This window comes from Marinobacter alkaliphilus (assembly GCF_055394375.1).
Genome location: NZ_AP043751.1, coordinates 173014 through 288356 on the forward strand (window position 1 = coordinate 173014; position 115343 = coordinate 288356).

At 56.5% G+C, this 115343-nt stretch carries 109 protein-coding genes, 7 tRNA genes and 3 rRNA genes (2 of these 119 only partly in view); 22 read left to right on the forward strand and 97 right to left on the reverse strand.

Annotated elements, in window-relative coordinates; translation table 11 throughout:
• On the reverse strand, nt 1–256 hold the beginning of the coding sequence (waaA, locus tag ACZ5Q2_RS00780) for a lipid IV(A) 3-deoxy-D-manno-octulosonic acid transferase (RefSeq protein ID WP_061332409.1). 998 nt of this gene lie to the left of the window's left edge; 256 of the gene's 1254 nt are visible here — the first part of the coding sequence; it begins with the start codon at nt 254–256; its stop codon lies beyond the left edge, outside the window.
• A gap of 102 nt (nt 257–358) precedes the next feature.
• On the opposite strand from waaA, the gene lpxL reads away from it, so the two are divergent.
• The 4 genes from lpxL to ACZ5Q2_RS00800 are packed head-to-tail and all read left to right on the forward strand — an operon-like array spanning nt 359 to nt 4391.
• On the forward strand, nt 359–1315 hold the full coding sequence (gene lpxL, locus ACZ5Q2_RS00785; RefSeq protein WP_230714968.1) for an LpxL/LpxP family Kdo(2)-lipid IV(A) lauroyl/palmitoleoyl acyltransferase: 957 nt from the start codon (nt 359–361) through the stop codon (nt 1313–1315).
• Nucleotides 1316–1318: 3 nt separating this feature from the next.
• On the forward strand, nt 1319–2281 hold the full coding sequence (locus ACZ5Q2_RS00790; protein ID WP_432210537.1) for a mitochondrial fission ELM1 family protein: 963 nt from the start codon (nt 1319–1321) through the stop codon (nt 2279–2281).
• Nucleotides 2278–3387 carry a glycosyltransferase family 4 protein gene (locus tag ACZ5Q2_RS00795; RefSeq protein WP_432210536.1) on the forward strand — a complete coding sequence of 370 codons (1110 nt, stop codon included), beginning with the start codon at nt 2278–2280 and terminating at the stop codon, nt 3385–3387. The genes ACZ5Q2_RS00790 and ACZ5Q2_RS00795 overlap by 4 nt, the downstream gene beginning before the upstream one ends.
• Nucleotides 3384–4391, forward strand: a complete 1008-nt coding sequence (locus tag ACZ5Q2_RS00800) for a glycosyltransferase (protein ID WP_432210535.1) — start codon at nt 3384–3386, stop codon at nt 4389–4391. The genes ACZ5Q2_RS00795 and ACZ5Q2_RS00800 overlap by 4 nt, the downstream gene beginning before the upstream one ends.
• 16 nt (nt 4392–4407) lie before the next feature.
• Here the strand turns inward: ACZ5Q2_RS00800 and ACZ5Q2_RS00805 are convergent, their stop codons facing one another.
• The gene (locus ACZ5Q2_RS00805) at nt 4408–5208 is read right to left on the reverse strand and encodes a glycosyltransferase family 2 protein (RefSeq protein WP_432210534.1); all 801 of its coding nucleotides are present in this window, start codon (nt 5206–5208) and stop codon (nt 4408–4410) included.
• A gap of 122 nt (nt 5209–5330) precedes the next feature.
• Between ACZ5Q2_RS00805 and ACZ5Q2_RS00810 the strand changes: the two genes are divergently transcribed.
• The 3 genes from ACZ5Q2_RS00810 to ACZ5Q2_RS00820 are packed head-to-tail and all read left to right on the forward strand — an operon-like array spanning nt 5331 to nt 9654.
• Nucleotides 5331–6749, forward strand: a complete 1419-nt coding sequence (locus tag ACZ5Q2_RS00810) for a mannose-1-phosphate guanylyltransferase/mannose-6-phosphate isomerase (protein WP_061332434.1) — start codon at nt 5331–5333, stop codon at nt 6747–6749.
• Nucleotides 6746–7651 carry a lysophospholipid acyltransferase family protein gene (locus tag ACZ5Q2_RS00815; RefSeq protein WP_061332414.1) on the forward strand — a complete coding sequence of 302 codons (906 nt, stop codon included), beginning with the start codon at nt 6746–6748 and terminating at the stop codon, nt 7649–7651. The genes ACZ5Q2_RS00810 and ACZ5Q2_RS00815 overlap by 4 nt, the downstream gene beginning before the upstream one ends.
• Entirely contained in the window at nt 7645–9654 is a 2010-nt protein-coding gene (locus ACZ5Q2_RS00820) for an O-antigen ligase family protein (protein ID WP_061332415.1), read from the forward strand. Before ACZ5Q2_RS00815 ends, ACZ5Q2_RS00820 begins: the two co-directional genes overlap by 7 nt.
• Here the strand turns inward: ACZ5Q2_RS00820 and ACZ5Q2_RS00825 are convergent.
• The 4 genes from ACZ5Q2_RS00825 to ACZ5Q2_RS00840 all read right to left on the reverse strand — a co-directional run bounded on the left by ACZ5Q2_RS00825 (nt 9613) and on the right by ACZ5Q2_RS00840 (nt 13605).
• Nucleotides 9613–10659, reverse strand: coding sequence for a polysialyltransferase family glycosyltransferase (locus ACZ5Q2_RS00825; protein WP_156471751.1), 1047 nt, complete (start codon nt 10657–10659; stop codon nt 9613–9615). The genes ACZ5Q2_RS00820 and ACZ5Q2_RS00825 overlap by 42 nt on opposite strands.
• A gap of 34 nt (nt 10660–10693) precedes the next feature.
• Nucleotides 10694–11701, reverse strand: coding sequence for a CDP-glycerol glycerophosphotransferase family protein (locus tag ACZ5Q2_RS00830; protein WP_227510179.1), 1008 nt, complete (start codon nt 11699–11701; stop codon nt 10694–10696).
• Nucleotides 11702–11773: 72 nt separating this feature from the next.
• Nucleotides 11774–12772 (reverse strand): glycosyltransferase family 4 protein, encoded by a 999-nt coding sequence (locus ACZ5Q2_RS00835; protein WP_432210533.1) that lies wholly within the window; start codon nt 12770–12772, stop codon nt 11774–11776.
• Between the two features lie 116 nt (nt 12773–12888).
• The gene (locus tag ACZ5Q2_RS00840) at nt 12889–13605 is read right to left on the reverse strand and encodes a 3-deoxy-D-manno-octulosonic acid kinase (RefSeq protein ID WP_061332419.1); all 717 of its coding nucleotides are present in this window, start codon (nt 13603–13605) and stop codon (nt 12889–12891) included.
• A gap of 157 nt (nt 13606–13762) precedes the next feature.
• Between ACZ5Q2_RS00840 and ACZ5Q2_RS00845 the strand changes: the two genes are divergently transcribed.
• Nucleotides 13763–14797 carry a glycosyltransferase family 9 protein gene (locus tag ACZ5Q2_RS00845; RefSeq protein WP_061332420.1) on the forward strand — a complete coding sequence of 345 codons (1035 nt, stop codon included), beginning with the start codon at nt 13763–13765 and terminating at the stop codon, nt 14795–14797.
• A gap of 41 nt (nt 14798–14838) precedes the next feature.
• Here ACZ5Q2_RS00845 and ACZ5Q2_RS00850 read toward each other — a convergent pair whose 3' ends face one another.
• The 3 genes from ACZ5Q2_RS00850 to glnE form a co-directional block, all read right to left on the reverse strand.
• A complete protein-coding gene (locus ACZ5Q2_RS00850; RefSeq protein ID WP_014420523.1) occupies nt 14839–15246 on the reverse strand; it encodes a DUF6165 family protein in 408 nt (135 codons plus the stop codon).
• A gap of 91 nt (nt 15247–15337) precedes the next feature.
• Nucleotides 15338–16264 (reverse strand): branched-chain amino acid transaminase, encoded by a 927-nt coding sequence (locus ACZ5Q2_RS00855; protein ID WP_061332421.1) that lies wholly within the window; start codon nt 16262–16264, stop codon nt 15338–15340.
• 77 nt (nt 16265–16341) lie between these two features.
• Complete coding sequence (gene glnE / locus ACZ5Q2_RS00860; RefSeq protein WP_061332422.1) at nt 16342–19248, reverse strand: bifunctional [glutamate--ammonia ligase]-adenylyl-L-tyrosine phosphorylase/[glutamate--ammonia-ligase] adenylyltransferase; 2907 nt, start codon at nt 19246–19248, stop codon at nt 16342–16344.
• An 80-nt stretch (nt 19249–19328) separates the two neighbouring features.
• Here glnE and ACZ5Q2_RS00865 point away from each other — a divergent pair, with 80 nt between their 5' ends.
• The gene (locus ACZ5Q2_RS00865) at nt 19329–20498 is read left to right on the forward strand and encodes a potassium channel family protein (RefSeq protein ID WP_061332423.1); all 1170 of its coding nucleotides are present in this window, start codon (nt 19329–19331) and stop codon (nt 20496–20498) included.
• An 8-nt stretch (nt 20499–20506) separates the two neighbouring features.
• The gene (gene mgtE, locus ACZ5Q2_RS00870; RefSeq protein WP_061332424.1) at nt 20507–21862 is read left to right on the forward strand and encodes a magnesium transporter; all 1356 of its coding nucleotides are present in this window, start codon (nt 20507–20509) and stop codon (nt 21860–21862) included.
• Here mgtE and ACZ5Q2_RS00875 read toward each other — a convergent pair.
• The 6 genes from ACZ5Q2_RS00875 to typA all read right to left on the reverse strand — a co-directional run bounded on the left by ACZ5Q2_RS00875 (nt 21855) and on the right by typA (nt 29403).
• A complete protein-coding gene (locus ACZ5Q2_RS00875) occupies nt 21855–22718 on the reverse strand; it encodes a CYTH domain-containing protein (RefSeq protein WP_061332425.1) in 864 nt (287 codons plus the stop codon). The two genes, mgtE and ACZ5Q2_RS00875, sit on opposite strands and share 8 nt — an antisense overlap.
• Nucleotides 22719–22809: 91 nt before the next feature.
• Entirely contained in the window at nt 22810–23793 is a 984-nt protein-coding gene (locus ACZ5Q2_RS00880) for a porin (protein WP_061332426.1), read from the reverse strand.
• Nucleotides 23794–24282: 489 nt separating this feature from the next.
• Nucleotides 24283–24738 carry a D-aminoacyl-tRNA deacylase gene (gene dtd, locus ACZ5Q2_RS00885; protein ID WP_061332427.1) on the reverse strand — a complete coding sequence of 152 codons (456 nt, stop codon included), beginning with the start codon at nt 24736–24738 and terminating at the stop codon, nt 24283–24285.
• A gap of 108 nt (nt 24739–24846) precedes the next feature.
• A complete protein-coding gene (pip, locus tag ACZ5Q2_RS00890; RefSeq protein ID WP_061332428.1) occupies nt 24847–25809 on the reverse strand; it encodes a prolyl aminopeptidase in 963 nt (320 codons plus the stop codon).
• Nucleotides 25810–26035: 226 nt separating this feature from the next.
• The gene (locus ACZ5Q2_RS00895; RefSeq protein WP_230716015.1) at nt 26036–27361 is read right to left on the reverse strand and encodes an IS1182 family transposase; all 1326 of its coding nucleotides are present in this window, start codon (nt 27359–27361) and stop codon (nt 26036–26038) included.
• A gap of 230 nt (nt 27362–27591) precedes the next feature.
• Complete coding sequence (gene typA, locus ACZ5Q2_RS00900) at nt 27592–29403, reverse strand: translational GTPase TypA (RefSeq protein WP_061333590.1); 1812 nt, start codon at nt 29401–29403, stop codon at nt 27592–27594.
• A 391-nt stretch (nt 29404–29794) separates the two neighbouring features.
• On the opposite strand from typA, the gene glnA reads away from it, so the two are divergent.
• From glnA to ntrC, 4 genes are all read left to right on the forward strand, one after another.
• The gene (glnA, locus tag ACZ5Q2_RS00905; RefSeq protein WP_061333589.1) at nt 29795–31198 is read left to right on the forward strand and encodes a glutamate--ammonia ligase; all 1404 of its coding nucleotides are present in this window, start codon (nt 29795–29797) and stop codon (nt 31196–31198) included.
• Between the two features lie 198 nt (nt 31199–31396).
• Nucleotides 31397–31921: a DUF4124 domain-containing protein gene (locus tag ACZ5Q2_RS00910; RefSeq protein WP_061333595.1), complete on the forward strand. Its 525-nt coding sequence runs from the start codon at nt 31397–31399 to the stop codon at nt 31919–31921.
• Between the two features lie 240 nt (nt 31922–32161).
• Nucleotides 32162–33262 carry a nitrogen regulation protein NR(II) gene (gene glnL / locus ACZ5Q2_RS00915; RefSeq protein ID WP_156471785.1) on the forward strand — a complete coding sequence of 367 codons (1101 nt, stop codon included), beginning with the start codon at nt 32162–32164 and terminating at the stop codon, nt 33260–33262.
• Complete coding sequence (gene ntrC / locus ACZ5Q2_RS00920; protein WP_061333588.1) at nt 33259–34692, forward strand: nitrogen regulation protein NR(I); 1434 nt, start codon at nt 33259–33261, stop codon at nt 34690–34692. The genes glnL and ntrC overlap by 4 nt, the downstream gene beginning before the upstream one ends.
• 23 nt (nt 34693–34715) lie before the next feature.
• On the opposite strand, the gene ACZ5Q2_RS00925 is transcribed toward ntrC, so the two are convergent.
• The 18 genes from ACZ5Q2_RS00925 to ACZ5Q2_RS01010 form a co-directional block, all read right to left on the reverse strand.
• On the reverse strand, nt 34716–38411 hold the full coding sequence (locus ACZ5Q2_RS00925; RefSeq protein ID WP_061333587.1) for a DUF6701 domain-containing protein: 3696 nt from the start codon (nt 38409–38411) through the stop codon (nt 34716–34718).
• 402 nt (nt 38412–38813) lie between these two features.
• Nucleotides 38814–39599, reverse strand: a complete 786-nt coding sequence (locus ACZ5Q2_RS00930; protein ID WP_061333585.1) for a PulJ/GspJ family protein — start codon at nt 39597–39599, stop codon at nt 38814–38816.
• The gene (locus tag ACZ5Q2_RS00935; protein WP_061333584.1) at nt 39599–40117 is read right to left on the reverse strand and encodes a type IV pilus modification PilV family protein; all 519 of its coding nucleotides are present in this window, start codon (nt 40115–40117) and stop codon (nt 39599–39601) included. The genes ACZ5Q2_RS00930 and ACZ5Q2_RS00935 overlap by 1 nt, the downstream gene beginning before the upstream one ends.
• Nucleotides 40114–40542 carry a type II secretion system protein gene (locus ACZ5Q2_RS00940; RefSeq protein ID WP_413772227.1) on the reverse strand — a complete coding sequence of 143 codons (429 nt, stop codon included), beginning with the start codon at nt 40540–40542 and terminating at the stop codon, nt 40114–40116. The genes ACZ5Q2_RS00935 and ACZ5Q2_RS00940 overlap by 4 nt, the downstream gene beginning before the upstream one ends.
• 118 nt (nt 40543–40660) lie before the next feature.
• On the reverse strand, nt 40661–41110 hold the full coding sequence (locus tag ACZ5Q2_RS00945) for a type II secretion system protein (protein ID WP_319822991.1): 450 nt from the start codon (nt 41108–41110) through the stop codon (nt 40661–40663).
• Between the two features lie 44 nt (nt 41111–41154).
• A complete protein-coding gene (locus tag ACZ5Q2_RS00950) occupies nt 41155–41676 on the reverse strand; it encodes a prepilin-type N-terminal cleavage/methylation domain-containing protein (RefSeq protein WP_061333581.1) in 522 nt (173 codons plus the stop codon).
• A gap of 37 nt (nt 41677–41713) precedes the next feature.
• On the reverse strand, nt 41714–42295 hold the full coding sequence (locus ACZ5Q2_RS00955; protein WP_227510294.1) for a hypothetical protein: 582 nt from the start codon (nt 42293–42295) through the stop codon (nt 41714–41716).
• On the reverse strand, nt 42295–43524 hold the full coding sequence (locus ACZ5Q2_RS00960; RefSeq protein ID WP_058090017.1) for a type II secretion system F family protein: 1230 nt from the start codon (nt 43522–43524) through the stop codon (nt 42295–42297). Before ACZ5Q2_RS00960 ends, ACZ5Q2_RS00955 begins: the two co-directional genes overlap by 1 nt.
• Complete coding sequence (locus tag ACZ5Q2_RS00965) at nt 43524–45290, reverse strand: GspE/PulE family protein (RefSeq protein ID WP_061333580.1); 1767 nt, start codon at nt 45288–45290, stop codon at nt 43524–43526. Before ACZ5Q2_RS00965 ends, ACZ5Q2_RS00960 begins: the two co-directional genes overlap by 1 nt.
• A complete protein-coding gene (locus tag ACZ5Q2_RS00970; RefSeq protein WP_061333579.1) occupies nt 45287–46393 on the reverse strand; it encodes a hypothetical protein in 1107 nt (368 codons plus the stop codon). Before ACZ5Q2_RS00970 ends, ACZ5Q2_RS00965 begins: the two co-directional genes overlap by 4 nt.
• Nucleotides 46390–47229, reverse strand: coding sequence for an ExeA family protein (locus tag ACZ5Q2_RS00975; protein WP_061333578.1), 840 nt, complete (start codon nt 47227–47229; stop codon nt 46390–46392). The genes ACZ5Q2_RS00970 and ACZ5Q2_RS00975 overlap by 4 nt, the downstream gene beginning before the upstream one ends.
• Nucleotides 47229–48941, reverse strand: a complete 1713-nt coding sequence (mshL, locus tag ACZ5Q2_RS00980) for a pilus (MSHA type) biogenesis protein MshL (RefSeq protein WP_061333577.1) — start codon at nt 48939–48941, stop codon at nt 47229–47231. The genes ACZ5Q2_RS00975 and mshL overlap by 1 nt, the downstream gene beginning before the upstream one ends.
• The gene (locus tag ACZ5Q2_RS00985; protein WP_061333576.1) at nt 48938–49267 is read right to left on the reverse strand and encodes a hypothetical protein; all 330 of its coding nucleotides are present in this window, start codon (nt 49265–49267) and stop codon (nt 48938–48940) included. Before ACZ5Q2_RS00985 ends, mshL begins: the two co-directional genes overlap by 4 nt.
• 1 nt (nt 49268) lies before the next feature.
• Nucleotides 49269–49946 (reverse strand): type II secretion system protein GspM, encoded by a 678-nt coding sequence (gene gspM, locus ACZ5Q2_RS00990; RefSeq protein WP_061333575.1) that lies wholly within the window; start codon nt 49944–49946, stop codon nt 49269–49271.
• Nucleotides 49943–50563 (reverse strand): PilN domain-containing protein, encoded by a 621-nt coding sequence (locus ACZ5Q2_RS00995; RefSeq protein WP_227510293.1) that lies wholly within the window; start codon nt 50561–50563, stop codon nt 49943–49945. Before ACZ5Q2_RS00995 ends, gspM begins: the two co-directional genes overlap by 4 nt.
• On the reverse strand, nt 50560–51504 hold the full coding sequence (locus ACZ5Q2_RS01000) for a type IV pilus biogenesis protein PilM (RefSeq protein ID WP_227510292.1): 945 nt from the start codon (nt 51502–51504) through the stop codon (nt 50560–50562). The genes ACZ5Q2_RS00995 and ACZ5Q2_RS01000 overlap by 4 nt, the downstream gene beginning before the upstream one ends.
• 191 nt (nt 51505–51695) lie before the next feature.
• Nucleotides 51696–52238 carry a single-stranded DNA-binding protein gene (gene ssb / locus ACZ5Q2_RS01005; protein ID WP_061333574.1) on the reverse strand — a complete coding sequence of 181 codons (543 nt, stop codon included), beginning with the start codon at nt 52236–52238 and terminating at the stop codon, nt 51696–51698.
• Between the two features lie 56 nt (nt 52239–52294).
• Nucleotides 52295–53665: an MFS transporter gene (locus ACZ5Q2_RS01010; protein ID WP_061333573.1), complete on the reverse strand. Its 1371-nt coding sequence runs from the start codon at nt 53663–53665 to the stop codon at nt 52295–52297.
• A gap of 180 nt (nt 53666–53845) precedes the next feature.
• Here ACZ5Q2_RS01010 and uvrA point away from each other — a divergent pair, with 180 nt between their 5' ends.
• On the forward strand, nt 53846–56665 hold the full coding sequence (gene uvrA, locus ACZ5Q2_RS01015; protein WP_061333572.1) for an excinuclease ABC subunit UvrA: 2820 nt from the start codon (nt 53846–53848) through the stop codon (nt 56663–56665).
• 65 nt (nt 56666–56730) lie between these two features.
• Here uvrA and rplQ read toward each other — a convergent pair whose 3' ends face one another.
• The 59 genes from rplQ to tyrS all read right to left on the reverse strand — a co-directional run bounded on the left by rplQ (nt 56731) and on the right by tyrS (nt 103702).
• On the reverse strand, nt 56731–57129 hold the full coding sequence (gene rplQ, locus ACZ5Q2_RS01020) for a 50S ribosomal protein L17 (RefSeq protein ID WP_058090008.1): 399 nt from the start codon (nt 57127–57129) through the stop codon (nt 56731–56733).
• 33 nt (nt 57130–57162) lie between these two features.
• The gene (locus ACZ5Q2_RS01025) at nt 57163–58167 is read right to left on the reverse strand and encodes a DNA-directed RNA polymerase subunit alpha (protein WP_008174911.1); all 1005 of its coding nucleotides are present in this window, start codon (nt 58165–58167) and stop codon (nt 57163–57165) included.
• A 35-nt stretch (nt 58168–58202) separates the two neighbouring features.
• Nucleotides 58203–58823, reverse strand: a complete 621-nt coding sequence (gene rpsD, locus ACZ5Q2_RS01030; protein ID WP_058090007.1) for a 30S ribosomal protein S4 — start codon at nt 58821–58823, stop codon at nt 58203–58205.
• A gap of 18 nt (nt 58824–58841) precedes the next feature.
• Nucleotides 58842–59231 carry a 30S ribosomal protein S11 gene (rpsK, locus tag ACZ5Q2_RS01035; protein WP_007153992.1) on the reverse strand — a complete coding sequence of 130 codons (390 nt, stop codon included), beginning with the start codon at nt 59229–59231 and terminating at the stop codon, nt 58842–58844.
• 13 nt (nt 59232–59244) lie between these two features.
• The gene (gene rpsM, locus ACZ5Q2_RS01040) at nt 59245–59601 is read right to left on the reverse strand and encodes a 30S ribosomal protein S13 (protein WP_029655315.1); all 357 of its coding nucleotides are present in this window, start codon (nt 59599–59601) and stop codon (nt 59245–59247) included.
• Between the two features lie 141 nt (nt 59602–59742).
• Nucleotides 59743–59856 carry a 50S ribosomal protein L36 gene (gene rpmJ / locus ACZ5Q2_RS01045; protein ID WP_004580765.1) on the reverse strand — a complete coding sequence of 38 codons (114 nt, stop codon included), beginning with the start codon at nt 59854–59856 and terminating at the stop codon, nt 59743–59745.
• A 33-nt stretch (nt 59857–59889) separates the two neighbouring features.
• Nucleotides 59890–61212, reverse strand: coding sequence for a preprotein translocase subunit SecY (gene secY / locus ACZ5Q2_RS01050; RefSeq protein WP_058090006.1), 1323 nt, complete (start codon nt 61210–61212; stop codon nt 59890–59892).
• A 17-nt stretch (nt 61213–61229) separates the two neighbouring features.
• Complete coding sequence (gene rplO / locus ACZ5Q2_RS01055; RefSeq protein ID WP_022989795.1) at nt 61230–61664, reverse strand: 50S ribosomal protein L15; 435 nt, start codon at nt 61662–61664, stop codon at nt 61230–61232.
• A 1-nt stretch (nt 61665) separates the two neighbouring features.
• A complete protein-coding gene (gene rpmD / locus ACZ5Q2_RS01060; protein WP_007153997.1) occupies nt 61666–61854 on the reverse strand; it encodes a 50S ribosomal protein L30 in 189 nt (62 codons plus the stop codon).
• 4 nt (nt 61855–61858) lie between these two features.
• On the reverse strand, nt 61859–62359 hold the full coding sequence (gene rpsE / locus ACZ5Q2_RS01065; protein ID WP_058090005.1) for a 30S ribosomal protein S5: 501 nt from the start codon (nt 62357–62359) through the stop codon (nt 61859–61861).
• Between the two features lie 12 nt (nt 62360–62371).
• Complete coding sequence (gene rplR / locus ACZ5Q2_RS01070; RefSeq protein WP_011784258.1) at nt 62372–62719, reverse strand: 50S ribosomal protein L18; 348 nt, start codon at nt 62717–62719, stop codon at nt 62372–62374.
• Between the two features lie 9 nt (nt 62720–62728).
• Nucleotides 62729–63262 (reverse strand): 50S ribosomal protein L6, encoded by a 534-nt coding sequence (gene rplF, locus ACZ5Q2_RS01075; RefSeq protein ID WP_058090004.1) that lies wholly within the window; start codon nt 63260–63262, stop codon nt 62729–62731.
• A 9-nt stretch (nt 63263–63271) separates the two neighbouring features.
• Nucleotides 63272–63664, reverse strand: coding sequence for a 30S ribosomal protein S8 (gene rpsH, locus ACZ5Q2_RS01080; RefSeq protein ID WP_058090003.1), 393 nt, complete (start codon nt 63662–63664; stop codon nt 63272–63274).
• 88 nt (nt 63665–63752) lie between these two features.
• Entirely contained in the window at nt 63753–64058 is a 306-nt protein-coding gene (rpsN, locus tag ACZ5Q2_RS01085; RefSeq protein ID WP_058090002.1) for a 30S ribosomal protein S14, read from the reverse strand.
• A gap of 12 nt (nt 64059–64070) precedes the next feature.
• A complete protein-coding gene (rplE, locus tag ACZ5Q2_RS01090) occupies nt 64071–64610 on the reverse strand; it encodes a 50S ribosomal protein L5 (protein ID WP_058090001.1) in 540 nt (179 codons plus the stop codon).
• A 15-nt stretch (nt 64611–64625) separates the two neighbouring features.
• Entirely contained in the window at nt 64626–64946 is a 321-nt protein-coding gene (rplX, locus tag ACZ5Q2_RS01095; protein WP_061333571.1) for a 50S ribosomal protein L24, read from the reverse strand.
• A 17-nt stretch (nt 64947–64963) separates the two neighbouring features.
• Nucleotides 64964–65332, reverse strand: a complete 369-nt coding sequence (gene rplN / locus ACZ5Q2_RS01100) for a 50S ribosomal protein L14 (RefSeq protein WP_007154005.1) — start codon at nt 65330–65332, stop codon at nt 64964–64966.
• Between the two features lie 18 nt (nt 65333–65350).
• Nucleotides 65351–65617: a 30S ribosomal protein S17 gene (gene rpsQ / locus ACZ5Q2_RS01105; protein ID WP_044387650.1), complete on the reverse strand. Its 267-nt coding sequence runs from the start codon at nt 65615–65617 to the stop codon at nt 65351–65353.
• A gap of 1 nt (nt 65618) precedes the next feature.
• Entirely contained in the window at nt 65619–65810 is a 192-nt protein-coding gene (gene rpmC / locus ACZ5Q2_RS01110) for a 50S ribosomal protein L29 (RefSeq protein ID WP_058089999.1), read from the reverse strand.
• Entirely contained in the window at nt 65810–66223 is a 414-nt protein-coding gene (rplP, locus tag ACZ5Q2_RS01115) for a 50S ribosomal protein L16 (protein ID WP_044387654.1), read from the reverse strand. The genes rpmC and rplP overlap by 1 nt, the downstream gene beginning before the upstream one ends.
• Before the next feature lie 12 nt (nt 66224–66235).
• Complete coding sequence (gene rpsC, locus ACZ5Q2_RS01120; protein WP_058089998.1) at nt 66236–66919, reverse strand: 30S ribosomal protein S3; 684 nt, start codon at nt 66917–66919, stop codon at nt 66236–66238.
• An 11-nt stretch (nt 66920–66930) separates the two neighbouring features.
• Nucleotides 66931–67263, reverse strand: coding sequence for a 50S ribosomal protein L22 (gene rplV / locus ACZ5Q2_RS01125; RefSeq protein WP_008940674.1), 333 nt, complete (start codon nt 67261–67263; stop codon nt 66931–66933).
• A gap of 16 nt (nt 67264–67279) precedes the next feature.
• Nucleotides 67280–67555, reverse strand: coding sequence for a 30S ribosomal protein S19 (gene rpsS / locus ACZ5Q2_RS01130; RefSeq protein ID WP_061333570.1), 276 nt, complete (start codon nt 67553–67555; stop codon nt 67280–67282).
• 23 nt (nt 67556–67578) lie between these two features.
• Nucleotides 67579–68406, reverse strand: coding sequence for a 50S ribosomal protein L2 (gene rplB / locus ACZ5Q2_RS01135; protein WP_058089996.1), 828 nt, complete (start codon nt 68404–68406; stop codon nt 67579–67581).
• A 17-nt stretch (nt 68407–68423) separates the two neighbouring features.
• The gene (gene rplW, locus ACZ5Q2_RS01140) at nt 68424–68717 is read right to left on the reverse strand and encodes a 50S ribosomal protein L23 (RefSeq protein WP_008174862.1); all 294 of its coding nucleotides are present in this window, start codon (nt 68715–68717) and stop codon (nt 68424–68426) included.
• The gene (gene rplD, locus ACZ5Q2_RS01145; protein WP_061333569.1) at nt 68714–69319 is read right to left on the reverse strand and encodes a 50S ribosomal protein L4; all 606 of its coding nucleotides are present in this window, start codon (nt 69317–69319) and stop codon (nt 68714–68716) included. The genes rplW and rplD overlap by 4 nt, the downstream gene beginning before the upstream one ends.
• A gap of 11 nt (nt 69320–69330) precedes the next feature.
• Nucleotides 69331–69969, reverse strand: coding sequence for a 50S ribosomal protein L3 (gene rplC, locus ACZ5Q2_RS01150; protein WP_058089994.1), 639 nt, complete (start codon nt 69967–69969; stop codon nt 69331–69333).
• A 75-nt stretch (nt 69970–70044) separates the two neighbouring features.
• Nucleotides 70045–70356 (reverse strand): 30S ribosomal protein S10, encoded by a 312-nt coding sequence (rpsJ, locus tag ACZ5Q2_RS01155; protein WP_004580743.1) that lies wholly within the window; start codon nt 70354–70356, stop codon nt 70045–70047.
• Nucleotides 70357–70542: 186 nt separating this feature from the next.
• Nucleotides 70543–71739: an elongation factor Tu gene (gene tuf / locus ACZ5Q2_RS01160; RefSeq protein WP_068351550.1), complete on the reverse strand. Its 1197-nt coding sequence runs from the start codon at nt 71737–71739 to the stop codon at nt 70543–70545.
• A gap of 35 nt (nt 71740–71774) precedes the next feature.
• A complete protein-coding gene (gene fusA, locus ACZ5Q2_RS01165) occupies nt 71775–73880 on the reverse strand; it encodes an elongation factor G (protein WP_061333841.1) in 2106 nt (701 codons plus the stop codon).
• 18 nt (nt 73881–73898) lie between these two features.
• Nucleotides 73899–74369, reverse strand: a complete 471-nt coding sequence (gene rpsG / locus ACZ5Q2_RS01170; protein WP_011784243.1) for a 30S ribosomal protein S7 — start codon at nt 74367–74369, stop codon at nt 73899–73901.
• Between the two features lie 113 nt (nt 74370–74482).
• Entirely contained in the window at nt 74483–74857 is a 375-nt protein-coding gene (gene rpsL, locus ACZ5Q2_RS01175) for a 30S ribosomal protein S12 (RefSeq protein ID WP_012139854.1), read from the reverse strand.
• 165 nt (nt 74858–75022) lie between these two features.
• On the reverse strand, nt 75023–79237 hold the full coding sequence (gene rpoC, locus ACZ5Q2_RS01180; RefSeq protein ID WP_061333839.1) for a DNA-directed RNA polymerase subunit beta': 4215 nt from the start codon (nt 79235–79237) through the stop codon (nt 75023–75025).
• A 76-nt stretch (nt 79238–79313) separates the two neighbouring features.
• Nucleotides 79314–83390 (reverse strand): DNA-directed RNA polymerase subunit beta, encoded by a 4077-nt coding sequence (gene rpoB / locus ACZ5Q2_RS01185; protein ID WP_061333843.1) that lies wholly within the window; start codon nt 83388–83390, stop codon nt 79314–79316.
• Between the two features lie 242 nt (nt 83391–83632).
• Nucleotides 83633–84007, reverse strand: a complete 375-nt coding sequence (gene rplL, locus ACZ5Q2_RS01190; protein ID WP_061333837.1) for a 50S ribosomal protein L7/L12 — start codon at nt 84005–84007, stop codon at nt 83633–83635.
• A 39-nt stretch (nt 84008–84046) separates the two neighbouring features.
• Nucleotides 84047–84577: a 50S ribosomal protein L10 gene (gene rplJ / locus ACZ5Q2_RS01195; protein WP_061333835.1), complete on the reverse strand. Its 531-nt coding sequence runs from the start codon at nt 84575–84577 to the stop codon at nt 84047–84049.
• Between the two features lie 212 nt (nt 84578–84789).
• A complete protein-coding gene (gene rplA, locus ACZ5Q2_RS01200; RefSeq protein ID WP_058092379.1) occupies nt 84790–85488 on the reverse strand; it encodes a 50S ribosomal protein L1 in 699 nt (232 codons plus the stop codon).
• 1 nt (nt 85489) lies between these two features.
• Nucleotides 85490–85921: a 50S ribosomal protein L11 gene (gene rplK / locus ACZ5Q2_RS01205; protein WP_058092380.1), complete on the reverse strand. Its 432-nt coding sequence runs from the start codon at nt 85919–85921 to the stop codon at nt 85490–85492.
• A gap of 119 nt (nt 85922–86040) precedes the next feature.
• Complete coding sequence (nusG, locus tag ACZ5Q2_RS01210) at nt 86041–86574, reverse strand: transcription termination/antitermination protein NusG (protein WP_432210532.1); 534 nt, start codon at nt 86572–86574, stop codon at nt 86041–86043.
• A gap of 12 nt (nt 86575–86586) precedes the next feature.
• Nucleotides 86587–86955, reverse strand: a complete 369-nt coding sequence (gene secE / locus ACZ5Q2_RS01215) for a preprotein translocase subunit SecE (RefSeq protein WP_072678396.1) — start codon at nt 86953–86955, stop codon at nt 86587–86589.
• Nucleotides 86956–86988: 33 nt separating this feature from the next.
• A tRNA-Trp gene (locus tag ACZ5Q2_RS01220) sits at nt 86989–87064 on the reverse strand.
• A 44-nt stretch (nt 87065–87108) separates the two neighbouring features.
• Nucleotides 87109–88305, reverse strand: a complete 1197-nt coding sequence (tuf, locus tag ACZ5Q2_RS01225) for an elongation factor Tu (protein ID WP_068351550.1) — start codon at nt 88303–88305, stop codon at nt 87109–87111.
• 50 nt (nt 88306–88355) lie between these two features.
• A tRNA-Thr gene (locus ACZ5Q2_RS01230) sits at nt 88356–88431 on the reverse strand.
• A gap of 13 nt (nt 88432–88444) precedes the next feature.
• Nucleotides 88445–88519 (reverse strand) — tRNA-Gly (locus tag ACZ5Q2_RS01235).
• A gap of 10 nt (nt 88520–88529) precedes the next feature.
• Nucleotides 88530–88613: transfer RNA gene (locus tag ACZ5Q2_RS01240), tRNA-Tyr, on the reverse strand.
• A gap of 40 nt (nt 88614–88653) precedes the next feature.
• Nucleotides 88654–88729, reverse strand: a tRNA-Thr gene (locus tag ACZ5Q2_RS01245).
• Between the two features lie 31 nt (nt 88730–88760).
• A complete protein-coding gene (locus tag ACZ5Q2_RS01250) occupies nt 88761–89399 on the reverse strand; it encodes a hypothetical protein (RefSeq protein WP_432210531.1) in 639 nt (212 codons plus the stop codon).
• Nucleotides 89396–90130 (reverse strand): type III pantothenate kinase, encoded by a 735-nt coding sequence (locus tag ACZ5Q2_RS01255; protein WP_432210530.1) that lies wholly within the window; start codon nt 90128–90130, stop codon nt 89396–89398. Before ACZ5Q2_RS01255 ends, ACZ5Q2_RS01250 begins: the two co-directional genes overlap by 4 nt.
• Nucleotides 90127–91092 (reverse strand): biotin--[acetyl-CoA-carboxylase] ligase, encoded by a 966-nt coding sequence (locus tag ACZ5Q2_RS01260; RefSeq protein ID WP_061333948.1) that lies wholly within the window; start codon nt 91090–91092, stop codon nt 90127–90129. The genes ACZ5Q2_RS01255 and ACZ5Q2_RS01260 overlap by 4 nt, the downstream gene beginning before the upstream one ends.
• Nucleotides 91093–91207: 115 nt before the next feature.
• Complete coding sequence (locus ACZ5Q2_RS01265) at nt 91208–93607, reverse strand: DUF6160 family protein (protein ID WP_061333946.1); 2400 nt, start codon at nt 93605–93607, stop codon at nt 91208–91210.
• 11 nt (nt 93608–93618) lie between these two features.
• Complete coding sequence (locus ACZ5Q2_RS01270) at nt 93619–94170, reverse strand: hypothetical protein (RefSeq protein ID WP_061333944.1); 552 nt, start codon at nt 94168–94170, stop codon at nt 93619–93621.
• On the reverse strand, nt 94167–95252 hold the full coding sequence (locus ACZ5Q2_RS01275) for a hypothetical protein (RefSeq protein WP_227510312.1): 1086 nt from the start codon (nt 95250–95252) through the stop codon (nt 94167–94169). Before ACZ5Q2_RS01275 ends, ACZ5Q2_RS01270 begins: the two co-directional genes overlap by 4 nt.
• Nucleotides 95252–96454, reverse strand: a complete 1203-nt coding sequence (locus ACZ5Q2_RS01280; RefSeq protein WP_061333942.1) for a DUF6160 family protein — start codon at nt 96452–96454, stop codon at nt 95252–95254. Before ACZ5Q2_RS01280 ends, ACZ5Q2_RS01275 begins: the two co-directional genes overlap by 1 nt.
• 211 nt (nt 96455–96665) lie before the next feature.
• Nucleotides 96666–96779 (reverse strand): 5S ribosomal RNA (gene rrf, locus ACZ5Q2_RS01285).
• 106 nt (nt 96780–96885) lie between these two features.
• Nucleotides 96886–99777: ribosomal RNA gene (locus ACZ5Q2_RS01290) — 23S ribosomal RNA — on the reverse strand.
• Nucleotides 99778–100121: 344 nt separating this feature from the next.
• A tRNA-Ala gene (locus ACZ5Q2_RS01295) sits at nt 100122–100197 on the reverse strand.
• Nucleotides 100198–100292: 95 nt separating this feature from the next.
• A tRNA-Ile gene (locus ACZ5Q2_RS01300) sits at nt 100293–100369 on the reverse strand.
• Nucleotides 100370–100481: 112 nt separating this feature from the next.
• A 16S ribosomal RNA gene (locus tag ACZ5Q2_RS01305) occupies nt 100482–102022 on the reverse strand.
• The 16S, 23S and 5S rRNA genes sit together here with 2 tRNA genes alongside, the layout of an rRNA operon.
• A 477-nt stretch (nt 102023–102499) precedes the next feature.
• Nucleotides 102500–103702 (reverse strand): tyrosine--tRNA ligase, encoded by a 1203-nt coding sequence (gene tyrS, locus ACZ5Q2_RS01310; RefSeq protein WP_061333560.1) that lies wholly within the window; start codon nt 103700–103702, stop codon nt 102500–102502.
• 313 nt (nt 103703–104015) lie between these two features.
• Between tyrS and ACZ5Q2_RS01315 the strand changes: the two genes are divergently transcribed.
• Both ACZ5Q2_RS01315 and ACZ5Q2_RS01320 read left to right on the forward strand, forming a co-directional pair.
• Complete coding sequence (locus tag ACZ5Q2_RS01315) at nt 104016–105407, forward strand: OapA family protein (protein WP_061333568.1); 1392 nt, start codon at nt 104016–104018, stop codon at nt 105405–105407.
• A 2-nt stretch (nt 105408–105409) separates the two neighbouring features.
• A complete protein-coding gene (locus ACZ5Q2_RS01320; RefSeq protein ID WP_061333559.1) occupies nt 105410–106510 on the forward strand; it encodes an anhydro-N-acetylmuramic acid kinase in 1101 nt (366 codons plus the stop codon).
• A gap of 4 nt (nt 106511–106514) precedes the next feature.
• Here the strand turns inward: ACZ5Q2_RS01320 and erpA are convergent, their stop codons facing one another.
• The 4 genes from erpA to argC form a co-directional block, all read right to left on the reverse strand.
• Nucleotides 106515–106868, reverse strand: coding sequence for an iron-sulfur cluster insertion protein ErpA (gene erpA / locus ACZ5Q2_RS01325; RefSeq protein WP_061333558.1), 354 nt, complete (start codon nt 106866–106868; stop codon nt 106515–106517).
• 61 nt (nt 106869–106929) lie between these two features.
• On the reverse strand, nt 106930–107373 hold the full coding sequence (locus ACZ5Q2_RS01330) for a bactofilin family protein (RefSeq protein ID WP_061333557.1): 444 nt from the start codon (nt 107371–107373) through the stop codon (nt 106930–106932).
• A 3-nt stretch (nt 107374–107376) separates the two neighbouring features.
• On the reverse strand, nt 107377–108117 hold the full coding sequence (locus ACZ5Q2_RS01335) for a DUF6776 family protein (RefSeq protein ID WP_061333556.1): 741 nt from the start codon (nt 108115–108117) through the stop codon (nt 107377–107379).
• Between the two features lie 12 nt (nt 108118–108129).
• Nucleotides 108130–109167: an N-acetyl-gamma-glutamyl-phosphate reductase gene (gene argC / locus ACZ5Q2_RS01340; protein WP_061333567.1), complete on the reverse strand. Its 1038-nt coding sequence runs from the start codon at nt 109165–109167 to the stop codon at nt 108130–108132.
• A gap of 144 nt (nt 109168–109311) precedes the next feature.
• Here argC and ACZ5Q2_RS01345 point away from each other — a divergent pair, with 144 nt between their 5' ends.
• From ACZ5Q2_RS01345 to hemL, 5 genes are read left to right on the forward strand one after another with little or no spacing between them, the layout of a single operon-like run.
• Nucleotides 109312–111087 carry a chloride channel protein gene (locus tag ACZ5Q2_RS01345; protein ID WP_061333555.1) on the forward strand — a complete coding sequence of 592 codons (1776 nt, stop codon included), beginning with the start codon at nt 109312–109314 and terminating at the stop codon, nt 111085–111087.
• Nucleotides 111088–111090: 3 nt separating this feature from the next.
• Nucleotides 111091–111513, forward strand: a complete 423-nt coding sequence (hemJ, locus tag ACZ5Q2_RS01350) for a protoporphyrinogen oxidase HemJ (protein WP_061333554.1) — start codon at nt 111091–111093, stop codon at nt 111511–111513.
• Nucleotides 111510–112316: a bifunctional hydroxymethylpyrimidine kinase/phosphomethylpyrimidine kinase gene (thiD, locus tag ACZ5Q2_RS01355; RefSeq protein WP_227510290.1), complete on the forward strand. Its 807-nt coding sequence runs from the start codon at nt 111510–111512 to the stop codon at nt 112314–112316. Before hemJ ends, thiD begins: the two co-directional genes overlap by 4 nt.
• Before the next feature lie 5 nt (nt 112317–112321).
• Nucleotides 112322–112972: a thiamine phosphate synthase gene (gene thiE, locus ACZ5Q2_RS01360; RefSeq protein ID WP_227510289.1), complete on the forward strand. Its 651-nt coding sequence runs from the start codon at nt 112322–112324 to the stop codon at nt 112970–112972.
• A gap of 12 nt (nt 112973–112984) precedes the next feature.
• Nucleotides 112985–114265 (forward strand): glutamate-1-semialdehyde 2,1-aminomutase, encoded by a 1281-nt coding sequence (gene hemL, locus ACZ5Q2_RS01365; RefSeq protein WP_061333553.1) that lies wholly within the window; start codon nt 112985–112987, stop codon nt 114263–114265.
• A 49-nt stretch (nt 114266–114314) separates the two neighbouring features.
• Here hemL and ACZ5Q2_RS01370 read toward each other — a convergent pair whose 3' ends face one another.
• Nucleotides 114315–115343, reverse strand: the 3' portion of a protein-coding gene (locus tag ACZ5Q2_RS01370) for a tetratricopeptide repeat protein (protein WP_061333552.1). 294 nt of this gene lie beyond the right edge of the window; the window shows 1029 of its 1323 coding nt (coding positions 295–1323); its start codon lies off the right edge, out of view; the stop codon is at nt 114315–114317.

Consider the following 115343-nt stretch of genomic DNA (forward strand, 5'->3'; position numbering starts at 1 on the left):
CGGTCATGGCGGTCATCAGAATGGTGGCACCGAGATTGCGCGCCAGCAGTCGACGCACCATGGGGCCGGCAGCGATGGTCTCGCCCACGGAGACCGCATGCACCCAGATTACAGGCCCGGGTATGGAAGGCACGTGGCCCAGGCGATGCTGCCAGTCTTGCCTGAGCGCCGGAGCTTTGCGACCTTGCCACCAAAGTCGGATGAGAATAAATGGCAGGGCCAGGCGAATCAGCAGGGAATAGATAAACTGGAACACGCAGGACTCCCGGCAAAACAGTGCGTTATCATAGGGCGAAAAGTGTCGAGGGGTTGCATCTTGCCCCCGGGTTAAACGTTTGTCGATGCAGGATTCACGATTTTGAAAAAGAAGTACCGCAAACTTCCGAGAAATACCGACTATTCAGCTTACCGCCATCCCCGCTGGTGGCCAACCTGGCTGGGCGTTAGCGTGATGTGGCTGGTGGCGCAACTGCCCATCCGGTTTCAATGGTGGCTGGGCAAAATCGCGGGCTTACTCGCATGGAAACTGGCCAAGAGCCGCCGGCACATCACCGAAGTCAACATTCGCCTGTGCTTTCCGGAGTTGAATGAACAGCAACAGGCGGCCCTGGTACGTAATGCCTTTATCGCCAATGGTATTGGTCTGATGGAACTGGGCATTGCCTGGTTCCGGGACCCGGCCAAGCTGACCGGCATGACCCGCATTCACGGTATCGAACATTTCGAGAAAGCGCTGGAAGCCGGCAAGGGTGTGCTGCTATTGGGCGGCCATTACAGCACGCTCGACCTGGGTGGCAGCCTGGTCACCGAATACATAGAAGCCGACGTCATGCAGCGTGATCACAACAATCCGTTGATGAATGCCGTGATGACCAGGGCCCGGGGCCGGCGCTATGGCAACGTACTAGGTGCCCGCGACCTGCGCGGCCTGTTCAGGAGCCTCAAGAAAAATCGCGCCGTATGGTACGCGACAGATCAGGACTACGGCCGCAAGGACATCGTGTTCGCCCCCTTCTTCGGCATTCCCGCCGGCACCATCACAGCCACCTCGCGAATTGCCGAACGCAGCGGCTGTAAAGTCGTGCCCTTCAGCCATTTTCGCCGCGATGACAAGCCCGGCTATGACATCTATTTCCACCCCGCCCTTGAGAACTTCCCAAGCGGTGACGACCTGGACGATGCAACCCGGATCAACGCCGTCATCGAGCAGGAAATCCGCAAAGCGCCAGACCAATACCTGTGGATGCACCGGCGCTTCAAAACCCGCCCTGACCGCGAAGACCCTGGCTTTTACGGGCGCAAGCGCAAGGAATAACCCGTGAGCAATCACTCGCAAGCACCGGTTGTCTGGCTGCTGACAGACAACAAGCCCGGCCACAAAAACCAACTCAAGGGGCTGGGCAATCGCCTGCGGGTGCTGACCGGCGCGGCGCTCTACTGGATCAGTGCCGAAGAATACCCGGTACCTCTGTGGCGGGCCCTGCTGGGTGTGGCCCCAGCTATGGATACAGCACTGCCCAAACCGGACCTGATTGTGGCCGCAGGCACCGGTACTCACCGTTTATTACTGGCACTTCGGCGCCTGGGCAAGGCCAAAACCCTGGTATTGATGAAACCGGCCTTCCCCCTGAGCTGGGTAGATGGCGCGATTATCCCGGCCCATGATGAGGTAAAGCCTGCTAACAACATCCTGCAGACCGAAGGCGTGATCAACACCATCACACCCCTCGCCCGGCTGACCAGCAAACCGGAATCCCTGATCCTGGTGGGTGGGCATTCGGAACATTTCGATTGGGACGAAGATGCCATTCTGAATCAGATAAGCGACCTGATAGCCCGCTACCCTCAGTGGCGCTGGACCATCACCGATTCCCGTCGCACGCCGGAAACGACCAGCGAGCGACTGGCCGAATTGCAGAGCCCGAAAATCTCCGTAGTGCATCACACCCGCACCCACGACGACTGGCTCAGCCACCAACTCGCTGCTTCCCGCGCGGTCTGGGTAACGCCGGACAGCATGTCCATGGTGTGCGAAGCCGCCACTTCCGGCGTGCCGACCGGCTTACTGAACCTGAATGCGCATGCCAACAGCCGCGTGGCGAACGGAGTGAAGCGCCTGGCAGAGCGTGGTCTGATTGCCCACTGGGCGGACCATGCCGGCGTGATGGCCGATCAGGCAGAAAGGCATGAACGACTCTGGGAAGCCGACCGGGCTGCCCGATGGGTGGCGGGTAACTATTTGGCTGCTTTTCAACAATCAGGAAAGGAGGCCAGACAATGAAGATTCTCCAGGCTCTTCCTGCGCTCTATAGCGGTGGCGTGGAAAGAGGCACGGTGGAATTCGCCGCCGAGCTGGTCAAGCGTGGCCATGAGTCTTTTGTGGTCTCCAACGGTGGGCCCATGGCAGAGCAAGTGCGCGGCCAGGGCTCAACCCACATCCACATGCCCATCCACCGGAAAACGCCCGCGTCTTTCGGGCAGATTCTGCCCATGCGCAAGCTGTTGCAGGAGCTGCGGCCTGACATTGTTCATGTACGCTCCCGCATGCCCGCCTGGATTATCCATCTGGCCCTGAAGACCCTGCCTGCCGACCAACAGCCCGCCGTTGTCTCGACCTTTCACGGCATGTATTCCGTTAATCCCTACAGCGCCATCATGACCAGGGCGGACCAGATCATTGCCGTCTCCAATTGCGTGCGGGATTACGTGTTGAAGAATTTCGAGGTAGCGGAAGACAAGCTGACGGTGATCCAGCGCGGCGTCGACATCGACGCCTTCCGCAACCGCGCCATCAACGACCAGTGGCTGGACATCCTCCTGTCCCGTTTCCCCCAACTGGCCGGCAAGAAAATTATCATGATGCCCGGCCGCATTTCCCGCTGGAAAGGCCAACTGGACTACCTCGAAGCCATGGCCCGCATTGTCCGCCAGCGGCCGGACTGTCACGGCATCATCGTAGGCGGGGCCGAACCGGGAAAAGAACGATTCCTGCAGGAGCTTGAAAAGGAACGCAGCCGGCTAGGCCTGACCGATAAAGTCACATTCCTCGGCCAGCGCAACGACATGACCAACCTGTATCTGTTCGCTGATGTGGTTTGCCACATGTCCACCAAGCCGGAACCCTTCGGACGCACGGTGACCGAAGCCCTGGCGTCCGGCACGCCAGTGGTGGCCTACAACCGGGGCGGTGCGGCGGAAACGCTGCAGGCATGCTTTCGGGACGGACTGGTGACGCCGGATGATACCGGGGCATTCGCCAGTGCGGTGCTGGGATTGCTGGATAAGCCCCGGCCAGAGATTGAGTTGCCGGAGCGGTTTTTGTTGCGGGCGCAGACGGAGGCGACGCTTCAGGTATACCAGCAGGCCCTGAACGGGAGGCCCGATTGAAGGTCGCCCTGATACTCGCAACGCCTGGTAGTGCCTGGGGGGGCATGGAAAAACATGTGGCGGACCTGGCGGAAGCCCTCACGAGCCTCGGGCATGAGGTGCACATAATCGCCCATCCTGACTACCGCTCGCACTTCCCATTCGCCGAGTTTCATCCGTGCCCGATGAAGCTGAGCCGAAACAACCCCTGGCTTCGTTGGTGTGTTTCCCGGATATTGAAGCGGGTTTCTCCCGATATCGCCCACGCCCACGGCAATAAAGCCGCCGTCATACTCGGCAGGTTGCCTCGTCAGACCTGGCAAACCGTAGGGACGATTCACGGAAGCAAATCAAACCTTCGCCCTTTTCTTCTGCTGGACAAAGTGATTGCCGTCAGCGGGTCGATCTACGAGGGCCTTAGCCACCCGTCCGGTCATCTGATTTACAATGGAATCCGGAAGGAAACCCCGGAATCGCCCCCCGGCAACTATCCACTCCCCCAAACAACGAACGTCATTGCTGCCGGGAGGCTGGAGCCAGTAAAGGGGTTCGACATGCTAATCCAGGCATGGAGCATGATCCATGACCGCTTTCCGACGGCACACCTCACCATCTTTGGTGACGGCTCTGAAGCCAGAAACCTGCATCGGCTGATTGGCGATGAAAGCCTGAGACACTCGGTGACGATGGCAGGACACCAAACAACGCTGGCATCGGCATTGTCCAATGCAGACTTGATGGTTCTCAGCTCAAGGCGGGAGGGATTCCCTTACGTATTGATAGAAGCCTTGATCGCGCGACTGCCGGTTGTCTCAACCCCGGTTTCCGGTAGTATCGACCTGCTTCCCGAAAACGCGCTCGCCAGGGACATTTCCGCGCCGGCTATCGCCGACGTCATCTCCAAGGCACTTGCCGGTCTGGATAGGCTCCGGGAATCAGAGCAGTCAGCCTTTGACTATGCACAGACTCATCTCACGCTCAGGGGCATGGCCGAGGCAACCGTCAGAGTGTATCAAGCCGAATAGCACCTGCGAGAGCGCCTTACCGCTCCTCACCACCGGAACGACTCATGCCCTCGAGCATTTGCAATTCCCTTGCCTTCGCCAATCGCATGAAATTACGGTTTGCGGCCACTACCGAAACACTGAACCCGAACCAGCCATTCAATACCTGACGGTGGATCAGGTAATACTTCAAAAACTTCAAAGGAAATTCGACCATCAAACGCGGGGTCGAAATTCGCCTGTCCTTCTCATAGAGGAACCGGGCCTGCTCACTGGACAGTTGAATGTACTTTCTCTCCATCTGCTCCAGAGAAATCAATGTCCTGTGCAAGACATCGCCTTTGAGCTCCAACACGCTACCTGTATGCACTCTAGGCCGATCATCGTTACTGTGTTTTTCCGCATGGATCGCAGCCCGTTTCCGATTGTAGAGCCGCAGGATCTTTTTGGGCTTGTCGTGCCGAAAAGGGTGCCTCGGGTTGGGGGACGACAAAACCCAACGCATACGATAACCAGCGATATCCGGAGAGATCGGCTTGGAAAACAGCTGCTTGATGTTTCGTACCAGAGTATCGGAAAGCACTTCATCAGCATCCAGATCAAGTACCCAGTCGTTCGCACACAGGCTGGCGGCATAGGCCTTCTGGCTCGCAAAGCCTTCCCATTCCCGATAAACCACCCGGGCGCCCGCGGCCTCTGCTAGTTCACAGGTTCGGTCTGTACTACCCGAATCAACAACGATGATTTCATCAGCCCAGTCCTTCACCTTCTCAAGAGATTCCGGCAGCCTCTGCTCTTCATTCAACGTGATGTAGTAAACCGATAACGGCAGTTTCATCATAAACACCCGCAAACTGGACCCTACTCGGCCCCAAACACTGCCGAGTTAGCGCACCTGTGATAATATTCAGCCATCAGAAAAGGACAATGCTGACCGAAATCTACACGTGGAGCAAACACATGATTCACCCCGTCATTATGGCCGGAGGCACCGGCTCTCGCCTTTGGCCGTTATCCAGGCAATTGAACCCCAAGCAGTTCCTGAAACTGACGGACCAACATCTATCCATGCTGCAGCTGACCGTGGCCCGGCTGGATGGGATGGAATCCGCCGATCCACTCCTGATCTGCAATGAAGACCACCGTTTTCTGGCGGCTGAGCAAATGCGCCAGGCGGGCTACAAAGATACCCGAATTATTCTGGAGCCCTGTGGGCGCAACACGGCACCGGCCATCGCTCTGGCAGCCCTGCAACTGGTCAAGAACATCGATGAAAACCAGAACCCGCTGATGCTGGTTCTGGCCGCAGACCACCTGATCAAAGACATCGCTGCGTTCCAGAGCGGCATCCAGAAGGCCATTCCTCTGGCTCAGGAGGATAAGCTGGTGACCTTCGGCATAGTACCCGGCCATGCGGAAACCGGTTACGGCTATATCCAGCAAGGGCCGGAGCTTGGCGAAAACAGTTTTAGTGTAAGCCGATTTGTGGAGAAACCAGACCAGAAAACCGCGGAAGAATACCTGGCATCCGGTGATTACCTCTGGAACAGTGGCATGTTCCTGTTCGGCGCCCGCACCTACCTTCAGGAACTGCAGAAACACCGCCCGGACATTCTTGCGATCTGCCAGGCAGCACTGGACGACGCCAGTGAGGATCTGCACTTCACCCGCGTGAATGAAAGCGTATTCGCCGAGTGCCCGGAAGATTCCATTGATTACGCCGTGATGGAAAAGACCGATAACGCCGCCGTGGTGGCGCTCGATGCCGGCTGGAGCGATATCGGCTCCTGGTCCGCCTTATGGGAAGTTTCCGAGAAAGACAGCTGCGGAAACGCATTCAGCGGTGATGTCATTGCCCATAACACAGAGAGCACTCTGGTGCGGGCAGACAGCCGCCTTGTGGCCACGGTTGGCGTGAAAGACCTGGTAATCATTGAAACCAAAGACGCCTTGCTGGTCGCCCACAAAGATCAGGTCCAGGATGTCAAAAAGGTGGTTGAACGCATCAAGAATGATGGTCGACACGAGCACATGAATCACCGGGAAGTCTACCGGCCCTGGGGTGTATATGATTCCATCGATAACGGCCACCGCTACCAGGTGAAACGCATCACCGTGAAGCCCGGCGCCAAGCTGTCCGTTCAGATGCATCACCACCGAGCCGAGCACTGGATTGTGGTCAGCGGCACGGCCAAGGTAACCAACGGCGACAAGACCTATCTGGTAACAGAAAACCAGTCTACCTACATTCCGGTCGGCCAGATCCACTCCCTGGAAAACCCGGGCGTGATTGATCTGGAACTGATCGAGGTTCAGTCCGGCTCATATTTGGGTGAGGATGACATTGTGCGTTACGAGGATGTTTACGGCCGGTCATGAGCAAGCTCAAATATTTTCTGATTGCGGGTCTACTCAGGATTGTCAGCTGGTTATCCCTTGCCTGCGCGCAGCGGATAGGGCGTTTCGTAGGCTATCTGCTATGGCGACTGCCTTCCAAGTCCCGAAAGGTTACCGATATTAACCTATCCATCTGCTTACCGGACCTATCAGACGCCGAACGCGCCATAATGTCAAAGAGGTCCCTTGCCCAAACCGGCATGACCATGCTCGAGGTTCCCCTTATGTGGGAATGGCCTGTGGAGAAATGCCTTAGACTGATCCGGGAAACTGAGGGGCTAGAACTAATCGACAAGGCCATGGCGGGAGACCGGGGGCTGATACTTCTGGCACCGCACTTGGGCAACTGGGAGCTGGCAGGGCTGTTCTTCTCATCGCGCTACAAGATGGCAGCTCTTTATAGCCCGCCGAATATGCCCGAGTTTGAAGATTATATGATCAAGGTTCGCGGGCGCCTCGGTTCAGAACTGGTCCGTGGAGACCGACGCGGCTTGGCTCGACTTGCCTCGATTCTCCGGGAAGGCGGTGTTGCCGGGATTCTGCCGGATCAGTCACCCCGGGGTAAAGGCAACGCCTTTGCACCTTTCTTTGGCATGGAAGTGAAGACCATGACCCTGGTATCCAAGCTTATCCAGCGCACCGGCGCCAACGTGCTGATCACTTATGCGGAACGCCTGCCCGATGCTTCAGGATTCCGAATCGTCGTGCGCGAGACCGGCTCTGGCCTCGGCGACAGGGACCCTGTGGCCGCAACTACGGCCATGAATCACGCCATAGAACAATGCGTGCAAGAAATCCCCGAGCAGTATCAGTGGGAGTACAAGCGTATGCGTCATCGGCCACCTGGCGAAATCAACCCCTATAATCCGGACCGTGTATGTTAAACCCCAGAATGGCGCTCCATGCACTTTTGATCGTCGGGCTTGGCGGCGCACTCATGTCTTCGAGTATCCTAGCTGGCGCAACCCTCTTGCTTGCCATTGCTGGAATGGTGCTCAGTGCCCGCAAATCTTTGTATAAAACCGGCTGGGACAAGCCCAAAGAGCTAAGGCTGCTGCACTTTTCCTTCTGGTTCTTCGTTCTGGTGAGCTTTCTGTCCTGGGCCCTCGAAGGTTTTGACTATGAGGGCGGAAAAACATTTGGTACGCACGCCCGGTTTATCCTGTTCTGGCCCCTAATCGTTGCCATAATCTATGCCCGGATCGGTGCCCGAACAACTTTTGCCGCCATCGGACTGATGGCCGTGTCCGTCACCGGGATTTTTCTCGTGACTATTACTGCCCACCAGGGCGCGCTTGGTCAGGTGCTGAATTCCCGCTTCGGTGGCGGGATCAACCCCATCAGCTTTGGCAATCTCGCCCTTCTGGGCGGCATGCTGACGATCGTTGCTGCCATGTTTTTTATCCGGGACAAACGGGCGGGCCTGGCGATACTGTTCTTCACCGGTGGAACGGCTGCGGTCCTGATTTCCATGCTGTCTGAAACCCGTAGCAACCTGGTTGCTCTGCCATTTCTTCTGCTCGTGCTCGTACCACTGCTCAGCAAAAAACTTCGAGTTGCTGGCTTGATTGTTGTGCCACTGCTCGTCGCCGGCGCGATTATCAGCAGCGACCGCATGTCCAGTTCACTATATGGCTTGCTTCACAGCGGGCACCTGGATACAGGCATGGAAATTCGCCTTGAAGTCTGGGGACAGGCCTTGAACATGCTCAGCGACAACCCCTGGACAGGCGCTGGCCTGGGTGGTTATACCCACCGTATCGAAGCGGAAGTTGCAGCTGGCAATCTGCCAGAACACTTCCTAGACTGTTGTACCGGGCATGCCCATAACGATCTGCTCAACAATGCTGCCAGCAGCGGCATTCCGGGCATTCTCAGCTGGGCCCTGCTGATTTTCATTCCGTTGGCCATCTTTGCCCGGAACCTGGCCAGCCGCCATCCAGCCACAGCCCACCTTGCGGCGGCTGGTTGCATGGTCTCAATCGGCTACTTCTTGTTCGGGCTCACAGAAGCCACGTTCAACCGAACCTTGTTCCTGACCTTCTACCTGCTGGCAGTTGCGTCAATCGCCTCGGCCATGTTCACAGAATTAAGCGCCTCTTACGTTCGAAACAGGGCCCGCAAGGTGTCAGCGACCATAATCACGAAAAATGAAGAAGACCACATTACCGACTGTCTGAAATCCGCAAGGCTGGTTGCCGACGAAATTATTGTTCTGGACAGCGGCAGTACTGATCGGACGGTGGAGCTGGCCAGAGAGTTGGCCGATGTGGTTGAAGTCACCGACTGGCCGGGTTTTGGCATCCAGAAACAGCGCGCACTTGAGAAAGCGACCGGTGAGTGGGTGCTGTCACTGGATGCCGATGAGCGTGTCACGCCCGAGCTGGCAAGGGAGATCAACGATCACCTTGCCGATCCTGACGCGGACGCCTACAAGCTTCCCTGGGCGGTAACGATTTACGGCAGCCGTCTGGATTTCGGACGCAGCGGCCGAGCCCCGCTCCGGCTGTTCCGTCGCGAGGGCGTCAGCTTTTCAGACGCCCTGGTGCACGAGCGGATACTGATCCCGTCCGGACGCAAAATCAAAACCCTCAGGGGCCGCCTCACTCACTATACACACCGGGATTTCGGTCATTCCCTGGAAAAAAGCGCAAAGTATGCCTGGCTTGGTTCTCTGGAGAAGCATCGCAAGGGCAAAAAAACCCGCACCATGATCTACCCAACTCTACGGGGCCTGATGACGTTTGTGCAGGTGTACTTCATCCGTTTCGGCTTTCTGGACGGCGCTGTGGGTTATCTGACGGCGGTCACCTACGCGCAGGTGACCTTCAACAAGTATGCCGGGTTATGGACTCTGGACCGGCCGGCCCGCTTCGAAAAGTCGTGACCCCCGAAGGAGCGTCGTTTCCACGCCGACGCTCCTGAACATACGCCTTATTTCATCATAGTAGGTCAGCCGGGCGCCCAGGGCGGCATCATCGATCTGGAACACCCGGATTTCCGGGAATATCTTTTTCAGCGTAAACAGCGCGGTTGAAGCAAAGCTGTAAAAAGCCAGGTAGGTTTCTCCTGACAGAGCCACTTCTACCTCTATGGGGCGACCGGCCTGTCGTATCTCGAGCGGAAATTCTGCAAGCAACCTCTCAAGCTCTTCCCTGCTCTCCTTTCGATGCATGAAGTACACAACAAGGCTATCGGGATGACGCTCTACGACGTGCTGAATTTGCAGCTTCAGTTGCTGAAGCCGATCTTCCACGCCAAAAGGCTGGCCCAGGAACCCGACCATGGGCATCTGACTGCTGTTACGGGCGGATATTTTGAAGGTTCTGCGAAACACCGGAAAATCATGAACCTGAACCTGGACAAGTTCGGAGCTCTGTAACGGAAAGAACGTAAAGAACGCGATCACCTCCGGAACAACGCGATGAATCCGTATTCCCATGGTTCTCAGAAGCCGTTTTTTTGCCGCTGAAATCCGGGAGGCGATACCCTCATTGTGAATGGCGTGGTAGTAGGTCACGGTGGCCAGGCCATCATCGACGAAAATCAGCTGTTTGCTGTCGAATCCCCGATAAAAGACTTCATGAATCCAGCTGGATTTGTTGCCGATAAACAACCGTTCAATGCGGCGTCGTGAAAGGCTCTTGGCGACCGCTCCCAGACGAAGGTAAAAGGAACTTTTTTTCAGATAGATGGTTTCGATGCCTTGCCAGCCCAGGGCCTCGGCCAGGAAGGCCATTTGTCCCTCGGTCTCCCGGTTATCCGGTCGCGCAATGACGAGAAGGGTAGTTTCAGCACTGCAGCCGTAATGGTGGCGAGCCTCGGAGCAACTGATCAGTTGAAGGGGCGTACTCGCGACAAAGACATTGATAGGGCTGGGGATGCTGCTCAAATCATTCGTTTCCCGATCTGGACCTTCGAGGATTCTATCCTGAGCTTTCCGGTGCCATACGTGCAAGCTCCTTACGCAAGCGGCGCCTGACTTTCAGCTTACGTAACAGGTTCATCGGCTTGGGCTTGAGTTCGCTACGTTTGTTGATCAGGAAATCCTCAACCGCATCCAGAACCCGCCCGCTGGAACGACCATCCCTGAAGCTATGCAACTGGTCGCAAAGGGCTCGTGTTTCTTGCATCAGGGTGTCGGGATACTGCACTGCCTCTTCCAGGGCTGACTCAACATCCTCAACGTCGTGGACGTCGATCAGATAGGGACCCGGCATTTTAGTCCTGAAGGTAACCACCGGGCGATCCAGGAACATGAATTCGAACATGATGGACGAGGTATCGCACAGCATCACATCTGCCTGCGGCAGCAAAGGCAACAGATCTTCATCGCTTTCGACAAAACGAAGGTTCTCACCGCTAAGCTTACGATACTGATCCACTATCGCAGGATCCATCTTTGGGTGCAGGGTCACAATGAACTTCCAGCGACCATTCCGGGACAATTCGCCGATTTTCTCCACCAGATCCGGAGCAGAAGTAACAGATCGGCTGAAGGTTGAGGCGTAAAATACAACCGGTAACTCGTTTTCCGAGCGGTTTCTTTTCCCCTCACCGGGCTGCGATAGCAGAGGATCCAGCTTGGGCCAGCCGGTATGGGCAACCCCGAAATGCTGGTATTGGGCCGCCAGTTCACGGAACTTTTCCGTATCTTTCACGGCATGCGTACAGTAGAGATCAAACCATCCGCGAATACGGTAATGATCACTTTCATCCTCGCTGCTATGGCCACGTTTGTTGCGAGCCATGCCGTGAAATACCTCGACTTTGATTCCCGGAAAGAAATAGGGCACCCAGTCCCCGGGGACGAAGGTCGCATCGGCGTTGTATTCCATTACCTCTTTGACGCTGCCAAGACGACGCTCTTCGGGCCGAAGCGGCGCCGCTGAACAGCCCGCAACGAACCAGGCTGCTTCGTCGCCCCTGCGCATTATCTCTTCCTGCAGTGGTCGCAGAATCGAATAGGAATAAGGTTGGTTGACAAAAAACAGATACCGCCGCATTCAGGCCCTGCCCGTGAGTGCTTTGTATAGCTCACCCGTCTCCCTGACGGTTTGTGAGGAGTGAAAATCCCGGGCGATCCTTTGCCGCGCAGCCTGACCAAGCGAGGCCGCCAGCTCTCTGTCGCGATATAGCCGCTCGATCGCTGCTGACAGCTCTGTGGCATTTTTCGGTGGAACCACAATACCGCTGACTCCATCTTCCACCAGTTCGGGCATGCCGCCGACCTTGGTTACTACCGGCGTCACACCGTAGACCATAGCCTCGATAACTGCTCGAGGCAGCCCTTCCCTTTCCTTGGAAGGAAGCACAAACACATCGCTAGCTGCGGCAATGGCCGGCGCGTCGGTACGGAATCCCGTAAAATGGATCCGTTCTGGATGAGACGCGGAGGCAGCTTGCGATTGAATCTCAGCGTTCTCAATGACATCCCCGACCAGCAACAAATGCGCATTCACATCCTCTGGCAGCTTATCCATAGCCACTATGAGGTCGTCGAAGCCTTTTCGAGGGCTATTACGCCCGGTGCAGCAAACCACGAAGGCGTCCTCCGGAACGCCAAACTGGGTCAGATCCGCCTTGGGCGCTTGATACCAGTCCAGATCATGCCCCTTGTAAATTCTTTGAAGCTTTCTTTCAGGGATATGCATCCACAGGAGCCGAAGGCTCGCCAGGTAATCCTTGATGGCATCGGCGACACAGACAATTTTGCTGACGCGTGGGTGCAGGAACGTAATCCAAGACTCCGGATTGAGGTAGCTGATGTTACCGATCACGCCACGATAGGCGACTACCTTGGTATCTGTGCCCCGGGAAGCCCGCAGGCCGCAGGCCAGGGCTCGGGGGTTATAAGCGTGAATGACGTCATATTTCTTCTTCGCCAACTGTTGGCGGATGGCCTCAGTGCCTTCTTTGTCGAAGCGGTTCTTCAAGGCCATGGGACTGACGACCATACCCTCGTCGACAAGACGCTGATAATTCCTGCCCTTGGGGTTACACATAACGTCGAGGTCAAATCCGGCCTTTCTGAGCCCGATAAAGAGTTCAGTTTCCGGACGATCGCAGGCATCCGTAAGGCATAGTATTGACGGAAGCGATCCGCCCTGTCGTGGATTGGTCAAGTGGCCATTCCCCTGTTATATCCGTTCATGAAATAACTCCAAATCTTCGCCCGGGCGTTTTCTCCGGCGACCTTTACCAGCGACCGAGCAAAACGATCCAGATTAGCCTCTTTCCAGCGCGCCGGAGCACTACCAGTCATCAACCTGCTCTTGTCGAAATCAATCAGAAAGTATTCGTTGCCCCGAACCAGTACATTGAAGCTGTTCAGATCCGCATGCATGACGCCGGCGTCGTGAAATCGACGAATGGTTTCTCCAATGGACGTCCAGGCCTCATTATCCAACTCAGAGATAAGGTCAGCCAGGGGCGTGGTGTTCTCCAACCGTTCAATGATGATGGATGCCCGATACTGAATTGGCGACAGTTTCCGGTACCAGGCTGCAACCGGACGGGGAACGGGCAGCCCCTGGCTGACCAGGGTGTTCAGCAAGCGGAATTCGGCAAAGGATCGCACATCTGCCTCGCGCGTGAAGGCATAGGCGTATCGTGCAAATTTCGCCATTAACCCACCACGGCGATATTCCCGAAGCACTAACCTGTCATCTCCAGCCTGCAAAAACCAGGCACCGCCGCGGCCACCGCTGCTCACCGGCCTGGCCTGATCACCCCATGAGGCGGCATCGAACCAGTCTTCGGTAACCCTGCCTTCGTAGTCCGGATGGATCAGCATTGCCGAAGCCCTTTCCCGAATACAGATTTCAGACTCCGCCATGCTCGGTCCCCGGTCACCGAAATTGAAAGAATGCCCACCTTACCCGCTCACGCCGGGACGGGCGCGCGCGACTGAGTTAGAATGGGGGCCAGTTTACCAATGATTGCCGACAAAGCTCCACAGCCCCAGGCCACAACCTGAACCGGATCAAAATCTAATGAACTCCATCTGCATCCTGCGCCTGTCAGCCATCGGTGACGTGACCCACGTGATACCTGTTGTGCTGAGCCTTCAGGAACAACTCCCCAACGTAAAAATCACCTGGATTATCGGCAAAATCGAGGCAAAACTGATTGGCGACCTGCCCGGTGTCGAGTTCATCATTTTTGACAAAAAAGCCGGCCGAGCAGGCTACGCGGAGCTTCGCCGGAAAGTGAAAGGCCGAAAATTCGACGCTCTGCTACACATGCAGGTCGCTTTCCGAGCAAACCTGGCGGCGGCCTGCATCCCGGCGAAACTCAAAATCGGCTACGACAAGGCCCGAAGCAAAGACCTCCACAGCCTGTTTATCAATCGGCGCATCGCGCCCGCACCTCATCAGCATGTCAGGGACTGCCTGGCGAGCTTTCTGGAACCACTGGGGCTCAAGTCCGCGCCTCCCCGCTGGAAGATTCCGCTGTCGGACGCTGATCACGAATTTGCCCATGGCCATCTGGCCAAGGACAGGAAGAACCTGGTCATCAGCCCCTGCGCCAGCCATACACTGCGCAACTGGCCGGCGGAACGCTATGCGCAGCTGGCCGATTACGCCATTGAAAACCACGGCATGAAGGTCATTCTGGTGGGCAGCCCTGCACCGTTCGAGAAAGAGTATTGCGAGGCTATCGAGAGCACCATGAAACACCCGGTTCACAATATCTGTGGCCAGGATACCCTGAAACAGCTGACCGCCCTGATGAGCCATGCAGACCTGGTTGTGGCCCCCGACACGGGCCCGGCGCACATTGCCAGCGCCGTCGGAACCGATGTACTCGGACTATTCGCTGCCAGCAATCCTAACCGCTCAGGGCCATACAGCTCGCTGAAATGGTGTGTAAACCGCTATCCGGAAGCCCTGAAGCAATTCACGGGAAAATCCGTTGAAGAGGCCCGTTGGGGCGCCAAGGCGGAATTTGAGGGGGCGATGGAATTGGTATCGGTCGAGGACGTAACGGCCATGCTTGATCGATGGGTCGTGGAGCATTCAGGGTAACGGCACCCGCCCCTCAGGGGCGGATGCATACCGAAATGGGATTATTTCCGTGCGGTGTAGTCCTGGTAAGACTTCTCTTCCACAAAACGCGATCCCAGCGCCAGGTTCACTTCTTTTTTAATGGCCGCACGCTTGTCATTCGTGACATAAACAGCGCGTGCCAGCTCAATAAAGCGGGGACCAAAGTCCTGCTCCGCTTCCTGGTCACGGATGTCGTCCTCAATCACCCAAAGCTCCTCGTTAACCGCTTTGAGCTGCTTACGCAGATCGGCGATATCATCGGCTTTGTCGGCCACGGCTTCATCCCAGGTCTTGCTGAGCTCTTCCAGTTCAAGGCGAACATTTCTGACCTTTTCTTCGTCCTTGATGCGCTCGGATTTGATTTCGAGGATGGTGATCTTGTCCAGCACCTCACCAAAGGAAACGGGAACCTTGATTACGTCTGCCATTGTCTCGTCCTGCTTGCTCGTCGATTCCAAATAACAAGGCCGCCGGGGCCTGTTCAGCGCCGGCGGCCACTTCATACAGATACTGGCTGGATCAGCCTTTTACGTGGCTCAACCACTCTGAGTGCTTGTCCAGCTTCCCCTTAACCGCATCAAAATACATGCTCTGCAGCTTCTCGGTAATCGGCCCGCGCTTGCCTTCACCAATCTGGCGGCCATCCAGTTCGCGGATGGGCAGCACTTCGGCGGCGGTGCCGGTGAAGAAGGCTTCTTCGGCCACGTAGACTTCGTCGCGGGTGATGCGACGCTCTTTCACCTGCAGGCCCAGGTCTTTGGCGAAGTCGATGATGGTGGCGCGGGTGATGCCTTCCAGACAGGAGGTCAGTTCCGGCGTGTGCAGCACGCCGTCACGCACGATAAAGATGTTCTCGCCGGAGCCTTCAGCCACGTAGCCTTCGTTATCCAGCAGCAAGGCCTCTTCAGCACCGCCGGAGATGGCTTCGTTCAGGGCCAGCATGGAGTTAATGTAGTTACCATTGGCCTTGGCCTTACACATGGTGATGTTCACGTGGTGGCGGGTGTAGGAGGAGGTGCGCACCTTGATACCCAACTCTTTGGCTTCCGGCGACATGTAGGACGGCCAGCTCCAGGCGGCAACCATCACGTGCACTTTCAGGTTGTCGGCACGCAGGCCCATGCCTTCGGAGCCCAGGAACGCCATGGGGCGCAGGTAGGCTTCGTCCAGGTTGTTTTCACGAACCGCGGCACGCTGGGCTTCGTTGACCTCATCCTTGCTGAACGGCATTTTCATGTTCAGGATGTGAGCGGAGCGGAACAGGCGGTCGGTGTGCTCTTTCAGGCGGAAAATCGCCGGGCCGTTCGCGGTGTTGTACGCACGCACGCCTTCAAAACAGCCCAGGCCGTAATGCAGGGTGTGGGTAAGGACGTGGGTCTTGGCATCACGCCAGGGAACCATTTCACCGTCCAGCCAGATAACGCCATCGCGGTCAGCCATCGACATTCTGTTCTGCTCCTAAAAAAAGCGGTTTTCGGGGAACCGGCATTCTAGCAGGATTCTCTGCCGGAATTGAATGTTGCTTAATCGGCGAGCATCACTTTTTGCCACATGGATTGTATGTAAGCCCGCTCCTCGGGAAAGGCCTCTCCCTCCACCTGGCTGTTCAGGTTCTGCAGGGCCCTCCGGTGGATGGTGGATCTCAGGGTTATGAACACCTCCCTGAGCTTTTCGGTATCTTCCACCACCATCACGCCGGCACGACCCAGTTCTTCCATCTGCCGGATGTTGTCACTCCACTGGGTCAGTTCAGGGTGCTCGGCGCTCCAGGCCAACATCAGGTATTGCACCAGGAACTCGATATCAACAATGCCGCCGTTGTCGTGCTTGATGTGGAACACTTCTTCCCGCCGGGCCTCGGGCGTACCAAGATTGGCGCGCATTTTTTCCCGCATATCCACCACTTCCTTGCGCAGTGCCTGCTTGTCTCGTGGCTGGCAAAGAATGTTGTGGCGAATGGTTTCAAAGGCTTTCAGGGTATCCGGGCAACCCGCCACCCCACGGGCCCGCGCCAGGGCCTGGTGTTCCCAGGTCCAGGCATCGTTCTGCTGGTATTTTTCAAACGCCTGCAAGGTGCTGACCAGCAACCCGGAATTGCCCGACGGGCGCAGACGCATATCCACTTCGTACAACTGACCGGAGGGAGTCTGGGTGCTGAGGATGTGGACGATGCGCTGGCCGAGGCGGGTGTAGAACACGGCATTGTCTATGGGTTTGTCGCCGTCGGTGGCCAGTTCCGGGTCTGCCTGGTGCACAAACACCAGATCAAGATCCGAGGTATAGCCCAATTCTATGCCGCCGAGCTTGCCATAGCCGATGATGGCGAAGTCGGTATCACAGGCGGAGCCATCAGCCCGGCGCGGATAGCCGTGTCGGCTCACCAGGTTTGCGAACGCCACGTCCACCACGTGGTCCAGCACCACTTCGGCTATCCAGGTGAGGTAATCACTCACTTTCATCAACGGCAGGGTGCCTTTGATCTCAGAGGCAGCCACCCGCAGCACATGGGCCTTTTTGAAATAGCGCAGAGATTCCATCTGCTCTTCAAGGTCTTCATAGGGAATCCGCAGCATTTGCTGGCGCAGGTCGTCCTGCAATTCTTCCTTGGCGGGGGGCGTGTACAGGCTTTCGGCGTTCAGCAACTCGTCCAGCAACAGCGGGGTTTCCGCCAGCAGGCTGGCGATCCAGGGGCTATCGCTGCACAGGCGTACCAACTGTGTCAGGGCGCCGGGGTTCTCCATCAGGAGTACCATGTACGCCGTTCGGCGGAGGATTGCCTCCACCAGCTGAAGCACTCGTTCGAGCGTTTCAGAGGGATTCTCTACACCAGTGAGGGCACTTAACAGCAGTGGCATGAATTCATTCAGGCGCCGGCGGCCCTGGGTTTGCAGCGTCTGGACGGTGCGGCTGTCACGCAGATCCGCCAGTTTCTGGACGCTGTCCTCAGGGCGCTCAAACCCCTGCTCCGAGAGCCACTCCACGGCAGCAGCCGCCTCCATTTCTGCGAGCCAGAGTTCGAACCAACCATCCTCAATGCCGGCTTCGCCCTCCTGCTCCTCTTCCTCCGAGGCAATGATATTGGAAAAATGTGTGGCTACACGCTCACGATGCTCTGTCAGGGCCTTCTGGCAGGCGGACCAATCCTCGTAACCCATGATCCGTGATATCCGAGCCAGTGAGAGTGCATCGTCGGGCAGCTCCTGAGTCTGCTTGTCTTCCATGCCCTGAAGAGCATGTTCCAGATTTCTCAGGAACACATAGGCATCCCGAAGCTCCCGAACCACGGTGGAGGGCAGTAGTTCCAGCTCCTCTAACTCTTTAAGGATCACCTGCAGTTCCCGCTGCTGAAGCTCCCGGTCCCGGCCGCCCCGAATCAGCTGAAACGCCTGCACCACAAACTCGATTTCACGGATGCCGCCGCTGCCCAGCTTGATGTTGTTTTCCAGCCCTTTGCGGCGCACTTCCCGGCTGATCATTGCCTTCATATTGCGCAGCGATTCAAAGGCACTGAAATCAATGTACTTCCGGTAAACGAAGGGCCGAAGGCTACTCATCAGCACCTCCCCTGCCCGCTGGTCGCCCGCCACTACCCGGGCTTTCACCATCGCGTAGCGTTCCCAGTCACGGCCCTGGTCCTGATAGTAGGTTTCCAGCGCTGCGAAACTCAGGGCCAGGGCGCCGCTCTGGCCGTAGGGGCGCAGGCGCATATCCACACGGAACACAAAGCCGTCGGCGGTGATCTGGTCCAGCGCCTGGATCAGTTTTTGCCCAAGACGAATAAAGAACTGCTGGTTATCCAGGGCTCGCCGACCACCGCGCGTTTCGCCCTTGCCCGGGAAGGCGAAGATAAGATCAATATCAGAAGAGACGTTCAGTTCACGGCCGCCGAGTTTGCCCATGCCCAGCACCACCATTTTCTGGGGAGCTTCCTCGCCGGTGACCGGGTCTTTGCCCCAGGGCGTGCCGGACTCTTCACAAGCCTGTTCGTACAGCCAATCCAGCGCGCCATCAATACAAGTATCGGCGAACGCACTGGTGGCGGCGATGGTTTCCTGAAGGTCGGCCCATTTAAGGAGGTCCCGCCAGATAATCCGGAACTGGATCTCCCGCCGGAATTGCCTGAGTGCGGCGTGCAACGCCGGTTCAGAATCCACCGAGCCCAGGAGAGATGCCCAGCGCTCCGCCAGCCAGGATTCGGTGGTCGGCTCATGCAGCGGCCGGGCCTGAACCGCGGAGCGGACCTGCTCGGGGTGCCTCTCCAGGGTCTGTCGCAAAAAAAGGCTGCGGGCGGAGGCTTCTGCAATATCTGCTTCAGAGAGTGCGGCGGCCCCGGTTAACCAGCCCGGAACACCGTCCGGAAATATTGACGGCCAGCAGGCCGACACATCGCTTGCCAGTTCCGCCGGCAGTGAACCCCAAGGCTCAGACATAACGCAAACCCCTGTCTCTCTGATATATTTCCGGTACTGTATAACGAACTCGCCAAGGACTGAACAGGCACGCCAACTCTATGATGCGCAATCGCCGCCCGCTGAATCCCGAACATGCCCAGTCTCACCTACCCATGGGCGGCCTGATCCGCAATCGTATGCGTCGGCTCTTTGTCATACTGGGTTGCTTGCTCATCACCCAGATACTGATCATCTGGGCCGCCGAGCCTCTGACGCTGTTCGAGGCGGCGTGGATGACCATGACCACTCTGGTTACCGTGGGCTACGGCGATTTCGCCCCAGAAACCACCGTTGGCCGTCTGAGCACCATCCTGCTGATGTTTATCAGTGCCATCACACTGCTGACACTGATCGTCAGCGACTATATTGAATACCGGTTCTACCGCCGTGAACGAATCCTGACCGGACGCTGGATTTACAACATGAAAGATCACATCGTAATCATCAACACTCCACGAAGTGGCGGCGAGCAGTACTTTATGCGCTTTGCCTCCCAGATCCGCTCGGTACCGGAATACCACACGGTACCCATCATGCTGCTGACCCGTCAGTTCCCGGGAGGGCTGCCTGCAGAACTCACCGATTGCGGGATGGTTCATTTTCACGGCGCAGGTAACGATCCAGAAGCCCTGAAAGCGGTGCATGCTGGCAGTGCCAAACACATCATCGTGCTCGCCGCAGACGAATCCGATTCGTTCTCAGACAGTCTGACCTTCGATATCGCCCACCGGCTTGCTGAGTCCAACCTCGGTGCAAGGACCACCGTGGAATGCGTGAGCGACCCCAACCGGGCCAGATTCAAAGCCCTGGGCGTGCGAACCACCATCCGCCCAGTGCGCACCTACCCGGAGATCATGGTGCGGGCCGTGGTGGCACCCGGCTCAGAGAAGGTGCTGGAAGACATGTTCAACTACGAGCGCGACCATCCTCACCGCTATGATCTGGAGTTGGACGACCTGGTGTGGGCTGACATTGTCAGCGCACTCGTGCGCCACGGCATAGGCACCGCCCTAGCGTACATCGATCACGACAATGAAGTGATTTGTCACCCTCCCACCAACGAAGAGGTTGAGGGCAAGGGACTGATTGTGCTGGTCCGATCAACAGACACCCCATCAGTATCAGTGGTGGAGGAGGCCCTGGACCGGTACCGGGAATTCCTCAAGCAGTGGCGAGACCTGCACAGTGACAACGAGCAGAAAGCCGAAGCGATGACTCCGAAAGAGTAAGGTAACGAATGTCATACTTGGACTCCGAATTCTACCAGCCCTTATTTGAGGCCATCGCCACTGAGGACCAGGCGCAGATTCAGGCTGCGGCCGCCACCTTCAATGCCGCTGACCTTGCGGAATTTGTTGAAGAGAATCCGGACAACGAAGAGGGCGTTCGTCTGCTCCGGGCTTTGACAACAGAACAAAGCGCCAAGGTATTCGGGTATATCGGCCCCAACACCCAAACGTTGATCGCGGAGCTCTTGCCCACCCGAGACCTGGCTGAGCTGGTAACCGCCATGCCCTCGGACGAACGGGCCGACTTCTTCAACCTGTTGGATGAGAACCGCCAGCACACCCTGTTCCAGTCCCTGGCCAGCAAAGAACGGGAAGACCTCCGGCGCCTCGCCAGCTTCGAGGAAGGCACCGCCGGAGCTCTGATGAGCTCGGAATACGCGGTGATCAGCACCGGCATGTCGGCCAGCGCGGCCATTAACCTGCTCCGAAACACCGCGCCGGATAAAGAGACCATTTACCAGGCCTACGTGATCGACAATCAGCACAAACTGGTGGGGGCTGTCTCCCTTCGGAACCTGATTACCGCCATGCCTGGCACGCCCGTAGACGACCTGATTGCCACTGGTCTCGTGACCGCCAGCACCGACACCCCTCAGGAAGAAGTGGCCCGACTGATATCACGCTACGACTTGCTGGCACTGCCAATTCTGGATCACGACGAACGGCTGGTGGGCATTGTCACCTACGATGACGCCATGGATGTTGCCGAAGAAGAAGCCACCGAAGACATTCACAAAGGCGCCACGGTCGGCAAGCTCGAAACCAGTCTGAGAGACGCAACACCGTTCTCTCTTTATCGATCCCGGGTTCAGTGGCTGGTAATTCTGGTGTTTGCCAATATATTCACCGGCGCGGGCATAGCCTACTTTGAGGAGATTATTTCCGAGCACATTGCCCTGCTGTTCTTCATGCCCCTGCTGGTGGCCAGTGCCGGTAACGCCGGGGCGCAGTCCGCCACGCTGATGGTACGGGGCATGGCCACCGGCGATGTCACGGTAGCCGACTGGGGCAAACTGCTGGGCAAAGAAACCCTGGTAGCCAGTGCTCTTGGCATTACCATGGCCATTGCGGTGATGGCGGTTGGGTTTCTGCGGGCAGGGCCGGAAATTGCCTTTGTGGTCGCGGTCACCATGATCGCCGTGGTGATGGTGGGCAGCCTGATCGGCATGCTGCTGCCTTTCCTGCTGGATAAGCTGAAGTTTGACCCGGCTACGGCCAGTACACCGCTGATTACCACCATTGCCGATGTCAGCGGTGTGTTGATTTATTTCAGCGTGGCCACGGCGCTACTGGGACTCAATTAGAAGATGAACCTGCCAGCGCCAGCTGAAGCGCTCCAAGACGGGGCGCTTTATCTATCAGCTCTGGCACAGCGTATTGGCCTATTATTGCCTGGACTTCATCCCACAACGCCTGATCTCTCGCTTGTGTAGCCGACTTTTTTACCTGCAGCAAAGAAGACTCAGGGCAGATCAGAGGTTTTTGCAGAAGCCAACCGAGACTAAGCTGATGGAGAAACTCGGTGACCGACAACTCGCCAGGGGCCTGGTCCAGTTCAGGCCGATAAATTCCGGCCAGGTAATACCCCTGCTCAGCCTTACTCACCAGGTTCAGAAGTACCGGCACTTCATCGGCCAGCGCCTTGGCCCAAGACATCAGTGCTGCAGGGTTTCCTGACTTTAGCTCGAATTCCACTTCGTGGAGGGCTCGGGATTGTCCCCCACCCACAATCTCGCCGGAGTCCACGGCCACTTCAACAAGCGCATCCGCAGTTTCCAGCATGACCACCTGGCGGGTGAAGTTAGTTTCAAAGGCCACCTGGAGTTGCTGAAGATCCAGCTGTTGTTTCAAGGGCGTACTTTCGAGCAGCGACAGATCCAGCTCAGGCCCCGGCAGCGGCCACTCCCACTCCTGCCGGCGATGGGCGCCATCAACAAATTCGCCCTGGGTTTTCAGAGTCTGGATGTAGCGATTTCCGGATTGCCTCACACGAAGCGCCGCCCTGGCCCTGTTGAGCGCTGCGCCTGGCGTATCGTAGTAGCGATTCACCAGAAGTTTTTGGCCACCAGGCCTGGCCTCAGGCTGCGCAAGCAACCACTCCAGGGCTTGCGCCTGCGCCCGTTCCGATAGGGTCAGTTTGATTTCAAGTTCGACGGCCATGACAGACTCCAAAAAACGGGCCCCTAAAAATACAAAAACCGGTGACCAGAGTCACCGGTTTTTGAGACTACTTGATTAGCTGGTTAGCTGATCAGAAGTAGTAAACAGCACCGATAGCGGCAATGGAGCGCTCGTCGCTTTCTACGATGTTACCCTGACTATCGACATATGTGCCATATGCACCATTATCGCCGCCACCGAGGTAACCCTCAAAGAACACGTACATGTTATCCGAAAGATTGTGCAGCGCCTGCAGCGTGATGGTGTCCATATCCAGACCGTTATCATCACGATCCATCAGTTCATAAGCCAACGCGAACTGGTTTTTGCCCAGCGTGTACACGCCCATCACGCCGAACTTATCGAACGCATCCTTGGTGGTGTGGTACTCACCAGTCAGGCGAAGGTTGTCAACGCTGTAGCTCGCACGCAGGCCATAAGTGTTTTCGTTTGAACCAGGACCATCGTTTGAGTCAACTGCGAAAGCCAGTTCCAGCGCGTCAACTTCGTACATAGCGGCCAGCTGCCACGGATAAGATTTCTCTCCGTTATTACTGACATCTCCGTCACCGTTGAACTGCAGCGCGGCACCAACAGTCAATCCACCAAACGACGGTGAACGATACTGGATGAGATCGCTCTCACCAGTTGTGTATCCTGGGCCAATGTTCAGAGTCGCCACTTCGAAGAACTGATTGATCTCATCAACTGCGGTTTCATAGGTAGAATCGTCTTTACCTACCCAAAGCTGACCAAAGGTCTCACCACGAACACCGATGTAGGCTTCATCAATCTCATAGATGCCGGAACCATCATCGTTGTTGTCGTCAGCGTTGAAGTGGAATTCGGCCTTAAAAAAGCCCTCAACGCCCGGAGCGATCTGATGGTTGTGCAGAACGCCAATGGTAGAACCATTGTCGAAGTGCTGAACTTCCGACGGGCCGCCGTCGACATTATCATGAGTAACGGCCAGCTGGATGTTACCGTAGATAGTCGGCAGGTTGCTTTCCTGGGCCAGAGCAGCGCCAGAGAAGGTTGCAGCTGCGATAGCAGAAGCAAGGATAGTTTTTTTCATGTTGCGTCTTCCTTTTTGAGTTAACTCAGGTTTTCGACGGGTTCTAAATCCCGATTTTTGCTGGCAAAACAGCCTGAGCTGCGCTTGCCGGACTCCTGATCGCCTCCCATTTATATCCTGCGGGATACGACATTTTTTCTTCTTATGTGCCCAAGCCAATCGGCTGAGCCTTAAATCTCAACCACTTAACAGCCTTTCTTAAAGCTCTTAGTGATGACCCTGTTTTAATACAATGAATGTTTTTTTGCAAATTTTTAACAACCGGTTTTTAGCCTTTTTGGTGCCTGTAAGGCAACCCCTTATGCCCAAAAATTCTTCAGCTTCTCGACGGGCACATCACTCAAATTCGAGGCCAGAACAGGCTTTTCTTTTTCAAAACAGCCAGTTAAACAAAACTCAAGCACATCGTGGCATCTTCCGCGAATCCTATACCACGCAACGCAGCACCATAAGCGCGCACTCAGGCAATGCGCGCAACATTTCAGGGCATTAATGTTTCCGGGCAACCTCCAACAAGAAGGTAACCGGCCCGTCATTCGTCAGTGCCACTTTCATATCGGCACCGAACTCTCCCTTCTGCACACGCTCGCGCCCCATCTGGTTACAGGCGCTCAGTAGGAACTCGCGATACAACGCATCTGCCAGCCCCGGTGTAGCGGCCAGGGAAAATCCCGGGCGGGTACCTGAACGGGTATCGGCAGCGAGTGTAAATTGGGGAACCACAAGGATGGAGCCGCCGGCATCCTGAACATTTACGTTCATTCGGCCCTGCTCATCCGGAAAAACCCGATAGGAGAGAATTTTTCGGCACAGTTCCTTTGCCTCACTCGGTGAGTCGTCCCTTTCAACACCCAACAGCAACAAAAGCCCCTTGCCAATGCTGGCAATTTTTCGGCCATCAACCGTTACGCTGGCTTCCGATACTCGCTGGATAAGTCCTTTCATTCAATCCCTTGAGCAACTACTTCGAGGGTTAAAAGTCAGAAACGTTCGAGAGTGTATCGGCGGTTAACACGGGCCGCAACCCCCTCGGGTCAAGAAAAGATAAACCCGTCACCCAGCTGGAGAATTTGTGTTTGAGACCACATCTTCCACGCTGCGTATGAGTGTATCGATGATTGCGGGTTCCGAGGCAGAGTGCCCGGCATCGCGGATAATGCGGAGATCCGCTTCGGGCCAGGCCTGGCTTAGCGCGAGGGCGTTATCCAGAGGGCAAACCATGTCATAGCGTCCGTGAACAATCACCCCCGGAATCCCCGCCAGCCTTGATGCATTGCGCACAATCTGGTCAGCCGCCAAAAACGCCTGATTCATGAAGTAATGGCACTCAATCCGTGCCAGGGCAATCGCCACATGGGGGTGGGCGAAGCGCTCGACCACTCTGGGATTAGGATGCAAGGTTGCGCAACGTCCTTCCCAGATTGACCAGGCCTTGGCTGCCTGAATCTGTTCCAGCTCATTGGGGCTGGTCAGCCTGCGGTAATACGCGGACACCAGATCGTCGCGTTCAGCTTCCGGGATTGGGGCCACGAAATCCTGCCAGTAATCCGGGAACACCCGGCTTGCACCTTCCTGATAGAACCAGTGGATGTCTTTGGGGCGGCACAGAAAAATCCCCCTGAGGACCAGCCCGGAGACCCGCTCAGGGTAGGCCTGAGCGTACACCAGGCTGAGGGTGGACCCCCAGCTTCCGCCGAACAGCAGCCAGCGATCAATACCCAGAAACTGGCGAACGGTTTCCATGTCTTCGATCAGCTTGTCGGTGCTGTTCCCCTCCAGTTCCGCAAGCGGGGTGGATCGCCCTGCCCCGCGCTGGTCCATCAGAATGATCCGGAAGCGTTCAGCATCAAAATATCGCCGGTGATTACCCTCACAGCCACCACCTGGCCCCCCATGCACCACTAACACAGGAATACCCTCCGGGTTGCCGGACTCTTCCAGGTAAAGCTCATGGGGCTCTTCCACCGCGAGGTGGTGACGAGCGTAAGGCTGGATTTCAGGATACAGGCTCAGCATGACGAACTCCGTTTCAGGGATAACGGTAGTCTAGGAGTCTGCGCGGCAGAAGTGTTTTGAGCAAGTGCCTCCGCCGCGCCGAATCACGGTTGTGCCCGAGAGTATAGGCGCAGTATCCAACCGGATAGAGTCACGATTTTCTGTCTAGGCAATCAAGACGGTTATAGGCAAGTTCACAACCGTAGCCCGACCACTCAGCACGGCCCAGCACGCCGCCTCAGATCGCCTATGTCAGCCTCATCAGCGAACTCATCCGCCTGAGGTTAAGCGACAGGCAGACCAGATCCCATTCGCCTTGCACGGCATTAAGCCCCCTCAGGCTGAACTGCCGGAAGCCCAGAATATGCTTGATCCAGCCATTAACCGCCTCAACCAGATACTTGCGCCGGGCGTAAACCGATCGCCCCGTCGCGGTGGCCAGCTTCTCGGCCATCCGTGACGTGGCGGGATAACCGCTCGCGTCTATCTCTGCGCTCTTTTTCCCTTCCCGACGCAGCGAGACATAACCGTCGATCCTTTTGTCCTCCAGGGACTGTAAGTCGTCTTCTTTACGGTAACCGGCATCGGCCAGGCATTGTTGCGGATAGGTTTTCAGGATGTCTTTCACGTCATCCAGTAGCGGTATCAGGCGACCCTGATCACTGGCATTGCTGCCCAGATGATTAGCGACAATCAGTTGGAATTCACCATCCACGGCCAACTGGCCGTTGTAGCATTGCTGGAACCCATCCGCCGTTTTCATAATCCGGCTTTGCGGGTCGGTAAAGTTGCTTTGATCTTTGTCGTCCGGCACCCCGTAATCTCGCTTGAAGTTCCGGCCACCGCGGGGTGGGCGGCGATCATCGTCCGGGTGCCGGCCTTTGGCTGTATCCCGCGCTTTCTGATCCGCTTCCAATTTCTCCTTGGCAGCGCGGATCTTGTCCAGTCGCGCCTGTCGGTACTGCAACTCCTCAGGTAGCTCATCACCCCGCTGATCCGGGCCGAACTGCCGATCTTCCGACTCATCCGTTCGACGGGCCTGACGACATAGCCCATCGATCTCTTTCGATAAACGATCTTCTTCCTCGCCCATGCGGCCATAGCTCATGGCCTTGTGCTTACTGGCATTAGCCCGAATCTTTGTGCCATCAATCGCCAGTGTTCCCAGCGTGATCAGCTCCGCCTCCCGGGCAATCCGTACGACTTGAATGAAGATGGCCTTGAAGGCGACCAGATGGTGTTTGCGGAAATCACAGATCGTGCGGTGCTTGGGAAAATTACCCGCAGCCAGAACCCGAAAGGCGACGTCTTCCTCCAACTTCCGGGCAATCTTGCGTGAGGAGAATACGCCGGTGGCGTAGGCGTAAATAAGAACCTTCAGCATCATCCGCGGATCGAACGGCGAGTTACGCCGACCGTTGCCTTCGTAGCGGGCGTAAAACGCACTCAAATCCAGCTCCTCGACAACATCACTGACAAAATAGGCCAGGTGGCCATCAGGCAGCCACTCGTTCAGGCTTGGGGGAAGGAGCAATTCCTGGTCGGGCGAGTACGGGCGGAAAGTGGTTCCCATCAGACGTCCTGTTGCCGAAAAATTTTCGGTTTATTATGCCAGAAACGAGCTTCTGCCGCGCAGACTCCTAGCTGAGATTAGCGAAGGGAATCACGGTAACGCTTGAGGAAACATGAAAAGCCAAAACAAAAGAATATCGGCCACGGACAACACGGACGTTCACGGACGAAGGAGTAGCTCTTTCCTTGAGCTGTCCGTGTACGTCCGTGTTGTCTGTGGCATAAAGTCTTTTACTTCTTACCGGCGCGCTTACGCTCGTTCTCGGTCAGCAGTTTCTTACGCAGACGGATCGACTTGGGCGTTACCTCTACCAGCTCATCGTCATCAATGAACTCAAGCGCCTGCTCCAGGGTGAACTTGATGGGCGGCACCAGGCCGATCACTTCGTCTTTACCGGAAGCACGCATGTTGTCCAGCTTCTTGCCCTTGGTGGGGTTAACCACCAGGTCGTTGTCGCGGCTGTGGATACCACACAGCTGGCCTTCATAGATCTCCTGACCCGGGTCGAGGAACAGCTTGCCACGGCTCTGCAGGGTTTCCAGCGAGTAGGTCAGCGCGGTACCGGTCGCCATGGAAACGATAACGCCGTTCTGGCGGCTGGTTACGTCACCCATTTTCACCGGGCCGTAGTGGCTGAAGGTGGAAGTCAGGATGCCGGTACCGGAAGTCATGGTCAGGAAGGTGTTCCGGAAACCGATCAGGCCGCGGGCCGGAATGGTGTATTCCAGGCGGATTCGGCCCTTGCCGTCCGGGATCATGTTGGTCATGTCACCCTTACGCAGACCCATCTGTTCCATGATCGCGCCCTGGTGCTGCTCTTCGATGTCGATGATCACGTTTTCGTACGGCTCTTCCTTCTGACCGTTTACTTCCTTGACCACCACTTCCGGACGGCCTACGGCCAGCTCGAAGTTTTCGCGACGCATGTTCTCGATCAGAACCGACAGGTGCAGTTCACCACGGCCAGACACCTTGAACTTGTCAGCCGAGTCGCCTTCTTCAACCCGCAGCGCCACGTTGTGCAGCAGCTCCTTTTCCAGACGCTCTTTGATGTTACGGCTGGTCACGTACTTGCCTTCTTTGCCGGCAAACGGTGAATCGTTTACCTGGAAAGTCATGGATACGGTGGGCTCGTCAACGGTCAGTGCCGGCAGTGCCTCAACATTGGCGGGGTCGCATAAGGTATCAGAGATGTACAGCTGATCCAGACCACTCACGCACACAATGTCGCCAGCCTGCGCTTCTTCAACTTCCACACGCTGCAGGCCTGAATGGCCCATGATCTTCAGGATACGACCATTACGCTTCTTGCCATCGGCGCCAACAGCCACCACCGGAGTGTTGGTTTTAACCTTGCCGCGCATGATGCGGCCAATACCGATAACCCCCAGAAAGCTGTTGTAGTCCAGCTGGGAGATCTGCATCTGGAACGGGCCATCAAGGTCAACCGCCGGAGCCGGCACGTGGTCAACAATCGCCTGGAACACGGCATCCATGTTGTCTTGCAGGTCTTCGTGATCCAGACCGGCAATGCCGTTCAGGGCGCTGGCGTAAACAATCGGGAAATCCAGCTGCTCGTCGGTGGCACCCAGGTTGTCGAACAGGTCGAATACCTGGTCTACAACCCAATCCGGGCGGGCGCCGGGGCGGTCAATCTTGTTTACGACCACAATCGGGCGCAGGCCCGCTGCGAACGCTTTCTGGGTTACAAAGCGGGTTTGCGGCATGGGGCCGTCGATGGAATCCACCACCAGCAGCACACTGTCTACCATGCTCATGACGCGCTCTACTTCGCCGCCAAAATCCGCGTGCCCCGGGGTGTCCACGATGTTGATATTGTAGTCCTTCCATTTAAGGGCAGTATTCTTGGCCAGAATGGTAATGCCACGCTCTTTTTCCTGGTCATTGGAATCCATAACGCGCTCGTTCTCGAGCTCCTTACGGTCCAGAGTGCCAGACTGGCGCAACAACATGTCTACCAGGGTGGTTTTACCGTGGTCAACGTGGGCAATAATGGCAACGTTTCTAAGCTTATCAATCACAACGGGTATCCTGCAGAATTTAGCGGCGAGCAGTATATAGAAAAGTCCATGTCGATAATATGAAGAATAGTGCCTAATATGTAACCAATCGACTAATGCACCGTTATCAGGCAGGATAAGAATCAATGCACCAATAAAGTGCACACATTCAGTGCAACCAATGCCTGTAAGCTGCACTCCGGTGCGCCAGAATCGCCCCAAAGCCTTGCCGCTGCGCTGTTCTGGCGCAAAACCGAAAAACTGGCAAGCCCCTTGCTTATCCTTGTGCAGCCGTAATTGAAAGGTAAGAGCCAACAGCTTCTGTTAAGCTGCCCTGACCTGAAAAAGATCGGGCTTCAGCCCGCTGAACGATCCGGCATAACGAACACGACATCACTACGGAGCATGCACAATGTCCAAGACGATTGATTTGATCAAAGAACACGAAGTGAAATGGATTGACCTGCGCTTCACCGACAGCCGCGGAAAAGAGCAGCACGTCACCCTGCCCGCCACCGAAGCCGATGAAGATTTCTTTGCTGACGGCAAAATGTTTGACGGCTCCTCTATTGCTGGCTGGAAAGGTATCAACGAATCCGACATGATCCTGATGCCGGACGACGAGACCGCCGTACTGGATCCGTTCACCGAAGAAACCACTGTCAACATCACCTGCAACATTGTAGAGCCTTCTACCATGCAGGGTTATGAGCGCGATCCCCGCTCTGTTGCCCGTCGTGCCGAAGAATACCTGAAGTCCACCGGCATCGCCGATGGCGCGCTGTTTGGCCCGGAGCCCGAGTTCTTCGTGTTCGATTCCGTTAAATGGAATGTGGACATGCAAGGCGCGTCTTACCACATTCACTCTGAAGAAGCTGCCTGGGTTTCCGGCGAAGACTTCGATCGCAACAACATCGGCCACCGCCCAGGCGTGAAAGGCGGCTATTTCCCGGTTCCGCCGGTCGACAGCCTGCACGACCTGCGTGGCGCCATGTGTGCCGCCATGGAATCCATGGGCCTGGAAATTGAAGTACACCACCACGAAGTGGGCACCGCTGGCCAGTGTGAAATCGGCGTTGGCGCCAACACCCTGACCCGCAAAGCTGACGAAGTTCAGATTCTGAAGTACTGTGTACACAACGTGGCCCACGCCTACGGCAAAACCGCCACCTTCATGCCCAAGCCGGTGGTTGGTGACAACGGCTCCGGCATGCACGTACACATGTCCCTAAGCAAAGACGGCAAGAACCTGTTCGCCGGCGACAGCTACGCGGGCCTGAGCGAAGCCGCCCTGTACTACATCGGTGGTGTGATCAAGCACGCCAAGGCCATCAACGCCTTCACCAACCCGGCCACCAACAGCTACAAGCGTCTGGTTCCGGGCTATGAAGCACCGGTAATGCTGGCCTACTCTGCCCGCAACCGCTCTGCCTCTATCCGTATCCCGTATGTAAACAGCCCGAAAGCACGTCGTATCGAAGTGCGCTTCCCTGACCCGGCGGCTAACCCGTACCTGGCGTTCGCAGCCCTGATGATGGCCGGCCTGGACGGCATCCAGAACAAGATCCACCCTGGCGATGCCATGGACAAGGATCTGTACGACCTGCCGAAGGAAGAAGCGCTGAACATTCCGAAGGTTGCCGAGACCCTGTCTGAAGCCTTGGACTGCCTGGCAGAAGACCACGAGTTCCTGACCCGTGGCGGCGTGTTCACCGAAGACATGATCGCAGGCTACATCGACCTGAAGCGTGGCGAAGTTGAGAAACTGAACATGACCACTCACCCGGTTGAGTTCCAGCTTTACTACTCCTGCTAATGTAGCGCACCAATATGGTGCAAAGCATTCCAGCCTTAAAGCCCCGCCTCGTGCGGGGCTTTTTTGTGCCGCTTTTCGCAAATCCGACCAAACACCCCGCGCCCTTAACGATATGTAACCAAGGGATTGCCCTCCGGCGTTGAAATGCCCGGAGCCGCCACCGATAATCGAGACAGTTCACTACCGCAGGTTATTGTCATGAAAGCACCGCTCACCCTCGCCACCGGCTTGTTACTGCTGGCCACCGCATCGGTTCACGCTGAGGTTTACCGCCATGTGGATGCTCAGGGCAATGTAACCTTCTCGGACGAGCCCATGCAGGGTGGGGAAGAAATCGAGGTTAAACCGGTAACCACCATCACACTGCCAAAGCCTGACGCGGTGAGAGAAACCGAACAGTTGCTTGAGGAAGTGGAGCGCGAAGGTGCAGCCTATGAGAGCCTTTCCCTGATCTCCCCTGAGAACGACCAGGCCTTCCACAGTGGCAACGGCGACGTCACCTTTGAAGTGCGTAGCACCCCGAGCCTTCGGCGCGGTCATCGCTATGAGGTTACTCTGGACGGCCAACCGGTTGGCCAAAGTACCTCTGGCTCCATCACCGTCCGCAATATTGACCGGGGCACCCATCAGGCGGGTGTTCACATCGTGGATCGCGATGGCATACAGGTAAAAAGCGGCCAGCCAATCACCTTTACCATTCACCGCCCTTCCCGCCTGAACTGACATTTGCGCACCACTTTAGTGCAACTGCACCACGATAAAGCCATACTTTGGGCAGCGAAGGGGCAAAACCCCGGCTGCCTGTAGCGACAAGCTCCCCATCTGCACCAACCTACAGCACCCGGATGCCCTCCGGGCCCCGCTGTGCCCGTACTTAGACCATCATCTTATCTCAGCAGGCAAAACTGGTTCGCTTTTTGCAAAACCGGGGTAACCACCATGAGTTTAAAACGGAAACCAAGCATGTCGTTCCAACCATCCATCTCGCTGGGAAGCGGTTATAAGAGCATTCTGGACAGCCTGACCACGGCCGTTCTGGTGCTGGGAAACGACCTGACCATCCGTTACCTGAACCCCGCCGCCGAAAGTCTGTTTGAAACCAGCATGACCCGTAGCCAGGGCCTGCCCCTGAAAGACGTTCTGCTCGATTCTGCGGACGCCCTGAAAACCCTGTATGCGGCAGCAGGCAATGGCCAATCCTACACCCGGCGAGAAGCAGAGTTCGCTTTACTGAGCGGCTCAAGGCTGACGGTGGACTATTCGGTGACACCCATCAGCCTTGAGCCCATGGAGCTGTTGATCGAGATCCAGCCCCGGGACCGGCTGATGCGCATCAGCCGCGAGGAAGACATCATCTCCCAACAGGAGACCACCCGGATCCTGGTTCGCGGCATGGCCCATGAAATCAAGAACCCATTGGGCGGCATTCGTGGCGCGGCTCAACTGCTTGACCGGGAGCTGAACGATGAAGACCAGCGCGAATACACCCGGGTAATCATTGACGAAGCAGACCGCCTGCGCAGCCTGGTCGATCGTATGCTCGGCCCCAACAAGGCGTTGAAGATTGCACCCACCAATATCCACGAGGTGCTGGAGCGGGTACGTACTCTGGTTGAGGCTGAGAGCAAAGGCCGGGTCCGCCTGAAACGGGATTACGACCCCAGCATCCCCGAGTTCCCGGGCGACAAGGAACAACTGATCCAGGCGTTCCTGAACATCGCCCGCAACGCTATGGAAGCCGCCTTCGAGAACGAAGGCGCCACGCCTTCCGATGTACCGCCGACCATCACTTTCCGTACCCGTGCGCTTCGCCAGTTCACCATCGGCCACCGTCGTCATCGGCTGGTGTGCCGGGCCGACATCATCGATAACGGCCCGGGTATTCCAGCGGATCTTCTGCAGAACATCTTTTATCCCATGATCAGTGGCCGGGCCTCAGGAACCGGCCTTGGCCTTTCCATTACCCAAAGCATCATCGGCCAGCACCGAGGGCTGGTGGAGTGTGAGAGCGAGCCCGGAAGAACCGATTTCATCATCTTCCTGCCTCTGGAGGACAACCAATGAGCCAACCGGCAAACGTCTGGATTATCGACGACGACAAGAGCATTCGCTGGGTGCTGGAACGCGCCCTGAACCAGGCCGGTATGCAGCCGCGCGTCTTTGACAGCGGCGAAAGCATCATGATGCGACTGGAACACGAACAGCCCGATGCCATCGTCAGCGATATCCGCATGCCCGGAGTAGACGGCATCACCCTGCTTTCACAGATTGTCGACAAGCATCCGGATGTGCCGGTGATCATCATGACCGCCCATTCGGACCTGGAAAGTGCGGTTACCAGTTATCAGACCGGTGCCTTCGAATACCTGCCCAAGCCCTTTGATGTGGACGATGCCGTGGCCCTGGTGAAACGCGCTGTGGCCCACAGTCATGAAAAACGGGCCGCCAGCGAACCCCAGGCCGACAGCGCCCAGCGCAATACCGAAATCATCGGTGAAGCTCCGGCCATGCAGGAAGTGTTCAGGGCCATCGGCCGCTTGTCCCACTCCAACATCACGGTGCTGATCAACGGCGAAAGCGGTACCGGTAAGGAGCTGGTTGCCCAGGCCCTGCATAACCACAGCCCGCGGGCCCGTAACCCTTTCATTGCCCTGAATATGGCGGCGATCCCCAAAGACCTGATTGAGTCTGAGCTGTTCGGCCACGAAAAGGGTGCTTTCACCGGTGCCGGTGCCGCCCGCCAGGGGCGGTTTGAACAGGCAAACGGCGGCACCCTGTTTCTGGATGAAATCGGTGATATGCCAGCCGACACCCAGACCCGTCTGCTGCGAGTATTGGCCGATGGCGAATTCTATCGGGTAGGCGGCACCACCCCGATTAAAGTGGATGTGCGTATCATCGCCGCCACTCATCAAGACCTGGAAAAACTGGTCCAGGCAGGTAGCTTCCGGGAAGACTTATTCCACCGCCTGAACGTTATCCGCGTGCATCTGCCCAAGCTGGCGGAGCGGCGGGAAGACATTCCCCGCCTGATGCAGCACTTCCTGAAACGGGCCGCCAAGGAACTGGCGGTAGAGCCCAAGTTGTTGCGCCCGGATGCCGAAGAGTACCTGACCACCCTGCCGTGGCCCGGTAACGTCCGCCAGCTGGAAAACACCTGCCGCTGGCTGACCGTGATGGCCAGCGGGCGCGAGATTCATGTAGATGACCTGCCCCCCGAACTCCTGCACCAGGCGGAAAGTGAGCACAGCGCCACTGGCCAGACCTGGCAGGAAGGCCTGAAAAACTGGGCAGAACAGGAACTGAAGCGCGGCAAGAAGTCGATCCTGGACACCGCCGTACCGGAGTTCGAGAAGATTATGATTGAGGTGGCCCTGAAGCATACCGGCGGGCGCCGCCGGGATGCCTCCGTGCTGCTTGGCTGGGGCAGGAATACGCTGACCCGGAAGATCAATGAGCTCGGCCTGGACCATCCGGAAGGGGAGGAGGATTAACATCCCTCCCCGCCCGTTGGCTATCAGTTAGCGGGCACTTCCCGCCAGTAGATGATGCGGTCGTTGCCCCGGTATACGCCAAACGTGGCGGTAGCGGAGGGGTCTGCTAACACCCCATCGTTGTTCCAATCGTCTTCCAGCCACTCCGGAACATCCCAGGTCAGCAGATCGGTGCCCTGGGTACCAAGAGGTTCCAGGCGCAATGGCCCGGCTGTGCCCTGGTCGAAAACCCCGGAATCCGCAAGCAGCGCATGGTGAGTTTCGGCCGAATCAATATCGGTCGTTGTCCACGTGGTGCAACTGTCCGCATCATGGGTAACAAACCGCCCGCCCTCGAAAGACTCCACCCTGAACGGCATAAACAAGGCCTCCACCGTTTCCGGGCCGTAAACGTTCTCCATGATCAGCCGGCCGTAGCGGATCTCAAAAGAGGCCTCCGGTTCGAAGTCATAGGGGGCCGCCTCGGCCTGAACACCGTCGGTATCCTGAACCGATGTGACGGTAAATTCTAACTGCGGCAAGAATGGCTCTATACGCGTGACCGGGCTCTTCGGATACTCGAACTGATCGTTCGGGTTGAACGAGAACAATATAAGTCCGGGTTCCTGTACGCTGAGTGCGGCCGCCTCCTGAGTGACAGAAAACGCCATTGGGTCGCCATTGGCATCGGTTGCAGCAAGGTCCTCAATGGGAACAAGTGTTGAGACGCCGGCCACCGATAGGCGCCTGAAGCCGTCGAACGTGTAGTTTCGGGTTCGACGGCCCTGTACAGACAACGGCTCAAGCAGCGCGGTGGGCGCCATCAACCAACCGAACGGTTGTCCCGTGTAAGTGAACTGCCCTGCCCCGCACTCCGCTTCAAAGGCGCCTGGGTCCACCGTGACCCGGAAGCGGTCAGGATAGAAGCGCCCGACCGGAGCACTCCGGCCCTGCGGTAGATCCCGCCCAAGATAAGCCCCGGGCGCGGGGCTTGTGAGGAAGCGGAATACCCCCACTTCGGACTGATCTACAGCTACCGTGGTTTGCGCATCAACGGCTCGAGCATGATCGTAACTACCAGGAGAAACCACACCGGTCTCGCCACCGGCAGGGGCCACCAACTCCACCTGTAAAGGAATGCCCGGCAGTTCGAAGTTTGGCGAGACCGGATTACCAGCACAGAAATCCACATCTGTGTCACTCTGCCAACCTGCTGCGGTGATGGTCAGGTCAAAGAATTCCCCTGCCCTGCGGAACAATGGGCAGGTCTCATCACCCTGGGAACAGGACGATGCAGCGGAAACACAAAAGCCGGCGGGCACACTGACAAAGCTGTCCGCGCCGGGCATCAGCAGGCCGGCATCTTCGGTTGCCTCGCTGCCCCGATACAGTGCGTTGAGCTGCATCTGCCCTGCATCCGGATAGATCACATCGATCTCCGCAACGCCATCACCATCAAATGACAAATCAATTCCAGCTGGTGCGGAAGCGTCTATGCCAACCGGCGCCCCATTCACAGACACCGCTCGACTGACGTCTCGGCCACCCGGGCCAGGGTCTACATATTCGGACCAAAACTCCACAGCTTTGGTTTGGTTTGCAAACGCCGGCACACATTGCTGAGTGACATCGTCCTGACGGACCGCCCGCACTTGAACAGGGCCGGAGGGTCGGTGTGAAATCAGATCGGGAAGGTCAAACGCCAGGCCCGATTCAAAGAAGGGCAGGTCGCAATTTGACGCCGACAAGGATCCACCTATCTGGCAAAGTGTCACGGCCTGGGGGCGTGTTGAAGGATTTGATCCAACAACATCGAGCCTCACGGTTCCGGGCGACGTGTTCTGCAACGTCGCCTCCCCGAAGCCATTTACCAACGACACCACGTTTCCACCTTGCCAACCGTTGGCGGGGGCCAGTGTCGCCTGTACCGGGTCGGTGAATAGCTCAGAGCAATCGGCGTTGCCGCATGCTCGAACCTGTATCGTCTCGGGTTGACACGTCAGGGCAACGCCGTCATGAATGATCTCGAAATGGTCTACCTGTTGCCCTACGGGATTCAACTTTAAGGCGCACAGTTCAATGTTTCCCAGCTCATGGATGTTGGTGGAGCCACCAGTGGAACCCGTCAGGGAGAGCAGAAAATTTTCCGGCACCGCAGGCTGGCCGGGCTCCGCCAGCGCATTGAACGGGGCAATAAGCGTCTGGAAATTGTTACCACTTCCGGAAGTATCCCGCTCTACCGACACGATGGCCTGGCCCGCCAGCCTGGAATCAACGGTGATTCGATAGCGCTGGGCCGTGGGGTTAGTACCGGCCTGATCGATGCCCGGCGAAAGCGTGTTGGTGCCTCTCAGGTAACGATAATTGCCCTGATAGGCGCCGCGAATGGCAACGGCGTCTGCCCGGGAACCAGGGCCTCCCTGCCGCCCCTCGGTGGGATTGGAGAAATTCCCAAACTCATCCAGCCCGATCCCGAGCCAACCGCCTGCAAACCCGGGGTCGCCATTATCTCGCTGGGCATACCCCAGTGAACCACCGAAGCTGCCTGGCTGCGGCGTTATTGCAGAATCTGACAACACAATCGCCAGCCCGTCTGCACCACTGCCACCGTAAGCAAAATAGTCGAACTCGAGAATCACCAGATTGTCTGCGCCTGGAATCTCTCGTTGCAGCGTCGCTGCTGTCGACTGATTACTGACGGCTTGGGTCATTCTTAATCGATTGTTGACGACCGAGGGGGTGAAGCTTCCACTGGCCACAGAAGTAACCCAATCGTCCGTAGACAAGCTTCCGCCGTCGAAGTCATCGACAAAACAGGTCAGGCCGTCATTTGGGTCTGTAACCCTGATCAGTATCTCATCCTCGCCAAACGGCTGTTCGCCTCCGCAGAAAAACAGAAAGCAGTTCTGATAGCGAGATTCAAACCGCACTATGTAATCACCCGGTTGATCAAATGTGACCGTTTGAGTTACCGGTGAACGCTCGCATAATGTCGGCGTACTAGTGGATGACTGGACCAATACACCGTTAACCAACCACCGATCATTCCACCTCTGGTTAAAGGTAGACTCAACGTCTGAACACCCCTCCCCCCTGACAGCCAGGGACACAGCGTTCCCAACTTCCACTGCAACCGGTCCAACACTGTCACCATTGGCGGAAAGCTCCACACGTCTGGCACACAGTCCGGCCAACAAGCCCTGCTCAATGCCGCTGTAGTCTGCCACCGGGCCGGTATTGCCGGTGCTGATGCCGCCACCGGCTGCCAGGCCACCCGTGATCACAGCATTATTGCCAACGCTGATCGACCCGGCGGCGTAGAGTAGCCCATTGACCTGGGCGTTGTTCCCCAAGGTCAGGCTACCTCTGGTCACCAATAACAACTGGCCCGGATCACCGCCCGCATTGATTGCAATGTTATTCCCAAAGGCTTGCGAACCATTGATAAAAATCCTTACCTGGGCACCGTCTGCGACATTCAATTGGTACCCATTACCAAGGTTCGCACTACCGAAATAATAGTCTCCGGCGGCCAGTGTCGTGCCTGATACTGGCCATGGATTGTTGGCCCAGGGCACCCCCGAAAGGTCCAAGGTATTTCCGGAAGCCTGCAGGTTGCTGTTGACACCACTGGGAGCACCGAACACATCAGAACATTGGGCCGCCCAAGCTGGCGGCGCTGCCATGAACAACACGAAGAGTACTGCCAGCATGGCCCAGGAGAAGTGGGGGGACCTCATCGTACTCTAACCTCCAGGACTCGTTCCGCGGCATCCGCGCCTGAACCACAGACACCCCTGCTCGTGATTGTGTAGAGCGTGCCCCCGCCGCTGCCCCCCGTACCCCCGGATGGATCCTCTGCGGAACAAGCCAGCAACGCCGAGCAGCTTGAAAGGGATGCCTCGGTGAAATTCAGCACCCAGGAAGCCGGACACGACCGCCCTCCATAGAGGACGTCAGCAACCGCGAGCTGAGCACCGCTTTCTGCGGAGAAAAAGGCACGCTGAGACTGGATTTGCAGACTTACAGCGTTGCTGGAACTTTGTTGCAACTGAGCCATCCCGATGACCAGCAGCGCCAGCACGGTGATAACAAACAGTGCGACCGGCAAACCGGCACCGGCCTGATTGTGAATCGATTGCTCAGGGTACATTGCGAATTTGCACCTCCTGGCTCATTCGAGTGGTCTCGTCACCATTCAGGTTTGCCAACTCAAATTCAAAATTCACAACCGCCGCCCGTTGCAACGAGGGTGGCGTTACTTTTAGGTTGAACGAACCGCCGACCAGGTTGGCACTCATAACCTCCCGAGTTCCACCGGCTCCGTTCAGGGCAGCAGCAGAAGGCTGAGTAGAGCCTGGAGAGTACCCGCTGAATCGATAAAGCCATTGCCCAACCTGACAGACACTGACCGGGCTTGTGATGGCGTAAACGCGTTTTTCCGGTGAGCGCTCGCGAAAACGATGACTGGCGGACAGTTCAATGGTTGTATCACTATCCGCGACCGCAATAATGGCCGGTGAAACCGGCCCAGGATTGGAGGTGCCGTAGAGATCGGACTGGGCCGAGCCGTAGCCGTACACCACCAGCCGGGCACCGGCGGGGACTGCTCGGCCGAAGGGTACTATGCTCACTTCATCAAAGCCTGGGCCTGTTGTCAGGGATTCATAGCCGGTGCCGGCGATTACCGGCAGCCATTCCAGACATTCGCCGTTCTCGCGAACGGACAGGGGAAACGCTTCGCGCACCTCCCGGGTGATTTGCTCACTGATCACCACGCCTTGCAGCGCGCGCTGTTGCCGTTCGCTTACGTCCAGCGCACCACGCGTGGACAGGGCAACAAACTGCACCGAGATGGTGGCCACAATGCCCAACAGCACGATGACCATCACCAGCTCGACCAGGGTGAACCCCTGTTGCCGGCGCATCAGAAATTCCCCCGGTAGGCGCTGAACAGGTAGGTGTTCCCGGAGGGATCGGTAACGGTAATATCGATGCGTTTGGCTTCATGATTGCTCAGGCCCACTTCGGTGCCGGCACAGGCCACCGAAATAGACACCTGAAAATTGTTGTAGCCCGATAACGATTCCTCCTCGCTGTTCTCGGGCGGCGCGTTATTCAGGGTGTGATAATCGTCCACATCGTTGAAGGTACGCCGTGTTTCGCCATCCGGCCCAAGGTTGTTGCAATCCGCGTCGCCGGCATCCACCGCTCCGCCGCCCACAGGGGAATCATGGGCAAAGGATTTGGAGAGGATTTCGTCCATGTAGAGTTGCGACAATGCCACCGCACGGGTCTGATTCAAGGGATCAGCGCTTCGGCCGGTGATCAAGGCAAAGGCACCAACAACGCCGGCGATGGCAATACTGATAATGACAATGGTCATCACCAGCTCCACCAAGGTCGCGCCCTGCTGGCGAACACCGGGGCGCCGGCAAGACCTCATGAACAAGGCCCCTGATACACGGCGCCAAGGGAGCTCAGACACAGGGTAAAGTCACTGTCTCCTGAGATCTGGAATTGGAGACTTTGACCGCTGAACGGTGCCGCCAGGCGCCCCATTCGGTCAAAGTTGATGGTAAACCCGCCGCCAGGAATCGGAGTGAGCCCGGATTGACCGGCTACCTGATACGCCACACTGGCGCCCTCACGGCGGATGGAAAACAGGGAATCCGCCGCCTCGAACTCAAAAGCATTCGAGGTTTGGCGGATGGTTACAGAAGTAGAGGGGTTGCCCGCCAGCGCTGCTTGTTGGGCAAGCAGCGTGGCGGAGGCTAGTTGTTGGGTGGCTAGCAACGGGGAGAAGGCTGAACTTCTGGTGAATAGGCCGACTCCCAACACAGATAGAACGCCTACCAGGAGAATCACCATAATTAACTCGACTAAGGTAAACCCTGTCGTTGCTCTAGCCACCCACATAAAGCTTACTCTTTCGGAAGAAATTGGGCCTTATTACTGAAGTAGCGACTCTGCGCTTATAGCAAACCCATTAGCAACCCGGACTAGGTGCCGTCGTCACAGTGAGTGATGCCGCAGCTGAAGCTGTTGCTTCCGTGTAAGTTGCAACGCATGTTCCTACGGTTATGGTCCCAGCAGTATCATCGTAGACGATTTCGTCTCCATCAAACTGAGCTGCGACAGGTAAGGACGCCAAAGTTGGGAAACCATATGCGATGGCAAGTGTTGGCTCACCATCAATCGCAACGCTTGAGGTTGCCTCGTTCGCAACTCCACGCGCCAATGCAGTTGACCGAACAATACTGATCGAGGATCTTGCTGAACCTACGGCACCCTGGAATACCGCAGCCCGGGCATCCCCACCCAAATCCGCAAACCGCGGCAAAGCAAACGCCGCCAGAATACCCAAAATCACAATCACCATAACCAGTTCGATCAGGGTGAAACCTTTCTGCTTTCTTGACTGAATTGCATTCATCATTGTCATTACCTCTTCTGGGGTCTACTCAAACTCGTTTTTCGATATCAGTTGATGACGGTCACTATGGAGCCGTCAGCGGTGTCGTAGGTGATCGTGCTGTTCTGGCCATCAAGCTGGTACTCGTACTCACATGCGGTTGTGTTGGACACAGCAGCCCAGTACTCCGCGTTGGCGTTAGCGGCCGAGCGCTGGTCGATGGTCGGAGCGTTAGACTGCATCAGACCTCGCCAGATCTGTACGCAGCGCGCCTGGTTTGGTGCAGTGGTCGTTCCGTCAGTTGAGGTGGCCCAACCATCTTCATTAACTGCTACATCGCCGTCGCCAAAACCATCAACCGCACTCACGGCTCCAGTCTGGCCATTCGCCACCCACTGAGCCTTAGCCAAGGCCACACCCGCGCTCAACGCACCAGCGGTACCCTTGATACTCGCCTGATGCGCCTGCTCCGAAAGCTGCGCAAACCTCGGCAGCGCGAAGGCCGCCAGTATCGCCAGGATGGCAATCACCACCACCAGCTCGATCAGGGTGAACCCCTTCTGTTTTTGCCTGCTGTTGTACTGCATCATTCGTCGCCTCTTGCCTGTGATCTGTCGTGTTATCCCGTCAGCGGCTGGCGTCCTGCCCGCTCACTGTGGTTTCTGTCAACGGCACCGGTACCAGTTTCAGGCCGGTTGGCCGCTGTGCTTGCACCCGCAGGTTGTTCCGGCTGCGGTTTGCAAATTCGGTTGTCACTGTCCAGGCGAGGGGTTGGCCGGGTTCTGCGAGCTGCCCTTCAATGGTTATCGGCTGCTTTGGGTTATAAATTAACCAACCTTGGCCATCTTCGCCTGTTTCTTTTTGTTGCCCGGGGCGAAAGCACCAGTCACCTTGCTTCGGCTCCCCTTCGCTGCATTCGCCTGTGTACATGGGCCATTGGTGGTCCAGCCACTCGAAGGGGTTGCGCCCTTCCAGTTCTTCCAGACTGCCCTGCCGGCTCAGCATGGTTTCGGCCCCTTTCACCACCAATGCCGCCCGCAACTGGCTCAAAACCATGTTAACGCTCTGTTGTTCCGCCCGCTGCAGCTCGCCTTCCAGTTTGCCCAGCAACACCCACCAGAGGGTGAACAGCACCAGCAGGGCAACAAACAGCCGCATGCGCCGGGCGTTGGCCAGCCCACTGGCGGAAGACCAGACCGGTTGGCGCACTAGCCGCGCCCCATGGCGGCGGCTCCCAGGTCCCATATGGGCAGGAACACGCCCAGCGCCAATATCAGTACCAGGATGCCCATGGCCACAATCAGGATCGGCTCTATGGATTCCGCCAGCCGTTTCAGGCCGTAGTCCACGTCTTCGTCGTAGAAATCCGCCACGTTGTTGAGCATGTCATCCACCGAGCCGGTTTCCTCGCCCACGGCAATCATCTGCAAAATCAGCGGGGTGAACATTTCGCTTGCGCGTGCGGTGCGCAGCAGGCTTTCGCCGCGCTCGATGCCCAGGCGCATATCCTTAATGTGGTGCGCTATCCAGGCGTTGTCTGTGGCATCGGCGACCACGGTCAAGGCATGGGTCACCGGCATACCGGCTTTCAACATGGTGGCGAAGTTCCGGGCAAACCGGCTGAGGGTAATCAGCTCCAGCAGGGGGCCGATAATCGGGAGCTTCAGTTTGTAGCGGTCCCAGATTTCCCGCCCCTGTTCTGTCTGCTTCCACTGGCGCACGAGCACACCGGCAGCGGCGAAACCAAACAGCATCACATACCAGTAATTGAGCAGGAAGTTAGACGTGCCCACCAAGACCTGGGTCAGGAAGGGCAAGTCGGCCCCCATGCGGCTGAACACCGATGCAAACCGGGGAATGACGAGAAAGTTCACCACCATCAGGGCCGCCAGCAGGGCCACCACCACAAAGGTGGGGTAACGCAGGGCCTGTTTTACCCGGCGTTTGGTGTCCCGTTCCAGTTCCAGGATTTCCGACAGGCGCTTGAACGCGTCATCCAGCATGCCCGTATTTTCGCCCACGTGGATCATGGCGATGAACAGGTCGGAGAACACTTTCGGGTGCGCCTGCATGGCCGTGGCCATGGTATTACCGCCTTCGAGGCGATTGGTGATATCTTCCAGTACCTCCGCCAGCACCGGTGAACGGGAGGTTTCCGCCAACCCGCGCATGGTGCGGATCAGCGGGATGCCCGCTTTGGTGAGCGCGTGCATTTGCCGGCAGAACACAATCAGTTCATCCAACGTTACTTTTTTGCGGAAGATGGCCAGGTTGTTTACCCGGTCCATGCCGGATTGCGTTTGCACCTGTTCCTGAATGGCCAGCGGGGTAATACCACGGCGCATCAGCTCACTGGCCGCCGCATCCACATTGGCGGCGGTCAGTGAACCTTGCTGGACAACACCACGGTTGTCTTTACCCCGGTAGCTGAACTGCATCAGTCATCTACCCCTATGGCGCCGTCGGCTGCCAGGTCATCGCCATTCAGCAACGCCCCCTCAGTGGTAGCAGCTACCCTGGCCACTTCCTGTAAAGACGTTACCCCCTGCAGGGCATAATCCATCGCACACTGGCCCAGAGGGCGGAACAGCGGGCTTCTCCGGGCGGCGCGAGTAAAGTCAGACACATCCTTTCTGCGCAGGGCATCCAGCATGTCTTCGTTCATTTCCAGCATTTCGTACACGCCCACCCGGCCCTTGTAACCGGTATTACTGCATTGGTAGCAGCCACGGCCGTGCACGAAGCCGGCCTCGATATCCAGTGGATCCAGGTCGAAGGACTGCAGCCACACCAGTTCCTGCTCAGAAGGCTGGTAGGTTTCCTTACAGTTATCGCACACTCGGCGCACCAGGCGCTGGGCCACCACGCCCAGCAGGGAGCTGGCCACCAGGAACGGCTCAGCGCCCATGTCGATCAAACGCATGGCACTGCTGATGGAATCGTTGGTATGCAGGGTCGACAGCACCAGGTGGCCGGTCATGGCGGCGCGCAGGCCGATTTCCACGGTTTCGTGGTCCCGCATCTCACCCACCAGGATGATGTCCGGGTCTTGCCGCAGGGCGGAGCGCAACACCGTGGCGAACTCCAGCCCGATTTTCGGGTTTACCTGTACCTGGGTGATGCGCGGCAGCCGGTATTCCACCGGGTCTTCGGCGGTGATGATCTTCACTTCCGCCTTGTTCAGTTCGGTCAGGGCACCGTAGAGGGTGGTGGTTTTACCACTACCAGTGGGGCCGGTGACCAGAATCATGCCATGGGGCTTTTTGATCAGTTTGCGGAAGCGGTCCAGCAGGTGTGGTGGCATGCCGGTGCTTTCCAGATCCAAAGTGCCCTGGCTCTGATCCAGCAAACGCATTACCACCGATTCGCCGTACTGAACCGGCATGGTGGATACCCGCACATCAATGCTGCGGCCTTTCACCCGCACGTTAAAGCGGCCATCCTGGGGCAGGCGCTTCTCGGAAATGTTGAGCCCGGCCATCAGCTTCAGGCGCAGAACAAGCGCTGCATTTACGCGCTTTTCTTTCATCACCTGTTCTTGCAGTACACCATCCACCCGCTGGCGAATGCGCACGACGGTCTCGTCGGGCTCGATATGGATATCCGAGCTTCTGGCCTGTACGGCATCTTCGAACAGGGTCTGCAGCAGTTTGACCACCGGGGCGTCGGCGCTTTCGGATTCGGCGGACAGGTCAGCCAGGTCGAAAGCGTCATCACCCAGTTCGTCTTCCAGCTCTTCCGCCAGGGAGGCGATTTCATCGGTGCGGCGGTAGACCAGATCCAGGGTGTTGAGCAGTTCGCTCTCCCGCACCACCGCCTGTTTGATGGGCTGCTTGAGCACCCGCACCAATTCGTCGTAGGCGAAGATATCCAGCGGGTCGGCCATGCCCACCAGCAACTCCCCGCCCTGTTCCGCCAGCACAATGGCCCGGAACCGGCGCGCCATGGCTTCTGGCAGCTTCTTAACCAGTTCGTTATTGAACTGGTAATGGCGCAGCTGAACAAAGGGCACGTCCAACTGGCGCGAGAGGATGTTGAGCAGGTTGTCTTCGTCGACATAGCCCAGCTCGATGAGCGTTCGGCCAAGCTTGCGACCGGTACTTTTCTGCTCCCGCAGGGCGGTCATCAACTGCTGTTCAGTGATGACATTATTCTGAACCAGCAGGTCGCCTATGCGGATTTTCTTTTTCGGTTCCGTACTCATGATTCCGCCTGCAAAACTGATATGCGTTGCCGCGCGTAGTCCGCCAGTGAAGCAGACATTCCGGGCATGGCCGCAGCCTGTGTATAGGCCTGCAGCGCACTTCGATTGCGCCCACCGGTTTCCAGCGCAATGGCCAGCCCCAGCCACCAGGTGCCCTGGCTGTCGTCGTGGGCGAGCAATTCAGACCAGTGGCCAGCCGATTCATCGGCTGCGCCGGCCTGTTGCAACAAAGTGGCCAGGGTAATGCGATATTCCACCTGTTCAGCTACCGGGGGCACCCGGGCCTGCAAGGTAGCGATCGCCAGGTTCAAATCGCCCAGTGCCAATTGGGCGCGGGCTTTCAGCAATCTCAGGCTGGCATGTTCGTTGGTCACAGAGTCCGGCAGCCATTCCAGGGCACGACCTGGCCTATCCAGGACCAGCATCTCCCGGGCAAAGATCTCCCGGCTTCGGGGAGCCGTTTGACGGGTGGTCAGTTCCGTCAGTGCACGCTCTGCCTCACCATTGCGACCGGTTGCCAGCAAGCTGGCCAAGTCACGACTGGTGCGCAGGTCCACCGCTTCCGGCGTTTCCCGTTGCTGCTTTACCGGTGGTTCCGGCGCACGATCCCCAGTGTTCACCTCCCGCTCAGGGGTTTGTGGCTGCGCTTGCGCCACCTGAATAACCTCGGGCTCGTCCTGGTCCGCCGCGGGCTCCGCATTGGCCGGCTCGGAGCGCTCCGGCGTGGGCTCGGTTACCAACACGATCTCCGCCGTGGATGCACTATCAGGGGTCGACACCTCGGTTTCAGAAGCAGGCTCAACAGGGATCGGTTCGACGATGAACTCTGGCAGGGCGGCTGTCTCCGTGATCTCTTGTGATTCCGGGGCTGCCGAAACCCTGGCGCTATCGGCGACAACGGACTGCTCTTCAGAACTACCTGACAGCATCCACCAGGCACCTACGCCACCCATCAACGCCAGTGCCACCATCAAAACAATGGCAATCGGCATCCCGGACGCCGCCGAATCCCGGGCCACAGGCTGGCCAGTGTAAGTGCCGGCCACACGGGGCGGATTCTGCCGTTCCTCTGCTGCCCTCAGGGCATCATTCAACAAGCTCATCCCCACCTCCGGAACCAGCTAACGGGGCGGGCGCTCTCTGTGTCTTTCACGGCTTGCAGAGCGTGCTTTCTGGCCACCTGCCGGTCTCCCCGCCCCCAGGCCGCCAGCATGGACTTATGGGCCAGGACATTGACCAGCCGGGGGATACCGCCGGATGAACGCCAGATGACCTTTAATGCTGCCGGGGCAAAAATGTCCGCTCCGTTATAGCCGGCCCGGGCCAGGCGATGCCGCAGGTACTGGCCCACGGATTCCTGACCCAGTGGCTGCAATCGGGTCTGAAAGGTGATTCTCTGGCGCAACTGGCGCAGGCTGTCCTTCGCCAGGATGGTATCCAGCTCCGGCTGGCCAAACAGCACAATCTGCAACAACCGGGTGCTTTCGGTTTCCAGGTTGGTCAGCAACCGCAGAGCCTCAATGGTTTCTTCGGGCATGGCCTGGGCTTCATCAATCACCAGTACCGCCGGGCTTTGTTCCATGGCCAGGGCAATCAATCGCTGGTTCAGCGCCTTGAGAATCTGGTGGCCGTTACTACACCCGGCCACGTCGACACCCAGTTCCTCGGCAACCGCCTCATAGAGGGTCTCCGGCGGCAGGTTCGGATTGGGTATGTAAGCCGTGCAGGCGGTCTTATCCAGTTCGTTGAGCAGCAAGCGGCAGAGCAGGGTCTTGCCGGTGCCCACCTCGCCAGTCACCTTGATAAAGCCTTCCCGTTGCTGCAACGCCACCAACAGCAGTTCCAGCGCATCGGCATGGCTGGGCGCCCGGAGGAAATACCGGGTGTTTGGCGTCAATGCGAACGGTGCTTCCTGCAGTCCAAAATGGCTTTCGTACATCAGCGGGGGGCCGTCTCCGCCTGGGGTTTGACCGACTCTGCCGAGTTCAGCAGATCTCTGAGCACGTTCATCCGCTCCCGGCTGGCCTGGACATCCGCCTGCATTTGGCCAGTGTTGGCCACCATGGGCCGTATCAGGATGACGAGTTCGCTCTTGCGGGATTCGAAGCGACGCTGCTTGAACAATTCCCCCACCAGCGGAATATCGCTGAAGAAGGGCACGGCGGAGGTGGTGTCTTCACTGGTGTCCTGAATCAAGCCACCGATCACCACGATCTGCCCGCTTTCTGCCCGAATCACGCTGTCGGTTTCACGCACCGTGCTGCGCGCCAGCGGCAGGGTGACATCACGCTCGCCAATGGTGATGACCTTTTCCTGGTCATTCACTTCGCTGACTGATGGATGCACATGCAGTGTTATCGCGCCGCTGTCGGAAATCTGCGGGGTAACGTCCAGGGAAATGCCGGAGAAGAACGGCGTCAACTCAACCGAAGTGGAGGTTCTGTCGGTGGCGGTCACCGCCGAGTTGTTATCATTGAAATCAATATCGGTGACGAAGAACTCGTCGGTACCTACCTTGATGACGGCTTTCTGGTTGTTGATGGTGGAGATGCGCGGGCTAGACAGAATCTGCACATTGCCCTGCTGACCCAACAGCTGAATAAGACCGGTGAAATCGCCGGCGCTCACCGTGGCGGAGAACAGCCCGCCAATATCCGGGGTGCGGATCGGCTGACCCGCCAGCGACTGGGCCGTGAAATAATCGGCACGACCGGCGGAGCTCTGGACGTCAGCCCAGTTGATGCCCTGCTGGTAGCCCTCGTTCAGGGTAACCTCCAGTATTTTCGCTTCCAGAACAACCTGACGCTGCATGATCAGTTCAGTCCGGCGCAGGTAATCCTCCACCATCCGCAAATCGTCAGAGCCCGCCCGGACCATCACCAGGCCCGCGCCAGCGTTAACCACTACCTGGCCATCATTACCCACGATCATAGCCACCGTCTGGCGAATATCCCGCCAGAAGTCAGACTCGGTATCGGTCGAGATGGTGGTGCCCACCAGGTTTCGGGTTTCATTACCGGTATTGGAATTGGAGTTTGAGTTGGAAGCACCGTTGCCACTGCCCCGGGCGCTGCTGACCTGGCCCGAACTGACACGGGTTTCTGAGCCACCGCGGCGTTTGAAATGCAGGTAGTCAATGGGGAAAAGTCTTGTCTGTATCCGGTCTTCCGCCACCCGAAACAGCCGGCCATTACGCTGGATATCCAGACCGTATAAATCCGCAGCAATCTCCATGACTTCCGGGACGGTGACATCGCTCAGGCGCAGATCAACCGGTGTCGTAACGCCCGGATGGACCACCACGTTATAGCGGGTACCCTCCACCAGCGCTTCAAAGAAGCTGGAGGCTGGAACGCCGCGGGCATTCACATCAAAACGCTCGTCCTGCTCCTGCGCACTGGACAGGGGCGGTAGCAACTGACTGCTGATTTCCGCGGCTGATACAGGAGCAGGATCACCGGATGCGGAGCCCGAGGCAGGGGTTTGCCGCTCGGCTTCGGCCAGCGCCTGGTCAATCTGATCGGCAACGTCTGTTGATGTGGCGGCAGACGTCCGCATCAACGGGTTATTGGCGCAGGCAACCAGTGTGAGTGAGAGCATGGCAGCTGCGAGAGGTCTGAGTGTTGTCATCATGGTCCGACTGTCTGTCATGGTGTTCTCCGCACCTGCGGGAGCGGGTCCGGATACAGGGTTCTGGGTTGGCCGCGATCTGTTACTTCTACCCGATCTTTGAAGATACGGCGCACACGTATGTTGTCATGGCTGTCGCCCTCTTTCAGGGCTACACCCTCAATGACGGCAATCCGCCGCTCCTTGCCCAGGAGGATCGAGCCCAGCCGAATTTCCCGGGCCGGCGATGCCACCACCGGCTGCGAGTCAGCACCGGGAGGTCGGGTCGGGTCTTGCAAGGCATAGGCCTGGAGCGACCCAAGTGACACCAACGTCATCATCAAATATCTGAACAAAGGATGTGCCATCTCAAACTCCTAGCCACGCGGCATCAAGGCTCAGGGTGCGCACACGGATGGTCGCTTCACCCTTGGGCCAGGCACCGGCCTGATAGTCCAGCTGTATCCACCCCAGGCGCTCATCCATGGTTTCGAGCCGCTGTAGATACGCCAGCACATCGAGATAACCACCCCGGATGGTCAGCTCCACGTCGTGGGCATAGAGCAAGGGCTCTGCAGCTTGCCGATTACCCGCCTCTGGCTGGGCACCGTCATAAACCGGTGTTGGCGTGCGCAATGTCATGGATTCCAACTGCAAGCCCTGTTGAGCTGAGAGCATGTCCCGCAACAGCGTGACCATGTCCCTCGGTGCGATCAGCTGCCCGGTAGTCTCGGTAATTTCCTGATCCAGCCGCTCCAGGCGGCTTTGCCGGGAAGCCAGTCGCTGGCGCAATGCCTCCGAAGGGTCACCGGCCAACTGGCTGTTGAGGGTTTCCTGTTGGCTAAGCAAACTGTTCTGCGTAGCCGTTAGTGCCTGCACTCGGTTATTGAGTTGCTGCTGCCGGGTTTCCACTGGGGTAACCAACAACTCCCAGCCCAGGACGAACATGAGCACACAGGCAGTCACGACGATCAAAACCCGCTCACGGATCGGGCGGTCGTTGTACCACTGCGCAGTGGTGGCCAGAGAATCTGTCAATTTACTCATCGCCCCGACGCCTCTCCCGGTTGTGTTGCAACACGAAATTCCACCCACTGATGATCAGCTTCGTCGTCTGGCCGCTGCAACCGGAAATCGCCAAAGGTTTCACCAACAAACGCCGGCTCGTCACCCAGGCGCGCAAGGTAGCTAGGCACCAGTTCCGCCGCCCGGGTTCTGCCCTCAAGACGCATGGCCGAGGGAAGCGATTGCAAGCGCACGGCTGTCAGCCACAGGTCCTCAGGAACCTGGCGCGCCAGGGCCGAAAGCCGCCCGGAAAAACCACCGTGGTTGTGGGTTGCCAGCCCTTCCACCCGTTCGAGCAGACGCTGCCTGCGAGCAATTGTCTCGGTGATCCGCGCCAGCGAGGCTTCCAGGTCAGGATCTGGTTGCCTTGCCTGCACCTGGTCGGCCATGGTGGCAACCGCCGTTTCCAGATTCCGGTTCTGCTGTTCCAGCCGCTCTACCTGCTGCTCCAGCGTCTGATTGTGCCAGCGGCCAAAAGCCATGACGGCCACGAGTATCAGCAATACGATCCCAACCAAAGCTCCGGCCGTACCGGCATGCAGCCGCTGCCTTGTAGGGCGAAGTTCCGGGGTATACAGGTTCACCTGTTGCCTGATCATGCCGGACTCCCCTGGCCAAGCGCCGCACTCCAGGCGGGCAGGCATCGGCTATCAAGCGCGTCAGACAAGCCAAACTGGCTCCACTCAGGCACCTCGATACCGGCCGCCATGTAAGATGAGAGCATGGAGTTCAACGGTAATACCGAATCCCGGGCCACCAGTTGGATGGTCGACGGTGGCACCTGGCCGAGCTGGCTCTCGAAATAGTCCATGGAACGCTGGATCTCCAGCGCCAGGGATTGCACAGCACTCTCCTGGCTGGAGGCGTCCCGCAGATCATCATAAGACAGCTCAAGGCGGCGGGAGAGATACAGGGTATCGCCCTGGCATATGACCATCTGGCCATAGCGGTCACGAAGATGAACCAGAGCCACCCCCCTATTCGACTGATCCAGGCGGGCCGCCAGATTTCGCAAGGCCAGCTCGGCAATATCGATTCGATCCAGCTCAAGGCCTGCATCCGCTACCAGACCAATAAGCTCGCGAACCAGAGATTTGCGGGCTGCAACAACGTTCACCAGCGGGCCACGCCCACGGGACGCGTCTTCCGGAAATGCAAACACATCCGACACGGCGTCGGCCGGGCTGAAATCGAGGAAGTCCTTGAGCTTCCATTTGAGCGCATCGGCCAGCTCACTGTCCTCAACACCCTCCGGACGCTCAACTTGAAACACCTGATATTGATCAATGGGCAGGACCAGAACCGCAGGCACACCAGCCCAGCCCTGGTCGTCCACCAGCTTGCTGAGCGTGTCCTGCCGTTGTGCAGAAACACACTCAACAAAGCCCAGCGACTGCCCGGGCGAAGCAGCGGCTCTGGCCCAGGCAATGCCATCCGGGCGCACCTCAAGACAGACAGGCTGTCCCAAAGGCTTGCGGCGGATCAGTTTTTGTAGCGTCGTAACAAGATTCAGGATCATGGATTCCCAGGTCGTGGCCACAGCTCTGCTGCCGGCCGGCGTGCACAAGGTGTTTAAATTATCAGCACTTTTAACACAGGCTTACATGATAGTTGAGAAAGTGAACGTAACTCTACGTTTCACCGACTGATTTCACGGAGATTTTGCAACTCGTTAACAAAAAAACCCGCGCAGAGCACGGGCTTTTTGATTGTCGATGAGCTGGATCACATTCAGAACGGAATGTCGTCATCAAAATCATCAATCGGTTCCGGCATGCCACCGGCCTGCTGCTGACCCTGAGGGTTGTAACCCCCGGACGGCTGCTGCGCCTGGCCACCCTGCTGCTGGGGCGGAGCATTATACTGAGATTGGGGTTGCTGCTGCGGCCGGCCCTGGGGAGCTCCCTGGTTCATGCCACCTTCGCCACCGCGGCTGTCGAGCATCTGCATCTGGCCGTTGATGTCTACCACAATCTCGGTGGTGTATACGTCCTGCCCTTCTTTATTCTGCCACTTGCGGGTTTGCAGGCGACCTTCGATATACACCTTGGAACCTTTACGCAGGTACTGGCCGGCCACTTCCGCCACCTTGCCGAACAGCACAACCCGGTGCCATTCGGTTCTCGGTACCATCTGGCCAGTCTGGCGATCCTTGTAACTTTCATCGGTAGCCAGGTTGAGATTCACAACCGCGTTGCCATTCGGGGTATAGCGGGTATCCGGATCCTGGCCCAGATTACCAATGAGAATTACCTTGTTAATGCCTCGTGCCATCTTCTGCTCCTGATCGATTTTCCGGAACACGTGCGGTCCATGCACGCATCCTTTGTTTAAGAACCTTTACCCTGCCGCACAAATTCAAAGTGCGCAAGCTGATCTTCATGAAAATGCTGACGGTCCACTTTTAAGTAAGCGGTTGCCGCATCTTCCACAATCACCACGTCCTGCACACCGGGCAGGCGGCGCAATGTCTCATCAATCTCATCAAAACCGGCAGGCAGCACCTGCTCCAACTCAACCACAAAGCTCGTGGTGTAATTCGGCGCCGGCATCGTCAGTGCCACCAGAAACCAGGCAGCCAAACCACCGGCCATTAACCAAAGAACCCCTTCCAGGCCGGCAGATTGTAGCAAGTAACCGCCCAGGGCACCGCCGAGAAACGCACCAAAAAACTGCGACGTCGAGTAAACCCCCATAGCGGTCCCCTTACTGGCGGCCGGAGCTTCTTTGCTGATCAATGAGGGCAGGCTCGCTTCCAGAAGGTTAAACGCCGTAAAGAAGAAGAACAGTACGCCCCAGGCCAGCCAGAGACTCTTCTCCACACCGGTCAGTGCGGCCGTTGCCAGCGAAAGCAGGGCGATGGCACCGCAAAGCACCGGTTTCATCACCCGCTTTTTCTCGCCAATGATGATAAACGGCACCATGGCGAAGAAGGATGTCACCATCACCGTCAAGTAGAACCACCAATGGGAAACGCTGGCCAGCCCCAACTGATCCTGAAGCATGGTGGGAAACACCAGAAACAGCGCTGTCAGGGCAAAATGGAGGATGAAGATACCGAAGTCCAGCCGCAGCAGGCGACCGTCCCGCAGCACCCGCCCGACCATCTCCCTCGCGGGATGGGTATCCGCGCTGATTCTGTGGGCATGGGGTGTTGGCACCACTCTGGCTACGATGAACAAGGCCACCATGGCCATGGCTGCCGTTGCATAGAAAATGCCGGACAATCCCCAGAGCGAGCCCAGGAGGGGTCCAACCACCAGTGACACCGAGAACGACAGACCAATGGAAATGCCCACCATAGCCATTGCCTTGGTGCGCTCTTCCTCGCGGGTCAGGTCGCTTAACAGGGCCATCAACACGCTGGCAATCGCACCTGCCCCCTGAAGAATCCGTCCGGCAATCACAACGTATATGGAGTCGGTGGAGGCTGCCAGCAGGCTTCCAGCGGCGAACAGCACCAGCCCGATATAGATCATCCGCTTGCGGCCAACCCGGTCAGACAGCAAGCCGAACGGAATCTGCAACAGGGCCTGACTGAGACCATAGGCCCCAATTGCCAAACCAATGAGCGCAGGCGTCGCGCCCTGCAGATCACTACCGAGCAACACGAACACCGGCATGACCATGAACAGGCCGAGCATACGCATTGCGTACACCGAGGCCAAAGCCATAACAGAGCGTTTTTCAAGCGCGTTCATGCTTACCTGTGCCGGATTGAAAAAATTGGGAAGGCAGCTACTGGCTGCGAGCGGCGCATTGTACCAGATGCGCCCCGGGTGAGGGACTACCCAAGACAGCATACCCCAGGCGGCACAACTCCAGTTTCGCCGGGGGCTACCGAAAACGATATAATGGTGGTTTTACTCAAGCGAGGTGTTATGGACCATATCCAGATCAAAGGCGCACGCACGCACAACCTGAAGAACATCGACCTGGATATGCCAAGAGACAAACTCATTGTCATCACCGGGCTGTCAGGTTCAGGAAAATCCTCACTGGCCTTCGACACCCTTTACGCCGAAGGGCAGCGCCGGTATGTAGAGTCTTTGTCCACCTACGCGCGGCAATTCCTGTCGATGATGGAAAAACCCGATGTTGATCACATCGAAGGCCTGTCACCCGCCATTTCCATTGAACAGAAGTCCACATCCCATAATCCCCGCTCAACCGTTGGCACCATCACTGAAATCTACGACTACCTGAGACTGCTTTTTGCCCGGTCCGGCGAACCCCGCTGCCCGGACCACGGTCAGCCGCTGGAGGCCCAGACCGTGAGCCAGATGGTCGATCAGGTCCTGGCGATGCCTGAAGGCAGCAAACTGATGATCCTGGCGCCGGTGATCAGGGACCGAAAAGGCGAGCACCTCCAGGTGATTGATACCATGCGCAGCCAGGGCTTCATCCGCCTTAGGGTCGACGGCACGGTTTATGACATCGATGATGTTCCGGCGCTGGACAAGAAACGCAAACACCAGATTGATGTCGTGGTAGACCGCTTCAAGGTCAAAGAGGGCCTGGAACAGCGATTGGCGGAAAGTTTCGAAACCGCCCTTGAGTTGGCCGATGGCATCGCGCTGGTCGCCCCAATGACCGGAGACGGCGAAGAACAGACCTTCTCGGCACGCTATGCCTGTACCCAATGCGGGTATTCACTGAGCGAACTCGAACCCAAGCTCTTCTCCTTCAACAACCCGGCCGGCGCATGCCCCACCTGTGACGGTCTGGGAGTGCGCCAGTTCTTTGATGCCGAAAAAGTTATCCAGAATCCGGAAGCCACGCTGGCCTCTGGCGCGATCAAGGGCTGGGACCGGCGCGCGGTCTATTACTTCCAGATGCTGACCAGCGTGGCCGAGCATTATGACATCGACCTGGAAACGCCGTGGGAAGACTTGCCAGAACCGTTTCAGCGAGCACTGCTCTATGGCTCTGGCAATGAAGACATCAGCTTCCGGTACGTCAATTCCCGTGGCCAGATCATGGAGAGAGCCCACCCCTTTGAGGGCATCATCCCGAACCTGGAACGCCGCTACCGGGAGACAGACTCCCAAAGCATGCGCGAAGAACTGGCCCGCAACCTGAGCACCCAGCCGTGCAAAGACTGCGGTGGCACCCGGCTTCGCCGCGGCGCCCGCAATGTCTTTATCGAGGAACGGACACTACCGGAAATCACTCACCTGCCGGTAGGCGACGCTCACCGCTACTTCAGCGAGCTGACTCTCCCCGGCCGTAAAGGTGAAATCGCCGAAAAAATCCTCAAGGAAGTGCGGGAACGCTTACAGTTCCTGGTCAATGTCGGCCTTGAGTACCTGACACTGGAACGCAGCGCAGACACCCTCTCGGGCGGTGAGGCACAGCGGATTCGCCTGGCAAGCCAGATTGGCGCCGGGCTGGTGGGTGTCATGTACATCCTGGACGAACCGTCCATCGGCCTGCACCAGCGGGACAACGACCGCCTGCTGGCCACCCTCACCCACCTGCGCGACCTCGGCAATACCGTGATTGTCGTTGAGCACGACGAAGACGCCATCCGTGCTGCCGATTATGTCATCGATATTGGCCCTGGTGCCGGCGTACACGGTGGTGAAATCGTTGCCCGCGGCACCCCTGAAGAGATTATCGCCAACCCGGCATCGATGACTGGCCAATACCTGAGCGGAGAGAAAGAAATTGCCGTGCCAGCAACCCGCAACAAGGGCAACGGCAAACACCTGGTCCTGTCCGGCGCCACAGGCAACAACCTTCAGGACGTCACGCTAACGCTGCCACTGGGGGTCATGACGTGCGTAACCGGGGTCTCCGGCTCCGGTAAATCCACCCTCATTAACAGCACCCTGTACCCGGTGGCTGCGGCCAAGCTAAACAAGGCCACCAGCCTGAACCATGCCCCCTATAAAAACCTCAAGGGCCTGGATCACCTCGATAAGGTTATCGACATTGATCAAAGTCCGATCGGGCGCACCCCCCGGTCGAATCCGGCGACATACACCGGCCTGTTCACCCCCATCCGTGAGCTCTTTGCCGGCACCCAGGAAGCACGGTCTCGCGGCTACAAGCCCGGCCGATTCTCCTTCAACGTCAAAGGCGGCCGCTGTGAAGCCTGCCAGGGCGACGGCGTAATCAAAGTGGAAATGCACTTCCTGCCAGACGTCTACGTACCCTGCGACATCTGCAAAGGCAAACGCTACAACCGCGAAACCCTGGAAGTCCGCTACAAGGGCAAGAACATCAACGAAGTGCTGGAGATGACCGTGGAAGAGGGGCGCGAATTCTTCGACGCCGTACCCTTTATTGCCAGAAAACTGCAAACACTGATGGACGTCGGCCTATCCTACATCCGACTCGGCCAGAGCGCGGTTACCCTATCGGGTGGTGAAGCCCAGCGGGTAAAACTGGCCAAGGAACTGTCCAAGCGCGACACCGGCAAAACCTTGTACATCCTCGACGAACCCACCACGGGTTTGCACTTTTACGACATCCAGCAACTGTTGAACGTCCTTGAACGCCTAAGGGATCACGGCAACACCATCGTGGTCATCGAACACAATCTGGATGTGATCAAAACGGCTGACTGGATTGTCGACCTGGGACCAGAGGGTGGTTCTGGCGGCGGGCAGATTATTGCTGAGGGAACGCCGGAGGAGGTAGCGGACAATCCGGCATCCCATACCGGGCGTTATCTGAAGCCTATGCTCAAGTAGGTTTTCACCACAAAAAAAACCGGGAACCTTTCGGAACCCGGTTTTTTTGAACTAGAGCGTAGATTTTACTCTTCGCCTTCGTCCACTTCTTCAGCCTCGATGTCCAGAGGACGGCCAACCAGCTCAACGAATGCCATAGGGGCATTGTCGCCAGCACGGAAACCGCACTTCAGAATACGAAGATAACCACCCGGACGCTCGCTATAACGGGGGCCCAGCTCATTGAACAGCTTGGCTACCGCAGCATCGCTACGCAGGCGTGAGAACGCCAGACGACGATTTGCAACCGAATCATTCTTTGCGAGCGTGATCAACGGCTCAGCTACACGACGAAGCTCTTTAGCTTTCGGCAGCGTTGTCTTGATCAGCTCATGTTCAACCAGTGACGCAGTCATGTTACGGAACATGGCCTTGCGATGCGCACTGGTCCTGCTGAACTTACGACCACTCTTACGATGACGCATTGCTCTGATTCCTTACCTTAAACTAATCGGCGATCAACCGCCCAGAACCCGGTCATCACCACGAAGGCTTGCCGGCGGCCAGTTATCAAGACGCATGCCCAGAGACAAACCACGGGACGCAAGAACGTCCTTGATCTCGGTCAGCGACTTTTTGCCAAGGTTAGGCGTCTTCAGCAGCTCCACTTCGGTGCGCTGGATAAGATCGCCGATATAGTAAATGTTTTCTGCCTTCAAGCAGTTAGCTGAACGCACAGTCAATTCCAGATCATCAACCGGGCGCAGCAGAATCGGATCGATTTCTTCCTCTTCTTCTACACGCTCTGGCTCTTTCTCATGATCGAAATCTACAAACACAGCCAGCTGCTGCTGGAGAATCGTGGCCGCCCGGCGAATCGCTTCTTCCGGATCGATGGTGCCATTGGTCTCCAGATCAATAACAAGCTTGTCCAGATCTGTACGCTGCTCAACCCGTGCGCTTTCGACGGCATACGCCACTCGGCGAACCGGGCTGAACGTAGCATCAAGCTGCAAACGTCCGATGGCACGAGTTTCATCCTCGTCCAGACCACGCTGATCAGCCGGCTCATAGCCGCGACCGCGGGCAACACGCAAACGCATGTTGACTTCGCCGTTCTCGCTCAGGTGACAGATCACGTGCTCGGGGTTAGCGATTTCCACATCGTGGTCCAGCTTGATATCGCCGGCGGTCACTACACCCGGGCCCTTCTTGCTGAGCGTCAGCTCAGCATCGTCACGGCCGTTCATCTTTACGGCGACGCCCTTGAGATTCAGAAGAATCTCGATGACGTCCTCCTGGACACCCTCAATGGCGCTGTACTCGTGCAGGACACCGTCGATCTGTGCTTCAGTCACGGCGCAGCCCGGCATCGAAGACAAGAGAATGCGACGCAGTGCGCTACCCAGGGTATGACCGAAACCGCGCTCAAGCGGCTCCAGTGTCACCTTGGCGCGCGTGGCGCTGGATTCTTTCACGTCAATGGTACGAGGTGTCAATAACTCATGTACTGAACGCTGCATAGACGCCCCTATCTGCTATCGTTGCTAACTGGGCTTTACTTGGAGTAAAGCTCGACGATGAGGTTCTCGTTGATGTCGGCCGGCAGTTCAGTACGCTCAGGTACTGACTTGTAAACGCCGGACATCTTGTTGGCGTCAACCTCTACCCAGCTTACCGGTGCGCGGCTACCAGCCAGATCCAGTGCACCTTTAACGCGCAGCTGGTTTTTGGCCTTCTCACGCACACTCACAACGTCGCCCGGCTTGACTTGATAGGACGGCACGTTGACCGGCTTATCGTTCACCAGGATCGCCTTGTGAGAGACGAGCTGACGGGCTTCTGCACGGGTAGAACCAAAGCCCATGCGATACACAACGTTATCCAGACGACCTTCCAGAAGTTGCAGCAGGTTTTCACCGGTTGCACCCTTCAGGCGAGCGGCCTCTTTGTAGTAGTTGCGGAATTGCTTCTCAAGTACGCCGTAGATACGACGGACTTTCTGTTTTTCACGAAGCTGTACGCCGTACTCGGACAGACGACCGCGACGCGCGCCGTGCATACCCGGCGGAGTCTCGATGTTGCACTTCGAATCGAGCGCGCGTACGCCGCTCTTCAGAAAAAGATCTGTCCCTTCACGACGAGACAGCTTGCACTTCGGGCCTATATAACGAGCCATATTTCACTGTCTCCTGTGTTAGACGCGGCGCTTCTTGGGCGGACGACAGCCGTTATGGGGAATCGGCGTCACATCAGTGATGTTGGTGATCTTGTAGCCACACGCATTCAGCGCGCGAACTGCAGATTCACGTCCGGGCCCAGGACCCTTAACCTCTACGTCCAGGTTTTTAAGGCCGTATTCAGCAGCCGCATTACCGGCTCTTTCAGCTGCTACCTGCGCAGCAAAAGGTGTACTCTTACGTGAGCCGCGGAAACCGGAACCACCTGAGGTGGCCCAGGACAGGACGTTGCCCTGACGGTCCGAAATGGTCACGATGGTGTTGTTGAAGGACGCGTGAATGTGCGCGACGCCATCAACAACCGTCTTTTTCACCTTTTTACGGGTACGTGTACCTGGCTTTGCCATGTTTGCCTACCTGTTACTTACGAATAGGTTTGCGAGGACCTTTACGGGTGCGGGCGTTGGTCTTGGTGCGCTGGCCACGGACCGGAAGTCCATGACGATGACGCAGACCACGGAAGCAACCGAGATCCTTCAAACGCTTGATGTTCATCTGTACTTCACGACGCAGATCGCCTTCGACGGTGAACTTGCCCACTTCGGTACGAAGTGCTTCAAGCTGCTCGTCGCTCAGGTCTTTGACCTTGACGTCCGGCTTAACGCCGGTTGCATCGCAAAGCTTCTGGGCTGTTGTCTTGCCAACACCAAAGATGTAGGTGAGCGAGATAACAGCATGTTTGTGATCGGGTATATTGACACCGGCTATACGTGCCATCCAAATTACTCCGCGTTCAAAGCTTTGCTGTGTGAATTTTCCGCCACAAAAAGGGCGCGAAATAATAGCGCCTGACCCGCTCGCGAGTCAAGCGCTACTATTCCGAACCCCTTTTACAATGTCAGAGCGATTTCTTGGAAATCAGCCCTGGCGCTGCTTGTGACGAGGCTCCGTGCAGATGACTCGAACCGAGCCATTGCGACGAATTACTTTGCAGTTACGGCAAATTTTCTTTACCGAAGCGCGTACTTTCATTGTCGACTCCAGTTTTCAAGGGGAACGGCTGTGTCAGCCGTTCCGACCATAGCCCTTGAGATTGGACTTCTTCATCAGCGATTCATACTGATGCGACATCAGGTGCGACTGAACCTGAGCCATGAAATCCATCACCACGACTACAACAATCAGCAGTGAGGTACCACCAAGATAGAAAGGTACATTACCTGCCACCATCAGGAACTGAGGGAACAAGGACACTGCTGCAATATACATAGCCCCGAACAACGTCAGACGGGTCAGTACACCATCGATGTACTTGGCAGTCTGCTCTCCTGGGCGAATGCCCGGGATGAACGCGCCGGAACGCTTGAGGTTATCCGCAACTTCCTTCGGGTTGTACATCAGTGCTGTATAGAAGAAGCAGAAGAAGACCACTGCTGCTGCGAACAGGATGATATACAACGGCTGGCTCGGAGCCAATGCCTGAGAAATGTCACTCAACCATTCCATGCCCTCACCCTGCCCGAACCACTGGCCCAAGGAGGCCGGGAACAACAGAATCGACGAGGCAAAGATCGGCGGAATAACACCGGCCATATTGACCTTCAGCGGCAAATGACTGGACTGCTGGGCAAACACCCGGCGGCCCTGCTGCCGTTTGGCATAATTGATGGTTAACCGCCGCTGGCCCCGCTCCATGAACACCACGAAGCCAACCACCGCGATCGCCAACACACCAATACCGAGCACTACCAGCAGGCTCATTTCACCGTTACGGGCCTGCTCCAGAGTCTGACCGATGGCGCCCGGCAAGCCGGCGACAATCCCTGCGAAAATCAGCAGTGATATACCGTTGCCAACGCCACGCTCGGTGATCTGCTCACCGAGCCACATCATGAAGACGGCACCACACACGAAAGACACCACTGCCACAAAGTGGAAGCTGAAGCTGTCGTTGAAGGTGACGCCCTGAGAGGCCAACCCTACAGAAATACCAAAGCCCTGAACCAGGGCCAGGACAACCGTACCATACCGCGTATACTGGCTGATCTTGCGACGACCCGCCTCGCCTTCTTTCTTCAGCTGCTCAAGCTGCGGACTGACCGCAGTCATGAGCTGCATGATAATGGAAGCCGAAATGTACGGCATGATACCGAGTGCGAAGATACTCATGCGCTCAAGCGCACCACCGGAAAACATGTTGAACAAACTCAGGATGGTTCCCTGGTTCTGATCAAACAGTGCCGCCAACCGGTCCGGGTTGATGCCTGGAACGGGAATGTGGGCACCGATCCGGTACACCAACAACGCCAGAAACACGAACCAGAGCCGCGAACGCAGCTCTGCAAATCCCTTTCCGGCGCCCGCAGGCAATGATGCTGTCTTGGCCATTTAGTCCTCGACTCGTCTTAGTCTTCGACTTTCCCACCCGCGGCAATGATTGCCTCGCGTGCGCCTTTGGTGACACGTAGCCCTTTAACGGTTACAGCGCGATCCAGCTCACCGGACAGCATAACCTTGGCTTCGCGAATTTCTTCGCGAATGATGTCAGCCTTCTTCAGTGCAGCCAGATCGACCACGTCGCCTTCAACCTTCGCCAGCTCGTTCAGGCGAATTTCGGCAACATAGCGCTGCTGGCGGGAAGTGAAACCAAACTTGGGCAGACGACGGGCCAAAGGCTGCTGACCACCCTCGAAACCAGGCGCTACAGAGCCACCGGAACGGGATTTCAGACCTTTATGACCGCGACCACCAGTTTTACCCAGACCGCTACCGATACCACGACCAACACGCTTGGCGGAAGGACGTGAACCAGGTTCCGGAGCAAGTTCGTTCAGACGCATCTTAGTTCTCCTCAACCTGCACCAGGTAGTTAACCCGGTTGATCATGCCGCGAATAGAAGGTGTATCTTCCACTTCAACGGTATGACCGATTTTACGAAGACCCAGGCCTTTCACACACAGCTTGTGCTTGGGCTGACAGCCGATCGGGCTGCGGGTCAGAGTTACTTTGATCGTTTTTGCGTTCGCCATGACTTCAACCCAGAATATCTTCGACGGATTTACCGCGCTTGGCTGCAATATCTTCAGGCGCCTTCATGGCCTGCAGACCCTTGATGGTAGAACGTACAACGTTCACCGGGTTGGTAGAGCCGTAGCACTTGGACAGTACGTTGTGTACGCCGGCCACTTCCAGTACCGCACGCATCGCACCACCGGCGATAATACCGGTACCTTCAGATGCAGGCTGCATGAACACCTTGGAGCCACCGTGCTGGGCACGAACTGCGTACTGCAGGGTGGTGCCGTCAAGGGCCACGTCTACCATGTTCTTGCGAGCAGCTTCCATCGCCTTCTGGATGGCAACCGGGACTTCCCGGGCCTTACCACGACCGAAACCAACGCGTCCTTTGCCATCACCCACCACAGTCAGTGCGGTGAAGGCAAAAATACGGCCGCCTTTAACTACCTTGGCGACGCGATTGACCTGAACCAGCTTTTCCTGGAGCTCAGGCGCCTTCTGTTCGTTAACGCTCATCTTCTCCACCTCTTAGAATTGCAAGCCAGCTTCACGGGCTGCGTCGGCCAGAGCCTGTACACGACCGTGATAACGGTAACCTGAGCGGTCAAAAGCGACCTTCTCAATGCCTGCCGCCTTGGCACGCTCAGCAATCAGCTGACCGACCTTCTTGGCAGCGTCCACGTTACCGGTTGCACCCTGGCGCAGTTCCTTATCCAACGTGGAGGCAGTGGCCAGCACTTTGCTGCCATCTGCAGTCGTAACCTGGGCGTACATATGACGCGGCGTGCGGTGAACGCACAGACGGTCGGTACCCAGTTCACGGATCTTCATGCGCACTTTGCGTGCGCGACGCAATCTTTCGTTATTCGCGCTCATAGTCCCGCCTTATTTCTTCTTGGCTTCTTTGCGTCTGACCTGCTCATCCGCATAACGAACACCCTTGCCCTTATAAGGCTCGGGCGGACGGAACGCGCGGATTTCAGCAGCGACCTGGCCAACCTGTTGCTTGTCGATACCGCGAATCACAACTTCCGTATTGGACGGAGTTTCAGCGGTAACACCCTCGGGCAGCTCGTACTCAACCGGGTGAGAAAAACCCAGTGTCAGATTGAGCTTCTTACCTTGCGCCTGCGCACGATAACCTACGCCCGTCAGCTGCAGCTTACGCTCCCAGCCTGTGGATACGCCGGTAACCATGTTGTTAACCAGCGCACGAGTAGTACCAGCAAGAGCGCGGGACTGTTTCGCACCATCGCGGGCCGCAAAGCGAAGAGAACCCTCTTCCTGCTTCACTTCAACCGCTTGGTGAATGGTGAATTGGAGAGCTCCCTTGGAGCCCTTCACATTAATTTCCTGTCCGTTCAGCTTAACCTCAACACCGGAAGGCAGCACGACAGGATTATTGGCAACCCTGGACATGTGTATCTCCTAGAATACGGTGCAGATGACTTCGCCACCCACGCCTGCAGCACGTGCGGCGCGGTCTGTCATAACGCCCTTGGACGTTGAGACAATCGCGACTCCCAGACCGCCGGAAACCTTCGGCAGTTCCCCAGCGCCTTTGTACTGGCGCAGACTCGGACGGCTGACCCGCTTGATCTCTTCGATAACCGGCTTGCCGCCGAAGTATTTCAGAGTGATGGTCAGCTCGGGCTTCGCGTCAGCTGAAACAGAAAAATCTGCTACGTAGCCTTCGTCCTTAAGGACCTGGGCCACGGAGACCTTCATTTTTGAAGACGGCATCGTCACATCAGCTTTCGATGCCATCTGGGCATTACGGATACGGGTAAACATATCCGCAAGCGTGTCTTGCATACTCATTAGTATGAGGCTCCTGATCTTTTTAGTTGTGCAGCGGCGTGCCGCACCGCTTACCAACAGGCACCTGACCGAAGTCAGGCGACCTATCTTACCAGCTTGCCTTGGTCAGGCCCGGAACGTCACCGCGCATGCCGTACTCACGGAGTTTGATCCGTGACAGTTCGAACTTGCGCAGAACGCCGTGGGGACGACCAGTCACCTGGCAACGATTCCGAAGACGTGAGGGACTCGCATCACGAGGCAGCTGTTGCAGCTTCATTTGCGCGTTCCAACGATCTTCTTCGCTGGTATTCGGGTTTTTGATAATCGCCTTGAGCTCGGCGCGCTTGGCTGCGAATTTAGCCACAGTCTTTTCGCGCTTGAGCTCACGGTTTTTCATTGAAACCTTCGCCATGTCACTCGTTCCTTATTTCTTGAACGGAAAGCCAAAGGCTTTCAACAGTTCGCGACCTTCGTCGTCGGTACCGGCAGTGGTGGTGATGGTGATATCCAGCCCGCGGATCTTGTCGACTTTGTCGTACTCGATCTCAGGGAAGATGATCTGCTCACGAACACCCATGCTGTAGTTACCGCGACCGTCGAAGGATTTCGGGTTCAGACCGCGGAAGTCACGAATGCGGGGAACCGCAATGTGCACCAGGCGATCAAAGAAATCCCACATACGCTCACCGCGCAGGGTCACCTTACAGCCAATCGGCCAACCTTCACGGATTTTGAAACCCGCTACGGATTTGCGTGCCTTGGTAACAACCGCTTTTTGACCCGCCAGGCGCTCAAGATCCGCCACCGCGTTTTCAATCAGCTTTTTGTCACCAACCGCTTCGCCAACACCCATGTTCAGGGTGATTTTCTCGATACGCGGCACCTGCATAACGTTCTTGTAACCGAACTCTTTCTGCAGGGCGGGTACCACTTCCTTAGTGTACTGCTCTTTCATGTTAAGCATCGTAACCACCACCGCTTACTGGTTATCGACAGCTTCGTTCGTGGACTTGAAGATCCGCACTTTGCTGCCGTCTTCCTTGGTCTGGAAGCCAACACGATCGGCTTTGCCGGTCTGCGGATTAAAAATAGCCACGTTGGAAGCCTGGATAGGCGCTTCTTTTTCGACGATACCACCCGGGGTGCCGAGCATCGGGTTCGGCTTGGTGTGCTTCTTCATCATATTGATGCCAGAAACAATCACACGGCCGTCGTCCTGAACCTTCAGGACTTTACCACGTTTGCCTTTGTCTTTCCCCGTGGTGACGATTACTTCGTCATCTCGTTTGATCTTTTTCATAACCGGCCTCTGGTCCTTTAAAGTACTTCGGGTGCCAGTGAGATAATCTTCATGAACTTCTCGTTACGCAGTTCACGGGTAACCGGTCCGAAGATACGGGTACCAATGGGAGCGTCCTGATTGTTCAGAAGTACCGCCGCGTTACCGTCAAAACGGATCAATGAACCGTCCGGACGACGCACACCCTTACGGGTACGTACTACAACAGCCTTGAGGACCTGGCCTTTCTTCACCTTACCGCGGGGGATGGCTTCCTTAACGGTTACCTTGATGATATCCCCAACGCTCGCATAACGCCGGTGAGATCCGCCCAGGACCTTGATGCACATAACCTGACGTGCACCACTGTTATCCGCGACTTCAAGCATTGTTTGAGTCTGAATCATGGTTGTTCTCCGGGCGAATTACACCTTGGACGCGCGTTCGGTGACTTCCACCAGGGCCCAGCTTTTGGTCTTGGAGACCGGGCGGGTTTCCTGAATGGTTACGATGTCGCCGATGTTGCACTGATTGCTTTCATCGTGCGCATGGATCTTGGTCGAGCGCTTCATGTACTTGCCGTACAGAGGATGTTTCACCTGACGCTCAACCAGGACCACGATGGACTTGTCCATCTTGTTGCTCACGACCTTGCCGCTCAGAGTTCTGGCAGTTTGGGTAGCTTCGGTCATGTCACTGTCCTGCCTTTTCATTCAATACCGTTTTAACGCGAGCGATATCGCGCTTCACCTTGCCGAGGAGGTGAGACTGATTCAGCTGACCTGTCGCTTTGCGCATGCGCAGGTTGAACTGCTCCTTCAGGAGGTCGATCAGCTCTTTGTTCAGCTCCTCGACTGACTTTTCACGCAGCTCTGTTGCATTCATCACATCACCGTCCTCGTTACAAAGGTGGTCTGTACCGGCAGTTTGGCCGCTGCAAGAGTGAAGGCCTCACGAGCGATTTCCTCGGAAACACCTTCCATCTCATACAACATACGGCCTGGCTGAATTTCAGCCACCCAATACTCGACAGAACCTTTACCTTTACCCATCCGTACTTCAAGCGGCTTACCGGTGATCGGCTTGTCCGGGAAAACCCGGATCCAGATCTTACCGCCCCGCTTGATACGACGTGTCATAGTACGACGTGCCGCCTCAATCTGGCGCGCAGTTATACGCCCGCGACTGGTCGCTTTCAATCCGTATTCACCGAAGCTCACCTTGTTGGCGCGGTGAGCAAGACCGGTGTTACGGCCTTTCATTACCTTGCGGAATTTGGTGCGTTTTGGTTGCAGCATAAGAGTGCCCCTTTACTTAGAACCTTTCTTCCCAGAGGCTTTCTTGTCAGCACGGACCTGCTCCATACCACCAAGAATCTCACCTTTGAAGATCCATACCTTTACGCCGATAACGCCGTAAGTGGTGTGCGCTTCATAGGTTGCATAATCAATATCTGCACGTAATGTGTGCAGAGGTACACGACCTTCGCGATACCACTCGGAACGTGCGATTTCAGCACCCCCAAGACGACCGCCAACCTGAATCTTGATACCCTTGGCACCCTGACGCATGGCGTTCTGAACCGCACGCTTCATAGCGCGACGGAACATCACACGACGCTCCAGCTGACCGGCAACGTTTTGCGCTACCAGGCGGGCATCCAGGTCCGGCTTGCGGACTTCTTCGATGTTGATGTGCACAGGCACACCCATCATGTCGCTGACTTCGCGACGCAGACGGTCAACATCTTCACCCTTCTTACCGATAACAATACCGGGGCGGGCGGTATGGATCGTGATCCGGGCGTTCTGAGCAGGGCGCTCGATCACGATCTTGCTGACAGACGCCTTAACCAGACGCTTGTCCAGGAACTCGCGAACCTGAATATCATTCAGCAGATTCTTCGCGTAGTCCTTCTTGTCGGCATACCACACTGAGTTGTGCTCTTTGATCACACCCAGGCGCATGCCGGTTGGATTTACTTTATGACCCATCTGAGCATCTCCTACTTGTCGGCGACCTTGACGGTGATATGACAGGTGCGCTTGAAAATACGGTCAGCGCGCCCCTTGGCTCGAGCTTTGATTCGCTTGAGCGTTGGGCCCTCATCCACCATGACGGTGGAAACCCGCAGATCATCTACGTCCAGACCTTCGTTGTGCTCAGCGTTGGCAATGGCGGATTCAAGAGCTTTCTTGATCACAACCGCTGCCTTCTTAGGGCTGAAAGTCAGAATGTTCAGGGCGTCCTCAACAGCCTTGCCGCGTACCTGGTCGGCAACAAGACGTGCTTTCTGAGCTGAGAGGCGAGCGCCCTTGTACTTGGCTGCTACTTCCATTTCTATTACCTCACAATCAGCGTTTAGCTTTCTTGTCGGCCGCATGACCACGATAAGTACGCGTTGCCGCGAACTCACCCAGTTTATGTCCGACCATATCTTCGGTGACATAAACCGGCACGTGCTGCTTGCCGTTGTGGACTGCAATGGTCAGGCCTACCATCTCCGGAAAGATTGTTGACCGGCGGGACCAGGTTTTGATCGGCCGCTTGTCACTTGTTTCCAGAGCTGCCTCGACCTTCTTCAACAGATGCAGGTCTATAAAAGGACCTTTCTTCAAAGAACGTGGCACAGCATTTACCTCTATGTAGTCGTTTACTTGGCTGAACGACGACGTACTATCATCTTGTCAGTACGTTTGTTCTTACGAGTCTTATGCCCTTTGGTCGGAACACCCCACGGAGTAACCGGGTGACGCCCGCCAGAGGTACGCCCTTCACCACCACCATGTGGGTGGTCAACTGGGTTCATAGCAACACCACGTACTGTTGGACGTTTACCGCGCCAACGTGATGCACCCGCTTTACCAAGCTGCTTGAGGCTGTGCTCGCTGTTGGATACTTCACCCAGCGTTGCACGGCAATCTACAAGCACCTTACGCATTTCACCTGAACGCAGGCGGATAGTGGCATAAGCCCCTTCCCGAGCTACCAGCTGTACGGATGCGCCCGCGGAGCGAGCCAGCTGGGCACCTTTGCCAGGCTTGAGTTCGACGCAGTGGATCACAGAACCAACCGGAATGTTCCGGAGCGGCAGAGTGGAGCCCACCTTAATCGGCGCGTCGACGCCGGACCGCACAGGATCACCTGCCTTCATACCTTTGGGAGCGATAATGTAGCGACGCTCGCCATCGGAGTACTTCAGCAGCGCGATGTGCGCAGAGCGGTTAGGATCATATTCCAGGCGCTCAATAACCGCCGGGATACCATCTTTAGTCCGCTTGAAATCAATTACACGGTAGTGCTGCTTGTGGCCACCACCAATGTGACGAGTAGTAATGCGGCCAGCGTTGTTACGACCACCTGACTTACTCTTAGTTTCTACCAACGGCTCGTAAGGACGTCCTTTGTGCAGATCCGGGTTGTAAAGTTTTACAACGTGACGGCGTCCGGCAGATGTTGGCTTGGTTTTGACGATCGGCATATTACGACCCCTTTACCTTATTCCACATCCAGAAAATCGATGTCCTGACCTTCTGCCAGCTTGACGTAAGCCTTACGAATGTCATTACGCTTGCCGAACCCGCGGATAGTGCGCTTGAGCTTACCCTTACGGTTCAGAACCTGAACACCTTCGACGGTGACGTTGAACAGCTGCTCAACGGCTTTCTTGATCTCCGGCTTGGTGGCGTCTGGTGCTACACGGAATACCACCTGACCACGCTCGGCTGCCAGAGACGCTTTCTCTGATACGTGCGGCCCCAGCAGGACCTTATAAATACGTTCCTGATTCATCCCAGCATCTCCTCGATCTTCTTCAGAGCGGGAACAGTTACCACAACGTTCTCGTAGGCAACCAGGCTGACCGGATCCAGACCTGCCACGTCGCGAACATCCACGTGAGGAATGTTGCGGGAAGCCAGGTGCAGGTTCTGCTCAACGCTATCGGAAAGAATCAGAGCGTTAGATACGCCCAGATCCTTCAGCTTGGCGGTGAACGCCTTGGTCTTGGGACTGTCGACGTTCATATCGTCAACAACCACCAGACGCTCCTGACGGACCAGCTCGGAAAGAATGGAACACATAGCCGCACGATACATCTTGCGGTTAACTTTCTGTTCGAAATCACGGGGCTTGGCCGCAAAAGTTACGCCGCCTGAACGCCAGATCGGGCTACGAATGGTGCCCGCACGAGCGCGACCGGTGCCCTTCTGACGCCACGGCTTCTTGCCACCGCCACTGACTTCGGAACGTGTTTTCTGAGCCTTGGTACCCTGACGGCCAGCTGCCATGTAGGCAGTTACCACCTGGTGCACCAGTGCTTCATTAAAATCTTTGGCAAACGCAGCGTCGGAAACAGAAATCCCCTTGCCGCTACCAGTAATTGTCAATTCCATCGCACCGCTCCTCAGGCTTTAACTGCAGGCTTGATGACAACGTCGCCGCCAGTCGCACCAGGTACGGCACCACTTACCAGCAGCAGGTTGCGCTCGGCATCGACACGGACGATTTTCAGGTTCTGCACAGTGACCTGCGCGTTACCCATCTGACCGGCCATCTTTTTACCCTTGAATACCTTGCCCGGAGTCTGGTTCTGACCAATAGAACCCGGAGCACGATGAGACAGGGAGTTACCGTGAGTAGCGTCCTGCATGGAGAAGTTCCAGCGCTTGACACCACCCTGGAAGCCCTTACCTTTGGACTGACCAGTGGCATCAACCACCTGACCGTCTTCAAACACAGAGACTGTCAGCTCGCCGCCTGCAGCCAGGTCTTCACCTTCGCCATCAGCCAGACGAAATTCCCACACGCCACGACCAGCTTCAACACCTGCTTTCGCAAAGTGACCAGCAGCAGCCTTGCTCACGCGGGAGGCACGACGAGAACCTACGGTTACCTGCACAGCGCGGTAGCCGTCGTTTTCGAGAGTTTTCAGTTGGGTAATGCGGTTGGGCTCAACCTCGATTACCGTTACGGGCAATGCCTGCCCCTCGTCCGTAAAAATACGGGTCATACCGGCCTTACGACCGACAACACCAATTGCCATGTTTCACCTCTTAAGTGTACGGGGCTTGCACCCTCTATGGCCTGTGACAGTTACACAGACTAATACCGGGCGGTATTAGCCGAGGCTGATCTGAACGTCTACACCTGCTGCCAGGTCCAGTTTCATCAGAGCATCCACTGTCTTCTCCGTCGGCTCAACAATGTCGAGCAAACGCTTGTGGGTACGAATTTCATACTGATCACGCGCGTCTTTATTGACGTGCGGAGAGATCAATACCGTGTACTTTTCCTTGCGCGTCGGCAGAGGAATAGGACCACGCACCTGAGCGCCGGTCCGCTTGGCGGTATCGACGATCTCCTGCGTGGACTGGTCGATCAGGCGATAATCAAACGCCTTCAACCGGATTCGAATCTTTTGGCTTTGCATGATGCACCAAACTCCACTCGTAGCAGCTACTAGTTAGCCGACCTTCAAAAAAAGGAGCCGCATTGTATGCATAATACCCAACCCTGTCAACATCATTGATATTGACGGAGGTCAGGCAGACTTTGCGACTTAAACAGAAAAAGGGGCTGAACCAGTCAGCCCCTTTTTCCTGATCAAACGAGCAGATTACTCGATGATCTTGGAGACCACGCCGGCACCAACGGTACGGCCGCCTTCGCGAATCGCGAAGCGCAGACCATCTTCCATGGCGATCGGAGCGATCAGGGTAACAGTCATTTTCACGTTGTCACCCGGCATTACCATTTCAACGCCTTCCGGCAGTTCACAAGAACCGGTTACATCAGTAGTCCGGAAGTAGAACTGCGGACGGTAGCCCTTGAAGAACGGAGTATGACGACCACCTTCTTCTTTGGACAGTACGTACACTTCACACTCGAACTTGGTGTGCGGCTTGATGGAGCCCGGTACACACAGAACCTGACCACGCTCAACGTCGTCACGCTTGGTACCACGCAGCAGAACACCTACGTTCTCACCGGCACGACCTTCGTCCAGCAGCTTGCGGAACATCTCAACACCAGTACAGGTGGTCTTGGTGGTGTCGCGGATACCCACGATTTCCACTTCGTCACCTACTTTGATGATGCCACGCTCTACACGACCGGTAACAACGGTACCACGACCAGAGATGGAGAATACGTCCTCGATCGGCATCAGGAACGGCTGATCAATCGCACGCTCCGGCTCAGGGATGTAGTCGTCCAGGGCTTCTACCAGCTTCTTAACAGCGGTAGTACCCATCTCGTTGTCGTCTTTACCTTCCAGAGCCATCAGCGCAGAACCGGTGATGATCGGAGTGTCGTCACCCGGGAAGTCGTACTGGCTCAGCAGGTCACGAACTTCCATCTCTACCAGCTCAAGCAGCTCTTCATCGTCTACCATGTCCGCTTTGTTCAGGAACACAACGATGAACGGTACACCAACCTGACGGGACAGCAGGATGTGCTCACGAGTCTGCGGCATGGGGCCGTCAGCTGCGGAGCAAACCAGGATAGCGCCGTCCATCTGGGCCGCACCGGTGATCATGTTCTTAACATAATCCGCGTGGCCCGGGCAGTCTACGTGTGCGTAGTGACGGGTCGGAGAATCGTACTCAACGTGAGAGGTCGCGATGGTGATACCACGCGCACGCTCTTCCGGTGCGTTATCGATCTGATCGAAAGCACGGCTCTCACCAGTACCCCATACTTCGTGACATACACGAGTCAGGGCGGCTGTCAGAGTGGTCTTACCATGGTCAACGTGACCAATGGTGCCCACGTTTACGTGCGGCTTGTTACGCTCAAACTTTGCTTTAGACACGGTTACACCTCTTCCTGTTTCTTAAGTCCTGGGGATCAACCCTTTTTAATGATCGCTTCGGCAATGTTCGAAGGAGCTTCCATATAGCGGGAGAACTCCATCGCATAAGACGCCCGACCCTGTGTTGCAGAACGCAGGTCGGTGGCGTAACCGAACATCTCCGACAACGGAACTTCAGCACGGATGACCTTGCCCGCAGGGCCTTCATCCATACCCTGCACAAGGCCGCGACGACGGTTCAGGTCGCCAACAACGTCACCCATGTAATCTTCAGGGGTAACAACCTCAACCTTCATGATCGGCTCAAGAAGGGCAGGATTCGCTTCGAGGGCGCCTTTCTTCATCGCCATGGAACCAGCGATTTTGAACGCCATCTCGTTGGAGTCAACGTCGTGGTAGGAACCATCGTACAGCGTCGCCTTGATACCCAGCAGCGGATAGCCGGCCAGACAGCCGTTCTGCATCTGCTCTTCGATACCCTGCTGAACCGCCGGGATGTATTCCTTGGGAACCACACCACCAACGATCTCGTTTACGAAGATGAAGTTTTCAGCATCTTCATCATCCAGAGGCAGCGGCTCCAACTTCACTTTTACGTGACCGTACTGACCGCGACCACCAGACTGACGAACGAACTTACCTTCAACGTCAACCGGCTTGCGGATGCACTCACGGTAAGCAACCTGCGGCTTACCGATATTTGCTTCTACCTTGAACTCGCGACGCATACGGTCAACGATGATATCCAGGTGAAGCTCACCCATACCGGAGATGATGGTCTGGCCGGACTCTTCGTCGGTGCGAACACGGAATGACGGATCTTCCTGGGCCAGCTTACCCAGAGCAACACCCATCTTTTCCTGGTCGGCTTTCGACTTCGGCTCAACCGCAACGGAGATAACCGGCTCCGGGAACTCCATGCGCTCAAGAACAATTCTGTTGTTCTCATCACACAGGGTGTCACCCGTGGTCACGTTCTTCAGGCCGATCGCAGCCGCGATGTCGCCCGCCAGAACTTCTTTGATCTCTTCACGGTCGTTGGCGTGCATCTGAACCATACGGCCCACACGCTCTTTCTTGCCCTTCACGGAGTTGAATACCGCGTTACCGGACTCAAGCTTACCGGAGTAAACCCGGAAGAACGTCAGCGTACCCACGAACGGGTCGGTAGCGATCTTGAACGCCAGAGCGGCGAACGGAGCATCGTCGTCAACCGGACGGGTTTCCTCGGTACCCTCGTCATCCACCTCACCGCGGATGGCTTTAACCTCATCCGGGGCCGGCAGGAATTCGATGACCGCATCCAGCACCGCCTGCACGCCCTTGTTCTTGAACGCAGAACCACAGGTAGCCAGAACGATTTCGTTGGCGATGGTACGAGTACGCAGACCCTGCTTGATTTCTTCGTAGGTCAGCTCTTCGCCTTCGAGGTATTTCTCCATGAACTCTTCGTTGGCTTCAGCGGCGGCTTCGATCATCTGCTCGCGCGCTTTCTCGGCCTCAGCAACCATGGACTCAGGAATATCGCGAAGCTCGTAGGTCATACCCTGATCAGCTTCGTTCCAGTAGATTGCCTTCATGCGAAGCAGATCCACGATACCCTCGAAATCGTCTTCGGCGCCGATCGGCAGCTGGATGGGCACAGTGATAGCACCCAGACGGTTACGAATCTGCTCAACAACGCGCATGAAGTTGGCGCCTGCACGGTCCATTTTGTTGACGAAAACCATGCGGGGAACTTCATACTTGTTGGCTTGGCGCCATACAGTCTCGGACTGCGGCTCAACACCTGAGGAACCACAGAACACAACCACGGCACCATCAAGAACACGCAGGGAACGCTCTACTTCGATGGTGAAGTCAACGTGCCCCGGGGTGTCGATGATGTTGATACGGTGCTCGGGATACTGCTTGTCCATACCCTGCCAGAAGGTTGTAACAGCGGCAGACGTGATGGTGATACCACGCTCCTGCTCCTGCTCCATCCAGTCTGTAGTGGAAGCGCCGTCATGGGTCTCACCCATCTTGTGACTACGACCGGTGTAATAAAGAATACGCTCGGTGGTAGTAGTCTTGCCCGCATCCACGTGCGCACAGATACCAATGTTTCTGTAACGTTTGATAGGAGTCTTGCGTGCCACGATATAAACCTCGGCTTGTTAGAAACGGAAGTGAGAGAATGCCTTGTTGGCTTCTGCCATGCGATGCACGTCTTCGCGCTTCTTCACTGCGGCACCCTTGCTATCGGCCGCATCAAGAATTTCGCCAGCCAGACGCTGCGCCATGCTCTTCTCACCGCGCTTCCGGGAATATTCAACGAGCCAGCGCATCGCCAACGCGTTCTGACGGGAAGGCCGAACTTCTACCGGCACCTGGTAAGTAGCACCACCCACACGACGGGACTTAACCTCAACCATCGGCTGGATGTTCTCCAGGGCCTTCTCGAACATTTCGATCGGCTCTTCTTTAGATTTCTCGGCAACGATATCCAGAGCACCGTAAACAATGCGCTCTGCAACCGACTTCTTACCGCTTTCCATCACATGGTTGATGAACTTGGCAAGACGTGCACTGCCGAATTTAGGATCGGGAATGATTTCCCGCTTTGCTGCAACTCTTCTTCTAGGCATCGATAAGCCCTTATATCTAAAAGGTCTTCAGGAACCCCTGAGATAGCCAAATGCTACTCAGCCTTACTCTTACCGTTCTTACAAGCAACGATAAAAGACACCCGCTCGGGACATCAGGACTTGGGTCGTTTTGCACCGTACTTGGAGCGGCCCTGCTTACGGTTCTGAACACCTTGGGTATCCAAAGTACCGCGAACAGTGTGATAGCGCACACCCGGAAGGTCTTTTACTCGACCGCCACGGATCAGCACAACACTGTGCTCCTGAAGGTTGTGACCTTCACCACCAATGTAAGAGGAAACCTCGAAGCCGTTGGTCAGACGAACACGGCACACTTTACGAAGTGCTGAGTTCGGCTTCTTCGGCGTTGTGGTGTACACACGAGTGCACACACCACGGCGCTGAGGACAAGCCTGGAGAGCAGGAACATCGCTCTTGGCTACCTTGCGCTTACGAGGCTTACGCACCAACTGATTAATCGTTGCCATGTAAGCAAACTCCAAAAAACCATACCAATGAAACTTACCCCCTGTGCAGGGGGTAAAATTTAAGGGACGCAAGTGTAAGCCTGCGCCCCGACTCAGTCAAGATGACTGTTCTCTTTTTAACCACCCTCGGGATAAGTAACTACCCCGAGAATGGCACGCCGGCAATCAACCTTCTCGGTTGAGCTCCGCGCTCAGAGCTTCTTCAACATCTGCCGCGGTCACGCCCTGCTCTTCCAGGTCACGCTTGCGACGACGTTCGCTGTGGTAAGCCAGACCAGTACCCGCCGGAATCAACCGGCCAACCACAACGTTTTCTTTCAGGCCACGCAGGAAGTCACGCTTACCGGTCACCGCACCTTCGGTGAGGACCCGGGTGGTTTCCTGGAACGAAGCCGCAGAAATGAACGATTCGGTGGCCAGCGATGCCTTGGTAATACCAAGCAGCAGACGCTCGAACCTGGCTGGCTCTTTGTCCGCCCGATTCGCCTTTTCGTTCTCTTCCAGCACCTGAGTGATTTCCACCTGGTCGCCAGACAGCAGGGTGGTATCACCCGGATCGGTAATTTCCACCTTGCGCAGCATCTGCCGAACGATAACCTCGATGTGTTTATCGTTGATGACAACGCCCTGCAGGCGGTACACGTCCTGGATTTCGTTGGTGATGTACTTGGCCAGCTCGACCACACCCAGCAGACGCAAGATGTCGTGCGGGTTGGACGGACCGTCGGAAATCACCTCACCCTTCTCAACCGTTTCACCTTCGAAAACGTTGAGCTGGCGATGCTTCGGAATCAGAACCTCGTAGGCATCGTCATCTTTCGGCGTGATGACCAGGCGCTTCTTGCCTTTGGTCTCTTTACCGAAAGACACCACACCACTGATTTCCGCCAGGATGGCAGACTCTTTCGGGCGACGAGCCTCGAACAGGTCGGCAACCCGCGGCAGACCACCGGTGATGTCCCGGGTCTTCGAGCTTTCCTGCGGAATACGGGCAACTACGTCACCCAGCTCGATCTTCGCGCCATTAGCCATGGTCACCAGCGCGTTAGCCGGTAGGAAGAAGATCGCGGTACCACCGCCTGGCAGTTCTACTTCTTCACCCGCATCGTCAATCAGCTGGATAGCCGGACGAATGTCCTTACCAGCAGCAGGACGCTCTTTCGGGTCAATCACTTCCATGGTGGACAGACCGGTCAGCTCGTCAGCCTGGGTACGGACAGTAATGCCCTCTTCCATGTTGACAAACTTGGCCGTGCCTTTCGCTTCGGCGATGATCGGATGCGTGTGCGGATCCCACTTGGCAACTACAACGCCGGCCTCAACCACGTCACCGTTCTTCACAGACAGAACGGCACCGTAGGGCAGCTTGTACCACTCGCGCTCACGACCCTGCTCGTCGGCAATCGCCAGGGCCGAAGAACGGGACACCACAACCAGGGAGCCATCGGTCTTCTCGATGGACTTCAGGTTGTGCAGACGTACCGTGCCGCCGTGCTTGACCTGAATGTTATCCACGGCGGAGGCCCGGCTGGCCGCACCACCAATGTGGAAGGTCCGCATGGTCAGCTGGGTGCCTGGCTCACCGATGGATTGGGCAGCGATAACACCGACGGCCTCACCCACGTTAACACGGTGACCACGGGCAAGATCGCGGCCGTAACACTTGGAGCAGATGCCGTGACGAGTCTCACAGGTAATCGCAGAGCGAACCCAGATCTCATCCACACCGGCGCGCTCGACCATCTCGACGGTTTTCTCGTCCAGCAAAGTGCCGGCCGGAACAACAGCGTTGTCCTTGTCGGTTGGGGTGAATACGTCACGGGCTGTCACACGCCCCAGAACACGATCACCCAGCGGCACAACAACGTCGCCACCTTCAATGTGCGGCGTCATCAGCAGACCTTCATCGGTACCGCAGTCTTCCTCGGTCACCACCAGGTCCTGGGACACGTCAACCAGACGACGGGTCAGGTAACCGGAGTTCGCGGTCTTCAGTGCAGTATCCGCCAGACCTTTACGAGCACCGTGGGTGGAGATGAAGTACTGGAGTACGTTCAGACCTTCACGGAAGTTCGCGGTAATCGGCGTTTCGATGATGGAGCCATCCGGCTTGGCCATCAGACCACGCATACCGGACAACTGACGAATCTGGGCAGCGGAACCCCGCGCACCGGAATCGGCCATCATGTAGACGGAGTTGAAGGATTCCTGCATCAGGTCTTCGCCGTCTTCACCCTTCACAGGCTGGCCGTCAGGACCAATAACCTGCTCTTTGGACAGACGCTCCATCATCGCCTTGGACACTTTATCGTTGGCGCGGGACCAGATATCGATCACCTTGTTGTACTTCTCACCCTGGGTCAGCAGACCGGATGCGTACTGGTTCTCGATGTCTTTTACTTCGTCAGACGCCGCATCAACCAGCTCATACTTCTCCGGCGGAATCTCGAAGTCGTTGAAGCCGATAGAGATACCGGAACGGGTTGCATAGTGGTAACCCATGTACATCAGTTGGTCAGCAAAGATGACCGTATCTTTCAGGCCGGCGTCCCGATAACAGGTGTTGATCAGGTTGGAAATCGCCTTCTTGACCATAGGACGGTTGACGATCTCGAACGGCAAGCCGTCAGGAACGATATCAAACAACAAAGCACGGCCAACGGTGGTATCAACCACACGGTAGGCTTCGGACTTGCTGCCATCTTCGGCGTAGGCCACTTCCTTAACCCGCACCTTGACCTTCGCCTGCAGGTCAACCTTGCCGGCACCATAGGCACGATGGGCTTCTTTGACATCAGCAAACACCATGCCTTCACCCAGGGCAGCGTGGCGCTCGCGGGTCATGTAATACAGACCCAATACCACATCCTGAGACGGTACGATGATCGGCTCACCGTTCGCTGGAGACAGCACGTTGTTGGTGGACATCATCAACGCACGGGCTTCAAGCTGGGCTTCCAGGGTCAGCGGTACGTGTACCGCCATCTGGTCACCGTCGAAGTCGGCGTTGTAAGCCGCACACACCAGCGGGTGCAGCTGGATCGCTTTACCTTCGATCAGAACCGGCTCGAACGCCTGGATGCCCAGACGGTGCAGGGTGGGCGCACGGTTCAGCAGGATCGGGTGCTCGCGGATGACTTCGTCCAGGATATCCCAGACCACGCCTTCCTCGCGCTCGACCATTTTCTTGGCGGCCTTGATGGTGGTCGCCAGGCCACGGTGCTCAAGCTTGGAGAAAATGAACGGCTTGAACAGCTCCAGGGCCATCTTCTTGGGCAGACCGCACTGGTGCAGGCGCAGGTACGGACCCACCACGATCACGGAACGGCCAGAGTAGTCGACTCGCTTACCCAGCAGGTTCTGACGGAAACGACCCTGCTTACCCTTGATCATGTCAGCCAGGGACTTCAGCGGGCGCTTGTTGGTGCCGGTGATGGCCCGACCACGACGACCGTTATCCAGCAGGGCGTCAACCGCTTCCTGCAGCATACGCTTCTCGTTGCGCACGATGATATCCGGAGCGTTCAGCTCCAGCAGGCGCTTGAGACGGTTGTTCCGGTTAATGACCCGACGGTACAGATCGTTCAGGTCGGAAGTGGCAAAACGGCCACCGTCCAGGGGGACCAGCGGGCGCAGATCGGGCGGCAGAACCGGCAGAACGGTCATCACCATGTCGCCCGGCTTGTTACCGGAGTACAGGAACGCCTCAAGAATTTTCAGGCGCTTGCTGAATTTCTTGATCTTGGTCTCGGAGTTGGTCTGGGGGATCTCTTCCCGCAGGGCGTCAACTTCCGCCTGCAGATCGATAGCTTCGAGCAACTCTTTGATGGCCTCGGCACCCATACGGGCGTCGAACTCGTCACCGAATTCTTCCAGGGCCTCATAGTACTGCTCGTCATTCAGCAACTGGCCCTTCTCCAGGGTGGTCATACCCGGATCGATAACGATGAAGGATTCAAAGTACAGAACCCGTTCGATATCGCGCAGGGTCATGTCCAGCATCAGGCCAATACGGGACGGCAATGACTTCAGGAACCAGATGTGAGCGACCGGGCTGGCCAGCTCGATATGGCCCATACGCTCACGGCGCACGCTGGCCAGTGCGACTTCAACACCGCACTTTTCACAGATAACGCCGCGATGCTTCAGACGCTTGTATTTTCCGCACAAGCACTCGTAGTCTTTGATCGGGCCGAAAATCTTGGCACAGAAAAGACCGTCACGCTCCGGCTTGAAGGTACGGTAGTTAATGGTCTCAGGCTTTTTTACTTCGCCAAAAGACCAGGAACGAATCATGTCAGGCGAAGCCAGTCCGATACGGATGGCGTCGAATTCCTTGCTCTGATTCTGGCTCTTGAGAAGATTCAGCAAATCTTTCATCAGTAAAAGCTCCGGATGGCGTTAATCTCGGGCGGGCACACGAGGTGCCCGCTCACGCTGCCAAAAACAATTCGGCTCACTCGGATTCCAGCTCGATGTCGATACCCAACGAGCGGATTTCCTTGACGAGAACGTTGAAGGATTCGGGCATGCCCGGCTCCATACGATGATCACCATCGACAATGTTCTTGTACATCTTGGTCCGACCGTTGACGTCATCAGACTTGACGGTAAGCATTTCCTGCAGGGTATAGGCGGCACCGTATGCCTCCAGAGCCCAGACTTCCATCTCACCGAAACGCTGACCACCGAACTGAGCCTTACCACCCAGCGGCTGCTGGGTCACCAGGCTGTAGGAGCCGGTGGAACGAGCGTGCATCTTGTCATCGATCAAGTGGTTGAGCTTGAGCATGTACATGTAGCCCACAGTCACCGGACGGTCAAATGCATCACCGGTGCGGCCGTCGTACAGCTTGACCTGACCACTGGTATCCATGTCGGCCAGCTCAAGCATACGCTTGACCTCGGCTTCCTTGGCACCGTCAAAGACCGGCGTTGCCATCGGGACACCGTCGCGCAGGTTACCGCACAGCTCCAGGATTTCCTTGTCGCTCAAGCTGTCGAGATCAACCTTGGTCACTTCATCTGAGTGGTTGTAGATCTCATCCAACAGCTTGCGCAGTTCAGCCACTTTACGCTGCTCTTCCAGCATCCGGCTGATCTTTTCACCCAGCCCCTTGGCGGCTGCGCCCAGGTGGGTTTCCAGAACCTGACCAACGTTCATCCGCGAAGGAACACCCAGCGGGTTGAGCACGATATCAACGGTGGTGCCGTTTTCGTCGTAAGGCATATCCTCAATCGGCATTACCGCGGAGATAACACCCTTGTTACCGTGACGACCGGCCATCTTGTCACCCGGCTGGATGCGACGCTTGATGGCCAGGTAAACCTTGACGATTTTCAGCACACCCGGAGCAAGGTCATCGCCCTGCTGCAGCTTGCCTTTCTTGTCGTCGAAGCGGGCTTCGTGCTCTTTCTTGCGATCTTCCAGACCCTGCTCGGATTTCTCCAGAAGTTCGTTCAGAGCTTCGTCTTTCATGCGCAGCTTGAACCAGTCCGGACGCGGCAGATCGGCCAGATAGGCTTCATCAAGCTTGGCGCCCTTCTTCAGACCCGGGCCACTGATCACTTCCTGGCCGTTGAGTGCTGCAGTCAGACGCTCATAGGTAGCGCCTTCGACAATGCGGTACTCGTCTTTCAGATCCTTACGGTACTGATCGAGCTGCTCTTTCTCGATGGACTGAGCGCGGGCATCTTTTTCGATACCGTCACGGGTGAATACCTGAACATCAATAACCGTTCCGCGGGTGCCGGTCGGAACGCGCTGAGAGGTATCTTTAACGTCAGAGGCCTTTTCACCAAAGATCGCACGCAGCAGCTTCTCTTCCGGTGTCAGCTGGGTCTCACCTTTCGGCGTGACCTTACCCACCAGAATGTCGCCCGGGCCAACTTCCGCACCGATGTAGACAATACCGGACTCATCCAGCTTGGACAGCGCGCTTTCACCAACGTTCGGAATATCCGCAGTGATTTCTTCACTACCCAGCTTGGTGTCACGGGCCACACAGGTCAGTTCCTGAATGTGGATCGTGGTCAGCCGGTCTTCCTGAACCACCTTTTCGGAGATCAGGATGGAGTCCTCGAAGTTGTAACCGTTCCAGGGCATGAACGCGATGCGCATGTTCTGGCCCAGCGCCAGCTCACCCAGATCCACAGAGGGACCATCTGCCAGCACGTCGCCGCGGGCAATCACATCGCCCTGACGCACGATGGAGCGCTGGTTGATACAGGTGTTCTGGTTAGAGCGGGTGTACTTGGTGAGGTTGTAGATATCCACACCTGCATCACCGGCCTCGGTTTCTTCGTTGTTTACCCGCACCACAATACGGGCAGCATCCACGCTTTCAATCACACCGCCACGACGGGCGGTTACGCACACGCCGGAATCCTGGGCAACGGTGCGTTCTACACCGGTGCCGACCAGCGGAACCTGTGATTTCAGCGTCGGAACCGCCTGACGCTGCATGTTCGCACCCATCAGGGCCCGGTTAGCATCGTCGTGCTCGAGGAACGGGATCAGAGACGCCGCCACCGATACAACCTGGCGCGGAGATACGTCCATGAAGTTAACCGCTTCCGGCGGAGCGACGGTAAATTCGTTCTGGTGACGCACGGTAACCAGCTCGTCGGTCAGGCGCTTGCCATCATCGGTAGCAGCACTAGCCTGAGCGATCACATAGTTGCTCTCTTCAATCGCAGACAGGTACACCAGCTCATCGGTCACCACGCCGTCGACGACTCTACGGTACGGACTTTCCAGGAAGCCGTAGGAGTTGGCACGGGCATAGGTTGCCAGCGAGTTGATCAGACCGATGTTCGGGCCTTCCGGAGTCTCGATAGGACACACACGGCCGTAATGGGTCGGGTGAACGTCCCGAACCTCAAAGCCGGCACGCTCACGGGTCAGACCGCCCGGACCCAACGCGGAGATACGACGCTTGTGAGTTACCTCAGACAGCGGATTGTTCTGGTCCATAAACTGCGACAGCTGGCTGGAACCAAAGAACTCCTTGACTGCGGCCGCAACAGGCTTGGCGTTGATCAGGTCCTGCGGCATCAGGCCTTCGCTTTCAGCCAGACTCAGACGCTCTCGAACCGCGCGCTCAACCCGTACCAGGCCTACCCGGAACTGGTTTTCAGCCATCTCGCCAACACAGCGAACCCGACGGTTGCCCAGGTTGTCGATATCATCTACCTGGCCCTGGCCATTACGAATGGCAATCAGGGTTTTCAGCACGTCGATGATATCGTCGTGGGTCAGCGTGCCCTCACCGGTGCTCTCGTCACGACCAAGGCGACGGTTGAGCTTCATCCGGCCAACGCCGGACAGGTCGTAGCGCTCCTCAGAGAAGAACAGGTTGTTGAACAGGTTCTCCGCGGATTCCTTGGTGGGCGGCTCGCCCGGGCGCATCATCCGGTAGATTTCAACCAACGCTTCCAACGGAGTTCGGGTCGGGTCGATACGCAGGGTATCAGACATGAACGGACCACAATCCAGATCGTTGGTGTAAAGAGTTTCAATATCCTTAACACCAGCGCCGAGAATCTTGGTGATGACTTCTTCGGTCAGCTCGGTGTTACATTCCACCAGCACTTCGCCGGTAGACTGATCGATCATGTCCTTGGCAAGAACACGGCCATACAGGTATTCAGTGGGAACTTCCAGCTCGGTAATGCCGGCCTTTTCCAACTGCTTGATGTGACGCGCCGTAATACGGCGGCCTTCTTCAGCAATGACGTTGCCTTCCTTGTCTTTGATGTCAAAGGTCGCAATGTCACCACGCAGCCGGCTGGGCACCAACTCAAGCTTGCAGACTTCTTCACCCAGAGCAAACTTACTGGTTTCGAAGAACATGTCGAGCATCTGCTCAGAGGTGTAACCCAGAGCGCGCAGGAGGATCGACGCAGGCAGCTTACGACGACGGTCGATACGAACGAACACGGAGTCCTTCGGATCGAATTCGAAGTCAAGCCAGGAACCACGGTAAGGAATCACTCGGGCCGAATACAACAGCTTGCCGGAGGAGTGAGTCTTGCCTTTGTCGTGATCAAAGAAGACGCCAGGCGAACGGTGCAGCTGGGAAACAATAACACGCTCGGTACCGTTGACCACGAAGGTACCGTTTTCAGTCATCAGGGGCATCTCGCCCATGTAGACTTCTTGCTCTTTGATGTCCTTGATCGCCTTGTTGGACGATTCCTTGTCATAAATGATCAAGCGGACTTTCACCCGCAGCGGCGCGGCGTAAGTAACGCCCCTGAGCTGACATTCCTTGACGTCGAACACTGGCTCGCCGATTCGATAGCTCACATACTCGAGCGCGGCGTTGCCAGAGTAACTGACAATCGGGAATACGGATTTGAACGCTGCGTGAAGACCGGTTTCCCGGCGGTCTTCAGGAGCGGCTTCCATTTGCAGGAAGTCCCGGAACGAATCCAGCTGAATAGACAGCAAATAGGGGACGTCCATCACGGAAGGCAATTTACTAAAATCTTTGCGAATCCGCTTTTTCTCAGTGTAGGAGTAAGTCATCTGCATTCCCCAGCTTTAGACCTGATACCTGGTATCAAGAAGCAATCAAATGTTCTGCTTCGGGGCCGAATTGCTCGGCTTATCGCGCCGTCTTGAACAAGACTCTGGCTGTAGGTTATAGATCTGACATTAACCCGTAAAAGCACACCAGACTCTATAGCATATACAACAGAAAAAGGCCGGTGGCACAGAGCCACCAGCCCATCCATGCTTAACGCACGGTGTCGATCAACAGCCGACTATTACTTGAGCTCAACAGAAGCGCCTGCTTCCTCAAGCTTCTTCTTGGCTTCTTCAGCCTCGTCCTTGCTAGCGCCTTCCTTAACAGTAGAAGGAGCGCCGTCAACCATTTCCTTGGCTTCTTTCAGACCCAGACCAGTAAGCTCACGAACGGCCTTGATGACGTTGACTTTCTTCTCGCCAGCGCCAGTCAGAACTACGTCGAACTCGGTCTGCTCTTCAGCAGCTTCGCCACCAGCGGCAGCAGCAGGTGCAGCGGCAACAGCAGCGGCAGCAGAAACATTGAACTTCTCTTCCATAGCTTCAACGAGCTCAACAACTTCCATTACGCTCATTTCAGCAATTGCATTCAAAATATCGTCTTTAGACAGAGCCATGACTTTCTCCGAAAATGTAAAAAATGGTGTTCAACAGAATCAAGCAGCGTCTTGCTTCTGGTCGCGGACTGCAGCTACAACACGTGTGATCCTGCCCGGAATATCGTTCAGGGTACGTGCAAGCTTGGTAACTGGTGCCTGTGTAACAATAGCCAGCTTGGTCAACGCTTCGTGCAGCGTCGGCAGCGTGGCCAGGCGATCGATCTGTTCTGCGCCCATCAGCTCACCGCCGACAGCCAGACCCTTGATCTCAAACGCCTCTTTCTCTTTGGCAAAATCCTTCAGCAAGCGCGCAGCGGCACCCGGATCTTCCATAGAGAAAGCCAGAATGGTCGGGCCAACCAGCGCCGGATCGATGCACTCAAACTCAGTACCTTTGATAGCAATCTTCGCCAGGTTGTTACGAACAACCTTCAGACGAACATTCTCGGCACGAGCTTTGGCACGAAGGGCAGTCATGTCACCAGAGGTGACACCACGGTAGTCAGCCAAAACCACAGACAGAGCAGCTCCAGCAGTCTCGTTGACTTCAGCGACGATCGCCTTCTTGTCTTCGAGTCTAATTGCCACTGGATTTCTCCTCGATTTCGCCAGCGTTATGCCGGCAAACCCATCATTGTCCTCAACGAGGACGCCTAACGGTGTTTGGGTTCAGAGAGAACGTCTTCACACCGTCTGCGCAGGCGTTGCTTTAACCCTTGCAGCCCTTGTTACCAAGGGCTTCGGGGGCCTGCGGTCTTTGACAGCCTTGGCTTCCGCCCAGACTACAAAGTAACTACCAATCAGAGACTCAGAGTACCCTGATCAATAGTCAGACCAGGACCCATCGTAGAAGAGATGGTGATCTTTTTCAGATACACACCCTTGGACGATGCAGGCTTGGCCTTTTTCAGGTCTGCCACCAGAGCTTCAAGATTTTCCTTGATGTTCTGGGCAGAGAACTCAACGTTACCCAGCGGAGCGTGGATAATGCCGTTTTTGTCAGTACGGTAACGAACCTGACCAGCTTTGGCATTCTTAACCGCTGTCTCAACATCAGCGGTTACGGTGCCAACCTTCGGGTTCGGCATCAGGCCACGGGGACCGAGGATCTGGCCCAGTTGACCAACAACACGCATGGCATCCGGAGTGGCGATAACCACGTCGAAGTCCATGTTGCCTTTTTTGACTTCATCAGCCAGGTCGTCCATGCCTACGATGTCGGCACCGGCCGCGGTCGCTTTCTCGGCATTGGCACCCTGGGTGAACACAGCCACACGCACGGATTTACCGGTACCGTGAGGCAGAACAGTGCTGCTACGCACAACCTGGTCGGATTTACGTGCATCAACACCCAGGTTAACCGCTACGTCTACAGACTCTTTGAACTTCACGTTCTGACCCAGTTCGGCCAGCAGCGCAACCGCTTCGTCTACAGAGTAGGCGCGGGTGGAGTCTACTTTTTCACGAATCAGCTTTTGACGCTTGCTCAGCTTAGCCATCTTACAGACCCTCCACGTTCAGGCCCATGCTGCGGGCAGTACCAGCGATGGTGCGAACGGCTGCTTCCATATCGGCAGCAGTCATGTCCGGCTCTTTGGTCTTGGCGATTTCTTCCAGCTGAGCACGGGTAACCGTACCCACTTTGTCAGTGTTCGGACGACCAGAGCCACTCTTAATGCCAGCGGCCTTCTTCAGCAGGACCGGCGCAGGCGGGGTCTTGGTGATGAATGTGAAGCTGCGATCACTGTAAACGGTGATAACGGTCGGAATTGGCAGACCAGGCTCCATGCCCTGTGTCTTGGCGTTGAACGCCTTACAGAATTCCATGATGTTAACACCACGCTGACCCAGCGCAGGACCAACGGGGGGACTCGGGTTGGCCTGACCGGCAGCAACCTGAAGCTTGATATAGGCTTCAATCTTCTTTGCCATGATAGATCTCCTGTGGGTTCGAACGCCTTTCGGCTCCCCGGTTTTTCACAACTGCTTTAAGCAGACACAAAAAGCCCGCGTCGCCGTAGCGCGCGAGCTTTCAATTTTAAAAGCCGCCATCAGTCTTTTTCGACCTGCCCGAACTCCAGCTCAACCGGAGTAGAACGGCCAAAGATAAGAACGGCAACCTTCACTCGACTCTTATCGTAGTCGACTTCTTCTACCACACCGTTGAAGTCTGCAAACGGACCTTCAACAACGCGAACAATTTCACCTGGCTCGAACAGCGTCTTGGGCTTGGGCTTGTCTGCACCACTTTCAACACGACGCAGAATAGCCTCAGCCTCGCGCTCAGTAATCGGAGCCGGCTTGTCTTTGGTACCGCCGATAAAGCCCAGTACCCGAGGTGTATTCTTGACAAGATGCCACGAGGCGTCGTCCATTTCCATCTGGACCAGTACGTAGCCGGGATAAAACTTGCGCTCACTCTTGCGCTTCTTCCCGTCCCGCATTTCGACCACTTCTTCAGTCGGAACCAGGATTTCGCCGAACTTGTCTTCCATCTGCTCGAGCGCCACACGCTCTTTAAGAGTGCGCATTACATGCTTCTCAAAGCCAGAATACGCATGAACGACGTACCAGCGCTTAGCCATTGCCCACTCCCGTTAACCGATAAATCCGGCGACCAGCCAACTGATCAGCGAATCCATGCCCCACAAAATAAGCGCCACTACCAGAACAAACACAACCACAATGATGGTGGTCTGAATCAACTCTGGCCTGGTCGGCCAGACGACTTTCCGGATCTCGACACGCGCTTCTTTTAACAGGGTGGCAAAACGCCGCCCCCGCTCGGTTTGCAACGCCACAAACGCAGCAACCAAGCCTAGCGCAACAAGAGCCAGAACCCGATATAGCACGGACTCGGCACTGAAGTACTGATTACCGACAACGCCGACGGCAATCAAAACGAAAACAACCAGCCATTTCACGGTATCGAAACGGCCGGCTGACTGAACGGCTTTTGACTCCATAGGAATCAACTTATGTATCCGGATGTTGAAAAATGGCAGGCCAGGAGGGAATCGAACCCCCAACCTGCGGTTTTGGAGACCGCTGCTCTGCCAATTGAGCTACTGGCCTGCACCGAAACAACTCAGCGCAACAAACAACGAGTAACCCGAAGGTTACTCGATGATCTTGGAGACCACGCCGGCACCAACGGTACGGCCGCCTTCGCGAATCGCGAAGCGCAGACCATCTTCCATGGCGATCGGAGCGATCAGGGTAACAGTCATTTTCACGTTGTCACCCGGCATTACCATTTCAACGCCTTCCGGCAGTTCACAAGAACCGGTTACATCAGTAGTCCGGAAGTAGAACTGCGGACGGTAGCCCTTGAAGAACGGAGTATGACGACCACCTTCTTCTTTGGACAGTACGTACACTTCACACTCGAACTTGGTGTGCGGCTTGATGGAGCCCGGTACACACAGAACCTGACCACGCTCAACGTCGTCACGCTTGGTACCACGCAGCAGAACACCTACGTTCTCACCGGCACGACCTTCGTCCAGCAGCTTGCGGAACATCTCAACACCAGTACAGGTGGTCTTGGTGGTGTCGCGGATACCCACGATTTCCACTTCGTCACCTACTTTGATGATGCCACGCTCTACACGACCGGTAACAACGGTACCACGACCAGAGATGGAGAATACGTCCTCGATCGGCATCAGGAACGGCTGATCAATCGCACGCTCCGGCTCAGGGATGTAGTCGTCCAGGGCTTCTACCAGCTTCTTAACAGCGGTAGTACCCATCTCGTTGTCGTCTTTACCTTCCAGAGCCATCAGCGCAGAACCGGTGATGATCGGAGTGTCGTCACCCGGGAAGTCGTACTGGCTCAGCAGGTCACGAACTTCCATCTCTACCAGCTCAAGCAGCTCTTCATCGTCTACCATGTCCGCTTTGTTCAGGAACACAACGATGAACGGTACACCAACCTGACGGGACAGCAGGATGTGCTCACGAGTCTGCGGCATGGGGCCGTCAGCTGCGGAGCAAACCAGGATAGCGCCGTCCATCTGGGCCGCACCGGTGATCATGTTCTTAACATAATCCGCGTGGCCCGGGCAGTCTACGTGTGCGTAGTGACGGGTCGGAGAATCGTACTCAACGTGAGAGGTCGCGATGGTGATACCACGCGCACGCTCTTCCGGTGCGTTATCGATCTGATCGAAAGCACGGCTCTCACCAGTACCCCATACTTCGTGACATACACGAGTCAGGGCGGCTGTCAGAGTGGTCTTACCATGGTCAACGTGACCAATGGTGCCCACGTTTACGTGCGGCTTGTTACGCTCAAACTTTGCTTTAGACATTCGACCAATCTCCCTAATCAACCAGGATCGTAACGTTGACCGGATAAAAATGGAGCTCATGACCGGAATTGAACCGGTGACCTCATCCTTACCAAGGATGTGCTCTACCGACTGAGCTACATGAGCATTGAAACCAAATTGGAGCGGGCAGTGGGAATCGAACCCACGTCATCAGCTTGGAAGGCTGAGGTAATAGCCACTATACGATGCCCGCGAGCAATTAGTGGTGGAGGGGGCAGGATTCGAACCTGCGAAGCTTTCGCGTCAGATTTACAGTCTGATCCCTTTGGCCACTCGGGAACCCCTCCCGTACAGATCTGCAACCGCAAACCTGCTCAAAACTTAAAGTGGAGCTGGCGGACGGAATCGAACCCCCGACCTGCTGATTACAAGTCAGCTGCTCTACCAACTGAGCTACGCCAGCTCACATTCGCCTGTTCAGCGAGGGCGGTATACTACGGATTTTTTTCTGGTGATGCAACACCTTCACAAGCGTAGATTTCAACGAAGTCGAAATTGCTGTGACTTTCCGCCTCAACCGCCTGAACCACCTCGGTTTCCCTTGCTGGCTCAACATCAAAAACGAGGGCGTATCCTATACGATTTCGGGGGAAGTTGACTAGCACTACATTGAGATTCTGCTGTTTTTTTTCCTCCAGCACAGACTCTGCTGCTGCCCTCGACTCAAACAGGCCAAGCGAGATGGCGTTTCGGTACTCACCCTCTGTCACCACATAAGACTCCACGCCACGACTAAAGAGATCGCGAAACTGGGATAGCGCCACCTCCCTGGGCTGCGGAGGGATCATCACCCAATTCAGCGGCGGCAGCTCCCGCTCTCGCTCCTCAATGCGGAAACGCTCGCCAACCCGCTCTGCAAATGCAGTGGCATCCTCGCGGGAGTCAAACCAACCGACCCTGACACACTCCGCGGAAGGTAGCGGAGCCTGCTCACTCGAATCGGACACTTTCAGGCTTGCAACCCGGGGCAGAACACCACCCGCCGACCCCTCATAGGTAACCGGCGGAATCAAGCCGGGGGCAAACCAGACAGCCAGGTTGGCCAGCAACAACACCAGCGCAACCAGCCTCATGCCTGCGATTCCTGAAGATCGACGATTTCCACCCCCTCCAGCACCAGACCAGGCCGATGCTCCGCCTTCAGACCCAACGACTGAAAACGACCCGCATCTCCGCCGGTTAAAACAACCCGTTCCAGCCCAAGACGACCAACATCACGATGCAGACGCTGAACGAGGCTCTCTGTCAGCCATGCGAGACCGTGGTTTGCGCACTCACCGGTGGATCGGCCCGGCGCAGCGTTGATCTGTTCGTCGTATTCGAATCCAATGCGGGCGGCATCCAGCTTGAGACTCCGTCGCATCATATGCAGCCCTGGCAGAATATACCCGCCCAGGTGCTGGCCCTGGCCGTCGACATAGTCAATGGTCACTGCACTGCCCGCATCCACGACGGCGAAACTGCGCCGGGCGCCCACCCAGGCGGCCAACATTGCATGCCATCGGTCGGCACCCATTTTGGCCACTTCCTGGTAGGAATTCCTGAGCCCGTCCCGGCTCACCTCCGCCCAGTGGTATCGAACCGGGGCAGAGGTAACGGTTGCCAAGCTCTCGTCCAGGCGCAGTCGGCTCTGTTCCGATGCGACTGTCGATACGGCAACACGATCTATCTTGCGGGCGTACGGTGTTAACTCAGCAAAAGTCACTGTTTCTTCCAGGGCTCCGCCACCGTCATGCACGACGACTCCATCGGCCATGAGGCGCCATTTTACCCGGGTGTTGCCACAGTCCAGCAAAAGAATCATGATCGCACCCGCAAGCTGATATCTCCGGCCCTGACGGGCACCAGCCCCTCAGGAGTATCAATCTGATAGTTGCCTGCGGTATCGATACCGGCACCCCTACCCTCAACGCCACCATCCCTGGCCACCAGATCTTTCCTGAAAAAGATATCCCGGGCCTGCCATTCATCCCTGAACGGGGCAAAGCCCTGACGTTCGAACTGCGCGATAATCTCTACTACCTCTGACACAATAGCGGCCGCCAGAGCATTTCGCGTCCAGACGACATCCGGCCATGCCTCGGCCAGGCTTATCCATGGCTGGTCGACCATCTCAGCCTGCTTCATATGCACGTTAATCCCAATACCTGCAATAACCTGCACTTCTCCGTCCTGAAGCTCTCCCTGAATCTCAACCAGTATCCCGCCGAACTTCCGGTCACCGTAGAACAGATCATTAGGCCACTTCAAACCGGCGTCCGCTGCCCCAAAGGTCGACAGGGCCCGGCTGACCGCCACCCCCAATACAAGGCTCATACCGTCGAGGGCAGAAAACCCGCCCCGAACACTCAACCCCAGGCTCAGATAAAGGTTTTCTCCCTGCGGACTCACCCATTGACGCCCCCGGCGGCCACGACCTGCAGTCTGACTGTCAGCCACCACCACCGGCATGCCTTTCAACCCCGAGGTCAACCGTCGCGCCACTTCCGCGTTGGTTGAGTCAACGGTATCCAGAACATCAAGGGCAATGACGTTATGCAGGCGCTCCGGCAGTGCTTTCCGAATGCGGTCACTTGCCAGGAGATCCAACGTGGAGATGAGCTGATACCCCTGCCCCCGGATGGTTCTGATTTCCACGCCTTCGGCTTGCGCCTTGCGAATCTGCTTCCAGACCGCGGTTCGGGAAATACCGAGTGTTTGCGCCAGCGATTCGCCGGAATGGATTCGACGATCTTCAAGAAGGGATAACAGCGAGCTGGATTTCATGAAACAACTTCCGGAGGCGACATGGAACAGCCCGGATTAAACAACAGGACAGCCGAAAACACAAAAAGGACAGTCGCCTTGACTGCCCGTTTGCCATAACCGGACCCCTGAATCGTCAGGGTATGGGGGTTGCGGTCAGGTTCGCACGGATATCTACGTTCTGGAATTTTGCTCCGTAGACAACCGTTTGACTGCCGCCGACAGGATGGATCAGATCGATGTTATTGATTGAGAGCTCCTTGAAACGGGTATCTGCCTTTACAGCAAAACCAAGGGGGCGGTTAGCAATGTCTCCCGGGCCCGGATTGGCTACATACCGGTACCCAGCCGCCGATCCTGGGCTCATGATTTTCTCATCGCCGCGGCTTCCCACTACACCCTGGGCGTCAGGCCCATCCTCTTTTTTGGTCACCCTGGTCTGGTAGACATCCACCGACAGATCGGTTCGAATCCCGAAGCGATTGTCTTCAACGCCATCACCGTCAAAGTCACCGCCATCACTGGTATAGATATCGTTAACCAACAACTTCATACCGGTGTTGTTTATTGGCCTTCCCTGACTATCCACGGCGCGATTACTCTCCCACATCAAGGCATTCTTCTTGTCGTCGCCCTCGGCTCGAGCCAGAACCTGCACCATGTCGATCGTCACACCCTCGTTGCCCCGAGTCTCCCACTGCCCGCCGGCGGCCACACAGGCCCCCTCAGAACTACCAGACCCCCCGACACAGATATCTCCGGCCCCTCCGGGCTTCACCAAAGCCGTGCTGCCGGTCTGATATTTTTGAATTCGTAACCGTCCCATACTGGCGCCGTGGTCCTTGGTGCCCACCCGCACATTGCCGATATCCATGGTGCTCCAGGACTCCCCGGTGCCAATGGCCAGCCCCTCTTCGGTCACATCCAGGGTCATATCCCGGACGTGACCGTCATAAGTCATTTCCGTCAGCCAAAGTCCCTTCTGGGCGATTTCGCCATTACCTTCATCATAGGGAGCCGCGATCACCGCTGCCTTACCATCCCGAATCTGGATGTCGGAATTGATTGTGAGCCCCTCTCCCGAGGCGCCGCCGGCACCCAGGGTTATATGCCCATCCAGTTCAAACTCATAGGCGGGGTAGAATCCCAGCGCCAACAGCAACTCGGTACCGCCCTGAAGCGGTGCGTCATCACTGCCAACTCTCAGCCCGTTGATACGATAACCCGCTTCCAGGCCTTCAAAGCCAATTCGCAGGCCATCGTAGAACCGTGTGCCATTACGTACTTCGTTACGCGTGACATTGACGGTGACATCCCCCGATCCCCAGGATTGCAGACCGCTGAAGATCACACGGTTGCCATCTTCCGTGTAGCTCAGATCAGCGAGGCGCAAACTCCACTCCGTTGCCATGCGCAGTCCCTGCGGGCCGGCGTCAGGGTGCCCTCCACCCTGGAGATACAACTCATTGCGATAGGTTCGACCGTTGAATATCTGGTCTTCCAGTAAAAACGACAGATTCAGCGAGCCAAAGCTTTGGCCGCTACTGCCCACCTCTATAGAGCCGATATTCAGATTACCCTGCAATCCACCAAGGGTCAGCGCAACCGCAGGTCGACCACGCCCGTCCTCTGAAACATCCAGGCGAAGGTCGTGTATGCGATAGTCACCGGTGATATCCCGCAAAGCCAGGCCGTTGCCATCATCCAGATAGATAAACGATGCCGTGTGGATGATGGTTTCATTATCCAGCCTTAACCCCTCACCCGACCGGCCACCGGCCCGAATGTCGGTCACGGAGGATAGCTCGTAGTGCCCCTGCAGCCCACCGTAGCTTGGCAAGGGCAGCCCCGTGGCAGAACTATAACTTTGGCCGTAATTGCCCGGTTCGTTGCTGTAGCGAATGGCACCAACGCTCCAGTTGCCAATCACCTCCGGGGAAACCAGCTGCAGCGTGTCCCCCACAACATCCAGCGTAACCCCAAGAGCCTGGACGTCCATGGTGATGTCATCCAGGAAAACGCTGTTGCCATTAGTCCGGTATCCCAATCGCCCACCCGTCATGGTGTAGGCGGTATCGAAGGTGTAACCACTGCCGCCCACAGCCCCACCTTGTCGAATACGCAGACTACCCTGCAGGGAGTGATCAAAGAATATCCCCCCCATACCCACACCGGGGGCTCCGGCCAGGCGTATATCTGAAAACTCGACTCTTCGATCCTCTACCAGATAATCGAGGTTCAATGATGCATCGGCCCCAATGTCAACCTTTACCCGATGGAACGCCCCCGCATTATCTCCCCTGGACGATCCAACGCGCATACCCTCAAGATGCACACCCTTGCCATCATCATAATAGGATAGGCGGTCGGCGGAGAGGTTCAACTCCATCTCCAATGTGATACCGCTCTGCCCCTGAATCTTTGATAGGGCGGTATCATCCAACCGCTCCATGGCAGCCACAGGGTTAACGAGCACGGGCACCATCGATACCAATAAAAGAGGAGCCGTGGAAAGACGAGCATCTGTCATGGCCATTAGGCTTTTCCTCATGGGTTTCCGTCCGGAAAGACCAGCAGGTTGCCCTGCATGATGACATCACCCTGCATCTGCACCGCAAAAATATCGGTCTGGATGAACCCCGGATCGGTCGGCCTGGCAGTACTGCTGGCTGCGACCTTGAAATGCACATCGGTAAACCGAACGGTATCTGGCAACCCCAGTTCAATCACATCCCGATCAAACAGCTCGCCGTCGCCGCCAAACCCGGAATCGATCTTTCTTACCCTTAGCGTTAACCCCTCGAACGCAAACAGCCCCCGAATTTCATCAAGAACCATCCAGCCACCGTCTTCTTTCAAGCGATAGGCAAACCGGGCACCGCATTTTTTGTCCGTTTCATCGCAACGGCCAAAGTAAGCATTCTCTACCGGCCCGCCCATTTCATTGATGCTGATGTCACCCGACAGATAAATTCCGCCCTGTCCCGCTACCTTCGACAAGGCCTCATCTTCCAGCGGCGCCATCTCGGCGCTGGCCGGCAAGGTGAGGACTGCCATCAGTGGCAGCGAGAGCACAGGAACTGCGTATGAAAAAGTCATGGCGCCAGATCCTTTGTCTGTATTTGCAAATGCTGTATCAGCATGCCCTCAACCCGTGCAGCGCCGAAATCACGGTCGCCAACGCTGAAGTTGCCGATCTGGAGGTTACTTCGATAGTCAGGGTTGCTGTAGTAATCCTGATAGAAATCCCAGGTTTGGGCATTACTCCCAGCCCTCAGTCCGTTTGCAGCAATTTGGCCGGCGCCCGGGGAGCGAATGGTTTCCACCTCCAGGATGAAATTTCCGCCGCCATCAACGTCGAAAAATACCGGCTGTAAACTGTTACCAATCGCCAGCTCCAAGGCAAAATCCGACATGGTAATCCGGGAACCACAAGCGGTGCCGTCTTGGGTACAGGCATTGATGGACACTTCGGGTGAATAGAAGTTGAGCTTGAACTGCCCCGCCATCTGGCTGCGCTGGTCATCACCCCACAAACGCAGATAACTCCCGTCAATAACAGCACTTCGGGCATGGATATTGAGATTCGCTGAACGGTCATCGCCAACGGCGACATTCATCTGCATACCGATATCTGCCCGCTCGCCAATCCAGTCAGCTGTGGCCGGTCGACTGGAACATTGGCCACTGCCGGCGGCGGCAGTGGCGCCCATGCAGTCGAACCCTTCAGCTCCCGGAATCTTGCTCGGCGCGGCCAGTTCAAGAACCGCCTTATCGGGAACACCAATGCCATTTCCGTCAACAATATCGATTCGCCAAGGATTAACCAGCCTGCCAAGATTCACCGGCGCCAGGTTTTCCCCGTAATTTGAATTGGCGCCTGCGATATACAGGTGATTGACCGTGATATCCACTTCCCGACCATCGGTGCTCTTGATACCGGATATACGGAAGATGCGAGCCTGGTTGCCGTCAGCGTCCGGCCGGTCAGTGCCGTGGGAAAAGGTAAAGTTATCGAATACCAGACCAATACCTGCGCCGTCTATCTCAGACATCTCCGACTCGGCGAGCCGCTCCAGCTCCGCCAGGGCGGAGGCCGGAGTAATAGCAACCAAAACAAGAAACACGCCAGCAAAGGCAGAGCCGAAGCCTGCCTTACAGGACAGCCTACGCCCGTTCATCAGAACAGCCCCCGGCCGCGGTCGATATACTCAGTACGATACCGGTCGGTCCCATTCAGGGCTTCGTTCAGGTTAACCTCGGTGGCACCGTTCGGAATATTAAAGAAGGCTCCTGAGGTCGCCCGGATAAAGTCCTCCACCGTCAGATCGCTTTTCTTAACGTCTTTCAGCCAATCCAGATCTTTGGTCTGGAATGAAATGAAGGCGCCATCCGCTGGCCCGGTTAACCTGCGCTCGCCGTTAACTTCCTCTACCTGACCAATTGGGAAGCTGTTGTACATGTCCAGATCAAAACAGGCGTCAATTCCCAACACTCTGCAGCCATCGGCATACACGTAGATATCACCGGAGCCGCAGCTAAAGAATGAACAATTGGGAACCTCTATCTCCGAGCTCGAACCCCAGCCAATCAGGTTTTTAACCGACCAGCGGGTGAAGCTGCCCGCGTTCTCCAGAACGAATTTTTCGCCGTTGGGGATACCGATGTACTCTGCTCTTATTGGGTCAAGCTCACCCACCCGAGGATCGTTATCATCGCCGTAGACCAGCTGCGCTTTGGTTGCCAGGGGACTTCCGCCTTCCAGAAGAGGGGTCAGCAAAACAATCAGTTGATCAAAGAAGTTACCGCTGGAACTGGCATCCCGCAGCCCTTCGCCCCGATCAATAATGTCCACATTCACATTACCCGTCAGGGTTTCGATCTTACCTGACAGCACTCCCATTGCATCACCAAAGCCAAGGCGAACACCAACCACTTCGTTGGTCGCCTCATCAAATGCAAACTCGAAAAAGGGGTTATCGATCATGAACGGAACGATTTCGTTCTCGTTATAAGAAGAGCCATCCGGACGATATTGTCTCGCCGCCTTGGGGTTACGTTGATAGTAGGCCTGGCTGTTGATATAGCCGAGCGCAAAATCCCTTATCAAGACGTCCGATGAGCCGGCCTTCTCACCTTCCCGTTCATAACGGCCAAGCTCCAGAACATCAACATTGGTCTGGATTTCTATGTCCATGCCAAGGTTAACGCGGGTATAAGAGGTAGTATTGTCCGGATCGGGATGGTATTGGCGATCAACCGAAAGGAATGCTTGCCCGGTGACTTCCGACATCTGCTCATCGGAAATAGGCTGAAGACCTGCTTCGGCGGATACCGGCAGGGAAACAATGGCAACAACAAGTGCCTGCAGTTTTTTACTCATAGCCACACCCTGCGCCGTTTCTTGTTATTGACGGCATCGATTGAATGACTGATGAGTGTCTCTGAAGCTGGCTCTTTTTATATTCTGGGTCGGCCAGTCTTTACCGAATGTTAACTTTGTTTGCAGGTTGTAGCTGTGCGGCGAGTCATACTTTCGAAAACACAAATAAAAAAGCCCCAACATCAAGGATGCTGGGGCTTTGGTATTAAGAGCCTGACGATGACCTACTCTCACATGGGCGAACCACACTACCATCGGCGCTGGTCTGTTTCACTTCTGAGTTCGGGATGGGATCAGGTGGTTCCAGACCGCTATGGTCGTCAGGCAAAACGGATGATCACTGGGAAGGACGAGAAGGAACGTGATGTTGATTTCTATGGAGCGTGGCGTTTGCCCTGCTCTGCGTTATCCGCAATTGTCTTGGGTGTTATATAGTCAAGCCGCACGAGCAATTAGTACTGGTTAGCTCAACGCCTCACAGCGCTTACACACCCAGCCTATCAACGTCCTGGTCTTGAACGGCTCTTCAGGAGGCTCAAGGCCTCAGGGAGATCTCATCTTGGAAGGGGCTTCCCGCTTAGATGCTTTCAGCGGTTATCCTGTCCGAACATAGCTACCGGGCAATGCGTCTGGCGACACAACCCGAACACCAGAGGTTCGTCCACTCCGGTCCTCTCGTACTAGGAGCAGCTTTCCTCAAATCTCCAACGTCCACGGCAGATAGGGACCGAACTGTCTCACGACGTTCTAAACCCAGCTCGCGTACCACTTTAAATGGCGAACAGCCATACCCTTGGGACCGGCTTCAGCCCCAGGATGTGATGAGCCGACATCGAGGTGCCAAACACCGCCGTCGATGTGAACTCTTGGGCGGTATCAGCCTGTTATCCCCGGAGTACCTTTTATCCGTTGAGCGATGGCCCTTCCATACAGAACCACCGGATCACTATGACCTACTTTCGTACCTGCTCGACGTGTCTGTCTCGCAGTCAAGCGGGCTTGTGCCATTACACTAACCGCACGATGTCCGACCGTGCTTAGCCCACCTTTGTGCTCCTCCGTTACGCTTTGGGAGGAGACCGCCCCAGTCAAACTACCCACCACACAGTGTCCTCAACCCCGATAAGGGGCCAGAGTTAGAACCTCAAACATGCCAGGCTGGTATTTCAAGGTTGGCTCCACCGGAACTGGCGTCCCGGGTTCAAAGCCTCCCAGCTATCCTACACAAGCATGCTCAAAGTTCACTGTGAAGCTATAGTAAAGGTTCACGGGGTCTTTCCGTCTAGCCGCGGATACACCGCATCTTCACGGCGATTTCAATTTCACTGAGTCTCGGGTAGAGACAGCGCCCCCATCGTTACGCCATTCGTGCAGGTCGGAACTTACCCGACAAGGAATTTCGCTACCTTAGGACCGTTATAGTTACGGCCGCCGTTTACCGGGGCTTCGATCAAGAGCTTCGCACGAATGCTAACCCCATCAATTAACCTTCCGGCACCGGGCAGGCGTCACACCCTATACGTCCACTTACGTGTTTGCAGAGTGCTGTGTTTTTAATAAACAGTCGCAGGGGCCTGGTATCTTCGACCGGCTTCCGCTCCACCCGCAGGGGCTTCACGTACACACCGGCGTGCCTTCTCCCGAAGTTACGGCACCATTTTGCCTAGTTCCTTTACCCGAGTTCTCTCAAGCGCCTTGGTATTCTCTACCTGACCACCTGTGTCGGTTTGGGGTACGGTCTCGAATAGCCTGAAGCTTAGAAGATTTTCCTGGAAGCAGGGCATCAATGACTTCGCGCCCGTGGGCACTCGTCGTCGCGTCTCAGGATTGTGGACCCGGATTTGCCTAAGTCCACTCCCTACTCGCTTAAACCGGGACAACCGTCGCCCGGCTCACCTAGCCTTCTCCGTCTCTCCATCGCAGCTATCCAAGGTACGGGAATATTAACCCGTTTCCCATCGACTACACCTTTCGGTCTCGCCTTAGGGGCCGACTCACCCTGCGCCGATTAGCGTTGCGCAGGAACCCTTGGTCTTCCGGCGTGCGGGTTTTTCACCCGCATTGTCGTTACTCATGTCAGCATTCGCACTTCTGATACCTCCAGCATGCTTCTCAACACACCTTCGCAGGCTTACAGAACGCTCCCCTACCCCGCATACAATGTATGCAGCCGCAGCTTCGGTGACCAGTTTGAGCCCCGTTACATCTTCCGCGCAGGCCGACTCGACTAGTGAGCTATTACGCTTTCTTTAAAGGATGGCTGCTTCTAAGCCAACCTCCTAGCTGTCTGAGCCTTCCCACATCGTTTCCCACTTAACTGGTACTTTGGGACCTTAGCTGGCGGTCTGGGTTGTTTCCCTCTTCACGACGGACGTTAGCACCCGCCGTGTGTCTCCCGGATAGTACTCACAGGTATTCGGAGTTTGCATCGGGTTGGTAAGTCGAGATGACCCCCTAGCCGAAACAGTGCTCTACCCCCTGTGGTATTCGTCCGAGGCGCTACCTAAATAGCTTTCGGGGAGAACCAGCTATCTCCGGGCTTGATTAGCCTTTCACTCCGATCCACAAGTCATCCCCTGGCTTTTCAACGACAGTGGGTTCGGTCCTCCAGTGCCTGTTACGGCACCTTCAACCTGCTCATGGATAGATCGCCCGGTTTCGGGTCTATGCCCAGCGACTAATTCGCCCTATTCAGACTCGGTTTCCCTACGGCTCCCCTAAACGGTTAACCTCGCCACTGAACATAAGTCGCTGACCCATTATACAAAAGGTACGCCGTCACAGAACAAGTCTGCTCCGACTGCTTGTACGCATACGGTTTCAGGGTCTATTTCACTCCCCTCACAGGGGTTCTTTTCGCCTTTCCCTCACGGTACTGGTTCACTATCGGTCAGTCAGGAGTATTTAGCCTTGGAGGATGGTCCCCCCATGTTCAGTCAACGTTTCTCGTGCGCCGACCTACTCGATTTCACTGGACTCAGGTTTCGGATACGGGGCTATCACCCACTATGGCGGCACTTTCCAGAGCCTTCTCCTACCAGTTGTCCAGCTTAAGGGCTGGTCCCCGTTCGCTCGCCGCTACTTAGGGAATCTCGGTTGATTTCTTTTCCTCGGGGTACTTAGATGTTTCAGTTCCCCCGGTTCGCCTCTTGCACCTATGGATTCAGTACAAGATACCTAGCCGAAACCAGGTGGGTTTCCCCATTCAGAGATGTCCGGATCACAGCTCGTTTGCCAGCTCCCCGAACCTTATCGCAGGCTTCCACGTCTTTCATCGCCTCTGACTGCCAAGGCATCCACCGTATGCGCTTAGTTGCTTGACTATATAACCCCAAGACAACTGATCACGATTCAGCATCCTTCACCAGGCAAGCCTGATACAGAACCCTGTTTCGAGACAGTCACTTGAAGCAATATAACAACCACTTCAACGACAACACCGGATAACGCTTGAAATCGCTATCACTTTGAACAGTTTCTCTCGGAGATAATGAGAGAAATCTATTCGTGTTCTATCTCGTCCAATTTGTTAAAGAGCAAATCTGACCCAGTGATCAGAAAGAAGGACTTCGCTTAACAACCGATGTCATTAAATCGAAATACTTGTTTCTGCACACTGCTAACCGCAGTTAGTCAGTTAGTTACGCATCGATCTTTTGGGCTTTTTTGGTGGAGCTGAGCGGGATCGAACCGCTGACCTCCTGCGTGCAAGGCAGGCGCTCTCCCAACTGAGCTACAGCCCCAATTAAGCTGCCAAGAATTATTCAGATCTAGGCGCGTCAAGGCGAAGCATACAATCAGTATGCGAGTCTTGGCGCAACGACGAGCTGGATAATTCTGGTGGGTCTGGGTGGACTTGAACCACCGACCTCACCCTTATCAGGGGTGCGCTCTAACCACCTGAGCTACAGACCCGGTTTTGCTTGCCATACAACAAGCCAAGTCGGGTCTGAAAGACCCTTTTGCTCTCTTTATTAAGCCAACCAAGTAATTCGTGTGGACTCTGACCGAAGCATTCGGCTTCGTTTAAGGAGGTGATCCAGCCGCAGGTTCCCCTACGGCTACCTTGTTACGACTTCACCCCAGTCATGAACCACACCGTGGTAATCGTCCTCCCGAAGGTTAGACTAACTACTTCTGGTGCAATCCACTCCCATGGTGTGACGGGCGGTGTGTACAAGGCCCGGGAACGTATTCACCGCGACATTCTGATTCGCGATTACTAGCGATTCCGACTTCACGGAGTCGAGTTGCAGACTCCGATCCGGACTACGACGCGTTTTAAGGGATTGGCGCACTCTCGCGAGTTGGCAGCCCTCTGTACGCGCCATTGTAGCACGTGTGTAGCCCTGGCCGTAAGGGCCATGATGACCTGACGTCATCCCCACCTTCCTCCGGTTTGTCACCGGCAGTCTCCCTGGAGTTCTCAGCATTACCTGCTAGCAACCAGGGATAGGGGTTGCGCTCGTTACGGGACTTAACCCAACATCTCACGACACGAGCTGACGACGGCCATGCAGCACCTGTCTCAGAGTTCCCGAAGGCACCAATCCATCTCTGGAAAGTTCTCTGGATGTCAAGGCCAGGTAAGGTTCTTCGCGTTGCGTCGAATTAAACCACATGCTCCACCGCTTGTGCGGGCCCCCGTCAATTCATTTGAGTTTTAACCTTGCGGCCGTACTCCCCAGGCGGTCAACTTAGTGCGTTAGCTGCGCCACTAAGACTTCAAGAGTCCCAACGGCTAGTTGACATCGTTTACGGCGTGGACTACCAGGGTATCTAATCCTGTTTGCTCCCCACGCTTTCGCACCTCAGTGTCAGTGTTGGTCCAGGTAGCCGCCTTCGCCACTGGTGTTCCTTCCTATATCTACGCATTTCACCGCTACACAGGAAATTCCACTACCCTCTACCACACTCTAGTCAGACAGTTCGAAATGCCGTTCCCAGGTTAAGCCCGGGGCTTTCACATCTCGCTTACCTAACCACCTACGCGCGCTTTACGCCCAGTAATTCCGATTAACGCTTGCACCCTCCGTATTACCGCGGCTGCTGGCACGGAGTTAGCCGGTGCTTCTTCTGCGAGTAACGTCAATCCCTGAAGGTATTAACTTCAGAGCCTTCCTCCTCGCTGAAAGTGCTTTACAACCCGAAAGCCTTCTTCACACACGCGGCATGGCTGGATCAGGGTTGCCCCCATTGTCCAATATTCCCCACTGCTGCCTCCCGTAGGAGTTCGGGCCGTGTCTCAGTCCCGATGTGGCTGATCATCCTCTCAGACCAGCTACGGATCGTCGCCTTGGTAGGCCTTTACCCCACCAACTAGCTAATCCGACTTAGGCTCATCCAGTAGCGCAAGGTCCGAAGATCCCCTGCTTTCTCCCGTAGGACGTATGCGGTATTAATCCGGGTTTCCCCGGGCTATCCCCCACTACTGGGCAGATTCCTAAGCATTACTCACCCGTCCGCCGCTCGTCAGCGGGGTGCAAGCACCCCCTGTTACCGCTCGACTTGCATGTGTTAAGCCTGCCGCCAGCGTTCAATCTGAGCCATGATCAAACTCTTCAGTTTAAATCATACAAGAACTCGAAAGTTCTTAATTCTTGCTCAAGACAAAACTCAATTTCGACGAGTCACTGTCCTGATATTTCGTGTCCGAAATACCTCGGCCAGCGCCCACACGAATTACTTGGTTAACTTTTTAAAGAGCGTTTGAGCTGTTGCTCAATCAAGGCCGCGTATTCTACATCGTTCCGCTGCCCTGTCAACCGTTTATTTTTCGCTGTTTTCGCTTCCGAAAACCGCCGAAAAACTCTCCGGCTTACTGCTTGTTTCGAGGCGCGCATTCTACACTGAACCGCCTTCCTGTCAACCGCTTTCTGAAGAATCTTTCGAACTTTTTCTTCAGTGCTTTCAAGCAGTTATCGCTGAGGTTTTGCCTCTTCTCAGTGGCCAGCCCCTCAAGCGAGATGCGCATTCTACAGACCTCTGCTGAGGAGTCAACGACCAATCTGAAATTTTTTCAAATTGGTCGCAACCAGCCTCTCTTCACTCGACAATGACCACCCGGGCAATCTTCTTTTTACCCGCCTGGACAACGCAATCATCACCTTTGACAAACCTGCGATCACCTTCAAACTGTTTGCCATCTATATAGACAGCACCACGACCAAGAACATCTCTAGCAGCAGCGCCATTCTTTACCAGCCCAGCCAGGCGAAGGACGGCTGCCATCGGCATTTCATCCTGCCCCTCGAGAGAGACTTCTACCAGTGGCACGTTTTCCGGAATCTCCCCAAGCGCAACCCGGTTGCCGGCAGACTTGTGAGCGGTTTTCGCGGCCTCTTCGTCATGGAAGCGAGTAATCAGCTCTTCAGCCAGGAGTTTTTTATAGTCCTGCGGGTTGGCACCAGCTCCTACCTCAGCACGGAACTGTTCCACTTCCGCCATCGGCCGGAAACTCAGCAATTCGAAGTAACGCCACAGCAACTCATCCGGCATCGACAACAGCTTGGTGTACATCTCTCCGGGTGAATCACTAACCCCAACATAGTTGCCCAACGACTTGGACATCTTCTGCACACCGTCCAACCCCTCAAGAATCGGAACGGTAATAATGGCCTGGGGCGCCTGACCATAATGCTTCTGGAGAATCCGCCCCATCAGCAAATTAAACTTCTGGTCAGTACCACCGAGCTCCACATCAGCTTCAAGCGCTACGGAGTCGTAGCCCTGAATCAGCGGATACAGGAACTCATGAATGGCAATTGGCTGCTCAGCTCTGTAACGCTTGGTGAAATCATCACGCTCGAGCATCCGTGCAACCGTATACTGACCCGCGAGCTGGATCATGCTCGCGGCATTCATCTGGCTCATCCATTCGGAATTGAATACAACCCGGGTTTTCTCCGGGTCCAGAATCTTGAACACCTGCTCTTTATAGGTAATGGCGTTCTTGCGCACCTGCTCTTCTGTTAAAGGAGGACGGGTTGCGCTTTTTCCGGTTGGATCGCCGATCATTCCCGTGAAGTCACCAATAAGGAAGATGATTTCATGGCCAAGATCCTGGAACTGGCGAAGCTTGTTGATTAGCACGGTGTGGCCGAGGTGCAAATCAGGTGCGGTCGGATCGAAACCCGCCTTGATCCTCAGCGGCCGATCTTCTTTAAGCTTTGCAATCAAATCCTCTTCGGGAATCAGCTCGTCAATACCGCGCTTGATAACGGCCAACGCTTCCTCAATTGTTGCCATGAACCTTTCGTCCCCAGTTTGACTTGGTGTCAGGGTTTGCCGGCGGCAGTTACAGACCTCAACAAAACAAATCTGTGTTTAACCGACACCCTTGCTAAAGTGTGACTGCTCAGTTTTCAACCAAACCGAGCAATAAAAGGACCGGCATTATACCAGCGGCAGGCAGTTTTGTACGACCAGACACCCGCTCAACCGTAATGTTCGACACTGTCCTGATAATGTCAGATGCGGTAATCTGTTTGACTTTACTTGATCTAGCGCTTTAATTAGCTAGTACAACTTGCTGGAATACCGATGAAAACGGGTGAGCCACGTGCTTAAAACATTCCCCAAAACACATATTACTCTGGCAGCAGCAGCGACGATTGTTGTCTCTGCCGCTGTGCTGATGAGCCCCAGCGCTGACGTCGAAGCCAAGCGCATGTCCTACACCATTGACCTCGAAGAGGGCCTGGCGTCTGGCGCGGCATCGAAAGACACCAGGCCCGCCCAGACACAGGAAGCCACCGACACTCAGCCCTCAGAGGACAAAGCGCAAAGTGCCGGCGAACCAATCGCTCAGGCCGGGCGCACAGCGAAACCCGATGTCCCGAAGGTCGACTGGCAGGAATTTCGTGTAAAGTCCGGCGACACACTGTCTTCGCTGTTTCGCAAAGCAGGTTTCAACGATGGCATCATGCTGTCGGTCATTCATGGTGAAGGCGAAGCAGGCAAGCTTCAGCGCCTTTACGCCGGGGAAGACATTCGCTTCGGTGTTGACAGTGAGGGGCAGCTAGTGGCCGTGGAGCTGCAACGCAGCCGCCTGGAAACTCTCAAGATCTCAAAGACCGACAACGGCTTCCTTGGCAACACAGAAGTTCGCAAACCGGAGCCGCGCCCGGCATTTGCCGCCGGCGTCATTGACGGTTCCCTCTATCTTGCTGCCAGGGACGCAGGACTGAATGACCGGCTCACCATGGAACTGGCCGGGATCTTCGGTTGGGACATCGACTTTGTCTACGATGTCCGCAAGGGTGACAGCTTTGAGGTAGTGTACGAAGAGCTGTACATCGACGGTAAACAATTTGATACCGGCCGGATTCTTTCCGCACGTTTCATCAACCGCGGTACTGAGAATGTGGCTCTGCTGTATACAGACAAAAACGGCGAGAGTGACTATTACACGCCGGAAGGCAAAAGTATGCGTAAGGCGTTCCTGAGAGTTCCAATCAACGCCCGCGTGTCATCGCCCTTCAACCTGCAACGCCGACACCCGGTGCTGGACGTGGTCAGACCCCACGAGGGAACCGACTATGCCGCGCCCCCGGGCACGCCGATCAAGGCAGCCGGCAGTGGGCGAGTGCAGTTTGCCGGCTGGAAAGGCGGCTATGGCCGCACCGTGGTTTTGCAGCATGGCGACAATATCACCACCCTGTATGCTCATATGAGCCGACTGGGTAAAGGCATCAAGAATGGCACACGGGTAAAACAGGGAGACACCATTGGCTATGTTGGCTCGTCCGGAATGGTGACCGGCCCTCATCTGCATTACGAGTTCCGGGTGAATGGCGTTGCCAAGAACTCCCGTACCGTGAAACTGCCCGACGCCAAGCCCGTACCAAGCGCTGAAATGGCAAGATTTCGCCAATTCACCGAGCAGCGGCTGGCGCAGTTCAATGGTTTCCGCGAAAGTGGTCGCCAACTGGCTCTGGCATCGGACAACTGATTATGACCTACTGGCTCGGCCTGATGTCAGGCACCAGCATGGACGCGGTTGACGCGGTGCTGGTGTCTTTCACTGGCCGGCATCTGGATATTCATTCCACGCTTTCGCTACCCTACCCTGAACCACTCAGACAAAGGCTCCTGCTGGCCACCCGAAACCAGTCAGACACTGACGAACTCGGTGAATTGGACACACTGGTGGGCCACCACTTTGGTCATACCGCAAAGGAACTGATCCGGCGCTCCGGCCTGAAACTCCGGGATATTCAGGGCATTGGCAGTCACGGGCAAACAGTACGCCACCAACCTGCCGGCCCTGCCCCCTTCTCACTTCAGATTGGCAATGCCGCCTGTATTGCGGAAAGCACCGGACTGACCACGGTCTCGGATTTTCGCAGCAGAGACCTGGCCGCAGGTGGTCAGGGCGCCCCACTGGTTCCGGCCTTCCATCAATGGCTGTTTACCTCGGACGAGCAGGACCGCTGTATTCTGAACCTCGGAGGCATCGCCAATATCACCTGGCTTCCCGCAGCCGGACGAAAACCCGTGGTCGGTTTTGATACCGGCCCGGCAAATGCCTTGCTTGATGCCTGGTGCCTGGACCAGACCGGGCGTCACTATGATGAATCCGGACACCTGGCAAGCGAGGGCGCTGTGCATTCGGAGCTGTTGAGCAGCATGCTTTCCGACGCCTATTTCAGCAAGCCAGCTCCGAAAAGCACCGGCAAGGAGCGCTTCAACCTTGACTGGATCCGTACCCACCTGCAGCGGTTCCCCGATCTGGCTGCAGAAGACGTTCAACGGACCCTCTTACAACTGACGGTGATTACCGTTCTGAAGCAGTTGCCACAAGAGTCCGCCAACATGACGGTTTACGCCTGCGGCGGCGGAACGTTCAACCGGTTAATGATGAATGAACTCAGAGTTGGACTGGGGTCGGTAGCGCTGACCACAACGGCTGATCTGGGGTTGGACCCGCAATGGGTAGAGCCAGTGGCATTTGCCTGGCTGGCCAGACAAACCCTTGAAGGCCAGCCGGGAAACCTGCCTGAGGTAACCGGCGCCAGAGGCCCGCGGGTGTTGGGCGCAATTTACCCGGCTTGAGGCTTCAGATGGAAAACGAACTGCCGCAACCGCAGGTGGAGCTGGCGTTTGGATTCTGAACCACAAACTGTGAACCCTGAAGGCCTTCCTGATAATCAATGGTGGCGCCTACGAGGTATTGGTAGCTCATGGAATCAACCAACAGCTTTACTCCATCCCGCTCTATGACGGTATCGTCGTCTTCCTGATTCTCGTCGAACGAAAATCCGTACTGGAACCCCGAACAACCGCCACCTGTTACGAACACCCGCAGTTTGAGATCAGGATTCTCCTCTTCCTCGATCAACTCGCGAACCTTGGCAACAGCGCTGTCGCTGAAGAACAACGGTGTGGCTATTTGCTGTTGAACTACACTCAAGGTATGCCTCCGGGAGATAAAGCGGTCAGAGGATTATGGTATTCCCGACTAAAACAGTCAACTATTCGGATTTACCCTCACCCTCTGACTCCGCACTTAGCACAGACTCTTTATCGTGAGTCAGCAGGCCGCTGGTTTCATCCTGACGAACCAGATTACCGTTCACGGATGCCCCCATGGCCATCTCGATAAGACGATAGTATACGTTACCGTTAATGGCAGCGTTCTCTGCCAGTTCGAGGTGGCTGGTGGCGCGCACGTCACCGTTCACCTTGCCATTGATAATAATGTGTGGCGCAGTGATATCGCCGGTGATTTCACCCACTTCCGACAGCCGGACCACAGCGTCACTGCCCTCTTCCGCCAGCACCCGACCTTTGATTTTGCCATCCACGTGCAAGCCGCCCGAAAAGCGTACATCACCCTCAATGGTTGTTCTGGATGAAATCAAGGTATCGAAATGGCCAACGGAACGGCGCGGTTTCTGTTTTTTCTTGCCCAGCATGTATCAGCTCCCAGTTAACTGTGCCCAATCAAATGTTCGTTCTGCCTGTGAGGCATTCCGCCCCTGCGCCTGTGCCACCACCTGGATTTCGTAGGGCTCAAAGCCTTGGGGAAGGTTCAAGGTACCCTCTACATCCTGGAAGTACCGAAACCGGAACCTGACCCCCAGATCCTCGATGTCGTCGGACAGATCGCGCAAGGCAATCACTTCTTTCTCACCGTCCAACCGGCCTATGATATTCACGGCCACCTGCCCGGCAATAAAACTGTTGTTATTGCCAACCTGAGTTAGCACCATCTTGAACCGATAGGTGTTATCGCCACGGGCGGACGCCAGCGTAAAGCTGTCAACCTGCAGCCCTTTGCTCGTCTCTGAGGGCGCCATGATATTCCGATAGAACGTCAGGTCTGCCTCCAACTCCGATATTCGGGTTTCGAGCCCAACGATGGTGTTCCTGGCTTCCCGCAGCGCCTGTTCGTCAATCGCCCGCCCGCGCTCAAGATTCACCAGATTCTGCCGCGCGGTGCGGAACTGATCCCGCAGACTGCGCAATTCCTGCGCCAGCTGTTCGTTTGAAGCTTCAGCAGATGAAAACCGGAACCCGCCCTGCGCCATTCCAGCAGCGTAACCTGCGATGGCGGCAACCACGGTAAAAGCCAGCAGGATCATCGTCCGGCGCAGGCGGTAGCCCGGCCGGTGACGGATCACCACATACTCATCGTTCGGTTTGCGGGTATCACTCACCTTGTCTTGCCCTCAAGGAAGAAGTGCCGGAGCTTTCAGGCCCTGGGTTTCGTCAAGACCAAACATGATATTCATGTTCTGCACTGCCTGCCCGGCAGCGCCTTTGACCAGGTTGTCGATGACCGAGGAAACAATCACCACATTGCTCTGCTCCTGGCGATGCAATGCCATCCGGCACTGGTTGCCGCCGCGAACACTGCGGGTTTCCGGGTGACTGCCAAAAGGCATGACATCCACAAATGGCTCGGTCTCGTAGCGCTCTTCGTAGAGGGCCTGGAGCCGATCAAAATCCGCAGGCTCGGACAGCTCCGCGTACAAGGTGGCCTCGATACCCCGAATCATCGGTACCAGGTGCGGCACGAAGGTTACGCCCACCGGACCGGTAGCTGCCAGACTCAGGCCCTGGCGAATTTCCGGCAGGTGCCGATGCCCGGAGGCACCGTATGCCTTGAAGCTTTCACCGATCTCACCATGTAGCATGCCGATGTTGCCCTGGCGACCGGCACCGCTGGCACCGGATTTGGCATCGGCAATCAGCCGGCTGGGGTCTACCAACCCCTGTTCGAGCAAGGGGAGGAAGCCAAGCTGCACCGCCGTAGGATAACAACCAGGGTTGGCGACCAACTGGGCCTGGCGAATCGCGTCACGTGCTACCTCAGGCAGGCCATAAACCGCTTTTTGTGCCCACTCCGGTGTTTCATGGGGCATACCGTACCACTGGGCCCAGACATCCAGGTCTTTCAGGCGGAAATCCGCAGACAGGTCTACCACACGAACGCCGGCGGCCATCAGTTCCGGAACCATGCGCATGGCAACCCCGTGAGGCGTGGCAAAGAACACCAGGTCGCACTGTGCCAGCACCGCCGAATCAGGCTCCGAGAAGGCCAGGTCAAAATGCCCTCGCAGATTAGGGTACATGTCGGCCACCGGCATACCAGCCTCGGAGCGCGAAGTGATGCATTTCACTTCTGCGTCCGGATGAACGGCAAGAATCCGCAACAGCTCAACACCGGTGTACCCGGTTCCCCCAACGATGCCTATTTTAATCACACTCATCTCCAACGTGGTCTGGTCAGAATTCCCGGGTAGTCTACCATGATAATCCAAGGACTTATTGCAGCCTGCAGACCCATGGTTACAATGTTGTCAGAATCCTTCTGAAGGACCCGCCCATCGACCCGGAACCCGGTGCTCATGCGTAACATCAGGCAACAGATCACTGAGAACCTGATCCCCGTTTTCCGGAGGAAACTGTCGGGTGTCGATGCACTGCCACAACTGGCTGTGCTTGGGCTGTTGTCCGGAATTGTCACCGGCGCGGTGATTCTGTTGTTCCGGCTCGCCATTGAATGGCCGCTGGAACATTTCCTGCCCGGTGCGGGCTCAGAGAACTTCGAGCAACTGGATATTCTGACCAGGGGGCTGCTGCCGCTGGCCGGCGCCGTTGGTCTGGGCATTCTGTTGCACAAACTGTCCATTCACGATCGCAAGGTGGGCATCGTCCACATTATGGAGCGCCTGAACTACCATCAGGGCTACATATCGTTCAAAAGCGCCATGGTTCAGTTTGTTGCCGGGGTTACCACCGTAGTATCCGGCCAGTCGGCTGGCCGGGAGGGCCCTGCGGTTCACCTGGGCGCGGCGTTTTCAAGCCTGTTCGGGCAATGGCTGAGGCTGCCTAACAACAGCATACGAACCCTGGTGGCCTGCGGCTGTGCAGCCGCTATCTCGGCGTCTTTCAACACGCCGATTGCCGGCGTGATCTTCGCCATGGAAGTGGTGATGATGGAGTACACCATTGCCGGCTTTACGCCGATTATTCTGGCGGCGGTCAGTGCCGCCATCATTACCCAGATTGTCTACGGCTCGGAGCCAGCCTTCAGCGTGCCCGCACTGACTATGAACTCTCTGCTGGAAATTCCATGGATCCTCGCGATTGCCGTGATCATCGGAATTGCCGCAGCGGCCTTTATCCATCTGGTGGACAACATGGGGCGCCATCACCACCGGCCGGTACTGCTCCGTATCACGGTGGCTGGCCTGCTGATGGTGCCGTTTGCGATCCTGGTTCCGGAAACCATGGGTATTGGTTACGACACGGTCAGCGAAACCATTCACGGCGAGTTGGGGTTCTGGCTGCTGCTTGGCGTGGGCGTGGCAAAACTGGTGATTACCGGGTTGTCTATCGGGCTTGGTATGCCAAGTGGCGTGATCGGCCCAACCATTTTCATGGGGGCGACCCTTGGCGGAGCGATGGGGCTGATCGGCGCCCAGATCTTCCCCGAGCTGGCATCGTCGGTGGGCTTTTACGCCATGCTGGGCATGGGGGCGATGATGGGGGCGGTGCTACAGGCACCGCTGGCCGCTCTGATGGCCTTGATGGAACTGACTCGAAACCCGAACATCATTCTGCCCGGCATGCTGATCATCACCACCGCCAGCCTGGTGACCAGCGAAGCCTTCGGCAAAAAATCCCTGTTCCTGACCATTCTGAAAAACCAGGGCCTGAGTTACCAGAATTCACCAGTGATCCAGGCGTTAAGACGAGTGTCTGTGGGCGCGATCATGGACCGGAGCATTTTGCGCACGGATCGGGAGCTGACTCCGGATGAAGCCCGCAAGGCACTGAAGTCGGAACCCAAATGGTTGCTGGTCGAGGGCAGCAACGGGCCAACCGCTCTGTTACCGGCAGTGGATCTTGCCCGCTACCTTGAAGACACCGAAAAACAGGTTGCCGAAGAAGGCATCGCACCCCCAGACACCGTCGACCTGATGGAAATCCCGGCCAACCGGCGGGATGTGGCCCCAGTGCAATATCAAGCCACCCTGGAAGAGGCCCTGAACGAATTCGACTCGACCCAGGCTGAGGCACTGTACGTACAACGCCATGTAGCCCCGATGATTCAGCGGGTTTATGGTGTCGTGCTTCAATCAGATATCGAAAGCTATTACCAATACCGACGGAGTTGATGGATGTTGTGGGTCAAGGCGTTTCATATCATTTCCCTGGTGTGCTGGTTTGCCGGCATTTTCTATCTGCCCAGACTGTTCGTGTACCATGCAGCCTGTGAGGACCAGCCGGGCCGCGAACGCTTCAAGATCATGGAGCGCAAGCTGTACCGGGGCATAACAACACCTTCAATGATCGCCACGGTGGTCTTTGGAATCTGGTTACTCAGTTACAATGTGTCCGGTTATTTCAGCATGGGCTGGATGCACGCCAAACTGGCTCTGGTCGCGCTGCTGGTCGTCTACCATTTCTATTGCGGCCACCTGGTGAAAGTCTTCCGGGATGACAAGAATACCCGCAGCCACGTGTTCTATCGCTGGTTTAACGAGGTTCCGGTATTCATTCTGTTAGCGGTGGTCATTCTGGCTGTTGTAAAACCCTTTTGAGGAGAGCAACCATTAATAGCTACACCCGCCCCCATGTTCTGGTGCTGTCAGGGCTGGACCCCTCCGGTGGTGCTGGCATTCAGGCCGATATCCAGGCGATTACTTCCCTTGGCGGGCACCCCCTGCCATTGCTGACCTGCCTGACCGTGCAGGACACCAACAACGTGTATGGCGCCGAGCCTGTCAACGCTGAGCTGATCCGGCAACAACTGCAGCGCCTGGCAGCAGATGTGCCCATCCATGCCATCAAGACCGGCGCCCTGGGCAATGCCGATGTGGTCGATGTGCTGGTGGAGTTTCTCGACAGCCAGCCGGAGTTACCGCTGATTGTCGACCCGGTCATCAAGGCAGCTGGCGGCGGCGATCTTGCCGATGAAGCATTGGTTCAAGCCATGAAAACCCGGCTGTTCCCCAGGGCGGAAATGATCACCCCCAATGGCGTTGAACTGGCCCAGTTGGGTGGCAGCGAAGACCCGGACCAGGCCGCGCGAAACCTCATTGACGCCGGCTGTCAATCGGTTCTGGCCACAGGTGGTCACGGCACAGGCATCCACATCATCAACACCCTGTACAACCATGCTCCGGAACCCATGCACTGGGAAGTGGAGCGGGTGGGCGCCAATGAGTTCCACGGCACCGGTTGTACCCTGGCGGCCGCCATCGCGGCCGGGCGCGCCAGCGGGCTATCGGCCAGGGCATCGATCTCCCAGGCGCAGAACTACGTTCATCGCGCCCTTCTGCACGCGCTGAACGTAGGCAAGGGTCAACGGGTTCCCGACCGGGGCATTCTGTGGGAACGCTGAACCGGATGCTAAAACCTGGCCTGTATGCCATTACCGATAACGTACTGACCCCGGCAGATCAGCTGATTGCTGCCGTGGAAGCGGCATTGCAGGGCGGAGCGACACTGGTACAGTACCGCGACAAGGCAGGTACCAGTGCCGAGCGATTGTGCCAGGCAACAGAGCTGAACGCTCTCTGCCGTCAGGCCAACGTCCCCCTGCTGATCAATGATGACCCGGAACTGGCCCTGCGGGTGGGCGCTGCGGGTGTGCACCTGGGCCAGGACGATTGCACCCTGGCCAACGCCCGGCGTGTTCTGGGGCCAGAGGCCATCATCGGCATTACCTGCCACCATCGGTTGGACCTTGCCCGCAACGCCAAGGCGGCAGGGGCCGACTACCTGGCGTTTGGCCGGTTCTACAACTCGGCCACCAAACCCGGTGCACCACCTGCAGAAACGACTGTATTGACGGAAGCCAGAGCGCTGGCGCTTCCGATTACCGCGATTGGCGGCATCACCACCGACAACGCCGAAGCCCTGATCCGTGCCGGCGCAGACCTGATTGCGGTAGTGGGAGGTCTGTTTGGTGGCACTCCGGAGGACATCCGGCACAGAGCGGAAACCTTTACCCGGCTGGTGGCCGGGCATCACCCTCTTTTCTCATCTTCAAACTGACAGGAGCTATCCGTGACTCACTCTGAAACGCTATTCGAACAGGCCCAGAAATACATTCCGGGCGGCGTAAATTCACCGGTGCGGGCCTTCCGCGGTGTTGGCGGTACTCCGGTTTTCTTCAAGCATGCCGAAGGCGCTTATCTGTACGACGAAGATGACCGCCGTTACATCGACTTTATCGGCTCCTGGGGCCCGATGATTCTTGGCCACTCAGACCCGCGCATTAAAGCGGCCCTGCACGCCCAGGTGGATCTGGGTGTGGGCTATGGCGCTCCTACGGCCATCGAAACCGAAATGGCGAAAAAGGTGTGTGAACTGGTGCCCTCCATTGAACTGGTGCGCATGGTCAACTCCGGCACCGAAGCCACCATGAGCGCCATTCGCCTGGCCCGTGGCTACACCGGCCGGGACAAGATTGTAAAGTTTGAGGGTTGCTACCACGGCCACGTGGATTCGCTGCTGGTGAAGGCCGGCTCCGGCGCTCTCACCCTGGGCGTACCCAACTCCCCGGGCATTCCCGCCAGCCTGGCAGAACACACCATTACCCTGAACTACAACGACATCGATCAGGTACGTGAGACCTTCAAGGACATCGGCGATCAGGTGGCAGCTATTATTGTCGAACCTGTTGCCGGCAACATGAACTGCATTCCGCCGGTACCCGGGTTCCTGGAAGGGCTGCGGGAAGTCTGCGATGAACACGGCACGGTGCTGATTTTTGACGAAGTAATGACCGGCTTCCGGGTGTCACTCGGCGGTGCCCAAGGCTTCTACGGCGTTAAGCCGGACCTGACCGCCCTGGGCAAAGTGATCGGTGGCGGCTTGCCGGTGGGTGCTTTTGGCGGCAAGCGGGAAATCATGGAGCACATTTCTCCATTGGGTCCGGTCTACCAGGCCGGCACCCTGAGCGGCAACCCCCTGGCCATGACCGCGGGCCTGACCACCCTGAATGCCATTTCTGAGCCCGGCTTCCATGACAAGCTGACAGAAAAAACCAACAAGGTACGCGACGGACTGAAAGCCGCCGCCGACGAAGCCGGCATCCCACTGACCGTCCAGTCCGCTGGCGCCATGTTCGGCTTTTTCTTCACCGATGAGCCCTCGGTGACCACCTTCGAACAGGTGATGGCGTGCGATGTGGAACGTTTCAAGAAGTTCTTCCAGGGAATGCTGAAAGAAGGCATCTACCTTGCGCCCTCGGCATTCGAAGCGGGCTTTACTACAGCGGCCCTCAGCGATGAAGACATTGAGTTCACCCTGGCAGCCGCACGGAAAGTCATGGCGACCCTGTAACAGGGTCGTCTTGTCAGCTCTGGCCATATCAGGCCAGGGCTGATGGTTTTCAGAACACCCCCTCCAGAGATACCGTGTAGGTGTGACGACGGTAGTCGTACCGGTCAATCCGGCTATCCTGATTCCGGTACAGCCACTGATTACGCACCAGCCACTGCCGACTGATTGCGTACTCTGCCATCAGCCCGAATTCCCGCCGCACATCCCGGCGCCGCTGAGTGATCAGTGTGCCTTGTTCGAACCATTGGTGTGGATCTTCGTAACGACTGTGCCGCACGGCAACCTCCGCCCCTACCGAAAGAGCCGACCCAACCGGATAAATCGCCTCAACGCCCAGTTCATGATGGATCGGGGATACGCTGGCGAAAAACTCGTCCTGTTGAAAGTCTTTACGGTGATTGCGCTGCCAACGATAGAACCCTTCAACAAGTAGCCAATCAAAGTTTTGTTCGGCACGGGCTTCAAACTGGTACCACTGGCCATCATAGGCGGCGTAATCCGGGCCGCCATTCACCTGATCCGCTGACACCGACCATGAACAGCTGGCCAGCCAGTCAGATAACGGGCACACACCAGAGCGGCCGAACAGGCTCAGGCCTATACGGGTTTCCAGTTCATCACTGCCTAGCCAGGCCCGTGATACACCGGCGCGCAGGCCGAGTTCCCACTGGTCAAAGCGACGTACCCCGGCCGCTCGGGCCTGAAGCACAGAGGTGTCGTCCGCCCGGCCGCGAGTATAATCCTGACCATAGATGACACCATCCCAAACCACCCGCCAATCTTCGGTCACCGGCTGGCTCAGAGTGCCCGCCGCCACCAGCTCGGCGTAAAAACTGCCTCTATCGCTCGGCGAGTCGTCGGGAACGCCGGCCACATTACTGTCGTAGCCAAGCCCGGTAGCCAAGTACCCTTGGGCTATCGATTTCATCGAGGACGAGTCGGAGGGGGCGTCTTCGGCCAGTTTGGCCAGTTGCCGCTGTGCCAGCTCACGGATGGTTTCTGGTGCTTCCTGACTTGCGGATTCCTGAAACCAGCGTTCAGCCACGGCCGATCGGCCATCCGCCAAGGCAACCAGGCC

Excerpts from the sequence above, each read along its gene's own strand:
- ACZ5Q2_RS00940 (WP_413772227.1), bottom strand. The coding sequence starts at position 40,542 with ATGGTGATTCTCCTGGTAGGCGTTCTATCTGTGTTGGGAGTCGGCCTA.
- rpmJ (WP_004580765.1), bottom strand. The coding sequence starts at position 59,856 with ATGAAAGTACGCGCTTCGGTAAAGAAAATTTGCCGTAACTGCAAAGTA.
- secE (WP_072678396.1), bottom strand. The coding sequence starts at position 86,955 with ATGGAGTCAAAAGCCGTTCAGTCAGCCGGCCGTTTCGATACCGTGAAA.
- hemJ (WP_061333554.1), top strand. The coding sequence starts at position 111,091 with ATGTTGTGGGTCAAGGCGTTTCATATCATTTCCCTGGTGTGCTGGTTT.
- dtd (WP_061332427.1), bottom strand. The coding sequence starts at position 24,738 with ATGAAAGGACTTATCCAGCGAGTATCGGAAGCCAGCGTAACGGTTGAT.
- pip (WP_061332428.1), bottom strand. The coding sequence starts at position 25,809 with ATGCTGAGCCTGTATCCTGAAATCCAGCCTTACGCTCGTCACCACCTC.
- ACZ5Q2_RS01330 (WP_061333557.1), bottom strand. The coding sequence starts at position 107,373 with ATGCTGGGCAAGAAAAAACAGAAACCGCGCCGTTCCGTTGGCCATTTC.
- ACZ5Q2_RS01275 (WP_227510312.1), bottom strand. The coding sequence starts at position 95,252 with ATGAACGGGCGTAGGCTGTCCTGTAAGGCAGGCTTCGGCTCTGCCTTT.
- rpsG (WP_011784243.1), bottom strand. The coding sequence starts at position 74,369 with ATGCCTAGAAGAAGAGTTGCAGCAAAGCGGGAAATCATTCCCGATCCT.
- rpsJ (WP_004580743.1), bottom strand. The coding sequence starts at position 70,356 with ATGCAAAGCCAAAAGATTCGAATCCGGTTGAAGGCGTTTGATTATCGC.
- ACZ5Q2_RS00910 (WP_061333595.1), top strand. The coding sequence starts at position 31,397 with ATGAAAGCACCGCTCACCCTCGCCACCGGCTTGTTACTGCTGGCCACC.
- gspM (WP_061333575.1), bottom strand. The coding sequence starts at position 49,946 with ATGAGTAAATTGACAGATTCTCTGGCCACCACTGCGCAGTGGTACAAC.
- rplO (WP_022989795.1), bottom strand. The coding sequence starts at position 61,664 with ATGCGTCTGAACGAACTTGCTCCGGAACCTGGTTCACGTCCTTCCGCC.
- ACZ5Q2_RS01265 (WP_061333946.1), bottom strand. The coding sequence starts at position 93,607 with ATGGCCATGACAGATGCTCGTCTTTCCACGGCTCCTCTTTTATTGGTA.
- ACZ5Q2_RS00840 (WP_061332419.1), bottom strand. The coding sequence starts at position 13,605 with ATGGCGGAGTCTGAAATCTGTATTCGGGAAAGGGCTTCGGCAATGCTG.
- ACZ5Q2_RS01320 (WP_061333559.1), top strand. The coding sequence starts at position 105,410 with ATGACCTACTGGCTCGGCCTGATGTCAGGCACCAGCATGGACGCGGTT.
- ACZ5Q2_RS00855 (WP_061332421.1), bottom strand. The coding sequence starts at position 16,264 with ATGTCGATGGCTGACCGCGATGGCGTTATCTGGCTGGACGGTGAAATG.
- ACZ5Q2_RS01025 (WP_008174911.1), bottom strand. The coding sequence starts at position 58,167 with ATGCAGCGTTCAGTACATGAGTTATTGACACCTCGTACCATTGACGTG.
- ACZ5Q2_RS00945 (WP_319822991.1), bottom strand. The coding sequence starts at position 41,110 with ATGATGAATGCAATTCAGTCAAGAAAGCAGAAAGGTTTCACCCTGATC.
- ACZ5Q2_RS00810 (WP_061332434.1), top strand. The coding sequence starts at position 5,331 with ATGATTCACCCCGTCATTATGGCCGGAGGCACCGGCTCTCGCCTTTGG.
- rplQ (WP_058090008.1), bottom strand. The coding sequence starts at position 57,129 with ATGCGTCATCGTAAGAGTGGTCGTAAGTTCAGCAGGACCAGTGCGCAT.
- ACZ5Q2_RS01280 (WP_061333942.1), bottom strand. The coding sequence starts at position 96,454 with ATGAGTAAAAAACTGCAGGCACTTGTTGTTGCCATTGTTTCCCTGCCG.
- ACZ5Q2_RS00850 (WP_014420523.1), bottom strand. The coding sequence starts at position 15,246 with ATGGCAGACGTAATCAAGGTTCCCGTTTCCTTTGGTGAGGTGCTGGAC.
- ACZ5Q2_RS00950 (WP_061333581.1), bottom strand. The coding sequence starts at position 41,676 with ATGATGCAGTACAACAGCAGGCAAAAACAGAAGGGGTTCACCCTGATC.
- rplK (WP_058092380.1), bottom strand. The coding sequence starts at position 85,921 with ATGGCAAAGAAGATTGAAGCCTATATCAAGCTTCAGGTTGCTGCCGGT.
- ACZ5Q2_RS00995 (WP_227510293.1), bottom strand. The coding sequence starts at position 50,563 with ATGATCAGGCAACAGGTGAACCTGTATACCCCGGAACTTCGCCCTACA.
- ACZ5Q2_RS01250 (WP_432210531.1), bottom strand. The coding sequence starts at position 89,399 with ATGAGGCTGGTTGCGCTGGTGTTGTTGCTGGCCAACCTGGCTGTCTGG.
- ACZ5Q2_RS00845 (WP_061332420.1), top strand. The coding sequence starts at position 13,763 with ATGAACTCCATCTGCATCCTGCGCCTGTCAGCCATCGGTGACGTGACC.
- rplX (WP_061333571.1), bottom strand. The coding sequence starts at position 64,946 with ATGAAAAAGATCAAACGAGATGACGAAGTAATCGTCACCACGGGGAAA.
- rpoB (WP_061333843.1), bottom strand. The coding sequence starts at position 83,390 with ATGACTTACTCCTACACTGAGAAAAAGCGGATTCGCAAAGATTTTAGT.
- rplP (WP_044387654.1), bottom strand. The coding sequence starts at position 66,223 with ATGCTGCAACCAAAACGCACCAAATTCCGCAAGGTAATGAAAGGCCGT.
- ACZ5Q2_RS01260 (WP_061333948.1), bottom strand. The coding sequence starts at position 91,092 with ATGAAATCCAGCTCGCTGTTATCCCTTCTTGAAGATCGTCGAATCCAT.
- ssb (WP_061333574.1), bottom strand. The coding sequence starts at position 52,238 with ATGGCACGAGGCATTAACAAGGTAATTCTCATTGGTAATCTGGGCCAG.
- rplV (WP_008940674.1), bottom strand. The coding sequence starts at position 67,263 with ATGGAAGTAGCAGCCAAGTACAAGGGCGCTCGCCTCTCAGCTCAGAAA.
- rplA (WP_058092379.1), bottom strand. The coding sequence starts at position 85,488 with ATGGCTAAGCTGAGCAAGCGTCAAAAGCTGATTCGTGAAAAAGTAGAC.
- ACZ5Q2_RS00970 (WP_061333579.1), bottom strand. The coding sequence starts at position 46,393 with ATGAGCTTGTTGAATGATGCCCTGAGGGCAGCAGAGGAACGGCAGAAT.
- tuf (WP_068351550.1), bottom strand. The coding sequence starts at position 88,305 with ATGTCTAAAGCAAAGTTTGAGCGTAACAAGCCGCACGTAAACGTGGGC.
- uvrA (WP_061333572.1), top strand. The coding sequence starts at position 53,846 with ATGGACCATATCCAGATCAAAGGCGCACGCACGCACAACCTGAAGAAC.
- nusG (WP_432210532.1), bottom strand. The coding sequence starts at position 86,574 with ATGGCTAAGCGCTGGTACGTCGTTCATGCGTATTCTGGCTTTGAGAAG.
- ACZ5Q2_RS00985 (WP_061333576.1), bottom strand. The coding sequence starts at position 49,267 with ATGGCACATCCTTTGTTCAGATATTTGATGATGACGTTGGTGTCACTT.
- rpoC (WP_061333839.1), bottom strand. The coding sequence starts at position 79,237 with ATGAAAGATTTGCTGAATCTTCTCAAGAGCCAGAATCAGAGCAAGGAA.
- rpsN (WP_058090002.1), bottom strand. The coding sequence starts at position 64,058 with ATGGCGAAGGTTTCAATGAAAAACCGTGAGCTCAAGCGCGAAAAGACT.
- rpsC (WP_058089998.1), bottom strand. The coding sequence starts at position 66,919 with ATGGGTCATAAAGTAAATCCAACCGGCATGCGCCTGGGTGTGATCAAA.
- tyrS (WP_061333560.1), bottom strand. The coding sequence starts at position 103,702 with ATGGCAACAATTGAGGAAGCGTTGGCCGTTATCAAGCGCGGTATTGAC.
- ACZ5Q2_RS01345 (WP_061333555.1), top strand. The coding sequence starts at position 109,312 with ATGCGTAACATCAGGCAACAGATCACTGAGAACCTGATCCCCGTTTTC.
- ACZ5Q2_RS00875 (WP_061332425.1), bottom strand. The coding sequence starts at position 22,718 with ATGGCCGTCGAACTTGAAATCAAACTGACCCTATCGGAACGGGCGCAG.
- rpsD (WP_058090007.1), bottom strand. The coding sequence starts at position 58,823 with ATGGCTCGTTATATAGGCCCGAAGTGCAAGCTGTCTCGTCGTGAAGGG.
- ACZ5Q2_RS00815 (WP_061332414.1), top strand. The coding sequence starts at position 6,746 with ATGAGCAAGCTCAAATATTTTCTGATTGCGGGTCTACTCAGGATTGTC.
- rpsQ (WP_044387650.1), bottom strand. The coding sequence starts at position 65,617 with ATGACCGAAGCTACCCAAACTGCCAGAACTCTGAGCGGCAAGGTCGTG.
- rplC (WP_058089994.1), bottom strand. The coding sequence starts at position 69,969 with ATGGCAATTGGTGTTGTCGGTCGTAAGGCCGGTATGACCCGTATTTTT.
- rplL (WP_061333837.1), bottom strand. The coding sequence starts at position 84,007 with ATGGCTCTGTCTAAAGACGATATTTTGAATGCAATTGCTGAAATGAGC.
- ACZ5Q2_RS00930 (WP_061333585.1), bottom strand. The coding sequence starts at position 39,599 with ATGCGCCGGCAACAGGGGTTCACCCTGGTCGAGCTGGTGATGGTCATC.
- ACZ5Q2_RS00820 (WP_061332415.1), top strand. The coding sequence starts at position 7,645 with ATGTTAAACCCCAGAATGGCGCTCCATGCACTTTTGATCGTCGGGCTT.
- mshL (WP_061333577.1), bottom strand. The coding sequence starts at position 48,941 with ATGACAGACAGTCGGACCATGATGACAACACTCAGACCTCTCGCAGCT.
- rplE (WP_058090001.1), bottom strand. The coding sequence starts at position 64,610 with ATGCTTAACATGAAAGAGCAGTACACTAAGGAAGTGGTACCCGCCCTG.
- secY (WP_058090006.1), bottom strand. The coding sequence starts at position 61,212 with ATGGCCAAGACAGCATCATTGCCTGCGGGCGCCGGAAAGGGATTTGCA.
- thiE (WP_227510289.1), top strand. The coding sequence starts at position 112,322 with ATGCTAAAACCTGGCCTGTATGCCATTACCGATAACGTACTGACCCCG.
- rpmC (WP_058089999.1), bottom strand. The coding sequence starts at position 65,810 with ATGAATGCAACAGAGCTGCGTGAAAAGTCAGTCGAGGAGCTGAACAAA.
- ACZ5Q2_RS00925 (WP_061333587.1), bottom strand. The coding sequence starts at position 38,411 with ATGAGGTCCCCCCACTTCTCCTGGGCCATGCTGGCAGTACTCTTCGTG.
- rplD (WP_061333569.1), bottom strand. The coding sequence starts at position 69,319 with ATGGAATTGACAATTACTGGTAGCGGCAAGGGGATTTCTGTTTCCGAC.
- ACZ5Q2_RS00795 (WP_432210536.1), top strand. The coding sequence starts at position 2,278 with ATGAAGATTCTCCAGGCTCTTCCTGCGCTCTATAGCGGTGGCGTGGAA.
- rplF (WP_058090004.1), bottom strand. The coding sequence starts at position 63,262 with ATGTCCAGGGTTGCCAATAATCCTGTCGTGCTGCCTTCCGGTGTTGAG.
- ACZ5Q2_RS00960 (WP_058090017.1), bottom strand. The coding sequence starts at position 43,524 with ATGCAGTTCAGCTACCGGGGTAAAGACAACCGTGGTGTTGTCCAGCAA.
- ACZ5Q2_RS00895 (WP_230716015.1), bottom strand. The coding sequence starts at position 27,361 with ATGGGAACCACTTTCCGCCCGTACTCGCCCGACCAGGAATTGCTCCTT.
- rpsK (WP_007153992.1), bottom strand. The coding sequence starts at position 59,231 with ATGGCAAAGCCAGGTACACGTACCCGTAAAAAGGTGAAAAAGACGGTT.
- ACZ5Q2_RS01270 (WP_061333944.1), bottom strand. The coding sequence starts at position 94,170 with ATGACTTTTTCATACGCAGTTCCTGTGCTCTCGCTGCCACTGATGGCA.
- rplR (WP_011784258.1), bottom strand. The coding sequence starts at position 62,719 with ATGAGCGCGAATAACGAAAGATTGCGTCGCGCACGCAAAGTGCGCATG.
- rpsM (WP_029655315.1), bottom strand. The coding sequence starts at position 59,601 with ATGGCACGTATAGCCGGTGTCAATATACCCGATCACAAACATGCTGTT.
- ACZ5Q2_RS01010 (WP_061333573.1), bottom strand. The coding sequence starts at position 53,665 with ATGAACGCGCTTGAAAAACGCTCTGTTATGGCTTTGGCCTCGGTGTAC.
- rpsH (WP_058090003.1), bottom strand. The coding sequence starts at position 63,664 with ATGAGTATGCAAGACACGCTTGCGGATATGTTTACCCGTATCCGTAAT.
- ACZ5Q2_RS00880 (WP_061332426.1), bottom strand. The coding sequence starts at position 23,793 with ATGAAAAAAACTATCCTTGCTTCTGCTATCGCAGCTGCAACCTTCTCT.
- glnA (WP_061333589.1), top strand. The coding sequence starts at position 29,795 with ATGTCCAAGACGATTGATTTGATCAAAGAACACGAAGTGAAATGGATT.
- glnL (WP_156471785.1), top strand. The coding sequence starts at position 32,162 with ATGTCGTTCCAACCATCCATCTCGCTGGGAAGCGGTTATAAGAGCATT.
- rpsE (WP_058090005.1), bottom strand. The coding sequence starts at position 62,359 with ATGAGCGTTAACGAACAGAAGGCGCCTGAGCTCCAGGAAAAGCTGGTT.
- rpmD (WP_007153997.1), bottom strand. The coding sequence starts at position 61,854 with ATGGCGAACGCAAAAACGATCAAAGTAACTCTGACCCGCAGCCCGATC.
- ACZ5Q2_RS00965 (WP_061333580.1), bottom strand. The coding sequence starts at position 45,290 with ATGAGTACGGAACCGAAAAAGAAAATCCGCATAGGCGACCTGCTGGTT.
- rplW (WP_008174862.1), bottom strand. The coding sequence starts at position 68,717 with ATGAATCAGGAACGTATTTATAAGGTCCTGCTGGGGCCGCACGTATCA.
- rplB (WP_058089996.1), bottom strand. The coding sequence starts at position 68,406 with ATGCCGATCGTCAAAACCAAGCCAACATCTGCCGGACGCCGTCACGTT.
- ACZ5Q2_RS00865 (WP_061332423.1), top strand. The coding sequence starts at position 19,329 with ATGATGCGCAATCGCCGCCCGCTGAATCCCGAACATGCCCAGTCTCAC.
- ACZ5Q2_RS00935 (WP_061333584.1), bottom strand. The coding sequence starts at position 40,117 with ATGAGGTCTTGCCGGCGCCCCGGTGTTCGCCAGCAGGGCGCGACCTTG.
- ACZ5Q2_RS00975 (WP_061333578.1), bottom strand. The coding sequence starts at position 47,229 with ATGTACGAAAGCCATTTTGGACTGCAGGAAGCACCGTTCGCATTGACG.
- ACZ5Q2_RS00835 (WP_432210533.1), bottom strand. The coding sequence starts at position 12,772 with ATGTGTAACCCCAAGGGCAGGAATTATCAGCGTCTTGTCGACGAGGGT.
- mgtE (WP_061332424.1), top strand. The coding sequence starts at position 20,507 with ATGTCATACTTGGACTCCGAATTCTACCAGCCCTTATTTGAGGCCATC.
- rpsL (WP_012139854.1), bottom strand. The coding sequence starts at position 74,857 with ATGGCAACGATTAATCAGTTGGTGCGTAAGCCTCGTAAGCGCAAGGTA.
- ACZ5Q2_RS00830 (WP_227510179.1), bottom strand. The coding sequence starts at position 11,701 with ATGCGCAGGGGCGACGAAGCAGCCTGGTTCGTTGCGGGCTGTTCAGCG.
- glnE (WP_061332422.1), bottom strand. The coding sequence starts at position 19,248 with ATGTCTGAGCCTTGGGGTTCACTGCCGGCGGAACTGGCAAGCGATGTG.
- rplN (WP_007154005.1), bottom strand. The coding sequence starts at position 65,332 with ATGATTCAGACTCAAACAATGCTTGAAGTCGCGGATAACAGTGGTGCA.
- ntrC (WP_061333588.1), top strand. The coding sequence starts at position 33,259 with ATGAGCCAACCGGCAAACGTCTGGATTATCGACGACGACAAGAGCATT.
- ACZ5Q2_RS01255 (WP_432210530.1), bottom strand. The coding sequence starts at position 90,130 with ATGATTCTTTTGCTGGACTGTGGCAACACCCGGGTAAAATGGCGCCTC.
- ACZ5Q2_RS00805 (WP_432210534.1), bottom strand. The coding sequence starts at position 5,208 with ATGAAACTGCCGTTATCGGTTTACTACATCACGTTGAATGAAGAGCAG.